The organism is Oceanobacillus sojae, from assembly GCF_900162665.1.
In the GTDB taxonomy this organism is placed as follows: Bacteria; Bacillota; Bacilli; order Bacillales; family Amphibacillaceae; genus Oceanobacillus; species Oceanobacillus sojae_A.
Genome location: NZ_LT727810.1, coordinates 554921 through 670263, shown reverse-complemented (window position 1 = coordinate 670263; position 115343 = coordinate 554921). Strand labels below are relative to the sequence as shown.

110 protein-coding genes and 1 other RNA gene (2 of these 111 running past the window's edge) are annotated in these 115343 nt (G+C 38.7%); 21 read left to right on the top strand and 90 right to left on the bottom strand.

The window, feature by feature from the left end; all coding sequences use genetic code 11:
* From BN1068_RS06830 to BN1068_RS06760, 15 genes are all read right to left on the bottom strand, one after another.
* Positions 1-292, bottom strand: the 5' end (the start) of a protein-coding gene (locus BN1068_RS06830) for a CpsD/CapB family tyrosine-protein kinase (protein WP_077602071.1). Its footprint begins 356 nt before the window's first position; only the first 292 of its 648 coding nucleotides appear in the window; its start codon is at positions 290-292; its stop codon lies off the left edge, out of view.
* A complete protein-coding gene (locus tag BN1068_RS06825; RefSeq protein WP_077602070.1) occupies positions 273-1016 on the bottom strand; it encodes a YveK family protein in 744 nt (247 codons plus the stop codon). The genes BN1068_RS06830 and BN1068_RS06825 overlap by 20 nt, the downstream gene beginning before the upstream one ends.
* 485 nt (positions 1017-1501) lie before the next feature.
* On the bottom strand, positions 1502-2497 hold the full coding sequence (locus BN1068_RS06820; RefSeq protein WP_077602069.1) for an ABC transporter ATP-binding protein: 996 nt from the start codon (positions 2495-2497) through the stop codon (positions 1502-1504).
* The gene (locus BN1068_RS06815; RefSeq protein WP_077602068.1) at positions 2494-3486 is read right to left on the bottom strand and encodes an ABC transporter ATP-binding protein; all 993 of its coding nucleotides are present in this window, start codon (positions 3484-3486) and stop codon (positions 2494-2496) included. Before BN1068_RS06815 ends, BN1068_RS06820 begins: the two co-directional genes overlap by 4 nt.
* A 1-nt stretch (position 3487) precedes the next feature.
* Positions 3488-4693: an anhydro-N-acetylmuramic acid kinase gene (locus tag BN1068_RS06810; protein WP_254846718.1), complete on the bottom strand. Its 1206-nt coding sequence runs from the start codon at positions 4691-4693 to the stop codon at positions 3488-3490.
* Between the two features lie 19 nt (positions 4694-4712).
* Entirely contained in the window at positions 4713-5543 is an 831-nt protein-coding gene (locus tag BN1068_RS06805; RefSeq protein WP_077602066.1) for an ABC transporter permease, read from the bottom strand.
* 37 nt (positions 5544-5580) lie between these two features.
* Positions 5581-6525, bottom strand: coding sequence for an ABC transporter permease (locus BN1068_RS06800; protein WP_077602212.1), 945 nt, complete (start codon positions 6523-6525; stop codon positions 5581-5583).
* A 136-nt stretch (positions 6526-6661) separates the two neighbouring features.
* Positions 6662-8221 (bottom strand): ABC transporter substrate-binding protein, encoded by a 1560-nt coding sequence (locus BN1068_RS06795; protein WP_175637098.1) that lies wholly within the window; start codon positions 8219-8221, stop codon positions 6662-6664.
* A complete protein-coding gene (locus tag BN1068_RS06790) occupies positions 8214-9299 on the bottom strand; it encodes a serine hydrolase domain-containing protein (protein ID WP_077602064.1) in 1086 nt (361 codons plus the stop codon). The genes BN1068_RS06795 and BN1068_RS06790 overlap by 8 nt, the downstream gene beginning before the upstream one ends.
* Positions 9300-9619: 320 nt before the next feature.
* Positions 9620-10531, bottom strand: a complete 912-nt coding sequence (locus BN1068_RS06785) for an alpha/beta fold hydrolase (RefSeq protein WP_077602063.1) — start codon at positions 10529-10531, stop codon at positions 9620-9622.
* Positions 10532-10586: 55 nt separating this feature from the next.
* Entirely contained in the window at positions 10587-11657 is a 1071-nt protein-coding gene (locus BN1068_RS06780; RefSeq protein ID WP_077602062.1) for a tartrate dehydrogenase, read from the bottom strand.
* A gap of 142 nt (positions 11658-11799) precedes the next feature.
* Positions 11800-13476 carry an SLC13 family permease gene (locus tag BN1068_RS06775; RefSeq protein ID WP_077602061.1) on the bottom strand — a complete coding sequence of 559 codons (1677 nt, stop codon included), beginning with the start codon at positions 13474-13476 and terminating at the stop codon, positions 11800-11802.
* Between the two features lie 100 nt (positions 13477-13576).
* The gene (locus BN1068_RS06770; RefSeq protein ID WP_077602060.1) at positions 13577-14275 is read right to left on the bottom strand and encodes a response regulator; all 699 of its coding nucleotides are present in this window, start codon (positions 14273-14275) and stop codon (positions 13577-13579) included.
* Positions 14272-15885 carry an ATP-binding protein gene (locus BN1068_RS06765; protein ID WP_077602059.1) on the bottom strand — a complete coding sequence of 538 codons (1614 nt, stop codon included), beginning with the start codon at positions 15883-15885 and terminating at the stop codon, positions 14272-14274. Before BN1068_RS06765 ends, BN1068_RS06770 begins: the two co-directional genes overlap by 4 nt.
* Positions 15886-16174: 289 nt before the next feature.
* On the bottom strand, positions 16175-16402 hold the full coding sequence (locus BN1068_RS06760; RefSeq protein WP_077602058.1) for a hypothetical protein: 228 nt from the start codon (positions 16400-16402) through the stop codon (positions 16175-16177).
* Between the two features lie 136 nt (positions 16403-16538).
* On the opposite strand from BN1068_RS06760, the gene BN1068_RS06755 reads away from it, so the two are divergent.
* Entirely contained in the window at positions 16539-16823 is a 285-nt protein-coding gene (locus BN1068_RS06755) for a hypothetical protein (protein WP_077602057.1), read from the top strand.
* A 129-nt stretch (positions 16824-16952) separates the two neighbouring features.
* On the opposite strand, the gene BN1068_RS06750 is transcribed toward BN1068_RS06755, so the two are convergent.
* The 20 genes from BN1068_RS06750 to BN1068_RS06660 form a co-directional block, all read right to left on the bottom strand.
* Positions 16953-19265 carry a polyprenyl synthetase family protein gene (locus BN1068_RS06750; RefSeq protein ID WP_254846717.1) on the bottom strand — a complete coding sequence of 771 codons (2313 nt, stop codon included), beginning with the start codon at positions 19263-19265 and terminating at the stop codon, positions 16953-16955.
* A 156-nt stretch (positions 19266-19421) separates the two neighbouring features.
* Positions 19422-19691 carry an ethanolamine utilization protein EutH gene (gene eutH / locus BN1068_RS06745; protein WP_311200291.1) on the bottom strand — a complete coding sequence of 90 codons (270 nt, stop codon included), beginning with the start codon at positions 19689-19691 and terminating at the stop codon, positions 19422-19424.
* 58 nt (positions 19692-19749) lie between these two features.
* On the bottom strand, positions 19750-22398 hold the full coding sequence (locus BN1068_RS06740) for a cation-translocating P-type ATPase (protein ID WP_077602056.1): 2649 nt from the start codon (positions 22396-22398) through the stop codon (positions 19750-19752).
* A 420-nt stretch (positions 22399-22818) separates the two neighbouring features.
* Complete coding sequence (gene nrdG / locus BN1068_RS06735) at positions 22819-23286, bottom strand: anaerobic ribonucleoside-triphosphate reductase activating protein (RefSeq protein ID WP_077602055.1); 468 nt, start codon at positions 23284-23286, stop codon at positions 22819-22821.
* Positions 23286-25163 (bottom strand): anaerobic ribonucleoside triphosphate reductase, encoded by a 1878-nt coding sequence (locus tag BN1068_RS06730; protein WP_077602054.1) that lies wholly within the window; start codon positions 25161-25163, stop codon positions 23286-23288. Before BN1068_RS06730 ends, nrdG begins: the two co-directional genes overlap by 1 nt.
* 320 nt (positions 25164-25483) lie before the next feature.
* Positions 25484-26380, bottom strand: coding sequence for an Rpn family recombination-promoting nuclease/putative transposase (locus BN1068_RS06725; protein ID WP_254846716.1), 897 nt, complete (start codon positions 26378-26380; stop codon positions 25484-25486).
* A gap of 163 nt (positions 26381-26543) precedes the next feature.
* Positions 26544-27521: a TraB/GumN family protein gene (locus BN1068_RS06720; protein WP_175637097.1), complete on the bottom strand. Its 978-nt coding sequence runs from the start codon at positions 27519-27521 to the stop codon at positions 26544-26546.
* A 164-nt stretch (positions 27522-27685) separates the two neighbouring features.
* Positions 27686-28516: a DUF2325 domain-containing protein gene (locus BN1068_RS06715; protein WP_077602052.1), complete on the bottom strand. Its 831-nt coding sequence runs from the start codon at positions 28514-28516 to the stop codon at positions 27686-27688.
* Positions 28517-29089 carry a hypothetical protein gene (locus BN1068_RS06710; protein WP_077602051.1) on the bottom strand — a complete coding sequence of 191 codons (573 nt, stop codon included), beginning with the start codon at positions 29087-29089 and terminating at the stop codon, positions 28517-28519.
* Positions 29090-29344: 255 nt separating this feature from the next.
* Entirely contained in the window at positions 29345-30742 is a 1398-nt protein-coding gene (gene sufB, locus BN1068_RS06705) for a Fe-S cluster assembly protein SufB (protein WP_077602050.1), read from the bottom strand.
* 38 nt (positions 30743-30780) lie between these two features.
* Positions 30781-31209 (bottom strand): Fe-S cluster assembly sulfur transfer protein SufU, encoded by a 429-nt coding sequence (sufU, locus tag BN1068_RS06700; RefSeq protein WP_077602049.1) that lies wholly within the window; start codon positions 31207-31209, stop codon positions 30781-30783.
* A complete protein-coding gene (locus BN1068_RS06695) occupies positions 31196-32419 on the bottom strand; it encodes a cysteine desulfurase (RefSeq protein ID WP_077602048.1) in 1224 nt (407 codons plus the stop codon). Before BN1068_RS06695 ends, sufU begins: the two co-directional genes overlap by 14 nt.
* Positions 32419-33729 carry a Fe-S cluster assembly protein SufD gene (gene sufD, locus BN1068_RS06690; protein ID WP_077602047.1) on the bottom strand — a complete coding sequence of 437 codons (1311 nt, stop codon included), beginning with the start codon at positions 33727-33729 and terminating at the stop codon, positions 32419-32421. The genes BN1068_RS06695 and sufD overlap by 1 nt, the downstream gene beginning before the upstream one ends.
* 17 nt (positions 33730-33746) lie before the next feature.
* Positions 33747-34535 (bottom strand): Fe-S cluster assembly ATPase SufC, encoded by a 789-nt coding sequence (sufC, locus tag BN1068_RS06685; RefSeq protein ID WP_077602046.1) that lies wholly within the window; start codon positions 34533-34535, stop codon positions 33747-33749.
* A 350-nt stretch (positions 34536-34885) separates the two neighbouring features.
* Positions 34886-35038 (bottom strand): YuzK family famiily protein, encoded by a 153-nt coding sequence (locus tag BN1068_RS23590; RefSeq protein ID WP_175637096.1) that lies wholly within the window; start codon positions 35036-35038, stop codon positions 34886-34888.
* 256 nt (positions 35039-35294) lie between these two features.
* Positions 35295-35615, bottom strand: coding sequence for a thioredoxin family protein (locus tag BN1068_RS06680; protein WP_077602045.1), 321 nt, complete (start codon positions 35613-35615; stop codon positions 35295-35297).
* A 110-nt stretch (positions 35616-35725) separates the two neighbouring features.
* Positions 35726-36085 carry a toprim domain-containing protein gene (locus BN1068_RS06675; RefSeq protein ID WP_397334313.1) on the bottom strand — a complete coding sequence of 120 codons (360 nt, stop codon included), beginning with the start codon at positions 36083-36085 and terminating at the stop codon, positions 35726-35728.
* 170 nt (positions 36086-36255) lie between these two features.
* Positions 36256-36636 carry a glycine cleavage system protein GcvH gene (gcvH, locus tag BN1068_RS06670; RefSeq protein ID WP_077602043.1) on the bottom strand — a complete coding sequence of 127 codons (381 nt, stop codon included), beginning with the start codon at positions 36634-36636 and terminating at the stop codon, positions 36256-36258.
* A 142-nt stretch (positions 36637-36778) separates the two neighbouring features.
* Complete coding sequence (locus BN1068_RS06665; protein WP_077602042.1) at positions 36779-37135, bottom strand: arsenate reductase family protein; 357 nt, start codon at positions 37133-37135, stop codon at positions 36779-36781.
* 17 nt (positions 37136-37152) lie between these two features.
* Positions 37153-37629 (bottom strand): DinB family protein, encoded by a 477-nt coding sequence (locus tag BN1068_RS06660; RefSeq protein ID WP_077602041.1) that lies wholly within the window; start codon positions 37627-37629, stop codon positions 37153-37155.
* A 473-nt stretch (positions 37630-38102) separates the two neighbouring features.
* On the opposite strand from BN1068_RS06660, the gene BN1068_RS06655 reads away from it, so the two are divergent.
* Positions 38103-38897 (top strand): ion transporter, encoded by a 795-nt coding sequence (locus tag BN1068_RS06655; RefSeq protein WP_077602040.1) that lies wholly within the window; start codon positions 38103-38105, stop codon positions 38895-38897.
* A gap of 136 nt (positions 38898-39033) precedes the next feature.
* Here the strand turns inward: BN1068_RS06655 and BN1068_RS06650 are convergent, their stop codons facing one another.
* The 3 genes from BN1068_RS06650 to BN1068_RS06640 all read right to left on the bottom strand — a co-directional run bounded on the left by BN1068_RS06650 (position 39034) and on the right by BN1068_RS06640 (position 44501).
* Positions 39034-40818, bottom strand: coding sequence for an acyl-CoA dehydrogenase family protein (locus tag BN1068_RS06650; protein ID WP_077602039.1), 1785 nt, complete (start codon positions 40816-40818; stop codon positions 39034-39036).
* A 24-nt stretch (positions 40819-40842) separates the two neighbouring features.
* Positions 40843-42018, bottom strand: coding sequence for an acetyl-CoA C-acetyltransferase (locus tag BN1068_RS06645; RefSeq protein WP_077602038.1), 1176 nt, complete (start codon positions 42016-42018; stop codon positions 40843-40845).
* A gap of 89 nt (positions 42019-42107) precedes the next feature.
* Positions 42108-44501, bottom strand: coding sequence for a 3-hydroxyacyl-CoA dehydrogenase/enoyl-CoA hydratase family protein (locus tag BN1068_RS06640; RefSeq protein WP_077602037.1), 2394 nt, complete (start codon positions 44499-44501; stop codon positions 42108-42110).
* A gap of 457 nt (positions 44502-44958) precedes the next feature.
* On the opposite strand from BN1068_RS06640, the gene BN1068_RS06635 reads away from it, so the two are divergent.
* The 4 genes from BN1068_RS06635 to BN1068_RS06620 all read left to right on the top strand — a co-directional run bounded on the left by BN1068_RS06635 (position 44959) and on the right by BN1068_RS06620 (position 47657).
* Positions 44959-45708, top strand: coding sequence for a metal ABC transporter ATP-binding protein (locus BN1068_RS06635; protein ID WP_077602036.1), 750 nt, complete (start codon positions 44959-44961; stop codon positions 45706-45708).
* A gap of 21 nt (positions 45709-45729) precedes the next feature.
* Positions 45730-46554, top strand: coding sequence for a metal ABC transporter permease (locus BN1068_RS06630; protein WP_077602035.1), 825 nt, complete (start codon positions 45730-45732; stop codon positions 46552-46554).
* A 14-nt stretch (positions 46555-46568) separates the two neighbouring features.
* Positions 46569-46982, top strand: coding sequence for a Fur family transcriptional regulator (locus tag BN1068_RS06625; RefSeq protein ID WP_077602034.1), 414 nt, complete (start codon positions 46569-46571; stop codon positions 46980-46982).
* Positions 46983-47201: 219 nt separating this feature from the next.
* A complete protein-coding gene (locus tag BN1068_RS06620; RefSeq protein ID WP_077602033.1) occupies positions 47202-47657 on the top strand; it encodes an SH3 domain-containing protein in 456 nt (151 codons plus the stop codon).
* Positions 47658-47777: 120 nt separating this feature from the next.
* Here BN1068_RS06620 and BN1068_RS06615 read toward each other — a convergent pair whose 3' ends face one another.
* From BN1068_RS06615 to BN1068_RS06605, 3 genes are all read right to left on the bottom strand, one after another.
* Positions 47778-48584, bottom strand: coding sequence for a VLRF1 family aeRF1-type release factor (locus BN1068_RS06615; protein ID WP_077602032.1), 807 nt, complete (start codon positions 48582-48584; stop codon positions 47778-47780).
* 206 nt (positions 48585-48790) lie between these two features.
* On the bottom strand, positions 48791-50110 hold the full coding sequence (locus tag BN1068_RS06610) for a hemolysin family protein (protein ID WP_077602031.1): 1320 nt from the start codon (positions 50108-50110) through the stop codon (positions 48791-48793).
* A 679-nt stretch (positions 50111-50789) separates the two neighbouring features.
* Positions 50790-52244: a C40 family peptidase gene (locus BN1068_RS06605; RefSeq protein WP_077602030.1), complete on the bottom strand. Its 1455-nt coding sequence runs from the start codon at positions 52242-52244 to the stop codon at positions 50790-50792.
* Between the two features lie 420 nt (positions 52245-52664).
* On the opposite strand from BN1068_RS06605, the gene BN1068_RS06600 reads away from it, so the two are divergent.
* Positions 52665-53672, top strand: coding sequence for an aromatic acid exporter family protein (locus tag BN1068_RS06600; RefSeq protein WP_077602029.1), 1008 nt, complete (start codon positions 52665-52667; stop codon positions 53670-53672).
* 197 nt (positions 53673-53869) lie between these two features.
* On the opposite strand, the gene BN1068_RS06595 is transcribed toward BN1068_RS06600, so the two are convergent.
* From BN1068_RS06595 to BN1068_RS06570, 6 genes are all read right to left on the bottom strand, one after another.
* Positions 53870-55018, bottom strand: coding sequence for an Rpn family recombination-promoting nuclease/putative transposase (locus BN1068_RS06595; protein WP_077602028.1), 1149 nt, complete (start codon positions 55016-55018; stop codon positions 53870-53872).
* Between the two features lie 444 nt (positions 55019-55462).
* The gene (locus BN1068_RS06590; RefSeq protein ID WP_077602027.1) at positions 55463-56329 is read right to left on the bottom strand and encodes an IS3 family transposase; all 867 of its coding nucleotides are present in this window, start codon (positions 56327-56329) and stop codon (positions 55463-55465) included.
* Entirely contained in the window at positions 56293-56856 is a 564-nt protein-coding gene (locus BN1068_RS06585) for a helix-turn-helix domain-containing protein (protein ID WP_077600810.1), read from the bottom strand. Before BN1068_RS06585 ends, BN1068_RS06590 begins: the two co-directional genes overlap by 37 nt.
* Before the next feature lie 62 nt (positions 56857-56918).
* Positions 56919-57533: a DedA family protein gene (locus tag BN1068_RS06580; protein WP_077602026.1), complete on the bottom strand. Its 615-nt coding sequence runs from the start codon at positions 57531-57533 to the stop codon at positions 56919-56921.
* Positions 57534-57669: 136 nt separating this feature from the next.
* Positions 57670-58596: an MsnO8 family LLM class oxidoreductase gene (locus BN1068_RS06575; protein WP_077602025.1), complete on the bottom strand. Its 927-nt coding sequence runs from the start codon at positions 58594-58596 to the stop codon at positions 57670-57672.
* Entirely contained in the window at positions 58593-59171 is a 579-nt protein-coding gene (locus tag BN1068_RS06570; protein ID WP_077602024.1) for a DUF1836 domain-containing protein, read from the bottom strand. Before BN1068_RS06570 ends, BN1068_RS06575 begins: the two co-directional genes overlap by 4 nt.
* A gap of 193 nt (positions 59172-59364) precedes the next feature.
* Here BN1068_RS06570 and trhA point away from each other — a divergent pair, with 193 nt between their 5' ends.
* The gene (gene trhA / locus BN1068_RS06565) at positions 59365-60009 is read left to right on the top strand and encodes a PAQR family membrane homeostasis protein TrhA (protein WP_077602023.1); all 645 of its coding nucleotides are present in this window, start codon (positions 59365-59367) and stop codon (positions 60007-60009) included.
* 440 nt (positions 60010-60449) lie between these two features.
* On the opposite strand, the gene BN1068_RS06560 is transcribed toward trhA, so the two are convergent.
* The 3 genes from BN1068_RS06560 to BN1068_RS06550 form a co-directional block, all read right to left on the bottom strand.
* On the bottom strand, positions 60450-61046 hold the full coding sequence (locus BN1068_RS06560) for a TetR/AcrR family transcriptional regulator (protein WP_077602022.1): 597 nt from the start codon (positions 61044-61046) through the stop codon (positions 60450-60452).
* 6 nt (positions 61047-61052) lie between these two features.
* Complete coding sequence (locus BN1068_RS06555; RefSeq protein WP_077602021.1) at positions 61053-61730, bottom strand: YqeB family protein; 678 nt, start codon at positions 61728-61730, stop codon at positions 61053-61055.
* Between the two features lie 272 nt (positions 61731-62002).
* Positions 62003-63487 (bottom strand): hypothetical protein, encoded by a 1485-nt coding sequence (locus BN1068_RS06550; RefSeq protein WP_077602020.1) that lies wholly within the window; start codon positions 63485-63487, stop codon positions 62003-62005.
* Between the two features lie 549 nt (positions 63488-64036).
* Here BN1068_RS06550 and BN1068_RS23325 point away from each other — a divergent pair.
* Entirely contained in the window at positions 64037-64195 is a 159-nt protein-coding gene (locus BN1068_RS23325; RefSeq protein ID WP_139344754.1) for a YfhE family protein, read from the top strand.
* Between the two features lie 175 nt (positions 64196-64370).
* Here the strand turns inward: BN1068_RS23325 and BN1068_RS06545 are convergent, their stop codons facing one another.
* The 4 genes from BN1068_RS06545 to BN1068_RS06530 all read right to left on the bottom strand — a co-directional run bounded on the left by BN1068_RS06545 (position 64371) and on the right by BN1068_RS06530 (position 67618).
* Positions 64371-65075, bottom strand: coding sequence for a hypothetical protein (locus BN1068_RS06545; protein WP_077602019.1), 705 nt, complete (start codon positions 65073-65075; stop codon positions 64371-64373).
* Between the two features lie 3 nt (positions 65076-65078).
* Positions 65079-65936, bottom strand: coding sequence for an ABC transporter ATP-binding protein (locus BN1068_RS06540; protein WP_077602018.1), 858 nt, complete (start codon positions 65934-65936; stop codon positions 65079-65081).
* Positions 65926-66303: a GntR family transcriptional regulator gene (locus BN1068_RS06535; protein ID WP_077602017.1), complete on the bottom strand. Its 378-nt coding sequence runs from the start codon at positions 66301-66303 to the stop codon at positions 65926-65928. The genes BN1068_RS06540 and BN1068_RS06535 overlap by 11 nt, the downstream gene beginning before the upstream one ends.
* A gap of 259 nt (positions 66304-66562) precedes the next feature.
* Entirely contained in the window at positions 66563-67618 is a 1056-nt protein-coding gene (locus tag BN1068_RS06530) for a M42 family metallopeptidase (protein WP_077602016.1), read from the bottom strand.
* Between the two features lie 195 nt (positions 67619-67813).
* On the opposite strand from BN1068_RS06530, the gene BN1068_RS06525 reads away from it, so the two are divergent.
* Both BN1068_RS06525 and BN1068_RS06520 read left to right on the top strand, forming a co-directional pair.
* On the top strand, positions 67814-68383 hold the full coding sequence (locus BN1068_RS06525; RefSeq protein WP_077602015.1) for a copper resistance CopC family protein: 570 nt from the start codon (positions 67814-67816) through the stop codon (positions 68381-68383).
* 3 nt (positions 68384-68386) lie between these two features.
* Complete coding sequence (locus BN1068_RS06520; RefSeq protein WP_077602014.1) at positions 68387-69487, top strand: copper resistance D family protein; 1101 nt, start codon at positions 68387-68389, stop codon at positions 69485-69487.
* A gap of 57 nt (positions 69488-69544) precedes the next feature.
* Here the strand turns inward: BN1068_RS06520 and BN1068_RS06515 are convergent, their stop codons facing one another.
* The 8 genes from BN1068_RS06515 to rfbA form a co-directional block, all read right to left on the bottom strand.
* The gene (locus BN1068_RS06515; protein WP_077602013.1) at positions 69545-70855 is read right to left on the bottom strand and encodes a PcsB-like coiled-coil domain-containing protein; all 1311 of its coding nucleotides are present in this window, start codon (positions 70853-70855) and stop codon (positions 69545-69547) included.
* Between the two features lie 249 nt (positions 70856-71104).
* Complete coding sequence (locus BN1068_RS06510; protein ID WP_077602012.1) at positions 71105-72796, bottom strand: DUF6044 family protein; 1692 nt, start codon at positions 72794-72796, stop codon at positions 71105-71107.
* Positions 72759-73889, bottom strand: coding sequence for a dTDP-4-amino-4,6-dideoxygalactose transaminase (gene rffA / locus BN1068_RS06505; RefSeq protein ID WP_077602011.1), 1131 nt, complete (start codon positions 73887-73889; stop codon positions 72759-72761). Before rffA ends, BN1068_RS06510 begins: the two co-directional genes overlap by 38 nt.
* Before the next feature lie 4 nt (positions 73890-73893).
* On the bottom strand, positions 73894-74250 hold the full coding sequence (locus BN1068_RS06500) for an EamA family transporter (protein WP_077602010.1): 357 nt from the start codon (positions 74248-74250) through the stop codon (positions 73894-73896).
* A 37-nt stretch (positions 74251-74287) separates the two neighbouring features.
* The gene (locus tag BN1068_RS06495) at positions 74288-74968 is read right to left on the bottom strand and encodes a GNAT family N-acetyltransferase (RefSeq protein WP_077602009.1); all 681 of its coding nucleotides are present in this window, start codon (positions 74966-74968) and stop codon (positions 74288-74290) included.
* Positions 74969-75007: 39 nt separating this feature from the next.
* On the bottom strand, positions 75008-75982 hold the full coding sequence (locus BN1068_RS06490; RefSeq protein WP_217697306.1) for a glycosyltransferase family 2 protein: 975 nt from the start codon (positions 75980-75982) through the stop codon (positions 75008-75010).
* A complete protein-coding gene (gene rfbB, locus BN1068_RS06485; RefSeq protein WP_077602008.1) occupies positions 75943-76971 on the bottom strand; it encodes a dTDP-glucose 4,6-dehydratase in 1029 nt (342 codons plus the stop codon). Before rfbB ends, BN1068_RS06490 begins: the two co-directional genes overlap by 40 nt.
* A complete protein-coding gene (rfbA, locus tag BN1068_RS06480) occupies positions 76964-77896 on the bottom strand; it encodes a glucose-1-phosphate thymidylyltransferase RfbA (protein ID WP_077602007.1) in 933 nt (310 codons plus the stop codon). The genes rfbB and rfbA overlap by 8 nt, the downstream gene beginning before the upstream one ends.
* Positions 77897-78225: 329 nt before the next feature.
* On the opposite strand from rfbA, the gene BN1068_RS06475 reads away from it, so the two are divergent.
* Positions 78226-78639 carry a hypothetical protein gene (locus BN1068_RS06475; RefSeq protein WP_175637095.1) on the top strand — a complete coding sequence of 138 codons (414 nt, stop codon included), beginning with the start codon at positions 78226-78228 and terminating at the stop codon, positions 78637-78639.
* 97 nt (positions 78640-78736) lie between these two features.
* On the opposite strand, the gene BN1068_RS06470 is transcribed toward BN1068_RS06475, so the two are convergent.
* From BN1068_RS06470 to BN1068_RS06435, 8 genes are all read right to left on the bottom strand, one after another.
* Complete coding sequence (locus BN1068_RS06470; protein WP_077602006.1) at positions 78737-79198, bottom strand: DinB family protein; 462 nt, start codon at positions 79196-79198, stop codon at positions 78737-78739.
* Positions 79199-79376: 178 nt separating this feature from the next.
* Positions 79377-80195, bottom strand: a complete 819-nt coding sequence (locus BN1068_RS06465; RefSeq protein WP_077602005.1) for a formate/nitrite transporter family protein — start codon at positions 80193-80195, stop codon at positions 79377-79379.
* Complete coding sequence (locus BN1068_RS06460) at positions 80192-80680, bottom strand: precorrin-2 dehydrogenase/sirohydrochlorin ferrochelatase family protein (RefSeq protein WP_077602004.1); 489 nt, start codon at positions 80678-80680, stop codon at positions 80192-80194. The genes BN1068_RS06465 and BN1068_RS06460 overlap by 4 nt, the downstream gene beginning before the upstream one ends.
* Complete coding sequence (locus BN1068_RS06455) at positions 80598-81389, bottom strand: sirohydrochlorin chelatase (RefSeq protein WP_077602003.1); 792 nt, start codon at positions 81387-81389, stop codon at positions 80598-80600. Before BN1068_RS06455 ends, BN1068_RS06460 begins: the two co-directional genes overlap by 83 nt.
* 1 nt (position 81390) lies before the next feature.
* Positions 81391-82800 (bottom strand): uroporphyrinogen-III C-methyltransferase, encoded by a 1410-nt coding sequence (gene cobA, locus BN1068_RS06450; RefSeq protein ID WP_077602002.1) that lies wholly within the window; start codon positions 82798-82800, stop codon positions 81391-81393.
* A 2-nt stretch (positions 82801-82802) separates the two neighbouring features.
* Positions 82803-83120: a nitrite reductase small subunit NirD gene (gene nirD / locus BN1068_RS06445; RefSeq protein ID WP_077602001.1), complete on the bottom strand. Its 318-nt coding sequence runs from the start codon at positions 83118-83120 to the stop codon at positions 82803-82805.
* A 50-nt stretch (positions 83121-83170) separates the two neighbouring features.
* Positions 83171-85576 carry a nitrite reductase large subunit NirB gene (nirB, locus tag BN1068_RS06440; RefSeq protein ID WP_077602000.1) on the bottom strand — a complete coding sequence of 802 codons (2406 nt, stop codon included), beginning with the start codon at positions 85574-85576 and terminating at the stop codon, positions 83171-83173.
* A 366-nt stretch (positions 85577-85942) separates the two neighbouring features.
* Positions 85943-87295: a serine hydrolase domain-containing protein gene (locus BN1068_RS06435; RefSeq protein ID WP_077601999.1), complete on the bottom strand. Its 1353-nt coding sequence runs from the start codon at positions 87293-87295 to the stop codon at positions 85943-85945.
* 427 nt (positions 87296-87722) lie between these two features.
* Here BN1068_RS06435 and BN1068_RS06430 point away from each other — a divergent pair, with 427 nt between their 5' ends.
* Entirely contained in the window at positions 87723-87968 is a 246-nt protein-coding gene (locus BN1068_RS06430) for a hypothetical protein (protein WP_077601998.1), read from the top strand.
* A gap of 227 nt (positions 87969-88195) precedes the next feature.
* Positions 88196-89008 (top strand): Ltp family lipoprotein, encoded by an 813-nt coding sequence (locus BN1068_RS06425; RefSeq protein ID WP_077601997.1) that lies wholly within the window; start codon positions 88196-88198, stop codon positions 89006-89008.
* A gap of 572 nt (positions 89009-89580) precedes the next feature.
* On the opposite strand, the gene BN1068_RS06420 is transcribed toward BN1068_RS06425, so the two are convergent.
* From BN1068_RS06420 to secG, 6 genes are all read right to left on the bottom strand, one after another.
* Complete coding sequence (locus BN1068_RS06420; protein WP_368483276.1) at positions 89581-90090, bottom strand: GrpB family protein; 510 nt, start codon at positions 90088-90090, stop codon at positions 89581-89583.
* 294 nt (positions 90091-90384) lie between these two features.
* Positions 90385-90748: a transfer-messenger RNA gene (gene ssrA / locus BN1068_RS06415) on the bottom strand.
* A 150-nt stretch (positions 90749-90898) separates the two neighbouring features.
* Positions 90899-91366 carry an SsrA-binding protein SmpB gene (gene smpB / locus BN1068_RS06410; protein WP_077601995.1) on the bottom strand — a complete coding sequence of 156 codons (468 nt, stop codon included), beginning with the start codon at positions 91364-91366 and terminating at the stop codon, positions 90899-90901.
* A gap of 183 nt (positions 91367-91549) precedes the next feature.
* Entirely contained in the window at positions 91550-93835 is a 2286-nt protein-coding gene (gene rnr / locus BN1068_RS06405) for a ribonuclease R (protein WP_077601994.1), read from the bottom strand.
* Positions 93836-93875: 40 nt separating this feature from the next.
* The gene (locus BN1068_RS06400; protein ID WP_077602208.1) at positions 93876-94622 is read right to left on the bottom strand and encodes an alpha/beta hydrolase; all 747 of its coding nucleotides are present in this window, start codon (positions 94620-94622) and stop codon (positions 93876-93878) included.
* A 335-nt stretch (positions 94623-94957) separates the two neighbouring features.
* On the bottom strand, positions 94958-95194 hold the full coding sequence (gene secG, locus BN1068_RS06395; protein WP_077601993.1) for a preprotein translocase subunit SecG: 237 nt from the start codon (positions 95192-95194) through the stop codon (positions 94958-94960).
* 254 nt (positions 95195-95448) lie between these two features.
* Here secG and BN1068_RS06390 point away from each other — a divergent pair, with 254 nt between their 5' ends.
* Both BN1068_RS06390 and ptsP read left to right on the top strand, forming a co-directional pair.
* A complete protein-coding gene (locus tag BN1068_RS06390; RefSeq protein ID WP_254846715.1) occupies positions 95449-96363 on the top strand; it encodes an alpha/beta fold hydrolase in 915 nt (304 codons plus the stop codon).
* Between the two features lie 127 nt (positions 96364-96490).
* The gene (gene ptsP, locus BN1068_RS06385) at positions 96491-98206 is read left to right on the top strand and encodes a phosphoenolpyruvate--protein phosphotransferase (protein ID WP_077601992.1); all 1716 of its coding nucleotides are present in this window, start codon (positions 96491-96493) and stop codon (positions 98204-98206) included.
* 59 nt (positions 98207-98265) lie between these two features.
* On the opposite strand, the gene BN1068_RS06380 is transcribed toward ptsP, so the two are convergent.
* Entirely contained in the window at positions 98266-98676 is a 411-nt protein-coding gene (locus tag BN1068_RS06380) for a GNAT family N-acetyltransferase (protein WP_077601991.1), read from the bottom strand.
* A 114-nt stretch (positions 98677-98790) separates the two neighbouring features.
* On the opposite strand from BN1068_RS06380, the gene BN1068_RS06375 reads away from it, so the two are divergent.
* Positions 98791-99618, top strand: coding sequence for a class I SAM-dependent methyltransferase (locus BN1068_RS06375; protein WP_077601990.1), 828 nt, complete (start codon positions 98791-98793; stop codon positions 99616-99618).
* Positions 99619-100001: 383 nt separating this feature from the next.
* Here the strand turns inward: BN1068_RS06375 and BN1068_RS06370 are convergent, their stop codons facing one another.
* From BN1068_RS06370 to BN1068_RS06330, 9 genes are all read right to left on the bottom strand, one after another.
* Positions 100002-100424: a hypothetical protein gene (locus BN1068_RS06370; protein ID WP_077601989.1), complete on the bottom strand. Its 423-nt coding sequence runs from the start codon at positions 100422-100424 to the stop codon at positions 100002-100004.
* Complete coding sequence (locus BN1068_RS06365) at positions 100421-100633, bottom strand: helix-turn-helix transcriptional regulator (protein ID WP_077602206.1); 213 nt, start codon at positions 100631-100633, stop codon at positions 100421-100423. Before BN1068_RS06365 ends, BN1068_RS06370 begins: the two co-directional genes overlap by 4 nt.
* Positions 100634-100750: 117 nt before the next feature.
* A complete protein-coding gene (locus BN1068_RS06360; RefSeq protein ID WP_077601988.1) occupies positions 100751-101248 on the bottom strand; it encodes a hypothetical protein in 498 nt (165 codons plus the stop codon).
* Between the two features lie 148 nt (positions 101249-101396).
* Positions 101397-102686: a phosphopyruvate hydratase gene (gene eno, locus BN1068_RS06355; protein WP_077601987.1), complete on the bottom strand. Its 1290-nt coding sequence runs from the start codon at positions 102684-102686 to the stop codon at positions 101397-101399.
* A gap of 28 nt (positions 102687-102714) precedes the next feature.
* The gene (gpmI, locus tag BN1068_RS06350) at positions 102715-104253 is read right to left on the bottom strand and encodes a 2,3-bisphosphoglycerate-independent phosphoglycerate mutase (protein ID WP_077601986.1); all 1539 of its coding nucleotides are present in this window, start codon (positions 104251-104253) and stop codon (positions 102715-102717) included.
* Positions 104250-105005 carry a triose-phosphate isomerase gene (gene tpiA / locus BN1068_RS06345; RefSeq protein WP_077601985.1) on the bottom strand — a complete coding sequence of 252 codons (756 nt, stop codon included), beginning with the start codon at positions 105003-105005 and terminating at the stop codon, positions 104250-104252. The genes gpmI and tpiA overlap by 4 nt, the downstream gene beginning before the upstream one ends.
* Before the next feature lie 23 nt (positions 105006-105028).
* On the bottom strand, positions 105029-106210 hold the full coding sequence (locus BN1068_RS06340; RefSeq protein ID WP_077601984.1) for a phosphoglycerate kinase: 1182 nt from the start codon (positions 106208-106210) through the stop codon (positions 105029-105031).
* Between the two features lie 288 nt (positions 106211-106498).
* On the bottom strand, positions 106499-107506 hold the full coding sequence (gap, locus tag BN1068_RS06335) for a type I glyceraldehyde-3-phosphate dehydrogenase (protein ID WP_077601983.1): 1008 nt from the start codon (positions 107504-107506) through the stop codon (positions 106499-106501).
* 49 nt (positions 107507-107555) lie between these two features.
* The gene (locus tag BN1068_RS06330; protein ID WP_077601982.1) at positions 107556-108575 is read right to left on the bottom strand and encodes a sugar-binding transcriptional regulator; all 1020 of its coding nucleotides are present in this window, start codon (positions 108573-108575) and stop codon (positions 107556-107558) included.
* A gap of 649 nt (positions 108576-109224) precedes the next feature.
* On the opposite strand from BN1068_RS06330, the gene BN1068_RS06325 reads away from it, so the two are divergent.
* Positions 109225-110511, top strand: a complete 1287-nt coding sequence (locus BN1068_RS06325) for an RNA-guided endonuclease TnpB family protein (protein ID WP_077601981.1) — start codon at positions 109225-109227, stop codon at positions 110509-110511.
* Positions 110512-110663: 152 nt separating this feature from the next.
* Here the strand turns inward: BN1068_RS06325 and BN1068_RS06320 are convergent, their stop codons facing one another.
* From BN1068_RS06320 to BN1068_RS06310, 3 genes are read right to left on the bottom strand one after another with little or no spacing between them, the layout of a single operon-like run.
* Entirely contained in the window at positions 110664-110891 is a 228-nt protein-coding gene (locus tag BN1068_RS06320; RefSeq protein ID WP_077601980.1) for a glutaredoxin family protein, read from the bottom strand.
* Positions 110892-110895: 4 nt separating this feature from the next.
* Positions 110896-112179 carry an RNA polymerase factor sigma-54 gene (rpoN, locus tag BN1068_RS06315; protein ID WP_077601979.1) on the bottom strand — a complete coding sequence of 428 codons (1284 nt, stop codon included), beginning with the start codon at positions 112177-112179 and terminating at the stop codon, positions 110896-110898.
* Between the two features lie 53 nt (positions 112180-112232).
* The gene (locus BN1068_RS06310) at positions 112233-113117 is read right to left on the bottom strand and encodes a fumarylacetoacetate hydrolase family protein (protein ID WP_077601978.1); all 885 of its coding nucleotides are present in this window, start codon (positions 113115-113117) and stop codon (positions 112233-112235) included.
* 143 nt (positions 113118-113260) lie between these two features.
* Here BN1068_RS06310 and BN1068_RS06305 point away from each other — a divergent pair, with 143 nt between their 5' ends.
* The 3 genes from BN1068_RS06305 (at position 113261) to BN1068_RS06295 (ending at position 114832) form a co-directional block, all read left to right on the top strand.
* Positions 113261-113773 carry a FixH family protein gene (locus tag BN1068_RS06305; protein WP_077601977.1) on the top strand — a complete coding sequence of 171 codons (513 nt, stop codon included), beginning with the start codon at positions 113261-113263 and terminating at the stop codon, positions 113771-113773.
* A gap of 103 nt (positions 113774-113876) precedes the next feature.
* On the top strand, positions 113877-114257 hold the full coding sequence (locus BN1068_RS06300; protein WP_368483275.1) for a ribonuclease HI family protein: 381 nt from the start codon (positions 113877-113879) through the stop codon (positions 114255-114257).
* A 32-nt stretch (positions 114258-114289) separates the two neighbouring features.
* The gene (locus BN1068_RS06295; protein WP_077601975.1) at positions 114290-114832 is read left to right on the top strand and encodes a shikimate kinase; all 543 of its coding nucleotides are present in this window, start codon (positions 114290-114292) and stop codon (positions 114830-114832) included.
* A gap of 80 nt (positions 114833-114912) precedes the next feature.
* Here BN1068_RS06295 and BN1068_RS06290 read toward each other — a convergent pair whose 3' ends face one another.
* Positions 114913-115343: the 3' portion of an HAD-IIA family hydrolase gene (locus tag BN1068_RS06290; protein ID WP_077601974.1), read on the bottom strand. The gene runs 364 nt beyond the window's last position; only the last 431 of its 795 coding nucleotides appear in the window; its start codon lies beyond the right edge, outside the window; it ends in the stop codon at positions 114913-114915.

The window sequence follows — 115343 nt, the reverse complement described above, 5'->3', positions numbered from 1 at the left end:
AATTTGGCATTCTAAAAGTTGTGTGCAAAATGGGATTTCTTAAATTTGCATCAATGAGCAGAACTTTTTCATTCTGCCTGGCCATTGAAACTGCTAAATTAGCAGTAGCTGTTGATTTCCCTTCTCCGTCCTCAGGTGAGGTAATTAATAAAATAGAATTTTTCTTTTTCTCCCGTAAAAATTGTATGTTTGATCGAATTGCCCGGAATTGGTCAGAAATGGCGGAATCTGGATTAGAATAAGTCAGTAAATGCAGTTTATTTGTGTTAGGGTTATGTATTTTGTTTAACATCAACTTTTCTCCCCCTCATCAGCTTTATTTTTCGGCTTTTTTTCTTAACTGCAAATTTTCTTCTATTCATATTGGATACTGTTCCTAATACCGGGACTCCTAATAAAGCTTCGACATCGCTTTCCTTTCTTATTTTTACATCCAGCGAATCTAAGAGAAAAACAAATCCGGTTCCAACGATAAGTCCGAAGACAAAGGTGATGATTGTTAAATTACTGGATGCCTGATTGATTGGAGAGGCGCCGGGTTTTGCCTCTGATAACAGCTGTACTTCATTAAATCCCAATATATTCCCCATTTCTTTTTTATACGTTGTGGCTGTTGCATTTGCAATTTGTGCAGCTATCTCAGGATCTGCATCTGTTACAGTTATTTGAACAACCTGGGATTCATCTACTTGGGAAACAGTAATTTGGTCTGCCATTGTATTGACGGACCTTTTTAATTGTAATTGTTCACCGACTCCATCCATGACAATCGGGTCTTTTATCATAACCATGAGTGTATTCATATCCTCACTGCCGGATCCCAGAATCATTCTGGTGGATGTCTCATAAACGGGGGCTTTATCATGACTGCTGAAATAGTAGCCGGCCAGCGTACTGATAACCGTAATAACGATAATAATCCAAAATCTTTTTTTGATTAAAATAAAATACTGCTTCAGATCAATTTCTTTTATATTTTTTTGTTCATCATAGCTATGAAAATTATTATTGTTCATTGGAATCACCCCTACCTTTTTTCATACTGTAATCAAATGTTCTTTATAAAGAACACCCTACCAAAAAAATATATCTGCTAATATATTTTATATATTAGTTCTTTATAAAGAACATGCCAATAGGAAATACAAATAAATTATTATTTTTAGCTCATACTAATCAAAAAGGAGGTATTTTAATGAGTGTAGACAAAGGTAAAAAGAAAAAGAAGAAAAGTAAAGAAGAATTAAATGCCATGAAGGGCGGCAAAGAAAGACATCGCAGAAATCGTTCTTAGTGTTTAAATCGCACTACAGCTAATAACGCCCGGTGATTAGAACTACCGGAGACCCCGGGCGTTTCAAATATCAGGATTGACAAACCTTAATCTATAGCAACCTCATTCCATTTTAAGTCCTTAGTACGGTTTGGTTTAGCATTAATCTAAATTTATTTTTCTTTTTCAGTTTCTAAAATTTCATTCTATATATCCTTTATACATTTTTTATATTATTGTTTCATCCTGCTCATCATACAAATGGCAGGCAACCCAATGCCCTTCCTTTGCTTCTTGAAAAATAGGATTTTCTTTCACACAACGCTCATGAGCATGTGGACATCTTAAGCGGAAAGGGCATCCAGATGGCGGGTTGGATGGGTCCGGGACATCTCCTTTTAAAATGATACGTTCCTTTTTCTCTGTCGTAGATAAACTTGGAATCGCTGAAAGAAGTGCACGTGTATACGGGTGCAGCGGGTAATCATACAGCTCATCTGTCTCAGCAAGCTCCATCATTTGTCCAAGATACATCACACCCACCCGATCACTTAAGTGCTTCACAACATTTAAATCATGTGAAATAAAAATGTATGTGAGATTAAATTCTTCCTGTAAATCAATCAATAAATTTAAAATTTGCGACTGAACCGATACATCAAGTGCTGACACAGCTTCATCCAATATGACAAGTTTCGGGTGAACAATTAAAGCTCTGGCAATACTGATCCGCTGCCGTTGACCTCCGCTGAACTCATGAGGGTATTTTTCCAATTGCTTTTTGGACAGACCGACTTTTTCAATCATTTCTCCAGCCCTTTGAACCGCTTCTTTTTTCGGGCACATCTGATGCGTTAAGAGCGGTTCAATCAATAACTCCTTCACGTTCATTCTCGGATTTAAAGAGCTGTAGGGATCCTGGAAAATCAATTGAAAATCTTTTCTTCTTTTACGGAATTCTTTTTTATTAATATCATACAGGTTTTCTCCGTTAAACCAGACCTCTCCCTCTGTCGGCTCCAGCAGACGTAAAATCGTTCTGCCTGCTGTTGATTTTCCGCAGCCGCTCTCTCCGACAATTGAAAAGGTTTCATTTTCCTTAATAGAAAAAGAAATGCCATTAACCGCTTTAACATGCCCCTGTGTTGTCTTGAACACCCCGCCTTTAATTGGAAAGTGTTTTTTTAAATTTTTCACTTCTAATACAACAGCTCTATGACTCACCCGGTTTCGCCCTCCTCTTCATGCAGCCAGCACTTGCTGGTATGATCGTGATTGACCTGAAATGCCGGCGGTTCCTGTTCAAAGCATTTTTCTGTGGCAAATGGACACCTTGTTGCAAAGCGGCAGCCCAATTCTTGATATTTATCTGGTGTCGGAACATTACCTGGAATCGAATATAATTTTTGCGACCGGTCTCCCAATGTTTTGATTGATTTCAAAAGCCCTTTTGTATAAGGATGCTTGGGATAATCAAAAACCTCTTTCACTTTTGCCTCTTCAACAACCTGGCCGGCATACATAACCGCTACACGGTCACAGGTTTCCAAAATAACACCCAGGTCATGTGTAATCATCAGGATTGCTGTATCATGTTTATCAGTAAGATTATTCATTAAATCCAATATTTGTGCCTGAATCGTCACATCAAGTGCGGTTGTCGGTTCATCAGCAATAAGCAGTTTCGGTTCACAAATAAGCGCCATTGCAATCATAACTCTTTGTCTCATTCCGCCAGACAGCTGATGCGGATATTCCTTTAAGATCTTTTGAGGGGGTGAAATACCTACACTTTCTAACATATTTACGGCTTTTGCACGCATTTCCTTCTTACTCATCGATCGATGCGCTTCCAGTACTTCTAAAATCTGATCTTCAATGGAATAAAGAGGATCAAGAGCTGTCATCGGCTCCTGGAAAATCATCGAAATATCATTGCCGCGAACATTGCGCATTTTTCTTTTCGACAAATGATTCAATACTTGTTCTTGATTCGTCTGTAAAACAATTTCACCGGATGCTATCGATAAATTATTTGCCAATAAATTAATGATAGCTAATGATGTTAAGCTCTTTCCGCTTCCCGATTCACCGACAATACCATACTTCATTTTTTTATCGATTGACAAATTAATTCCTTTGACAATATTATAGTGATTTCGTTTAGACGCATAGTCGATAGATATATCTTTTAATTCCAATAAACTTGCCAAATTATCGCCCCCTTATAGAAAGGACCTTTTCAAAGGCAGCCTGCTGTGTATAGCTTAATTTGCCCATAATAACCGGGTGAACAGCATTTGTCGCTGATACAATCGTGTTTGTTTTGCCTTTCAAAAAATGATAGCCAAGAACGACAAAAGCAGCCGCTTCTTTTACATCGCTGGAAATACCAAATTCATCAATTGTTGTCACCCGCTGCTCTGGCAGGAATTTCTGTAAAAATGCGAGCAGTGTCTTGTTATGACTGCCGCCGCCCGAAACAATTACTTCATTGAGCGGATAGCCGGCGCTTGTAATGAAATCCTGATAGCTGTCGGAAATCGTTTTAGCCGTCCAAGCTGTTATTCCTGTTACTACATCATCACTGTTTAAATTGAATCGTCCAGCTAAACTCATTACCTCATCAGCATATGCTTTGCCGAACACTTCCCGGCCGGTAGTCTTTGGCGGCTTTCTTGAGAAATATGGGTGCTTCATAAGCTCGGCTACAAAGGCAGCATTGACCGTGCCTTTCTTTGCCCATTCGCCCCCGGCATCATATTTTATTTTTCCTGACGATAGTCTGTAGGCAATTTCATCGATTACCATATTGCCAGGTCCTGTATCAAATGAAAATGGCTGTTTACCACTATCCGGACTCAAATAAGTGACATTGCCTATTCCGCCAATATTCTGAAGCGCACGTGCTTTTTGTTTATCTGTAAAAAGGACCGCATCAAAGAAAGAAACAAGCGGTGCACCCTGACCGCCGGCAGCCATATCAGCTGTACGGAAATCACCAACAACTGGGAGTCCTGTTTTTTCAGAAATGACGGAAATATCACAGATTTGAAGTGTGCTTTTGAGGTCAAACGGTCCGCTTCCTTCATCCGGCAAGTGATAAATTGTTTGACCATGACTGCTGATAAAATCAATATCAGACATATCATAAGCCGACTGGGCTACTAATTCCTGTACTGCTTCACTGAATTTTTCAGCTAAGTAAAAATTCATTTTTGTAATATCATCTACTCGTGATGTATTGTCATCACAGAGTGCCATGATTTTTTCTTTTTCTTCCTTTGTATATGATATGCTGCAGAAATGGAGAACTTCTATCCTCGTGTTGATCCCGATTCCGCTAATCCGGCATAGAACCGCATCAATGCCGTCAAGTGAAGTCCCAGACATCAGGCCTATTCCTAAATGTGCTGACATACTGCTCATCTCCTTGTCTTTACTGTCGTAATTTCGGATCCAATAAATCTCTCAAACTATCACCTAGCAGGTTAAAACAAAAAATCGTGATAATAATAGCTGCTACCGGAAAAATCGTCATCCATGGTGCAAATTCCATATAAGCACGGCTTTCGTTCAGCATAACTCCCCATGATGGATTTGGCGGCTGTACACCTAATCCAAGAAAGCTCAATGCAGCCTCCGTCAAAATTGCGCCAGATAAAGCTAATGTAATCTGTACGATAAATGGAGCCATAACATTCGGGGTGATATGCTTCAGGATAATTTTGATATTGCTCACTCCTACTGCTTTTGCGTTTAAAATATATTCATTTTCCTTCACAGTCAAAACTGCAGACCGGATCAGCCTTGTAAATACCGGTGTAAATACAATTCCTATGGCAACCATCGTATTAGTTAAACTGGGGCCCAATACAGCAATAATTGTTAATGCTAGTAAAATATCAGGAAAAGCAAAGAAAATATCCATAATTCTCATGATAATGGAATCTAATTTCCCTTGATAAAATCCAGCTAACAGACCAAAAATCAAGCCGAATGTTGCCCCAATTCCAACCGCAATCAACCCTACCTGCAACGAAACCTGAGCACCATAGACAATTCTTGAAAAAATGTCCCTGCCAAACTCATCTGTTCCGAAAAGGAACTCTGAGCTTGGTGAATGCATTACCTGCTCGGTGTGCATTTCATCGGGTGCATAAGGGGCAATCAATGGTGCAAGAAGAGCCAGAACAATAACAATCAGGACACCGATTAAACCAATAAGACCTACTTTATCTTCTCTCAGCTTTTGTATAAATTCTGTCATGTCAATATCCCACTTTCTATGAAACATTCACTTTCAATTATTTGTACTTAATTCTTGGATCTAAATAGGAATAAAGCAAATCAACAAGCAGGTTGATTAGCATAAACACAAATGCTATAAACAGAATCGCACCCTGCACGACAGTAAAGTCACGCTGGTTGATACCTGTCAATACCATTTGTCCCAGTCCGGGAAGTGAAAAGATTTGTTCGATAATGACGGTTCCTCCCAGAAGTACACCTACCTGCATCCCAATTATCGTTAAAATAGGGATCAATGCATTTTTGAATGCGTGATTAAATATGACAATCCTTTCTTTCACTCCTTTTGCCCGTACCGTCCGGATGAAATCCTGTCTTAAAATCTCCAGAATAGACGAACGCGTCATTCTCATTACCGCTCCAGCCATCGCTGTACCGAGAACAAAAGCTGGCAGGAAGAGAATTTTCAAATTGGTTACAGGATCTGCAAAAAAGCCGACATACCCCACAGGCGGACTATAGTTAAAAGCTAACGATAATATTAAAATCAGAATTGTTGCAAGCGCAAAATTAGGAATGGATACACCAAATAATGAGATAATACGCACTGAAAAATCTGTTTTGGTATTCCGTCTTATACCAGCAATAATCCCCAGTGGAATGGCAACAATCCAGGAAATAATTGCAGCCAGCATGGTCAATTCAAAAGTAATTGCGAATCGGCTGATAATCTCCGGCAAAATTTCTGCTCCAGTCCGCATCGAAACGCCAAAATCACCAATCACAATACCGGAAATCCACATGAAATATTGTTCATATACCGGTAAATCCAAACCGAACCTGCCTCTCAATGCTGCCAAAGACTCCTCTGTAGCACTCGTACCAAGAATTGTTTGTGCAACGTCTCCCGGAATAACCCGGAGTGTAAAGAATATAACAATGGAGACTCCCAGCAGCACAGGAATCACCATCAGCAATCTTCTAATTATATATGCATACATATTCTCACCCTTAAGAAAAATTCTGTGCAGATCTAATGATTTCTTAATGTCTAAAATAAGAAATGCTCTTCCCCGCTGTGTTACTCCAATCGGGTTACCGGGCATTCTTATTGTATTTTCAGAAAGTCTCTGCCTTTTAATTGATAGTCGTTTCCATTATATCCTCTGAATTATGAGGATACGGCTCATAATTTTCTACTGTATCCCGGGCAACTACATAGTTCATTGGTGATACCAGAAACAAGTTAGGAGATTTATCTAACAGATAGTTCTGTGCTTCCGTATAAATATCATGTCTCTCAGCTTCATCAATTGTTGTTTTTCCATTTTGGACAATCTCATCATATTCTTCATCTGCAAAGCCCCATACATTTGCCGAACCATTGGAGTTAAAGAAATAATTCATTGCCCGGTCCGGATCACTGCCGGAACCATTGCGCCCAATTAAAATATCTGCAGAAGTATTCGTCCAAATATCAAGGTACTCTCCCCATTCAACCTGCTTGATTGTCACGTCAACCCCTATTTCCGCCCATTGCTGTTGCAGGAGCTGTGCAGTATCAATCATGTCATCATAGGTTGAAGCAGTTGTAATTTCAATCGCAAAACCATCCGGATAACCGGCATCATCAAGCAGTTCACGTGCTTTATCCAGATCATTTGAATATAACTCATGTTCTGTTACATCGATGGACCAGTCACCCATAGATGGTGCAATCGGCCCCGTTACAGTTGCCTGGCCATCCCAGACAATCGTCGCGATACTCTCGCGGTTTGTTGCTAAGCTCAATGCCTGTCTTACTTTCTCATCACTAAGAATTTCATGGTTCATATCAAAGCCAGCATAGCTATACTCCAGTGATTGATACTCCATCACATTAATGCCTTCACTGCCATCAACCAATTGTGCAGACTGCCCGGTCAATGTTGTCATATCTACCTCTCCAGTACGGATAGCAGAAAGACGAGCTGCTTCATCAACCATCGTATAATACTCAACTGCATCAAGCACCGGCTGTCCTTCCATATAGTAATCTTCATTTTTTGAAAGTGTCACACGGTTATCTGGAACCCATTCCTCCAGCTTAAATGGCCCTGTACCTACAGCAACCTGCTGCAAATCACCATTCTCCTCTACTACTGACTCATTCACGATCGCTGCACTGGCGTTCGTAAAGTTTGTCAAAATAGTTGCATCCGGGCCAGTAAGATGAAATGTCACTTCAAAAGTATCTGTCGCCTCAATACTGTCTATAGAGCTGAAATAAGAAGCAATATGGGAACCTGTATTCTCATCTAAAATACGCTCAAAACTGTAAACAACATCATCCGCTGTTACTTCATCGCCATTATGGAATATAACGCCTTCTCTAAGCTGGAATACTAGTGTTGTATCATCTGACCAGTCCCATTCTTCTGCTAAATCCGGTGTTAATTCCATGTTTTCATCAAATTCTACAAGCGTACTGTAGATTTTGGAATAAACCCTCACCGAAGACATTGCCGGTGTAATATGCGGATCAAGTCCGGCAGGCTCCTGATCATTAGCGATTTTTAGAACCTGTTCTGCAGCTCCTCCGGCTGATTCATCATTACCAGCCGACTCACTGTCATTTCCCCCGCTGCTACAAGCTGCTAAAAATAACATAAATGCAATCACAAATAGTATAAGAAGAAATTTCCTGTGTTTATACATCTTTATCCCCCTCATTAATAGCATTTTTTAGAATTTCCTGATGAATATCCATCCTGTAATCATTGATATTCTTTGGACTGTCCACATTTAAGCGGTTTGTTAAAATAACCCCTGTAAGCCCATAATTCCTGTCCAGCCAAATTGAAGTTCCAGTAAAGCCGGTATGCCCAAAGCCTGTCGGAAACGGCTCACCAGAATGCCATCCTAATCCCCGGTTCCCTGCTAAATGACTTAGCGAAAGTCTTACCAGATTATAATCAATAAATCTTTCACCCTTTAGATGCCCTCCCTTCAAATAGAGATTTAGAATACGCTCCATATCGTGCACATTTCCGAATAAGCCGGCATGTCCGGCTATTCCATTGAAAAAATAATAGGCATTCCCATCATTTACTTCACCTTGAATGGGTTGTCCAAAAGGTCTCCACCCCTCAAATGATAGATGTCTTTCCTGTACCATTCCTTTTTCTGTCAGGTTGCCTAATTCTGTCGGGACAGCTCTTTTCTTTGGATTAATCGGCCCATATGACAGACTCTCACAATGTAAAGGTTTTGCTATTTTTTCTTTTACAAAATCGGATAGGTTCATATTACTGGCTGACTGGATAATTTCTCCGAGAAGCATAAAATTAAGATCGCTGTAAACATAATTCTTATCTGAGTGATGAAATAAATCGATTCCAGCAGATAAAGCCTCGATAAAATCTCTTGTTTCCAGGCTGTAGAATGGAAACCAGGCTCTCAGCCCCGATGAATGAGTCAGAAGTTCTTTTACCGTTATATTTTCAATTTTTTTCAAATTCTCTTGTAGTGGCAATATATCTCTCAGTGGTGTATTTAAATGGAGTTTCTTTTCAGTAATCAAGCGCAGAGTTCCTGTTGTTGTGATTATTTTTGTAAGACTTGCTATGTCAAATAAAGGATTCTGGTTTGCTTTGAAGGTAGCCCATAAGCCATTCTCGTAAGTTGTTGAAACGAAGACTTTATCGTTCTTTTTAAATAAAAGATCTACTGTATTAAAATAGTTTTTATCTACATAGGACTCCGTTATGGACTGAATATTTTTTTCAATCAGCATAGAAAAACTCCTTATTGTCTTTATCCTTCCCAATAAATAATGAAAACGATTTCAACTTTTATTTTATGCTATTATATAAAATTAATAATCAAAATTCAATGATTTTTTAAAATTATTTTTCATTTGTTTCAAGGATTTTATTTGTTTTCATATGCAAGAGAAAAGAACAAGTCATGGAATAAAAGATCATTTTTTGGCTTAACAGCATAGTAATATTATTTTTGAAAGATAAAAAAAATAGCCATGATAGCATCATGACTACGGATAATAAATTATTAAAAATAAATTGTTTCTTTGCCTATCAGTTTCACTTGTTCACCCTACCTCTTCTGATTCTCTCTAATAAAATTCAAGATATACTCAGAAACAATTTCCGGCTGTTCTTCCGGAACATAGTGCCCGCAACTTTCAAGCTGTTCTCCTTGAATATAAAGAGCAGCATCTCTCCATATATCGAGCACTGGCTGACCGGCAAGATTCCCATTGTCTCCCCACAATAAAAAAGTAGGCGTTTTTACTTTCTTACCGGCAGCGTTGTCCTCTCTATAGTGCGGTAAGTCAATCTCGTGTGCAGCACGATAATCACTCAGCGCAGCCCGGTATGTTTTAGGCTGTTTCCATACACGAAGATACTCTTCCCATGAACCATCTGATTTAAGAAGCGACAGAAGCCCTGGCGCACGTCTGAACAAAAATTCAAGATACGTTTCCTCTTTTCCCTGTATAAGTGCTTCCGGCAGATCGGAAACTAGATGAAATGTCCAATGCCAATATTTCTTGGCAGCTTCTGAAGCTGTTAGCTCATCATAAAGATATTCCATTGGAAGAATATCAATGAGCCCTATACCAGCAACCTTATCTGGATAATCTAACGCAAATCTCCGGGCTACTCTTGCACCACGATCATGCCCCACTAAAGTTACATTTTCCAGGTCAAGCTGTTTAATTAATTCATAAATATCAGAAGCCATTGTAGACTTATCATAACCTTTTATTCCAGCAGGTTTATCAGAATCACCATAACCGCGTAAATCCACAGCCAGAACCAGATGATTCTTCATAAGATGCGGAATCACATAACGCCAGGTTAACCAGCTTTGGGGAAATCCATGCAAAAGAATAATAGGCTCTTCCGAATTTGTCCCCGCCTCAACATAATGCAGATTAATATTGTTAACCCTTGCCCATCCATGCCTGTATTCTGATGAAATAAGTTCTGAATTATTACCCATTATTTAGCCTCCTATTTTTATTTAGTTACATATTTGATAAAAGTTGCAGTATGCTTTATCCTTTTTTATCAGCCTCTTTCAGCCGGTTAATAATTTCATTTGTAACTTCTTTTGTGCTATGTTTTCCGCCAAGATCAGGCGTTAGGAGACCATCACCTGTTACACTTTCAATGACATCCAATAATGTATTTCCAAGCTCTTCTTCTCCAAAATGATCTAGCATCATTTTAGCAGTCCATATCTGGCCAATCGGATTAGCAATTCCTTTTCCAACAATATCCGGTGCTGATCCATGTACCGGTTCAAACATCGATGGGTATTTCCCATTCACATTAATATTTGCGGATGGCGCAATACCAATACTGCCCATAATTCCAGCGCCTAAATCTGATAAAATATCCCCAAATAAATTGCTTGCTACAATAACATCAAACCTCTCAGGACGTGTCACAAAGAATGCGGATAACGCATCAATATGCTGTGAGTCTGTACTGATTTCAGGATATCCCTTTGAAACATCTTGAAATACACTATCCCAGAATGGCATAGAATAAGTAATTCCATTTGATTTTGTGGCACTTGTTACATGTTTTTTCCGCTTAGCAGCTAATTGAAAGGCATGCTGCATTGCTCTTTCCGTTCCTTTTCTTGAAAAAACAGCATTTTGAATTGCCAGTTCATCTTCTCCTCTGTATATTTTTCCTCCGATCTCACTATATTCGCCCTCACTATTCTCCCGAACGATAATCAAATCAAAGTCTTTCGGATTCGCAAGCGGTGATTTTACCCCCTTCATCACCTTTGCAGGACGGATATTAATCGACTGTTCAAATTCACGACGGATTTTAATAAGAAGTCCCCATAAAGACACATGGTCAGGCACAAGTCTTATATTTCCAACAGCACCGAGGAAAATGCCGTCAAAATCCTGCAGTCTTTCCATACCGTCATCAGGCATCATTTGATTATGTTCCAGATAATATTCGCAGCTCCAGGGGAAATCGGTAAATTCAAATTTTAATCCGCCATGAATAGCGGCTATGGTATTCAAGACCTCCACTGCTGCCGGGACAACTTCTCTTCCAATACCGTCTCCCGGTATATTGGCAATTTTTAATGTTTTCATTGTTAATCTCCTCACAATCATATAAAATTTATTTAAATGAAGTGTTATTCTATTCTCTCATCCATTGTGACACGCATATTTTGGAAAAATCCGCACCCGCTCGTATTTTGAGTGAATGCGAATTTTTTAATTGCTAATTGCTTTATAAAAACTCACTCGGAAGAATAGATAAATCAATCCCCCAAACTAATGGAACAAGATAATAAACAGCGAGTATAATTATTGCTGTTGCTACAACATTGACCCAGAATCCTGATTTAACCATTTCAATAATCTTCAGCTTTCCTGTACCAAATATAATAGCATTCGGCGGTGTTCCGACCGGTAGCATAAATGCACAGTTTGCTGCCATTGCACATGGTATCATCAATGCAAATGGATGGATATTTAATGCGACCGCCAATGCGCCGACTACAGGTAAGATCATTGTTGCTGTTGCTGTATTGGATGTAATTTCTGTCAGAGCCATGATCATCAAGGTAGCTGCAGAAATAATCACCAGTAAATGGAACCCATCTAAAATGGTTAATTGCTGCCCCAGCCAATCAGATAGCCCTGTCTGTGTAAATCCTGCTGCAATTGCCAGACCGCCTCCAAATAGAAGGAGCACACCCCAGGGGATGTCACGGGAATCCTTCCAGGACAAAATACGCGCTTCTCTTTTGGCAGGGAGGGCAAATAATAATATGGCTGCAGCAACAGCAATCATCCCGTCAGAAATTCCCGGAATATTGACAAGTGTTCCTGTCCATAAAAGATCCTTTGTAATCCACATTAATGCGGCAAAAAGAAAGACATATGCTACAATTTTCTCTTCATATGCCAGCCTTCCCAGTTTATGTCTTTCATTTTGGATAAGCTCTTTTCCACCGGGCAGTTCTTTGATAGATGTTTTAAAAGCAAATCTCCCCAGGTATATCCAAGTAAAGAAAAGCATAAGCACAACAACAGGAGCAGCAAACAGCATCCATGTTGCAAAAGAAATACTTACACCGAATAGTTCATCCAGCTGACCTGCCAGAATAATATTTGGAGGTGTTCCAATTAATGTTCCGAGACCGCCAATCGTCCCGGCGTATCCGATTCCAAAAATAAGTGATTTCTCAAATTTCGGTAATTCTTTTTCTTCCGGCTTCCCTTTTAAAACACTTGCTACCTGAACGGTAATCGCCAGCCCCATTGGAACCATCATCATAACCGCAGCTGTATTGGAAACCCACATGGACAGGAACCCGGTTGCCACCATAAAACCAAGTAGAATTCTTTGTATACCGGTTCCAATTACCGCAATAATAAAAAGCGCAATACGTTTGTGCAGATTCCACTTTTCCATTGCTGTTGCAATAAAAAAACCGCCTAAAAACAGAAAAATTATATCATTTCCATAAGCAGAAGCTACATCTTTCCCCTCCATCGCTCCCGTTACCGGTATCAATATCAATGGCAGGAGGGAAGTAGCCGGTATAGGCAGTGCTTCTGTAATCCACCATGTCGCGATCCATAATGTGGAAGCAAGAACAGACTTTCCAGCAAAGGATAATCCTTCCGGCTGAAAAAACACCATCGTTAATACAAATAATAACGGTCCTAAAATTAAACCAACGATTTGCGCTCTCGAATAGGGCTTCTTCGGAGGCCCATCTCCCGAGTTTTCAGGCTGTCCCTGATTGACACTATTCTTTATTGAAGTTTCCTTACGCTTATCTGTATCTTTCGTTTTCTCAGCAACATTTTTACGAATGGCAAAAATATTTAATACATCCTTCGTACGCTTATGCTGCTTCCAAAGCTCCTGCCACACTGAAGTTACATAGTTCATGAATTAAACTCCCTCCCGTATTCTGAAAACGCTTACTAAAAACTAACTCTTATTTTCGACTATTTTATTTTGTTTGTATATATTTTTTAACTAATCGAAACTAAAATTGTTGGAGGTTGTCTTTTCCAATCCGGGAGAGTTTATATTGCTGTAACGGGCGTCCGAAATGATGATACATCACATTTTTTTCAAGCAGCTTTTTCTCCTCAAAAAAACGTAAATATTTACGTAAAGAAACATGTGAAATTTTGGCATAGGAGCTCAAATCTGCCGCCGACAGCCAACCCTCATGCTCCACCATTACCGCTAAAATATTTCGGCAGGTTTCTTTTGTAATTCCTTTTGGCAAGTCCTCTGGCTTTAAAACAGGCTGTTCACGCGGATGAAATAAACGATCCACCTCCGCCTGGTGCACCTTTCCTTCTGCCAATCTCACTGTTTGCTTATAACGTAAGAGGGATTCTTGGAAACGCTCAAAGGTAAAGGGCTTCAAAAGATAGTCCACCACACCATAGCGATAGCCTGTTTTTAATGATTGCTGGTCATTGGCGGAGGTGATTAAAATAACATCTACATTTATTTCTTCCAAACGGATTTGCTTTAATAAATCCAGACCATTTTTTTGCTGTAAATAGACATCAAGTAAAATTAAATCAACATTGGGCTGCCTTGCCAGCCCGATGCCTTCTTCAACCGTTTCCACGATTCCAACACAGCAAAAACCATCTATTTTCTCAATATACTTCTGATGAAATTTAGAAATAAGCGGCTCATCTTCAATAATAGCTATACGTATCATTTTGAATTATTCCCCTCTTCATCATTACGTTTATATGGCATCTTAATTTGTAAACACATACCTGCACCGATTTCAGATTGGATATGATAGGTTCCGTTTCCGGCTTTGATCGCATTAATCATAATCGTCATTCCGTATCCACGGTTCAACCCTTTTGTTGAATAACCCTTTTCCAGTATAGAAGGTAACTCTCCGATATCAAAGCCTGCACCATTATCACGAATTTCATAGAACAGCTCTTCATCGAAAACATCAAAAACCAGCGTAATCTTTTTTTCCTTCTGCCCAACCATAGCATCGACTGCGTTTTCCAGACTGTTTCCAATGATCGTAATCCAGCGGTCAACAGCAGTCGGATCAGAAAGACTCGGCCATTTGTTCTCCCCCTGGATTTCTATATCAATTTGCAGCTGCTCCAGCCGTTCCAATTTCGTTAAAAGGTATCCAGCAATAGCGACATCATCAATATGCGCAGAAATTATTCCCGTTTCCCGCTGATAAATCTGCGAAAGGCTGTCCACATACTCTGCAAGCTCCTCATAGGACTCTGTATAAACCATTGCTCCGATAATATGAAGCTTATTCATAAACTCATGCGTCTGCATCCGCAGCGTATGTGCATAGGATTCCACTCCGGACAGCTTCTTCATAATGGCATCCAGTTCATTTCGATCTCTAAAAGTAACAAGCGCGCCGACATCATTTTTATCCACTTTAAAGGAAACACTGTTTGTAATCATTTCTACATTACCAAAGCGGACGGGTTTATCATAGACTGCTTTTTCACCGTTTAGTAATACCTCCAGCGATAGCTCCGGCCAAACATCTATTATCTTTTCACCAATAATATCCCCATGATAGCCTGCCCGTTCCAGCATAAATTCTGAGGATGGATTAGCAATAATAATTTGATGGTCCGCATTAATGGCAATAACTCCTTCACTTACGCTGTCAAGCATTGCTTCCCGTTCCTCCATCATATACGCAATTTCCTGAGGCTCCAGGTCAAACAACGTTTTCTTCAGCCTTCTTGCTAAAAAATAGGAGCCTGTTAAACCGAGGCCAAGGCTTAAAACAGTTCCCAAAATAGTGATTTTCAAGCTATCCCACACAGCCTGATTAATGACCTTGGTTGAAATTCCTACAGAAATCGCACCAATCTGCGTTCCCTCTTGATTATAAACCGGTTCAAAAGCCCGCATTGACGGTCCCAGTGTACCAACAGCCTCGGAGGTATAGCGTTTTCCTTCAAGCACTGCATCTACATCTCCTCCAACAAAATGTTCTCCAATCCGTTCAGCAACAGGATGCATCAGACGAATTCCTTCCATATCCATCAGCACAATATATTGCAGGTCATTCTCCTCACGAATCTCCGCTGCGATAGAACGGAGTCTTTCATCAGCCTCTCCTTTTTTAAGTGCCTCAACAACAATAGGCATACGGGCAAAATGACTAGCACTTAAACTCGCTTTATCCGCAAGCGCTTTCTTTGTTTCTGTCGCCTGATTATATCCAATAAGTAATCCTGTAACAAGCAGCGTGAAGCAGATTAATCCACTGGTGAACAGCATCATTTGGAGCATTAGTGGCAGGTCTTTTTTTCGCATGTCTGTTCCCCCTCCTCCCAGTCAGACAAAAGCTGCTTCCTTGCAGAAATTCTATCCATATTAAAGAGCCAAACCTTCAAATCACTCTTAAATAACTGTTTGTAATATTTAGTATGTATGGAAAAATAATAACATAGAATCGGAGGGTAAAGCATAAACTGCTGAAGTTTGCTGTTCTTTTTGATAAAAATTCATACTCTATCAAAGTAAGATTGAGTAAGGTATGATTCTTTTTTATGTTAATATAGCAGCGAAACTGTCAATATTATATTTTCATCGTTTGCATCTGCTAGTAGTTTATCTCATATACATACCATGAGATTTCTGCTTCATTCGTACCTTTTGATCCCGTTGAAAGTTTTCTGGTTTCTTCTTCCCTTACAATAATTCGCAGGTCATATTCCAGAAAAAGATCTCCATAGCTCTCTTTATCAGGACCTTCTATTTCTTGCGTCTCGCTAACCTCGGTACTTACCATTTCAGCAAAATTTTTTCCCAGATCCTCAACTTCATCCATAGAACCTGCCTGTTCATAGCAAATAGGCAAATTTATTAAAATAATCCTATTTTACCAGTCGTTATATATTTTTTATAAATTTAATTTTAATTAAAAGAAATAATTTACTACACTTTCTGATACAGGCCCAAATGTAATGCTTCACCTTTCCGAAGAAAAAATCTTAACAATTGCTGATGAAAGCGGCAATGAAGAAACATTTGAAATCAATCAAAATGTAGCTGGAGCTATGAATTCTACCAGATACTATCGAGTGGAAGTTGATGGAGCCAACCATTATGTTATTTTTGAGGATAAAGATGATGAAATCAACGCTAATTTTGTTAAACAAACTAACTATGCAGACGATTTTGAAGATATGGCAGGAGAAATCATATATACAATGAATCGTGATGACTATCCGAGGGAATTTGGATTGTAATGAAATTTAGACTGGTAAGGAGAGATTGAACATCTTTACCAGTCTATAAAAATACCAATTATTAAATGTACTAGTGATAAGTATAAAACAGAATGTGATATTTAACCGGATTTACTTAAACTATCAAAATCAATGATCACGTAATATCAAATAGTCTAACAGCTGATAAAAGAAGGGAATGTCTGGAAGCTTTGCTAATTCTTTTCTCGCTTCCAGGTAGTGTTTCCACATTTCCTTCTGCGCTTCTTCTTTTCCCAGAATAGAAACAAAGGTCGAGCTATTGTTCCGTTGATCCTGGCCTGGATGTTTACCTAACAGCTTCGCATCACCTGTTAGATCCAATAAATCATCCTTAATCTGAAAGGCAATACCGGCGTGATAAGCTAACTCCTTAACTGCCTGCTTACGCTCATCGGACTCCCCGGCAATAATAAGCGGCATCATCAGCGCCGCTTCAAATCCAAGGCCGGTTTTATAAACCGATAATTGCCTTAACTCACCAAGTGTTAAAGAGCTTCCTTTTGCATGCAGGTCAAAGAATTGGCCCTGACACATTTTTTGCGTTGTCCGGGTGGAGTAAGCAATAAGCTCCAAAAGCCGATTGGAATCTTGATGCCTGATAGCAGCCTGTTCCTCTACTGCACGCTGTGTTAACCAGAGCCCGGTCAGTTCAGCTGTTGCATGGTTATATTTCTCATGTAATGTCTGCTTGCCTCTTCTTACAGAAGCATTATCCTGGGATGGCAAATCATCAAAAATCAGGGAGGCTGTATGCATAAATTCTACCGATTTTGCTAATGGCAATATTACATTATCTGGAAGCTGGAGCCCTTCCTTTGCCATGATCCATGTCATAATCGGACGTAGACGCTTGGCATGGCCTGACAGGCTGTAGTTTGCTGCTTCTTTTAATGCATTTCCCTTCGATTCAAAGGTAAGATGCTCTTCCAATGGTTCTTTTATAGCTTTCATTTTAGCTATGAACTGTACCTTTAATTGCTTATTTTGTTTTAATGTATCTAAAAATTGATCGCGAATCCATTTATCAAAGAATGCCACATTGTGACTGCGGTTTACTATTTTTTCTAAAGCTTTGTCAAAATCAGCATCAAAGGAAAATTGCTCTTTGAAGGCCTGATAACGTTCTTTTCCTAATCTTGCCTTCAGACGCTTCAGACCATTAACCGCCCGGTCCAAAATAATATCTCTTATCTCTGTCTTTCCCGGATAAAGCTTATGGATAAAGTAATAAATAACAGACCAATACATGGCAAAGGGATTTATTAAGCCTGTATTCTGTTTACTATACGTAACAAAATACGTGTATGGCGTAACATTATTATTTGCAAGATCTTCCTCCAAATCTGTTAAATCATCAGCAAGCTGGTTATATATCCCATAATAAAACATATTTGTTTCTATATTCTCGACCTCTGAAAAAGGTTTAAAAGAACGGATTATCAGCCTTGAGGAAGCTGATTTTAAAATAACGGATGTATACAGTTCTTTATTTGTAAAATTGTTATTATCTAACCGCTTTTGCCGGTCCAATTCCTGTGCTTCGAAAAATAAATAAGCATTTTCCAGGAAAATCTGTCTATTTTCTTCCGGCTGACATGACTTTAAATAATAAAACGCTTCTGACAGTTCCTCGTGCACTGCAGAAATGAAATCCCAATGCTTATTCTGCCAGTCATCCGCTTTTACTGGAAGCACTTCCCCTGTTAATAATGTTTGCTGGATAAAATAAGCAAAGGACTTCTTCTCAGCTGCTGTTAACATATCCGCATCGAGAACATCATCAATCAGTGGATATGTCAAACCATAATAATAGCCTGTACGAACCGCCTGATCTAACAGCTTCCTTCTTGTTTCTTTGGACAGCCCGTCATCTAATTCTTCAAATTCATGCATGACGATCCCGGCTATAATTTTCATTATTTTTCTTTTCGCTTCATTTTTATCTAATCCGTCAGGAAGTATTGCTGAAACATGCTTCAGTTTATCGGATACCCAAAAGAAAACCTCTTCCAATGATTCTTTTTCTGCCATTTGATACAGCTCTGTAACATGGAAAGGTACTTGCTGTTCTTTATTATTCAAATAATTTTTGACACCTTCTGTAACAACAGCTATTCTTTTTTGCATTGCTTCCGAAGTAATATCTCTGCCAAGGTCGCGAAAATAGATATATGAAATACTACGCTCTAAATAGGAATCAAGCTGGCCCGTTTTCGCAAGCTGGAAAATAAATGTTTTGCCCGGCTGATGCTTCCAATTATCTACATTCAGCCAAGTTTTTCTTTTGGATTGTTGATAATGATGAAGCGTTTCTACCAATGTTAACGCAAAGTTTTCTTGTTGTATTTGAGCCTGCAAAATTTGAAAGTACGCTGTTGCCTGCTCCTGTTTCATCTGAAAATAATCTTTATTCATCAGCATATTCCGCCCTCATTTTTTCTTTAAGTAATTAAGTATAGCATGGAGCTGAACTTTTAATTACTAATTAAGCAAAAATTAACAAGAACTTTACATTAGAACAAGAAAATAGCCAGTCTTTAAATTATTCCTTTTGCGCTTGCAGTTTGTCCTCTTTTTCTAACTGCACAGCCTTTCGAACAGACAATTTAAACGCCAGATAAATAGAAAGGGAAGCTGCCACAATCTTCTCCCCAGCATAATCGGCAAAATTAAATTGGGCTGGAAGTTGGCTGTAAAAGATAAATGGTCCCCAAATACCGTAGCGATACAGACGGAGAATGCAATATTTATCACCTTGTCCTTTGCCGGCATATCCTTTACCATACGAAACATTGCCAGTACATCCGCTTTTTTCATTCTGTAAAACGGATCCATACCAGCCTTCATAATGATAAAGCCCCTCTACCCTGCATTAAAATGGTAAGATGTAGAAGGTCTTTATGATCTATTCGGCTTTTGAAGTTTTTTTAAAAAACACTTTCGCAATCTCCATGCAAATTACTCCGGCTACTGCTAAACCAGTGGCGATGCCCCACTCTGTTAAACCAAATTCAGGAGGGATATTAAATACCTCTCTGGCAAATGGCAGCAGGGTAATGCCATATAAAGCAAAGCCTAATACCACTGCTCCAATTACGTATTTATTCGAGAAGAAGCCCAGCTTAACGGAAGTCTGTGTATTCGAGCGTGCTGCAAAGGTCTGCAGCGTACGTGACATAATTAAGGTGGTAAATGCCATCGCTACACCCATTTCATTGGAATGGGACAGGCCGATGTAGAAGGAAATAATAACCGCAGCTGCAATTAATATTCCCCTTGTCAAAACGGTCTGCAAGGTACCGCCGGCAAATATCCCTTCATTAACTGGACGCGGCTTCCGCTTCATCACGCCAGCTTCCGATTTCTCAACTCCAAGTGCAATCGCAGGCAGCGAATCATTGACTAAGTTAATAAACAAAAGCTGCAAGGCAGTAAATGGATTTGGCAGATTAAAGATAACAGCATACAGAATAGCGATGATTGCGCCTAAGTTTCCTGCAAATAAATAGCCGATCGCTTTTTTAATATTATCAAATACGGTTCTTCCAACCTGAACAGCATTAACAATAGAAACAAAATTATCATCGGTCAGAATCATTGCAGAGGAATCCTTGGATACATCTGTACCGCTTCCCATGGCAATGCCGATATCCGCCTGTTTTAAAGCAGGAGCATCATTCACTCCATCCCCTGTCATTGCCGTTATCGCACCTCTTTGCTGCCAGGCACGTACAATTCTTATTTTATTTTCAGGTGATACCCGGGCATAAACAGAAATTTGCTCCAGCTTGTCCTCTAATTCTTGATCTGACATCTTATCGAGCTCTCTTCCCGTAATGGCAATATCATTATCTCCCATCAGACCGATATCTCTGCCAATTGCCTGAGCTGTTGTTTTATGGTCACCTGTAATCATGATGGTCCGGATTCCTGCTGATTTGGCTTCTTCAATAGAGCCATACACAGCCTCTCTCGGCGGGTCCATCATTGCCGTCAAACCGACCAATACAAAATCCTTTTCATCTTCGTAAGTAATCTCTGTCTGGTCTTCCGGCAGATGTTTATAACCATAAGCAAGAACACGCAGAGCCTGATTGGAAAAGTCTTCATTCGCACCTTCAAAGCGCTCAAGCAAATCATCCGTCAGCGGCTGTTCTTCTCCATCCAACAGCGCATAACCGGCTCTTTGGAACATGACATCCGGCCCGCCTTTAACAAATAACAGACGTTCCCCATCTATATGATGTACGGTAGACATCAGCTTACGGTCTGAATCAAACGGGAGCTCTGCTTCTCTCGGATATTTTTTTCGTAATTCCTGATAGCTGTGAGCATGTTTATCTGCAAATTGAATTAACGCAACTTCCGTCGGATCCCCAATCTCCTGTTCATCCTGATTAATATAGGAATCATTACAAAGCGCTGCAATATAAACAAGTAATTTCTCGGATTTCCCCCAATCATCGGGATTTTCAGGTAAGCGCTCATTTTTATGAAACGGTAAAAAATCATCCGTGACTGTCATCTTATTTTGTGTTAATGTGCCTGTTTTGTCCGTACAGATAATACGTGTCGAACCAAGTGTCTCCACAGCCGGGAGCTTGCGGATAATTGCATGCTGCTTTGCCATTTTATTCGTACCAACGGATAAGACAATGGTGACAATAGATTGCAAAGCCTCGGGAATAGCTGCAACAGCAATTGCCACAGAGAACATCAGCGCATTTAATAATGCAGTCGTTGTATTTGCCTCACTGTCTCCAAACCAGATGCGTGCTGCCTGAACTGCAAAAATAGCAATACATAAAATAAGGATACCCACGCCAAGCTTTTTACTGAAGCTGTTTAACTTCTGCTGCAATGGTGTTTCCTTTTGCTCTGCAGTGGAAAGCATATCGGCAATTTTACCAACCTCTGTTTTACTTCCTGTTCCGGTAACAACAAAAGTACCCCGTCCATAAACAACTAAAGAGCTGCTGTACACCATGTTCAGGCGGTCTCCTAAAGCAACTTCTTCTCCAATAACCACCGTATGCTTTTCTACAGCCTCCGATTCGCCGGTAAGCATTCCCTCATTTACCCGCAAAGAACCGCTCTCTATCACACGTCCGTCAGCAGGAACATAATCTCCCGCCTCCAGATAGACAATATCTCCGGGAACAAGCTCTTTTGCCGCAATCGTTTTTTCTGTACCATCCCGCATAATTTTTGCTTCCGGTGCGGACATATCCCGCAATGCTTCCAGTGAGCTTTCTGCTTTTCTTGTCTGCACCACGCTAATCACAGAATTGATTAACAGTACAAGGAAGATAATAATGGACTCAACCCATTCTCCAATTAGTATTTGCACAGCAGCCGCTGCTAACAGCACAATAACCATTGGATCCTTGAAGGTCTCCAGGAAAAGCTTCCACGTCGGAATTTTTTCTTTATCCTCTATTTCATTATAGCCATGTTTTTCAAGTCTTGATTTTGCTTCTTTGTTTGATAAACCCTGCTGCGAAGAATTGACTGCTTCGAGAACGTCTGCTGTCTTTTTCTGATATGCTTCCATCTCCATAGCTCCCTGCCTGTTCTTTTTTTAGTTATATGATATTGTTATTATTGCTAATTCTACACGCATCAACAAATCTCATCCCTATTTTTAACGTATTTTAGCAAATTAAACTATTTTTCTCTATTTTGAGCTATTACCTTTTTTCATTAGATTGAAACCTGTGCACTGCAGGTAAGATGTATTCTTTACAATATCTTCACATTCTTTTCGACTCTCACAATAAATGAACTTCCTCTGCTGCTATGAAAGTAATTATATACTTATTTTTTCTTAAAAGCTTATAAAATTACGCTAAAGGAAACCTTGCAACTTGAGAAAGCCTATACAGGTTTTCATTGTATCCAGTTTGACTTATCATTTTCAGCCATTAAAAACTGATCTGGATTATTTCTCTCAGATCAGTTTTTAATGGCTATGTCACTCCAATATACTCTTCATTTCAATAATTCGCTGATTCCGGCTCCCGCGAAACGATAAGGTTAAATCCCGTTCAGCTAAAATAAATGGACCTTCCACCAGGACATCTACATATTTAAGAAGCTCCAGCTGATCTGGATCTTTATTTTTAAGCAGCTGTTCTATTGTCCAGCCAGTATAAGCCCATATATTTTTACCATGTGCTTTCAATTGTTTGGCAACCTTAGCCGCTGCTTCTGCCTGGTAAAAGGGATCTCCGCCGCTTAATGTAATATCTGTTAAAGGGTTCAAAGCTTCCTCAACAATCTGCTGTACCTCCATTTCCTTGCCATTTCGCAAATTCCATGACTTCGGATTATGACATCCTTTGCAGTAATGGGGGCAGCCGGCAAAGAATATAACCGTACGCAGACCTTCTCCATCGACAACAGAATCATGGTAGATAGACAATACCCTCGCCGTTTCCATTAGACATGCCTCACTCTGTCATGCTCTTCAGATGCCTTAGCAGTATTCCATTTATCCATTGTTCCTACCAGATAGCCGGTAATACGCCGAATCCGGTCAAATTGCCTTTCATCGGTTATCCCGCATCCTGGACAATCATTATCAATCATTCCAGTATAGCCGCAGCTTTTGCAGCGATCGACCGGATGATTGATACTGCCATATCCAATTCCGCTTTCAGCCATCGTTTTTACGAGTGTATCGATTGCTTTTACATTTTTGCTGATATCTCCATCTACTTCAATATAGGTGATATGACCAGCATTTGTATATGGATGATATACTGCTTCCCGTTTTATTTTCTCCACAGCACGGATTGGATAGTACACTGGGATATGAAAAGAGTTCGTATAATAATCTCTGTCTGTAACTCCTTCTATCACTCCGAAATCCTTTTGATCCTGTTTTGTAAAACGGCCGCTTAAGCCTTCTGCAGGTGTCGCAATCAACGAATAATTCAAATCATAGCTTTCGGAGGCTTCGTCACATTTCTTCCTTAAGAAGGAAACAATCTCTTCTCCCAGCTCCTGTGCCTGCTCTGATTCTCCATGATGCTTGCCTGTCAATGCTTTTAAACACTCTGCCAGACCAATAAAACCAACACTCAGGCTTCCCTGCTTCAGCACTTTTTCTAATCGTTCTCCAGAGTTAAGCTCATCACTGCCTGTCCAGACACCTTCTCCATGCAGGAAAGTGAAATTATTCACAAGTTTATTCGTCTGAAATAAATACCGTTCATATAATTGACGAATGATGATTTCTGCATAATCCTCTAATTTCTGCATAAATGCTTCGATGGTTGAGGTTGTAAGAGCTATTTTTACTAGATTAATACTGGTGAACGAAATATTTCCACGTCCTACACTGTTTTCCTCTCCATGCCGATTTGCCATAATACGTGTACGGCAGCCCATATAAGCTACTTCTGAATCCGGATTTCCTTCTTCATAATAAGCTAAGTTAAACGGTGCATCAATAAAGCTGAAATTTGGGAAAAGCTGTTTTGCCGTTGTTTCGAGTGCTAACTGATACAAGTCATAATTTGGATCGCCTTTGTAAAAATTAACCTCTTTTTTCATTTTAAATATTTGAATTGGAAAAATAGGGGTCTCTCCTTTCCCCAATCCTGATTGTGTAGCTAAAAGCAGATTTTTTATAATCAGCCTCCCCTCTCTGCTTGTATCTGTCCCGTAATTAATAGAGGTAAATGGAACCTGACCGCCGCTTCTGGAATGGAGGCTGTTCAAATTATGTATGAATGCTTCACAGGCCTGATAGCATTCCTGATCTGTTTCATTCCAAGCTAATTTCTCTAATTCTTTTTGATTAAGGGGAAGCTGATATTGCTGTAATTTATGGAGCCATTTTTCATAGGATTTCTTCACATAGGGAGCCAAATCATAATCAAATGCTTGAAAGCTCTGACCGCCATGCTGCTGATTCTGGTTACTCTGAAAAACGATTGCCGCCAATGCCATCGCACTCATAATGCTTTGCGGAGAACGCATATGGCCGTGTCCTGTGTCAAATCCCTTTTTCAATAATTTTCCCAAAGGGATTTGACAGCAGGTCGATGTCCCCGTAGGCATATAATCTAAATCATGAATATGAATATAATTATCCTCCACTGCCTGCTTTGCTTCCGAACGCAGCATCTTTTGTTTTGCGTAAAATTTAGCGCTCTCACTAGCAAATTTGTTCATTTGCCCACATGGCGACTTCCCGTCAACATTTGCATTCTCCTGGATTAAATCCTGATTAGAGCTGAATACAATATCCTCAAAATCCTGCATTAAATCTATATTTGTGCTTGCAGGACCGTTCTTTACTTCCACCATCCTCTATTCCTCCCTGTTCATTTCCATCAATTCATTTCTTTTTGTTTTTGATGTACTTTCTATTTAACTTATTCAATAACTATATATAGTACAATCAATTAAAAACATCACTATATATAGTTAAATCATAAATGAAGATGCAGGGGAGTTCAAATGTACATTTTATGACTTTTTAAAATAACCCTATGATTTTTTTGACTTTACCATTTCCGCATCAGATAAAAATGTTCTATCATTTCGTTACAATCATAGAAAAGGGGCTGTTGCACTTTCAGTTACCTGATTGTGCAACAGCCCCTTTTTCATTCCATTATTTTTGGTTATTCTGAAGCAAGTTTTTTAATATCTTCTTTACTTAGTTCGGTGATTTCTGCTATTTGGTCAATTGGCATTCCTCTTGCTATCAATTCTAAAGCTATTTCTTGATTTCGTTTTTTTATACCCTCTTCTATCCCTTCCTCTTTCCCTCTCTCAAAATAAGAATTCGGCAGCTGCATCACCATGTCTTTTTCCTCCTCCGGCAGATTTTCCATTTGCTCCATCATTTGTGCCTCCTCTTCCTTGTTTAATTTTAAATAGGTTTCAAAATATCCATACAAGAACTCCATTTTGGCCGGATCAATTTTCATCCGGGTAATCATGCGCAGAAACTCCAGCTTCACCTGAACCCGCTCATGCTCTTCATAACCCATCTGACTGAGCAATGCCGCTGCAGCCGGGTTGTCTGATTCAATATATTCTCTCCAGTTTTTCTTTTTCAGGTGTAATTGTAAAAAGTTAAATTGAAGTACTTCCTGGGTGGGTGTATCGATTTTGAATTGAGTCGGTTCATCTTTTTTCCTATTATAACTCAAAACAGCGATAGGTTGAATCGGTTTGCGGTGTTTGGCGTAGAGGTAAGAAAAATAGAGAAACATTCTTTCGGGGAAATCCGCTTCACGGGTCGATTGGGCTTCAGTGTGGATATGCAGGATTTTATCCTGGTGGTTTAGCTTTACTTCTGCGAGAACGTCAATTTCTTTCTTGCGGCCATTGATGTAGTCCAGATACACTTCTTGTTCGAGGAAAGTAACCTTGGAGAAATCAATGTGAGGGTGAAGATTGGGGAAAAACGCTTCGATGAATTCCTCAAAAAATTCTTGTATCAGCTTTTTCGTCAGCCGATCATGCTTCATGTAGTCTGCTTCTTCTTCTAGAATTACTGGTGCTGTGAACAATAGAACACTTCCTTTCTTTGAATTATTTTTATTTTACCAATACTTCCACAAAAAATCCACTATAATAAATGAAGTCATATTATTAATTAGAAGGGGCTGTTGCACTTTCAGTTACCTGATTGTGCAACAGCTCCTTTTAAAGTTATTTTACATATGATTAGATTTAATATACATGTCCCACTTCATAGCCCTTGTCTTCCAGCTCCGTTATAATACTTGGATCAACGGTGAAATGAGCCGTCCCCACAAAGACAAAATAAACCTGGCCGCTGTCTTCCTGTAAAATTTCATCCAGGCTGTTTGCCATATCAATATTCCGTTTATCATTCAGCTCTTCCATATATTCATCATTAATGCCCGCTTCATCATAGCCATCCGACATGGTTTCCATCGCTTCGATATCTCCCTCAAGCCATGCATCAGCCAACTCTTCCATTTCGTCTGCAGCCTCATCATACCCATCAACAGCTAATTCTAATGTCTGTATTTGTGTTTCCATCGAATAACCGCTAAGTATCTCAAATTGTTCCTCCGCACTTTCTAAAGAAACAATTTCTTTCCCGTCCTCTGTTGCTTTTTCAAGAAAGTATAGATCAACAGCAGACTGTGAGTCGACGCCACTCGTCATGGTGACAAGTTCAAGCAGCAGCATCTCCACGAACCATGGCTGAAAATCGTTCATTGTTTCTAAATCCAATCCATTCTCTTCAAAAATAGATGCAAGCTCCTCATATGTTTCTTCCGGCAGCTCTTCTTCTAATGTGCTGTCATCTTCATATGTAGCATATTCTATTATTTCTTGCTGCGAAGGCGTTTCTTCCAGCAAATTAAATTCAGGCAACACGACATCTGCACTATCAAATGCTTCTTCAATAGCAGGATCTAATGGATAGAAGTCATCGTTTCCTAAATGAATCGTTCCCTGTAAATACATTTCTGTATCACCAGACTCTACTTTCCATAAGAAGCCTCCTTTTCCTTCGCCGCTTTCTTCTTCATTATCCGTTTCGTCAGCTGTTTCCTTTTCTGTTGCAGGTTCATCTGCTTTATTTTCCATTTCTGTTGCGTCTTCACCGCCACTGCATGCGGTCAATACACCTGCAAGCAAGAGCGTGAATAATGCTAATAAAAGTTTTCTCATTCTAGTTCCTCCTGTTCTCTTCCTGACTTTATCATAAGACCTTTTCATTAGCCTATCATTATTTACACTACAAATGGAAGAAAAATGAGGTTGAACACTGTATTATTTAATACTGGAGTCGATACACATGTAACAAGATCAATAAGCGCTATGAGAAATTGGTTTTAATAATTGTACTGATAATCTGCAATTGCAAATTTTAAACGAAGATAAACATTATCTTCATTTGAATTATAAACCAGCACATATTTGTTTCCCTGATCTTCTTCCAGTAATTCCAAAACATAATGAGGAGTACTGTCGGTGCAAATAATAACAAAATCAGGGCGTTTTAGGGCATGTTTTAAATGAACAGGAGATTTTTCAAACGGATCAATAAAATCAGCTTTTATACCGCAATTCATGAGCATATCACGATAAACAGGCCCGTTATTTCCTGTAACGATTAAAACATTGTAATCTCCTAAGTATGCTTTTTGAAAAGTGGCTGAGTCTTTTTTGGTGTTAGATCTTAAATTTTCTTTCTTTTCCGAATATTTTTGGTCTAGTAATCTATCTTCATTCATTAGTTTTTTGGACCTGTATTTCCAGTAAATGTCCACACTGCCGTCATCATTTAATATTGCGGAAACAGGGTCATCATGTCTTACTGTAATATTAGGAATGCCCCTTACAGTAAACACATTTTCATCAAGGTCGATAAAAATGAATTCCTTATCCTTTTCTTTCACGATACCAAACATGTATTGAATTTCCATTCCATCATCATTATCTATTAGATTTCCGAATAAATTATGTGCCTTCTTCCTTTCTAGAACATATTTACGAGATAAAGCATTGACAAAACCATATTCTCTGCAATTTTGATAGTTTAATGTATCATATAAGATATGTAAATAAAAATCAGGATCTAAATTTTCATATTGCTTAAATTGTTTTTTTAAATCTTCAATGGTATCTATATATGATTGTCTTTCAGAAGTTAAATTATTCACCTAATTTTTTAAATTTTGTAATGGAATAATATATTCTTGATGGTTATTAAATTGTAAATTTTTGATTCTTTTACGTTGTTTGTCAATGAGTCGAGCTTGTTTAACAGACTTTTTCTTCAGGTATCCAAAAGAAGAGGATATATGTTCTTTTTCTTTGCTTGTAAGCTCTAAAAGATTTTCATTCCGGATTACCTTAGATTTTTCTTTATCTAATTGTTGCTCCAACATCTTAATTTCTCTATATAATTGCGCATTTTCTTGGATAATACTGCTTTTTTCTTTTTTTATATTAGAAAGCTCTTGGAAAGCAGTTTTTTCTTTCGCCTTTTCTTGAGATAGCAGGAATTTTAAGTTATTATTTTCTTTTTCTAATTTTTGTAAATCTTTTCTTGTTTTACGATAGAGATCTTTATAATCAACATCATTCTCAGAAGTATTATCAGAAGAAGGAGAGTTATCCTGGATATCGGGAGAACCTAGTTTCATCCTTTTTAAAAGCTCCTTCTTTTTTTCATCATTTTGTTTTTTATTATTAACCTGAGAATGCATCGAGCGTAAAGTATGCTTGTACATCAAAAATCCCCCTCTCTAAAGCGCTTTATTATAGTATACAATATCAGAGAATAGGGTTAAAACTCAAATAATTATAAAAAGATCTTTTTCATCATGATACATTTCTTTTTTCTCATTACAATTTAATTAATAATTTGCAGGAGTTTATGCGATCACTTAGGAATACAATCCCCTTAACATCGCATTGTGATAATAAAAAAGTGACTACCTTATATAAATTTTGGTAGTCACTTTTTCATTATAGTTTCTTAATTTTTATCCTATTGAACCTTCCATTTCAAAGCTGATCAATCTATTCATCTCAACAGCATATTCCATTGGAAGTTCTTTTGTAAATGGTTCAATGAAGCCCATAACAATCATTTCTGTCGCTTCTTCTTCTGATAAACCGCGGCTCATCAGATAGAAGAGCTGTTCCTCAGATACTTTAGAAACTTTTGCTTCATGCTCTAAGGAAATATTGTCATTAAGAATTTCATTGTATGGAATGGTATCGGAAGTCGATTCATTATCCATAATAAGTGTATCACACTCAATATTAGCACGTGCTCCATCCGCTTTACGTCCAAAGTGTACTAAACCACGGTAAGATACTTTACCGCCCTGTTTAGAGATGGATTTAGAAACAATTGTTGAAGACGTATTTGGCGCCAGGTGATGCATTTTCGCACCGGCATCCTGTAATTGTCCTTTTCCTGCTAAAGCGATAGACAGCGTATTTCCGCGTGCGCCTTCTCCTTTTAGAAGGATAGCTGGATATTTCATTGTCAGCTTGGAACCGATGTTTCCATCAATCCATTCCATTGTTGCATTCGCATCACAAACTGCACGTTTTGTAACAAGGTTATACACATTGTTCGCCCAGTTTTGGATTGTCGTATAACGGCAGTAGCCGTCTTTCTTAACAATAATTTCTACAACAGCACTGTGAAGAGAGTTAGTTGTATAAACTGGTGCTGTACAGCCTTCTACATAGTGTACAGATGCTTCTTCATCAACAATGATCAGCGTACGCTCAAACTGTCCCATATTTTCAGAGTTAATACGGAAATAAGCTTGTAATGGTGTAGTAGCTTTTACGCCTTTTGGTACATAAATAAATGAACCGCCAGACCATACTGCAGAGTTTAATGCAGCGAATTTATTATCAGCATAAGGAATAACTGTTCCAAAGTATTCTTTAAACAGCTCTTCGTTTTCTTTCAGTGCAGTATCTGTATCTTTAAATACAATACCAAGCTCCTGAAGATCTTCCTTCAAACTGTGATAAACTACTTCTGATTCATACTGTGCAGATACACCGGCAAGATATTTTTGCTCTGCTTCAGGGATACCTAATTTATCAAAAGTCTGTTTGATTTCTTCAGGTACCTCATCCCATGTTCTGCCTTGCTTTTCAGAAGGTTTTACATAATAAACGATCTCATCGAAGTCTAAACCTGAAAGATCTCCGCCCCATTGCGGCATCGGACGCTTGTAGAAATGATCTAATGCCTTTAAGCGGTAGTCAAGCATCCACTGCGGTTCTTCCTTCATTTTCGAAATTTCTTTAACAATATTAGGCGTTAATCCTTTTTCTGTACGGAAAATAGATACGTCTTTATCATGAAATCCATATTTATACTCTTCAATTTCCGGCATATTTTTTGCCATTGTTAATAACCTCCTTCTGATTATTAAACACTTCTGTCTTATTCCTCGTGCACTCCCTTTTCCATCGCTTTCCATGCAAGTGTTGCACATTTAATCCGGGCGGGAAATTGGGAAACTCCCTGAAGTGCCTCAATGTCGCCCATATCCTCTGAATCGATGTCTTCTCCTAACATCATTTTGGAGAACATTTCTGACATTTTTAGTGCCGTTTCTACTTCCAGTCCCTTAATCGCCTGTGTCATCATGGATGCGGATGCCATACTGATGGAACATCCTTCTCCCTGAAACTTCGCATCCTTTACAATCCCATTCTGGATGTCTAACTGTAATTGAATACGGTCACCGCAGGTCGGATTATTCATATCCACTGTCACAGAATCCTTTTCCAGTGTTCCTTTGTTGCGCGGATTTTTATAATGATCCATAATAACTTGTCTATAAAGTGTATCGAGGTTATTCAAAGCCATTCCCAAAATACTCCTTTGTTTTTAACAGCCCTGCAACTAAAAGATCAATATCCTCTTTCGTATTATAGAGATAGAAACTGGCTCTGGCGGTTGCAACCACATCTAACCATTTCATTAAAGGCTGTGCACAATGGTGACCGGCCCGGACAGCGATTCCTTCCGCATCAAGAACTGTTGCAGTATCATGCGGATGTACGTCATCAAGATTAAAGGTCACCAGCCCTGCCCGTTTCCGAGGTCCATAAATCTGAATACCATCGATTGTTTGCATTTGTTCCAGCGCATAGGCTGCCAGCTCTGTCTCATGAGCCAGTATTTCATCCTGCCCGACTTCATTTAGAAAGTCGATTGCTGCTGCAAGCCCAATTGCTCCAGCAATAATAGGTGTACCGCCTTCAAATTTCCAAGGCAGCTCCTTCCAAGTAGAATCATATAGATTCACAAAATCAATCATTTCTCCGCCAAATTCAATCGGCTCCATACTTTCCAGAAGCTCTTCCTTGCCATAAAGAGCACCGATACCAGTCGGGCCACACATTTTATGACCGGAAAAAGCATAAAAATCACAATCTATATCCTGCACATCCACCTTAATGTGCGGTGCTCCCTGCGCTCCATCTACAACCATAACAGCTTGATGCTGATGAGCAATTTCTGTGATTTCTTTTATTGGATTAATCGTTCCAAGAACGTTGGAAACATGTGCCATTGCAACGATTTTTGTCTTTTCATTCACTGTATTCTTAACATCATCAAGTGAAACTGTGCCGTCTTCCTGTAATGGCAAATACACTAAACGGGCTCCAGTTACTTTTGCAACCTGTTGCCAAGGAATCAAATTACTGTGATGCTCCATTGGCGTGATTACTATTTCATCATCCGGCCCAACATTGGCCCTTGCGTAGCTTGATGCTACCAGATTCAGTCCGGCTGTTGTACCCCGGTTAAAGATAATTTCTTTTGTGCTCTTCGCATTAATAAATTCCCGAACCTTTTCACGTGCTCCTTCATACTGATCAGTTGCTCTTGATCCGAGTGTATGCACCCCGCGGTGAACGTTGGAATTATTATATCTATAATAATCACTCACCGCTTCGATAACCTGAACCGGTTTTTGTGAGGTTGCAGAAGAATCCAAATATACTAAGGGATGTCCGTTTACTTCCTGTTGAAGAATTGGAAATTGTTCTTTAATGGCTTTTATATCCATTAATAAACTTTCCTTTCAATCACTTGTGTTAATTGCTTACGTACAGACTCAATTGGAAGCTGAGCAACCACTGGAGCTAAGAAACCGTGAATTACTAAACGTTCTGCTTCTTCCTGCTCAAGCCCTCTGCTCATAAGGTAATACATCTGTAATGGATCAACACGTCCTACAGAAGCTGCGTGACCTGCTGTTACGTCATCTTCATCAATAAGAAGGATCGGATTGGCATCTCCACGAGATTTTTCACTTAGCATTAATACGCGAGATTCCTGCTCAGAGTTTGATTTCGTACCGCCATGCTCAATTTTACCGATGGCGTTAAAAATAGTCGTTGCTGCGCCTTTCATAACACCGCGTTGTAAAATATACGCATCCGTCTGTTTTCCAAACTGGCGGATACTTGATGTGAAGTTCTGTGTTTGTTTTCCGCGTCCGACAGAAACAGCTTTCGCTTCTGAATTTGAATTATCGCCTAACAGGTAAGTGATATTTTCAGAAACTGTATTTCCGTCATTCATTTGGCCAAGTGCCCAGTTGATTTGTGCATCACGCTGAGCTACTCCACGGCGGTTTACATATGTTGTCGTACCTGCCGCAAAGTTATCTACTGCACCATATGCAACCTGTGCGTTATCATGAGCAAATACTTCTGTTACCAGATTGGCAACAGTTTCTTCTGTATCATTATGAGAAATATAGTTTTCTACATAAGTGACAGAGCTTCCTTCTTCTGCTACAACAAGTACATGATTTAGCAGGGCACTGTCCGTATCTTCCTGCCAGAAGATTGCCTGGAGCGGATCTTCTATTTGTACATTCTTAGGAACATAAACAAATATCCCGCCGTTCATAAGTGCAGCATGCAGTGCTGTCAAACGGTTCTGATCAACGGCAACTGCATCATTCATATAATATTTTTCTACTAAATCGCTGTGCTCATTCATTGCTGTGAAAATATCTGTGAAAATAACACCTTTATCCTGAAGTTCCTGAGAAAGACTGTTATATGCCGCAGTTTGATTTCGCTGAATATATAAGTTCTCCATGCTGGCATCTTCAGCAAAGTATGCTTTCAGCTCTTCAGGCAGTTCATTAAGGGAAGCAATGGCAGCTGCTTCTTTATAAGAATGCTGGAAGTCTGTAAAATTCCAGTTTGATATTTTTGTTTTATCCGGTTTTGGCATGTCTAATGAATCAGCCATTTCCAAAGCTTTGGAACGAAGCGTAGTCATCCAGCCCGGTTCATTGCGGTCTTTGGAAAATGCTTGAATATATTCTTGATTGAATGGAAGCTTGGTTTCTACAGTCATGATTACCCCTCCTTACATTACGCGTTTTGTTCTGCAGTTTCTTCGTCTTCAATTCCTAATTCTTCTTTAATCCACTCATAGCCTTCTGCTTCAAGGCGTTTTGCAAGCTCAGGTCCGCCTGATTTCACAACACGGCCCTGCATCATTACGTGAACAAAGTCAGGTGTAATGTAGTTTAATAGACGTTGGTAGTGCGTAATAATTAAGCATCCAAAGTTATCGGAACGCATTTTGTTGATCCCTTTTGATACTACTTTCAATGCGTCGATATCAAGTCCAGAATCAATTTCATCAAGAATAGCGATATCTGGCTTTAATTGCATTAATTGCAGAATTTCGTTACGTTTTTTCTCTCCGCCGGAGAAGCCTTCATTCAAGTAACGTGTTGCCATATTCTGATCTATATCAAGATAGTCTAAATCTTTGTCAAGTTCTTTGATAAACTTCATCAATGGAATTTCATCGCCTTCTTCACGTTTTGCATTGATGGCAGAACGAAGGAAGTCAGAAGTTGTTACACCGCTAATTTCACTTGGGTATTGCATTGCTAAAAATAGACCGGCACGGGCACGTTCGTCTACTTCCATTTCTAATACATCTTCCCCGTCAAGTGTGATTGTTCCCTCTGTTACTTCATATTTAGGATGCCCCATGATTGCAGATGCCAATGTGGATTTACCTGTACCGTTTGGTCCCATGATTGCATGGAATTCTCCACCCTTAACTGTTAGGTCTACCCCTTTTAATATCTCTTTGTCTTCAATGGATACATGAAGATTCTTAATTTCTAATACTGAGCCTGACATAAATCATACCTCCAAAACTTTATTTTAAATGAAATGAATAATATATTCATTCTCAATTTATTCTCATTACAATCTTAAAGCATTTCAAATTAATTCGCAACTGTTATTGTCCGTCTATAAGATGCGTTAAAATATACCGTTAAAGGAGTATTAAAAAAACCTTTTTCAGCCTGTTTGCGAAAATTTCTGCTCCTTTTATTTTTCCTCTGAAAACTGAAAAATAGATAACTCTCTTCAGTAAAAACATACCAACAAATTTCTACTGTATTTCACGAGTTTTCCGGCTGTTTTCAATAGCTCTCTTCATATAAAAAAGCTGATGCCCTTTGACACCAACTTTTTTATTATCTTTATTTCAAACGTCTGAGCTCTACTCCTGATGAGATCATTTTCGCGTTTTGATATTCTTTTTCTCTTTGTTCTTCCACTTTTAATTTCTTTTCCAGACTTCTGTCATATTCTTGATAATTGACACCTCTTGATTGTCCAATAGCTTTTTCCATTTCCGAAGTGTAGCTTAAACCATTCTCAGTGGTAATAATAAATCATCCTTTCGGTTTGTTTAACACAATAAATATGCTAACACAGGTATGATTCCCGCACAAAACGGATTTAAACTTATATTTTCGGATAATTTATGATAATCGTTCCTCATGAATAGCTAAAGTCTTATATTCTTAATATTCTTCTAAAATGCTCGTTATTATGAGCTGATTAGCGTCAGAACAAGGATACTTTCATAGTTATCGGTCATAAACTTTAGTTATTTAATGCTGTGAACAGCTCTGGTTTATACTTTATTAAATACTGATAAATATTTGCTGTCGATTTAAATGTGTATACTTTCTCCACAGCTTCACCGTCTTCCATAAAAACCAGACATGGAACACTTTCTATTTTGTGCTGCTGCATAAACTCCGGATGTATGGAAGCATTCATTTCTGAAAAGATATCCTCCTCGTGCATTCTTTCCACATTCTCAAGCATTGCCCGTGCTACCGTACATGTCCCGCAAAATGGTGTATAAATATATAATATGAGCCGATGATGACTTACTTCTGCTTCATTAAACTGTTTCAAGTTGATTCCCCTCAATCTTTCTTCTCTTCATAAATATCAGAAGAAATATTAACCCTTGCAATCATTTCCTTGATGAATAAAATGCATTTTTATTTTAACGCGTAAACTTATTATTTTGCAAGATAATTAAGGTCTATTCCGATTCGCTTGCCGGCAAGAATACTTGCCAATGTCTTCATTGGAGTAGCAGCAACTTCTCTGAATTCGCTGCTTACATAAATATGCTCTGCATGCGGCAATTCCCTTCCCAGCTGCTTCCGAAGTTTCATTCCTGATTCATCCTCGTCCACAAGAATAAATACATCCGTTTCATCTAAATGATAATATTCCAACAGCTCTTCAAATCTTTCTACGCCTATGGTTCCATTTGTACAAACAATGGTGATGGTATTATCGTCAAGAATTTTTTCAATATGTTTTTTATCAGATAACCCTTCAACGATTATAACTTTACTGTAATCATCTTCCATCATCGTCTTGCACTCCTTATCGCAACTAATATGCTTTTTCTATATTATATGAAAAGAAAAGAGCTAACTATACACGATTGTGGAAAAGTCAGCTCTTTTCACCCTTTTTTAGAGCCCTTTTGAAAATTTCAGATGAAGATTCTCTGGAATAGGCGCGTAAGGTAATTATATTATTCTTCTATAAATTCCTGGTATGCTTCTGCATCTAATAATTCATTTACATCCGTATCATCCTCAACTTCAATAACGATCATCCATGCTTTTTCGTATGGTGATTCATTTACAAGCTCAGGGCTGTCTTCCAGCTCTTCATTTACTTCTACAACTTTTCCGCTCACAGGAGCATACAGCTCAGATACCGTTTTAACTGATTCTACACTGCCAAACGGTTCATCAAGCTCTAAAGAATCGCCGACTTCCGGTAACTCCACAAAGACAATATCTCCAAGCTCATCCTGTGCGAAGTCTGTAATTCCAATACGAACTTTTCCATCTTCTTTCTTTACCCATTCATGTTCTTTTGAATATAAATAATCCTCTGGCAAGCTCATTTCGTATCCCTCCAAAATCATCATTATTTCGCTTTAATCACGTGTTCAAAAAGGGCCCGAATCAGAAGCAAGAAGGTCAAGGGGTCTTTTTGAACATCTTCTTTTACTATACATTGAAGCGGGTTTAAATTCTAGCCCTACCTTACTTCCAAACAGATTCATAGGTTTCTTCATTAAAACCGGCAGTTACTTTCTTTCCATCTGTCAGGATTGGTCTTTTTATTAACATACCGTCGGAAGCTAAAATTTCCGCCATTTCCTGAGGCGATAAATCATTTATTTTTTCCTTTAAATGAAGCTCACGATACTTTTTACCACTTGTATTAAAAAATTTCTTTGCCGGTAAATCGCTTGATTCCATCAGGGCCAGTATCTGTTTTTCACTTGGAGGCTCCTCTACAATATGAATTGCTTTATAATCAATTTGATTTTCATCCAGCCATTTTTTCGCATTTCGGCAGGTACCACACTTGGGGTACCAGTAAAAAGATAATGTCATTTGTATTCCTCCGTTCTTTACTGCTGATCCTCTTTTGTCGGTCCCATAACTCCAGGCACCTTCAGACCAGCTTGTCTAAGTAAAACGGTCATTTGACCGCGGTGATGAATCTGGTGACTGACGAGCATTCGTAAAATACTTCCCTTTGGTGCAGGTCCGCCAAAATCACCGGTTTCATTTACTAAAGCTTCATCTGACAGTTGTTCTTTTGCTTTCTTTATAACACGTTTTGAAATGTCCTCATATGCTTCGAGAATTTCATTTGCTTTTACCGGAATTTCATCAGGATCATAAGGAGAATCCAGATTAACGCCTACTAAGCTCATGAAGAATACAGGACTGTTCACTAAATGCCACCCTAACCAGCCGAGACTATTGTGTCCTTCTTCAATAGATTGATCCAGTTTTTCATCTTCTAAGGCTTCTAATACCGCCTTGGTCCCGTCAGCAGACTGTGACCATTCTGTTAAAAAATCATTTAATTTTCGATACATGTTAATCCCTCCTGTAATATTGTTTCTTTTTTTATTAGCGTACCATGAAACTTCCGCTTTAATCCAATATATTGAATCAATTTGCAGCATATAGTAAACGCAGTTAGAAGTGACAAAACGAAGAAGTCTTCGTACAATAATAATTGTGAAGAAAAAGACCTTTTAAAGTGTATTCAAAAAGTGCCTAAATGACTGCTCTTTCATCTAAGTGTGCTCTTGATCCATTTACGCAGTATAGTGAGGTAACAAGGAAATAAATATATTTATTTCCTTGTTACCTCACTATACTGCTACCTTTCAGCTCGGCTGAAAGGCGTGTGAATGGTAATTCACACGAATGGATCAAATTCGTATTTCAGCACATCATATGAGCAAGGATGCACTTATAGCTACTTTTTGAACACACTCTTTTAAATTGCAATCGATTTATTTAATGAAACAGATGAGCTCTTAAGGGAAAGGAAATATCCATCATGATAAAGAATGCTTTTCAAGCCAAATGCGCTGCAATTGCGGAGAATAAAACATTTACGAATACGATTATCGGATTAATTATCTTTAATGCCATCATTGTAGGTTTTGAAACATACCCTGCTGTTACCAATCAATTCGCCTCTATCATCTACTGGATGGATACACTATTATTAATCATATTTACAATTGAAATTATTATTAGATTAATAGGGAGTCCTTCTCTTATTGCTTTTTTTAAGAATCCATGGAATGTATTTGATTTAATTATTATATCGGCCAGTATCATATTCCTTGGCTCAAGTTACATAATGGTATTACGTATCTTAAGAGTCCTTCGGGTATTAAGAGCGATATCGATTATCCCGTCCTTAAGAAAGATGGTTAATGCGTTACTGTTAACTATTCCTTCCATGGGAACAATCATGATTCTTTTAGGGCTGTTCTTCTATGTCTATGGAGTCATTGGTACAACGCTTTTCAGTTCCATTTCCCCTGAATACTTTGGCTCTTTACATCGCACCCTGCTCACCTTATTTCAGGTGATTACATTAGAATCATGGGCAAGTGGTGTAATGTATCCTGTTTTAGAACAAGATCCCTCCTCCTGGTGGTATTTTGTAACCTTTATTTTAATTGGTGCATTCGTTATTGTTAATTTATTTGTAGGTGTTGTAGTAAATAATGTAGAGGAAGCCAGCCGGGAAGAAACACCTCCACCAACAGACAAAAAACTTGAAGAAATGAATCTGGAATTAAAAGAAATTAAAGCATTATTAAAAGATAAATCAGAGTGATAAGACAAATCTCAACTTACTCTCAGCAGTTTTTTTGAATTTTCTCTATAAACGAGAGTGTACAGCATCTTAACCCTTTGAACGAAAGCAATCAAAAAAAGAGGCAAATCAGCCTCTTTTTTTGCACTATCTTTTATCAGACAATATATTTTTCTTCCTCAATAATTTTTGCGGCAATTTCTCGTTTCTTTTTAACTGTATTGATTGGTGTATGTCTGGTCAGCTTACGCAGAGAGGACAGCATAATACGCAATGTATCTCCTTCTTCTGCTGTAATCAGAATTTCCTTTGCCGCTGCTTCCATCCGGTTAAATGCTTCCTGGACATAGACTTCTGTATACAATAACTTTTGATGCACTTTTTCCGGACCAGCCTTAGCAATGGCTTTTTCTGTACGAAGAATTGCAGACTCCATATTAAATACTTCTGCTGTCATATCAGCTAATTTAATGAGAATTTCTTGCTCGCGGTCTAATTTTTTGCCATATTTCTGTGCTGCTAAACCAGCACCCAGCAGAATCATTTTTTTCGCATTTCTTAATAAATACTTTTCTTGTTCTAAGGCTTCTGTCCCGACTTCCTCCGGCATCATCATCATTAATTCTTCCTGCAGCCCCTGTGCCTTTTCCAACAGCGGCAGTTCACCTTTTAATGCTTTTTTCAGAAGCGTTCCCGGCACGATAAGTCTGTTAATTTCATTGGTTCCTTCGAAAATACGATTAATACGGGAATCGCGGTAAATACGCTCCACTTCATACTCCTGCATAAAACCATATCCGCCGTGCAGCTGAACAGCTTCATCTGCTGCATAATCCAGTAATTCTGTAGCCATATATTTTGTCATGGAGCACTCAATTTGATACTCTGCGATTGCCCGGGCGACTTCGCGGCCATCCTGCAGCTGTTCATCGGTTAATGCACCCATCCGCTGTTCAAATAACCCGACTGTTCGATAAACTGCGCTTTCATTGGCATAGATTTTTGAAGCGATCGTTGCTAATTTTTCCTGTGTCAGAGTGAAGCTTGAAATAGGCGTTTGGAACTGTTTACGTTCGTTCGCATACTTTGCTGCTAATTCCAATGCACGCTTCGACCCTCCGACTCCGCCGACAGCTAATTTATAGCGACCTACGTTCAGGATATTAAAAGCAATCACATGACCTCGGCCCTTTTCACCAAGCAGATTTTCTACAGGAACTTCTGCATCCTCTAATACAAGTGTTCTTGTGGAAGAGCTTTTAATTCCCATTTTCTTTTCTTCCGGTCCTGTAGATACGCCAGGGTAATCCCTTTCAACAATAAAAGCACTGAAATGCTCACCATCAATTTTAGCGTATACGACAAAGACATCCGCAAAAGCTGAGTTGGTAATCCATTGCTTCTCTCCATTTAATATATAATGTGTGCCTGCATCGTTCAATTTTGCTGTTGCTTTTGCTCCAAGTGCATCCGAACCGGAGCTCGGCTCTGTTAATGCGTAAGCAGCAATTAACTCACCAGTAGCTAATTTAGGTAAATATTTTTCCTTTTGGTCTTCATTACCAAAGAAGACAATCGGCAGTGATCCAATTCCAACATGTGCTCCATGGGTAATTGAGAATCCTCCTGCACGGGAAAACTTCTCTGTAATTAAGGAAGAACTGATTTTATCCAGAGCCAGACCGCCATATGCCTCTGGGACATCTGCGCCCAGCAGACCTAATTCTCCTGCTTTTTTGAGCAGTTTCACAGAATGTTCAAATTCGTGATTTTCCAGATTATCAATCTTAGGAACAACTTCTCCCAGTACAAAATCTTCTGTTGTTTTCGCAATCATCTTATGTTCATCTGTAAAATCCTCCGGTGTAATGATATCCTCTCCGGAAATATCCTCAACTAGAAAACCGCCGCCTTTAAATAATCTTTCTTTTGTTTCACTCATTATGATTACCCCTTTTCTGGTAGTTTATAGAAGTTCAAATACTCCGGCAGCTCCCATACCGCCGCCGATACACATCGTTACTATTCCAAATTGCTCGTTTCTCCGCTTCATCTCATGCATTAAGCTGACTGTCAGCTTTGTGCCAGTACAGCCCAGCGGGTGGCCTAACGCAATGGCACCGCCATTTACATTCACCTTATCTATATCTAAATCTAACGCTCTGATAACCCGCAGTGCCTGGGATGCAAAAGCTTCATTTAATTCAAACAATCCAATATCAGATAACTCTAATCCGGCCATTTTTACTGCCTTTGGAATTGCTTCTACCGGACCGACTCCCATAATTTCCGGTGCTACTCCAGCTACCGCAAAGGAACAGAATTTTAAAATTGGTGTTAATCCTTCTGCCTCTGCCTTTTCTTTATCCATTAACAGAACAGAAGCTGCCCCATCACTCATTTGTGAAGCATTCCCGGCAGTAACACTGCCTTTAATATGAAAGGCCGGGCGCAGTGAGCTTAAAACCTCTATATTTGTTCCTGCACGGACGCCCTCATCCATCTCAAAGGAGAAGGATTTTTCTTCAATCTTATTGTTCTTTCCTACAAAACGTTCTTTCACTTCTACAGGAACAATTTCCTCCTTAAACAGACCTTTCTCCATTGCTGCAGCAGCGCGTTCATGACTCTGTACTGCAAAAGCATCCTGATCTGCTCTTGAAATATCAAAACGATTTGCTACTTCCTCTGCCGTATGTCCCATGTTCATATAGTATTCCGGCGCATTTGCAACCAGGGCCGGGTTGGGTTTAATGACATGCCCGCCCATCGGAATCATAGACATCGATTCTGCACCGCCAGCAATAATTGTCTCAGCAGCACCGACCATAATCCGTTCGGCACCATAGGCAATCGTTTGTAATCCTGAAGCACAGTAGCGGTTTACGGTAATTCCCGGTACCTCATGACCTAGCCCGGCCAGACCGGCAATATTACGCGCCATATTCATTCCCTGTTCTGCTTCCGGCATTGCACAGCCAATAATTACATCATCTACCGAACCTTGATAATTACCGGCTCTTTTTAAGGTTTCTTTTACAGTTAAAGCTGCCAGATCATCTGGCCTTACATCCCGTAACGATCCTTTATTTGCTTTTCCCACTGGTGTTCTTGCACCAGCTACAATTACTGCTTCTTTCACGGATGTACCCTCCTTTGAATGCGTGCTCCCTTTAAGTACGTGTTCAAAAAGTTCGGTAAATTGGGCTTTTTGAACATCCTCTTTTGAGATTAATTTCGCAATGGCTTCCCTTTTACCAGCATGTGCTGCATTCTCTGCTGTGTCAGCGGTTCCGCAATAAGGCTTAAGAATGCTTCTCTTTCCAAATCAAGCATCACCTGCTCATCAATCTCTGTACCCTCTTTTATTCTTCCGCCAGATAAAACATAGGCTAATTTTTCAGCAATTTTCAAATCATGCTCCGAAGCATATCCGCCATAGTGCAGCGATTTTGCTCCCATAACCATTGCTGCATAGCCTGCTTCTCCGACAACCGGGATTTTCTCCCTTACAGGCTTCTCATATCCTTCGTTGAATAAAGATAATACACGTTTTTTCGCATCATAGAGAACGTGATCCGGATTTCTGCTGATGCGGTCATTTTTATTCAGATATCCATTTTCCATAGCTTCTTTAGCTGAGGTGGACACTTTGGCCATTGCTACTTTTTCAAAGACATCATTTGCAATCTTCGTTAAATCAATATTTACACCCTCCGGAAGATTTCTAAGCTCTTTTAAATAGAGCTCTTTTGTTCCTCCTCCACCAGGGATAAGCCCGACTCCAAATTCGACCAGACCCATATAGGTTTCTGGTGATGCCTGAATTGCTGCAGCCGGCAGGGATACCTCTGCACCACCGCCTAATGTCATATTAAATGGCGCAGCAACGACCGGTCTGTCGGAATACTTAATATTCATCGTCATATTTTGAAATTGACGGATAACAAGATCTAATTCGAAAATATTATCATCCTGTGCTTCCATCAGCATCATCGCTAAATTAGCACCGACACAGAAATTTTTGCCCTGGTTTCCAATTACAAGACCTTTGTAATTTTTATTTACTTCTTCAATCGATTCATTGACCATCTGAATAATATCCAGTCCGATTGCATTACTTCTTGAATGGAATTCCAGGAGCGCAACGCCATCTCCAATATCAATCAGGCTGGCACCGGTATTTTTTTTGATAACTCCCTTTTGCTCTTTTATTGCTGCTAAGGATATTTCTTTCTTGTTTACTTCCTTTTGTTTATAGCCATCTTCATGGTAAAAGTAACTATCTCCTTTTTCCTGCTTATAGAAGGTTTCATTCCCTTCTTCCAGCATATCAAGTACCCAGCTTGGCACGGCGGTATCTTCATCCTGAATGCGTTCCACAGCAGCACTTACACCAATCGCATCCCATATTTCAAATGGCCCTAATTCCCAGCCGAAGCCCCATTTCATTGCATCATCAATGGAAACAACATCATCTGCAATTTCTCCGACTAAATCAGCAGAATATAATAACACCGGTTTGATAATAGACCAAATAAAATCAGAAGCTTTGTCGCCTTTTTGATTTACAAGCGCTTTCATTTTTCTTTTAACGCCCTTTTCCTGCTTTGCTAATTCTACGGCTGCTGTTTTTAGTTTCTTCCTTTCCTGGTACTCTAAAGTTGACGGATTAATTTCTACAATCGTCCGGTCCTTTTTCTTTTCATAAAATCCTTTTCCGCTTTTCGCCCCAATCCAGCCTTTATCAATCATCTGCTTTAAAAAGTCGGGAACAGTGAAAATCCCTTTCTCTTTTGGATCGGATACATGATGGTATACATTGTTCGCCACATGATAAAATGTATCTATTCCGACTACATCCAACGTCCGGAATGTCGCACTTTTCGGTCTGCCGATCAATGGGCCGGTAATTGAATCTACTTCTCCGACACTTAGACCCTGTTTCTCCATTTCCTGGACAGTCACCAAAAGCCCGTAGGTCCCAATCCTGTTTGCAATAAAGTTTGGTGTGTCCTTTGCTTCTACAACACCCTTCCCTAACACATCTTCTCCAAAGGTTTTCATAAAAGAAAGTACTTCTGTTCTTGTCTTATCAGTCGGAATAACTTCTAATAATTTCAAATAACGCGGCGGATTAAAAAAGTGCGTACCTAAAAAATGCTCCTGCATATCTTCTGAGGAATCTGCAATCATTGCCTCAACAGAAATTCCTGATGTATTAGAGCTTATAATTGCCCCGGTCCTGCGGTGCGCATCCACCTTTTTGAACAGCTCTTTTTTCGCTTCCAGGTTCTCTACAATAACTTCAACAATCCAATCTGCCTCTGATAGAAGCGCTAAATCATCCTCCAAATTAGCAACCTGAATCAGCTCTAAGCTTTTTTTAGAAGTTATTGGCGACGGCTTTTGTTTTAACAGCTTTTTCTTGCTCTCTTCAACAATCCTGTACCTGACCTTTTTATCTTCTAATGTAAATCCCTGCTTCTTTTCTTTGTCTGTCAAGGAATCTGGTACTCTGTCAAACATTGTTACAGATAACCCCGCATTGGCTAAATGCGCGGCAATACCAGAGCCCATTACTCCTGAACCTATTACTGCTGCACGTTTAATGGAATATGTCATTTCACAATCCTCCAGACTTTCTTGAATGAATACTCATTCATTTTTGAGCCAAAAAATAAAGATATTGGCACATCGAATATCTCACATTACTTATACTATAACGGAATATTTATTTTTTTGCAATATTTTTGTAAGGGGTTTCAAAAATGATTTTATTTCATCGGATAAATTAGTAATCAGAACAGACTCACAGCAGCCTCTGAGATATTACATTCCCATCCTGTCACAGATCATTGGTTATTTATTGCAGGGTAGTTCCACTTTTTCTCTCAAACTTTATTGATTTTCAGACTGAATATATTCCTATAAAAACCGGGTTTCTTCTATATTAATATATGTTTTATTTGAGACACTCATAAAAGTCGTAATCATTCCTATTTACAAAAAGCGTCCCTTGCGATATCATAGATAAAGTACTTTTTATTATAATTTATTACCATAAGAATGGAGGAATAAGATGACAACACCTGTTGTGTCCATGTCAAATATTAACTTCCATTATGGATCTCGTAAAGTCTTAGATAATATAAACTTTGAAATTCCCAATGGAGCTTTCATGGGACTAGTTGGTCCAAACGGTGGCGGAAAAACCACTTTAATCCGGCTGATCCTTGGCTTAGAAAAACCGGAAACGGGAGAAATAATGGTTTTTGGACAGCCTATTCAAAAACTAAGGAATAAAGATAGAATCGGCTTTGTCTCACAAAAAGCAAATTCATTTAATAAAGGGTTTCCTGCAACAGTATATGAAGTAGTTGCTTCCGGGCTCACTGCACAGCTTGGTTATTTTAGATTCATATCTAAAAAAGATAAGCAAAAAATTCATGAAGCTATTGCGCAGGTTGGTATGACAGAATATACGAAACAAAATATTGGAAACCTGTCTGGTGGCCAGCAGCAGCGAATCTTTATCGCAAGAGCCTTAGTCAGTGATCCTGAGCTGATCATTTTAGATGAACCGACAGTAGGAATTGACTATGAAAATGTGAAAAGATTTTATGAGCTGCTTTACAAGCTGAACACAGAATACAAAAAAACATTATTGCTGGTAACGCACGATACAGGCACCATGACCCAGTATGCGACAGACATTGTTTGTTTAAATAAAACGATGCATTTTCATGGTAACCCTGATGAGTATGCGTCACTTACGGAAGCAGACTTCTCGCAAATTTACGGTCACCCGGTAAGTCTGGTTACGCATTAATTCATAGTTGGAGGATAGACAATGCTTTTGGATTTTTTAACTTACCCCTTTTTAAGATATACTTTTCTTACAGGTATCTTAATTGGTATAATTGCTCCTTTATTAGGGACTTTTATCGTAGTGAGACGACAGTCATTAATAGCTGATGCCCTCTCACACGTCACTTTAGCTGGAATTTCCTTCGGGTTGATGGCTGAAAAAAAATATGGCTGGGTTATTTCCCCAATATATAGCGGAATGGTGTTTTCTGTGATCGGCTCGATTTTCATTGAAAAGCTGCGTACGGTATATAAAGCCTACCAGGAAATATCAATTCCAATTATTTTATCTGCCGGTGTAGGTCTCAGCGTTATTTTCATCTCTATTGCTGACGGATTTAACACAGATTTATTCAATTATTTGTTTGGATCTGTATCGGCAGTAACTATAAATGATTTTTATGTCATTTCCGGAGTTGCCGCCTTTGTTCTTGTTATTATCTGGCTCTTCTTTAAAGAATTATTTACCATGTCCTTTGATGAAGAACAGGCAACTATCGCCGGACTGCATGTGAAATGGATCAATATGCTGTTTATTATATTAACGGCACTGGTTATAGCTGCTTCTATCCGTATTGTGGGTGTATTACTTGTTTCAGCTTTAATGACCTTGCCGGTAGCAGCAAGTATGCGTATTGCTAAAGGATTTAAACAAATGATTTTCCTGTCAATCCTTTTTGGTGAAATTGCGGTTATATTTGGGATTATCTCAGGTTATTATTTAGACATTCCACCAGGCGGAACAATTGTTATGACATCGTTATTTATATTGTTAGTCGCTATAGGAATTAAAAAAATAAGAAAATAAATGGAGGTTTTTTGATGAATCTTCAAGATGCAATCAATGTATTAAAAGAAAAAGGATATAAAACAACCGGAAAACGTAAGGATATCCTGGAATTCTTTGCTTCCGAGGATGGATACCGGCCTGCAAAGGATTTGATTGTTCATCTGGAAAACAAATATGGTACAATCAGCTTCGACACAATCTATCGTAATCTGCATTTATACCATGATTTAGGTATATTAGAAAAAACAGATTTAGAAGGTGAAAAGCATTTTCGGTTAAGCTGCAGCCATCACCACCATCATCATTTTATTTGTACGGACTGTGGAAAAACAAAAGAAATTGATATCTGCCCAATGGATACAGCCTCTGCAGAACTGACAAATTATGAAATTGATGACCATAAATTTGAGATTTATGGAAGATGCCCTGCTTGCCTGAACGCTTAAGAAATTTGTTTCCAACTGAATAATGATCTTTCAGCTGCAGGATTCGGTTCTATTGCTATCCCGTTTCCAATTCTTAAAGAATTGGAAACGGGATTTTTAATTTATGTCTCCAAATATATCAATTTTATATACTGCAAAAAAAATTGGGGAATTGTGTTTCTTTATATCGAAAAGTTATGTATACTACCTTTAGAACGTTTAAAATAGGAGCAGAGTAATATGCGTAAAAGTAGCAAATTTCAATTATTTTTATTATTTATTGCAGGAATTGTTTTTGTTGTATTTGTTTTCATTATGCAAAGACAATTCAACAATCCTGAGTTCGACTACCAAAATGAAGTCGCAGGAGTAAGTCAGTCCGGACAGGAAGAAGAAACAGAGGATACTGACACAGCTGATGAGGAAGCAGACACAGATGAAGAATCTGAGGAAGAGTCAGAAGAAGCTGGTGAAGGTACTGACAATTCCACTGGGGAGGATTTTCAGGTTACAGCAGATTTATTAAATATCCGCATTGGCCCTAATGCAGATAGTGAGGTTGTAGCAACTTTGGTTACAGGGGACGTTGTTCAAATTGTCGGCGAGCAGGATGAATACGGATGGGTTGAAATTACTTATCAGGATGTCACCGGCTATGCAAATGGCGAATACTTAGAACCTGTTGATGAGGAATAAAGTTATTTCCTAACACACAAAAAAATGGACTGTTTTACTTATTCCTGTAATAAATGAATAAGAAAAGCAGTCCGTTTTTTAGACAATCATCTTACAAGTGGTCTTGCTGCAGGGTTATATTTAATTAAGTACTTTCTCTAAAATTTTACTTTCTCCATGATCCAGCATATTTTTTAAGATGACATCCTCTACATCCTTGTTCATTTCTGTTTCCAGTGTTTTGGAAGCAGGTGCCTCGCCGACAATGAATACCCGTTTCCAGCCCCTGTCTTTTGCCTGCTTATCCAGTTTAGGAGCGATACTTTTATACCAGCGATATTGGTTCGCTTCATAACGATCGCTGAACAAGTCTTTCTGTAGGTTTCCTGAACCTAGTCCTGTTGTGGATCTTCCTTGACGTGGTCCTTGTTTTATTTTCCATGTGTCTTCTTCTACATCTAATTCATATTCAGTTGTATCCTCTACCTGATTTAAATTGGTATCTATTAACTTAACTTGATTTTGCTGAACAAGTATAATACCAGTTCTGGGATATTTCTCTGACAGTGTTTTTAATTGATCTAACACTGGACTTTCCTGCCATTCAAATTCATTGTCCAGTCGCATCTGGACACGCTCGGCAAACCATACCTCTTCATCTGCAGAAGCTACAATAATAACTCCCTTCATAACATTTCTCTCAATATCATCCATAAAATTCTTTACTTTTTTCTTTACTTTTCTGTAATTCGCAAGCTCTTCTTCATTATTTCCTTCTTTTAAATAATGCTCAAAGTTGTTCAATCCATTTTTCAGATGGATTTTCCACTCTCCACCCTGCTGATCCGGATCGCTTAAATCTGTATTCAGGTACATGGTAAATATCTTGTTTGCTCCTGTTCCTCTCACATTCTCTAAGTCTTTTACAATATCTTGAATGTCTTTCATTATATATAAGCCCTCCTCCAAAATCAGTATATATTTAGTGTTTATCCTAAATATTAAGAGTTTAAACTTCAATAACATACAAGATTGGTAATAAAGGATTTTATACAAAAAAACCGAACTTCTTTTGAATCCATTTTACTTTTTGGGATTCAGGTCTGTTCGGTTTTTTTATGTTTTCTATTTTTTATTTACTTTGGAATAAGTTTCTATTCTATCTCAGACTCTTCCTCGGAAATCTTTGTGATTCTCACTCTCTTGATCTGATATCCATCTTTTTCAACAAGAGCAAATTCATACCCTTCAAATTCCATTACAGTTCCAACCTCTGCTTCGAGATTATGGGTAAAGAACCAGCCTCCGATAGTATCTACTTCGTCATCTTCCAAATTAATACCCAGCTTCTGATTAATATCATCCAGGCTGACCCTGCCAGCGACTAAATAAGTAGTATCATTAATCATTTCAAAATCAGCTACTTCATCTTCATCAAATTCATCCCGGATATCTCCAACAATTTCTTCCAGAATATCTTCAACAGTAACTAATCCTGCTGTACCGCCATATTCATCATTTACAATAGCCATATGAATACGTTCCTTTTGCATTTTTAAAAGAAGGTGGCGAATTGGTGTTGCTTCAGACACGTGAATAATGGGGCGGATATAATCTTCAATTGTTGCGGGTTCATTATTGCTCAGCTTTCCAGTAAATACTTCCTTGAGGTTTACCAGACCAATGATATTATCCTTATCTTCATCCGCAACCGGGTAACGGGTAAATTGACCTTTATGAACAATTTCAATATTTTCTTCAAAACTGTCTTCTGTTGAGAAATAAACCATTTCTGTTCTCGGTGTCATAATTTCTCTGGCTACCCGTTCGTCAAATTCAAATATATTATTTACATACATCATCTCAGACTGATTAATTTCACCGCTCTTATAGCTATCAGCTAAAATCAAGCGTAATTCTTCTTCGGTATGCGTCTCTTCATGACCGCGCATCGGCTTTAAACCAACCGCTCTGGTTAACAACCGTGCTGACCCATTCAATAACCAGATAAATGGAAATAAAAGACGATAGAACCAGGTTAACGGCCATGCTACAGCTAACGTTACCTGCTCTGCTTTTTGAATCGCTAATGTCTTTGGAGCAAGCTCCCCGACAACTACGTGCAGGAATGTTGCAAACAGGAATGAAATAAAAATGGAAAATGTCGTAACCAGACCTGCTCCAATATTAAATTCCTCCAGAAGCGGATGCAGCATTCTCTCAAATGTCGGCTCTGCTAAACGCCCAATTCCGAGTGCTGTAATAGTAATTCCCAGCTGACAGGCTGATAAATACTCATCAAGATGGGTAACAATCTTCTTAGCCGCAGCAGCAGACCTTTTCCCTGCAGTAATATGCGGCTCCAGCTGTGTACTTCGGATTTTTACAATAGCAAACTCTGACATAACAAAAAAAGCAGTTAATGCGATTAAAATAGCAACCGCAAATAAATTTATGATGGTCGATATGTCCAATTAAGATCCTTGTGCAACGTTGCACAAGGATTTCACCTCCTGAAAATTTAAAAATTCTTTACTAGATTCACGTTCAAAAAGTATAATGTAACAGACTAATAAGCTCTGCTTCCGCACGCCCATTATTTTGCACTTTTGAACACTCTTTTAAGTTCATTATAAGGATTTCCCTTATAACACTTTTCCCTTCGCACGCCGATGATCCAAATGATCAGGATGCTTGGATATTGCCATATGATTATTATAATTACTGTTCCGCGTTACCTTCCCATCGAATCACCCTTTCTCTTATGCTTATTATAATAGATAAAGGCATAATATGTCTACTTGACTATTAAAGTATACCAGGCAAACCAGCAGCTTCTTTTGTTTAAGGCTCCGGACCCGGAAATGAAGTATCAAAAAAGTGGCTCATCGGTTCTGCCATACACAAAAATACGAATCCGGAACCTGCGAAAAGGAACATTCCTAATTAAAATACTTTTAAAATGATGCATCAAAATGTTTTATTCCTTTTAATTCGGGTATATATAATTATCTATTCCTTATCAAAAAAGATTACTACAGTAATACCAGTATTTTAAAGATGAAACGATAAGGCAATGAAACACCTGTAAAAAATATAAAAAGCCCTCACACGAAGCTTTTCTTCATGTAAGGACTCTTGGTAGCATGATTATTAATGTACACGACGAACTGTTCCGCTGAACTCGCCGCCCCAGTAGCTTCCTGGTGACATATCAGCAACGGCAACTCCTGTGCTGCTTTGGGATCCAATAAACTTATTGTTTCCTAAGTAGATACCAACATGACCATTAGTACCATTTGTATTAAAGAATACTAAATCTCCAGGCTGTTTATCACTTGAATCAACAGCTTTTCCAGTGCCAACTAACGCACCAGTGTAAGACGGGATAGAGTATCCAGCTTGAGCGAATGCCCAAGATACAAATCCAGAGCAGTCAAATCCTGTGCTAGGGCTTTTTCCTCCCCAAACATATTGATTTTGATATGTTTGTCCTTGTGCTGCACTAAGTACTGCACTGATTCCAGACCCTGTTGGCGCAGCTTCTTTTTTTGGTTCTTCTTTTTTCTCAGCTTTTTTTGGAGCTGAAGACTGACCAGATTCACTTGATCCGCTATTAGAACTGGAACCTGATTCAGCTGTAGTGGAAGAATTATCACTATTTCCAGAGTTATTATCTTCGTTATTTGAAGCTGTATCTTCTTCCTGACTTGCAGAAGCTTCTTCTTGTTCAGCAGGTTCATTATTTGATTCATTTTCAGAATTGCCTGCTTCTTCTTCGCTGCTATCTTCGTTTGAACCTACACTGACACTTGCTACTAAAGTTTCCGGTGCCGGAGCAGTGGCAACTTCTAAACGGTCAGCTACATCTTCCTCAATTGCAGCTAAGCGGGAATCTTCAATTTGTAAATCATCAATGAGTGCTGTCAACTCTGTCTCTTTATCTTTTAAAGAAGACTCCTTATCCTCAGCAACATCTTTTTGTTCTGTAATAGTATTATTAATACCTGTTAAATCCGTTTTTAACTGATTTAATTCATCAAGCTTTGACTCAACACTTTCCTGTTTATCAGCCACTTCCTGTTTATCCTCTTCCTGTTGTTCAAGTAAAGCTAAATCAGAATCAGTAATTTTATTCACTGCAGAAACACGTCCTACAAAATCACTGAAATCCTGTGCTCCAAACAATACTTCAAGATAGCTGATATCTCCACCGTTTTGTTGCAGAGATACTGCACGTTCTTTTAAAATCTCCGTACGTTTTTCAATTGCTTCTTCTAGTTCATCAATCTCAGCTTTTAATTCACTGATTTCGTCTTCAGTTGTAGTAATATCTCCTTCTGTTTCATCCAGCTTTTGCTGATTTTTTTCAAGAGCTGAATTCAAATCATCAATTTCCTGCTGTAAGTTTTGTAGATCAACTAGAACATCAGCTACTTCATTTTCCGCATCTGATAGATTAGCTTGTACAGAATCACGATCATCCTGTACTTGAGATTGCCGAGTTTCTAAATCTTCTACTGATTCTGCCTTTACCGGTCCTGAAAAAAATACACTGCTTAAACCTACCACGGAAGCCGCAGTCAATGTCATTACTGTCTTTTTCAACTCATATTCCCCGCTTTCAAATTTTACACCGCAAATCTATTATCTATGTATTTTGTATCGATTATCTGCGATTCTTTTTATTTTTATATTAATATTATTTTCTTCATTTATTTAATAACTTCGTAAATCTTATCATAAGAAAATGTCATACACATTATAGAAATATTACATTTATATTTCAATAACGACAAATCCGTTTAAAAATCGGCATAGATTATACGGCGTTCCCTATCTATCAGCATTTATACTCTAGTAAATTTGTATTGTTTTTTTTATATTTTCCCGAAAAATATACTAGATATATATTTTTTCGTCATTTAATTCACATAAAAATGATACAATACAAAGAAATGAATGAATGAAAAGGTTATAATAGTTTTCTTTCTACAGATTATTACCTGATAAAAAGTAGGGGTTTAAGTGAAGGTACAAACAATTATTGGAAATAGAGTCATTAAAACTGGTATCGCAGTATTTTTCACAGCACTAATTTGTAAATGGTTTGATTTCCCGCCGACATTTGCAGTTATTACTGCTATTGTTACCATTGAACCGACTGTTACAGATTCCATTAAGAAAGGGATTGTGCGTTTTCCGGCCTCGGCAATCGGTGCTGCTTATGCTGTCATATTTCTTGCTCTGTTCGGCAATTCATCTTTCACTTACATGTTGGCAGCAGTGCTGACTATATTTACTTGCTTCCGGCTGAATCTCCATGCCGGATTATTAGTTGCAACCTTAACAGCTATTGCTATGATTGAAGTAGTAGAAGACAGCTATTTTCTAAGCTTTCTTATCCGATTGGCAACTACAACAATTGGATTGTCCGTTTCTACGCTGGTAAATATGTTTGTTTTCCCGCCAAATTATCATCATTCTATCCATAAACAAACAGAATCTATCCGCAAAAAATTAAGTAATCATATGAAACGATGTTACTATGAATTGATTTTCACAAAAATACCCTTAGATCTGGGAATGAATGAAAAAGTAGGCACTGTATATAAAGAGCTTGAAAATGCAGCATTACTCTCTCTCTATCAAAAGAAGGATTTAAAGTACCATCATATTCTGGAGAAGCGCGAAAACGAATTGACCCGCTTAAGAAGGCAGATCCATTATCTGCGCACGATTCAGTATCATGTCACAAATATAGCAGAACAGCCTTCAAAAGAATTGGAATGGAGTTTAGAAAAACAAAAATATGTATTTGAAAATGTATGCTATTTTGCCAATGTGTTATCAGAAAAGCTTGTCTTTGAGGAAGATGAGTGGAAAAATAAACGGACACAGCTTCACCAGATATTTCAAGAAACTTTAAGATCAGCTCAATTGGATAGTCCGGAAAAATTACCAATAGAATTAGTCGCCATTTATGAATTGATTTCTATTGTAGAAATTATAGAAGACTATTTTACGATGGAATAACATATAACTTCTTAAGAAAGGAAGCAAAGCTGATTGAAGACTTTGCTTCTTTTTCTTTTAAATTGCTATATGTTCACGGGGAGCGAAGCAGTTCTTATAAAATAAGGAGACGTGGACGGTTGTTAACAGATGGTCATTACCTCCTTGTTTATCCTTTGAGTACGTTTTAAGCATCCTTTTTATGCTGTATTTAAGAATCAAAATAATTCTTTCATATTCTCTTCTTCAATTTGCAGCTTCAACTTAGCTACTTCTTTATCAGACAGCCCAGTTATGTTCTGGACAAAGGTACTGTCCATCCCTTGTGCAAATAAATTACGCGCAACGACATTACCATAGCGGATAACTATTTTTGCTGCCTCACGGTTGGCAAGCAAAGCCTCTTCCTCTGCTTCCATTTTTTTTATTTTTTCTTCTGCTATTTTTAATTTATGCTGCTCATACTGTCTTTTTAATTTATTGTACTTTTTCTCTGCAAGCTCAGCCCTTTCTTCAGCTGTTTTTCTTTTTTGCTCTAATATTTCTATCTCCTGCAGTAATTGCTGTTCTAATATTTGCGTATGCCGGTCTTTGGTTGCCAATTTTTCTTCCCCTGCACGGCTAATATTTCTCCAGGCTTTCATAGCCTCTTCTAAATCCTTATCAGTCTTTGCAATCTTCTCTAACTCTTTATAAATATCAAGGTGAAAATAATTTTTATGATCATCAACCGCTGCAAGCAGTAATAGCCATCTTGCCAAATAATTCTCTTCCAGATCTAGCTTTCCTTCCTTCCAGCTGCGGATCAGCTTAGGAATTTCCACAAATTGGGTTTCCTGTAAATTGGTTAAAGCAATTTTTTCTTCTTGATTCGACAGCCTGAATACGCTGTGAAATTCATCACTTTCATGGAATAATTCATAATTCATGATGCTGATGGTAATAACTGAATGCTGCCCGTTAAAATCTGAACCGTTTTCAAATTGCCTGCGATATACTTTTGACCAAAAATATAAAGATTGGTTCTCCGGTGCATCTTTATCCGGAAAAAGGATCTCTACATAAATTGATTCTTTATTTTTTGTTTCGACCAGCATTGTTAAATTTGAATTTTTATCTCCTTCTGCTTCCCAATTTTGAAATTTCAGATTCTGAATTTGCGTTCTTTTGAGCTTGATAAAAAAAGCATTTAAAAATGAAATCATAATATTTTTATTACGTTCGTCACCAAAAAGTCTTCTAAAAGCATCATCAGCTTTTAAGTCTATCAGCCGGCTGAACTCTTTTTTAGGAACAGCATTGTTATACACTTCTCCGTTTTCGCATATTTGAGGGAATAATGTTGCTGCTTTCCGGGGATAAATCATGGATACACATCCTTATGTTTTAGTAGAGGACTTACCAAGAAGAGGATCTAAATACAGTTAACCAAACGTACGTTCTTTTGTCAATAAATTTTTTAGAAAAAAAGCGGAGAGCGCCTGCTTAAAAACATTGAAATTGCGCCCCCAGGGTCTTTGGGGATGGTTCGACCCTGGTCGAGTTTCCTTTACTTAGGAGATAAAGGAAACATGCGCCTTTAGGGGAATGCAGACGTTAGGCTTCAACCTGCTTTCAGCCGGCCTTCCCGCACTTTAAACCGATGTTGGCTTATCACAGGACGCTCACGTGTTACCCCCTGGTTTTTGGCGCTCGGAGCTGGTCGCAGCAGTTTTTCTATAAATAGTTATCCACGAGGCAATAATTCTATAATTTTCTGGCAATCAAAAAACTGCAGGAACAGGTGGTTACCCCTAAAAGTTAGAGTTTTATTATGCAACTGATTGGCTAGATTGAGTTCGATATTCGACTGGACTCAATCCAGCCAATTTTTCTTTTGCTCTTTTATGATTATACCAATAGATATATTCTTCAATCTGTTTTTTTAATTCTTCATAACTTACCAATTCTTCTCCATGGTACATTTCTTGTTTTAAAATGCCGAAGAAATTCTCCATCGAAGCGTTATCTGCACAGGTTGCTTTGCGTGACATACTTTGAAATACTTTATTTTCTTTTAAAGTCTTCACCCATTGGTTGTGTTGATAATGCCAGCCTTGATCGGAATGAATCGTGGTACGATAGGTTGCACGATTTTTTATTATCTCCATCGTTTCTTTTAAAGGTTCCATGACAAGATCTAACGTTGGTCGCTTCTTGATTTCATACGCAATAATTTCTCCGTTGTAAAGGTCAAGAATTGGATTTAAATATAACTTCTCCTCACCAAGACATTTGAATTCTGTAATGTCCGTTACTAGTTTTTGAAGTGGGATAGATGTGCTAAATCGGCGGGATAATCGGTTTTTCGCTACTTTTCCAACCTTTCCCTTATAGGAATTATATTTGCGGGATTTCCGCATAAATTTTACACATTTTAATCCTAATTCTCTCATCAAACGGTACACTTTTTTATGATTGATTTCATGCCCTAATTTTTTTAATTCTTTCGTGATACGTTTATAACCATAGCGTTCATGAAATTTTTTAAACAGGGATATAATAAGTTCTTTTAATGCTGCATCCGTGTCTTCTCTGCTAAAATGCTTCACATGATAATGGTAGGTTGCTTCAGGAATACCTACCACACAGAGGACATCTTTTAATCGGAATCCTTCTTCTTTGAGTTCGAATGCCACCTTTGCTTGTGCTTTTCGTGGAAGGCATTCGGATCCTCCCGAAAAGCTCTCAACTTTTTTAGGTATGCATTTTCTAGTCGCAGTAATTCATTCTCGCGTTCTAATTCTTCTTCGCGTGTTAATTTCTTCGCCTCTTTTTCCTTTTGCTTATTGGTTTTATTAGACATAGAAGGTCTCCCCTTTGGTTTTGGTTCTAGGCCTTCTAAATCTTCTTCCTCAAATGCCTTCATCCAGCGTCTAATTAAGGAAGGGTTGTTCAAATGAAATTGAATAGCAGTTTCTAAGAAAGAAGCACCTGTCTGTAACATAAATTGTATCGTATTTAATTTAAATTGAACAGAATACTTCTCCTTTGTTTTTCTTCTTCTTAAGCCATCTATTCCTTGGGATTTATAGACTTTCACCCACTCAACTATAGATGTTTCACTGCCCATATTATATTTTTTGGCTAATGATTTATAGCCCATATTGCCATATAAATACTCGGTGACGAGTTTTATTTTAAATTCTTCATTATATTTCGCCATAAAAACACCCCGAAAGTTAGATTTTTCTACTCTAACTTTCGGGGGGCGGTACCACATTGAGCCTACAGTTTTCCTTTTTTCCGTCTCCTTATATACCAAATAACGCAAAGTATGATCCCTGCAATGATTAAAGTATATACAATATTAGAATAGACATCCATAAACGCAGAAACATGATGCCAATTTTCTCCCAGAACTGCTCCAATACCGATTAAAATACTATTCCATATAATAGAACCAATGGCTGTTAAAAGAATAAAAATCCCGAAATTCATTCTTCCCATACCGGCCGGAATAGATATCAAGCTCCTTAAAAGGGGGACCATCCGACAAAAAAATACTGTCCAATAGCCGTATTTATCAAACCAGTCATCCGCTTTATAAATATCTGATCTTTTTAAACGCAATATATGCCCATACCGGTCGACTATTTTCTCCAGCCGCCCGACATCTAATATCATACCTACACAATATAACAGCATTGCGCCAATAAGTGCTCCCAGTGTAGCTGCAGATAATACACCTGTATAGGTTAATGCGCTGGAGGTTGTCATAAATCCTCCAAAAGGAAGGATAATTTCAGATGGTATCGGCGGAAATAAATTCTCTAAAGTCATCATCAGGAAAATTCCTAAATAGCCAAATTGCTCCATAATGGATGTAACCCACTGTCCCATAATATCCTCCATATAAGCTTGTCTTCTTCACTAAAATATATTCTACCATGCGGCTGACTATGATTTTTATTTCATTTTAAAAACAAGTGTTAAGATTTTTAGGGATAGCTTGTCGACATCTTCGTTAAGAAATAGTTTAATCTATAATCGATGCCAGCTGCTGGTAAGAGTATTTCCTTGCTTCATAGGTCGGCGCCATTGTAATTACCATGATTTCATCGCATTGATAAGCTTTTTGCAGCCCGGCCAATTTTTCTTGAACGAGGGTTATATCACCGATAATCTGTTTATCAGCAAATTTTACCTGTTCATCCTGATCTATCTGCGGTGAAGAAGCCTGTTCCTCTTTTCTGCGCCTTGTTTCCTCAGCTAATTCCAGTGCTTCCTTTTCCGTTTCTGCACAAAGAACGGATACGGCAACGATAGCAGATGGATCCTCCGCTTGCCGCTGGTAACCGGCGACAATTTCCGGTCCATTATCTGCCCCCATAAAATGGCCAAATACATAAGGAAGCTTTTTACTGACAGCAAGCTGGGCGCTTCTCTGACTGGTTCCCAAGAGCCAGGGCTGCGGCTGAATATCTGGTACAGGTGTAGCTGTCACTCTTGAATAAAGATGCTCTGGAGAAAAATCCTCCTGAAGGAAATGAAGCAGTTCATCAATATAATCCGGCATTGCTTTAACCTTTTCCAGAAAGTTTCCGGCCAGAGCAATTGTTGCTTCTGCTGAACCGCCCGGCGCCCGTCCTAATCCTAAATCTACTCTGTCTGGATACATTGCAGCAAGCATCCGGTAGCGCTCCGCAATATTATATGGGCGATAATTCGGTAAGAGTACAGCCCCTGAACCGATTCGGATCCGCTCTGTCCTGCTTCCGATAATTCCTAATAAAATATCCGGCGCGGGGCTTGCTAATACTGGTGTATCGTGATGCTCTGCAATCCAATATCGTTCATACCCCAGACTGTCGGCCAGGACAGCCAATTCAATACTTTCTTCCAACGCCTGTTTTCCATCAGCATCCGCAAATAGTGGAGATTGATCTAAAATACTCAATTTCATTGTTCTTCCACACCTTCCTGCTCTAATTGATCTACCAGCTTCTCAGCTGCACGGCGGTAAAAATTACTCATTCCGGTCAAGCTTGTGATCAGTAAAAGCTGCTGTAAGTAATCATCGTTCACTATATCTTTGTCTAATTCTGTTTCAAATATTTCTTCCTGTTCTGTTATATGCTCTTTAAAATGAGCGACATTTCTATTCATTAAATGAACATAATTATTATAAAAACTTTCCAGATCAAAATCATCATTCTGCATTCTTTGATTTACCCCTTCAAATGTTTTCCCGATATCTTTAATAGATAAAACACTTTTCATTTGATAAATCATACTGATCAGCAGCAGATGCTCTTTCGAATACTTTTTATTTTTTATGGGAAAGAATAATTTAGCCTTTGCATAATTATTAATCATCGTTTTCGTTAATACTTTATCCTCCTCGTAACGCTTTGCAGAAGAAAATTTACTTTCAAAAAGCTGAATGACCTGATCCATATATAAATCTAAATCAGGTATTTCCTTTGAATTCAACTGGTTTTCCAAATGCAGTCCTTCTAATTCCTTTTTTATATTCATAAGCTGACCTTCCTTCTTCGGTTTTCCCTGTCATTATTTACTGTATATTAATCAATTCATGTATTTATTTTAGTGTTTCTACATTTTATTATAGGGAACTCCACCCAAAAATCAAATGTTGACTACTTGATGAAACAGGTATATATTTATTACATAGTATTAGAAACTACATACGTGATTGGAGATGTTTTATTTGCATAAATTTATTAGGGAACCGATGAATGCCTTTACCCATTTTATCGGAATTGTCTTATCAATCATTGGACTAATATTACTTGTTGTAAAAGCAGCACGCGTAGGCACACCTTTGGACGTCGGTGCTGTCGCTGCTTTTGGTATTAGTTTAATTTTGTTATATACAGCTTCTACGGTTTACCATTCAGTCATTGCCGGGCCAAAAACGATTGCTTTTTTTAGAAGGATGGACCATTCCATGATATATGTGCTCATCGCCGGTACTTATGTCCCGCTTTGTCTTATTGCCTTACAAGGAACAATCGGGTGGGTATTATTTTGGGTAATCAGCGGTTTAGCTCTGCTGGGCGTCTTATTTAAATTAATCTGGTTCCACTCGCCAAGATGGCTGTCCACCCTCCTGTACGTTTTAATGGGATGGGTTGCAATATTTTATAGCGGATCGCTCGCACCAATTATTGGAACTGGCGGATTAACCTGTTTAATTGTTGGAGGAGTATTCTATACAGTAGGGGCAATCATTTACTGGTTAAAACCTGAATTCCTGCGTTCCCGTTATTTTGGCTTCCATGAGATATTTCATATTTTCATTCTGCTGGGAAGTATTTTTCACTTCTTATGTGTTTATCTGTATGTTATTTAAATCTAAGAATATCTAAGAAAACCCCGAATTCACTAAAAAGGAACGAATTCGGGGTTTTTTTCTATTTCCAGGAAAAATTTAAAATAATTTACTCCATGGTACCATGTTTGACATAAAAAATAATGCCCTTTTTTCTGCTGTTTAAAAATCCAATATGAATACTATTTTGTATTTAGAAAAAGGAAAGGAGGAAGGAGGAAGGAAAAATCATGGGAATGGAAAAAGACAGCTGAATTAACGAGTCTCGAAATTAAGGAAGTAACTGAGCTCCGAAAATCACTTGAAAATTAATTAAAATAACTGGGAAAGAACCTGTATCTGTTAATTATTCCACTTCAGCAGAGACAGGTTCTTTTAATTTTGGGTGAGGGGTCCATTTTAAAATGATAAATAAAAAGAGTACACAATTATTCGAGGGATTTCCCATTATCATACGGCATTTATTTTACTATTTTCGTAACCATCCTAATTAACTCCTGCTGATAATTTTCGATATCAAAGCTTTCACTTTGCAGGAGCATACTCTCACTCGCAGCACCGTTGATAAGAATAGCTGTTGCTTTTGGCTGAAAATCAGATGAGAATACCTTTTTCCGCTGCCCCTCTGCCAAAATGTTTTCTAAACGCAGGTAAAGCGGATCCTCTTCTTCTTCATTTAATTTATAGTATGGGATATTATCCTCTGTCCGGGCATTAAAAATAATCTCAATTAGTGCAACATTATTCTCAACATGTTCATATTGATATGCAAGTGTTGCTTTTATATAAGTCAGCAGCTGCTGATAAATATCTGCCTCTTTCTTTACCCTTTCCTCAATAAATTCGAGCTGTGCACCGATTAAGTAGTTTAATGTGTGCTGAATCAGCTCTTCTTTATCTGCAAAATGATAAGAAATTAATCCCGTGCTAATTTTTGCATGCTTTGCTATTTTAGCAAGACTTAATTTTACATAGCCAATATCATTCAACACATCAATGGTTGCTTTTAAAATTTGTTCTCTCCTTGCTACCGAGATAAATGTTTTTTCTTTCGCCATTTTGTATCACCCTCTTATCATCCGGACATACTGCCGTTTGTCTTCATCGCGAATAACTGCTCCTTTATCTGCTAAATCCTTCCGCAATATAGCTGCTTCTTTTTCATCGTCTTCTTTCAGTGCCTTTTCTCTTGCTGCAAGCAAACTGTTTACACTGGCCGGGAAATCAGGATGCTCCGCAACCCAGCGCTGATAATCAGATTGATAAGGATCCTGCGGCTTCCAGGGAAACCGGTGTTCGAGAAAAGCAGCTTCTATTTTCGGCTGTTTTACATCCGTTTGTGCACGATACAGTTCTTTCCCTTTTTGGCCTAAAACGACAATATCTTTTCTATCCATATAAATTGCCGAAATTTCTCTTTTTTGCAATCGTACTTCTTTATCATACCTTTTCATTGTAACTTCTTGATCTGTAATCGTCATTTTTAATGATTCACTAAAGGCGTACAACGCAAAAAGAATTCCCGCGATCAAACCGGCAATTACCCCGATAATAGATACCCAGGAGCTATTCCAGGATACAATCCATTCAAAGAACGGACCAAACGGGACAAAAGGAACCTTAATCAGCCAGCTCGAAATAATTTGAATAAACCAGCCAATAATTGCTCCAAGAAGCGGACCGCCTATAATAATAATCGTTTTATCAAGCTTTGATAAACCAAGTACGGTTTCATTTTGCATATTTTATAATCTCCTCTGCACATTTTTATCCTAGGCTGACAACTCCCACAGCTAAAGCAATGGGGTTCTAAGGTACTAATACACTTCTTAACAGCGCCCTTATCTTTCTATAAAGAAAGAGTTTCCACTGAAATACTGGTATATATTCTCTTAAAACATTAACGGACGTATTGCGAGGTTGCAAGGCACTTCACCAAGCCAGCCTTAAAAGACTTCTTGTGTGCTTGTCGTTCCGCTTCTCTTGGCCGTTATCAGGACCAATCAGGTTTGTATTAAACGACAAACCAACGTATCGTTTTACTTGTTGACTGTTTTAATCGTTCGATTTCACAATGATGCCGTTCTATAAAATTGTTCCATCCTTCATTGCATAAATCTATATCAACAGAATCGAGGGTTTCCTTTGTATTAGCTATTAAAAAAGCGCTATATAAATCGCGTTGGATACGAAACGCTCCAAAATCATTCCAACGTTCTGAAAGTTGTTTCTTCTCGTATTTCCCTGTTACATGATTAAACTGACTAGCTTTTGTGGCATAGGTATCTATCTTCTTGATCTCTCTTCCTTGATAATTCAGTTTTCGCTCTATAATGGTGAGCAGCATTGCAGGAGCACGCTTGGCAATGGATTTTCCAAACCGTTTTTTTCGGTTAACCTTCCCATTCGTGTTATTTCGAGTTGTATTTTTCGCGCGTTTTTGCAATGATTGAAACCGCATCGTTTCTACTCGAATATCAGAACCTATGGCAAGAATATCGTTTGCCAGTTTCTCATGGGACATTTTTCGCCTGCCAGCAACTTTACGGTAGCATTCTTTACGTTTTTGACGCAGCCTTTCATATCTTTTAGAGTAACTCCATGTTAATCTGCCTTTTTTGATTGTTCCATTTTCATTAAAGTTGCCGGGATTGGTACTTCGTTTAGACCTGTCCATTTTGCGTTGGATTCTTCTTAATTCTTTTTCATCATAGTAACACGCCGGGGCCAGTTCACGAAGTTCGACTTGGCTGTCACTGCTAATCGCAATCGTAGATGTACCAATGTCTAACCCGATACGTTTTGTCTCGTCATTAGCAACTTTGCGATTTCTTTTTGTTGGCGGGTAACCTTCTTGAATAAGTTGAACGAAATAACGGGTTTTCCCTCTAACATCTCGTTTTAAAATGCGTACATACTTTGTCTTGTCTAATAAAGCCCAGTGTGCATATTCATCATCATCTTTAGGAGAAATCGGCATACACAGCCAATTCTTTGGTTTAGGATTTTTTCTGGTTGGTTTATCGCCCCAAAGAATCTCTCCTTCTATATATCTCAACCCGGTTTGGTTTGATTTGTTTTCTACGGAGATATCATCCTTTGCATTTTTGAAATGTACTTTTTTGGATTTTCCAAAATGAAGCTTCCCGACGGTTTGAAAAGCCCTTGTTGCCAATTTCTGAGACTCCAAACTGCCAATATGTTCTTTGAATTTATGTTGGACTTTCTTTACAAAATGATGGATTCCGTATTCTGAAAAACCATATTCTAAACGGATATCCGCTAATTTCTTATTCCGATCTTTTGATGTAGGTTCACGAAGCAATGTACGATAACGTTTATCCGTTTTTACAGCTTTATGTCGTTTGAGAGCTTCCCCCAGACAAGAATTATAGACCATTCTTGCCATGTTGCATTTCTTTTCCAGCCGATGCTGCTGCCAAATGGGGATGTGCAAAGGAAATTCAATGGTATAAGTTGGTGTACACTTTCTTGCCATAGGTTCAACTCCCTTCTTGTTTCGTTTTTCTGACTTCCAACATATTGTTTCATTTGATACGTTCCTCTACATTCGCACAATGGGATATTTTCCTTCTATTTTCGCTATTTCGATTCCGTTTTTGCGCAAACACCTGTTCTGTTTATTGTACCAAACAAACATTCTTTTCACAATCTATTTTCTATAAAAAAGGGATGCATTTTATTTAAAACTTTAAAATTACCTCTTTATCATCCCACCTCTAAAGAAGTGGGCTTTCTCGTTCGGAAAATCTGTAAAAAGTTTGTAACACCCTGGTAAGTCTCGCTGCTTGCAGTGGAGTTGAAAAAACTTCTCTGCAAGCAGCTCATCTTATAAAGGAATATTTTTTGATTGCATAATCAAATTTTAGCATGATCGATTAATTTATGCCAGCAATAATGATAAATACAGTTTGTAGGATATGCAATAGAAGTTACCAAATTTTAGAAAGACAACGGAGATGTTTTAATTCACTGCAACCGGGAAAACACATACTAGAACGAACTTTAGTAGAAAGGATGATTATTCATGAGAAATACACAATATCAGCCAGCAAAAAAGAGGGACATTGCTGATGCTCAAGAGGTCCATTACTCTAAAGAATTTAAACAGGCAGATATTGCCGGCGGCTTTCGGAGACCCCGGGTTAATGAAGCAAAATCCGAGAACCCTAATTTAAAAAAATAAATATTTATTCCGTTAACAATATAATATAAAACTTTTAAAAGGAGCTGTTGTCAAATGCATGTCATGCATTTGACAACAGCTCTCTTCTATACCTATTTATAAAATTCGACTCTTTAAAATTTCTAAAACGTTAAAAACTTCCTCTTGTATTGACCAAAAGACAATCCCAGCTTCCTTAACGCCTATTCACTATAGTAATTTTCCTTATAAACGGGAATGCTATCAGATAAAGCACAATACCAATTAAAAATAGCATTACAAAGGTCATAAGTGTAACATTGGAGAAAAGGTCAACAGCTGCTTGAATCATCCAGCCTTCAAAAACCCCATATAGTATAACCACCAGCAGGACCCCTAATAAACTTCCTGCTCCGGCCAGACCGGTACGATAAAAAATTAATCCAATTAAATATAATAGTGTCATAATAAAAAACATCACAAATGTATCTACGACGATTCTCATCACCCAGTTATCTGTTAAAAGCATCGCCGGATGAACATAAATATAGTTTGTAACTCCGACCGCGTTAAATATCCACTCTGTTACCTGCTGAAGAGTACTTCCTAAAAATGCCATAATAAAAGAGTAAGCTGCCATAAAATATAAATGCATAAGATACATATTCTTACGGGTAGCGCCCATCTTCAATCCGAATGGAACACTGCCTTTTACTAACAAAACTCCAACAACACCTACATTAAAATAAGTTCCGAACGGGATAGCGAAATACATTTTAAAATCCTCGACAGCTCCAAGTAATAAATAACAGATAATAGCTGATGCGATAATACACCCTATAAAAATAGCAAAAAAGATTTTGGCTGTCCGCATTACTTCCGTCGAATAAGCGTAAAACATACCTTTTATTTGATTGTTCATGGATTATGCCCCTTTCTTCTTCTCCGTTAAATGAATCATTAATTCCTGGACTGGTACGCCTTCTACTTCAAGACCAGCATCTAACGCCTCTTTCCTGCTGCCAAAAGCATAGGCCATGGAGCTGCCTGCTAAGTCATTGCGCTGAATAATTTCTTTATCTGCTAAAAAGGCATCTACCTGATCCTTTGGTCCAGAAATTGCGATTGTTTTCGCCCGCAGGTCTTCTGCGCTTTCCTGTAAAATAACGGAGCCTTCCCTTAAGATAATGACTTCCTCAAACATCAAGCTGACCTCATCAATTAAATGTGTCGAAAAGATAATCGTCCGCGGATTTTCCTGATAATCCTCCAATAATATTTCATAGAACTTTTTACGGGATGGAGCATCCATACCGATATAAGGTTCATCAAATACTGTAATTGGCGCTCTGCTCGCTAATCCTGCCGTGATGCCTAATGCAGACTCCATTCCTTTGGATAATGTCTTTATTTTGGCTGATTGCTTTAAATTAAAACTCTCTACTAATTCTTCTGCCATTTCCTGATCCCAGTTTGGATAAAAGTAAGCATAGATCTTCAATACTTGTTTTATTTTTAGCTCTGGATTGAAATTATTTGCTTCTTTAATCAAGCAAATAGATTCTGTTAATCGCTGGTTATCAAAAGGATCCTCTCCGTCAATGGAAATGCTGCCTGCGGATGCTAAAATCTGGCCGCTTAAAATATCCATAAATGTCGTCTTTCCCGCTCCATTTCTCCCTAATAATCCATAGATTTTGTTCCCCTTCAACGTAAAAGAAACCTGATCCAAAGCATAATTTTCTCCATAGTTTTTACTTAATTGATCTACTTTAATTTCCATTAGCCTCATCCTCCCGGTTAAGCATATTAATCAACTCTTGTCTGTCCATTTCCAGCTTCTGTGCTTCCCTTTTCATTGGAAGTAAATAGTTTTCATAAAATGTCTGTTTTCTTTTTTCAATAACAATCCCTTTTGCTTCCTCAGTCACAAACATCCCCACGCCCCGTTTCTTTAACAAAATACCTTCTGAGACGAGCTCATTGATTCCTTTTCCAGCAGTTGCCGGATTGATCTGATAAAATTTAGCAAACTCATTTGTAGAAGGTGCACGTTCTCCACTATTTAATGAACCGTCGATAATAGAATCTTCAATTTGCTCTTTTATCTGCAGAAAAATCGGTTTGTTTTCATCCAATTCTTTTTTCATTAGCCTCATCCCTTAATTGGTTAATTACTTATGCAACTAACCCTATAACACAATCTTTGAAAAGTCAACTTGCTATTTGTAAATAATAAGCGATTTATTCAGAAAAACCCTTATGTACCAATGATTCCATCTGTTTAATTTTTTATTTTTAAACAGCATTATTTTAGAGTGGCTAGTTAGTTAATAAACGTCAATTGATATTTTTATTCACAAAAAAATAAGACCAGGTAAAGTACCCCGATCTTATTTTTTCGTTCTTTTATTCCTCTGTCATTTCCGACTGTACATAATGGTAAACTAAATTCTCTGTGTGCTTGAGAGACGATTCATGTGTACGTTCAAATGCATGTGATGCATCGATTCCCGGTCCAATAAGTCCATGAATGATATCATGTCCGGCATGAATGGCTGCGGATGCATCGGATTGGTAATAAGGATAAATATCTAATTTAAACTCAATTTCGTTGGCCTTGGCAATTTCGGTGAGATGATTGCGGAGGCCATAATGATATGGTCCGGAGGCGTCCTTCACACAAATCGATACTGTGAATTCATCCGTTCTTTGGCCATCCCCGATAGCTCCCATATCAACTGCTAAGTATTCTACAACTTCCGGCGGGATATTGGAGTTTCCTCCATAGCCGATTTCTTCATTATTGGAAAAGAGAAAATGCGTTGTATATGGTAATTCTGTCTGGTCTGCTGCAAGCTTTTCGATCACCTTAATCAGGATAGCGGCACTAGCTTTATCGTCCAAATGACGGGATTTAATAAAGCCTGATTCTGTTTTTTCCACCCGCGGATCAAAAGAGATGAAATCACCAATTTCAATGCCTAATTTACGGGTTTCTTCCTCACTCTTCACCACTTCATCAATCCGCACTTCCATATTTTCCGTATCTCTTTTCAGTTCACCGGCTTTTCGATATACGTGAACAGCAGTTTGATGCATTAAAATGGTACCTGTATATTTTTTCCCGCTTACCGTGTGGATGGTGCAGTATTCCCCTTCAACGTAGTTAAGCGGAAAGCCGCCAATGACTTGAATTTTCAAGCGGCCATCAGTTTTTATTTCTTTAACAATTGCTCCTAATGTGTCTACATGAGCTGTCAGGAAGCGGTGCTTCGACGTATTCTTCCCCGGTAACGTCGCAATCAGGCCGCCTTTACGATTTCTTTTCGTCTCCACATTGCTTATTTCCAGCCGCTGTTCAATAAATTGGATTGCATCCTTTGTGTAGCCGGACGGACTTGGTATCGTAACCAACTCTTTAATTAATGTCATTGTTTCTTCAGTATTGGGAAAACTACTCATTATTATCCCCCTTGTAAAATTAAGTTATATTTATTAGTCTACTACAGTTTACCAGAAAAAGCATTGTCATCAATTGTTCATAGTTTATAAAAATGTGGCTGTTTTATTTTGATTAGACTTGTTACTTGTCTTATTCTTTTGTAAGCTTGAGTTTGAATAAATTATATTTAATTCAACAAAAAGGAGAAAAACATTATGAAAAAACTTACAGGAGCTTTAGCTCTAGTTACCTTATTATTTGTATTCAGTGCGAGTCCTGCCTTTGCACATACACATCTTGATACATCTGATCCAGAGGAAGGTTCAACAGTAACAGAGGCTTTAGACAGTGTCACCCTTTATTTTGAAACAGTGATTGAAGAAAGTGCTGTATTGGAGTTACAAAAAGAGGATGGAACTGAGATTACTCTTGATAATATTACTGTGAATGATGATGAATTATCTGCTGATGTTACAGAGCCTTTAGAAAACGGAGCATATACCCTCAGCTGGGACATTATTGGCGTCGATGGCCATCCTATGGAGGATTCCCTTTCATTTGAAGTGGACATAGAGGAAACAGCGGCTGAAGAAGCCACAGAGGAAGATACAAATGGACAGGAAGATGCATCTGAAGAACAGGCTGATGAAAACGAAGCCGCATCCGAAAGCGATGTTCAAGACACAGCAGCAGAGGATAGTAATTCAAATACCCTGTTAATTACTATTTTACTTGTTGCAATTATCGCTGTCGTAGCTATTGTATTATTAAAAAGGAAGAAATAATGTATGTTCTATCTAACCATATTAACAGAAACATTCTTATATCTTTGCCTTGCCTTTTTAGCAGGAAGCTTTCTGATCAGATTGCTTCCTGCCACTTCTTCTATTAAGATCAAAGTGCCCTCCAACCTGCAGCTGGCAGCGATTTGGGGTATTGCCTTATTTGCATTTATTCCCCTCATTCAGCTTATCAGCCATATTGCCAGACGCACTTCATTAGGCTCGGGCTTTGAAACTGTCTTATTATCCTTCCGCATTGGAAACGCCTGGTTATTCTTATTTATTATTTGCGTTCTTTTCAGTGTTTATATTGCATTTGTCAAAGATACAAACAGTAAACTAACAGCATGGACAGGAGTTATTTTCACAGCTCTGACGGCAATTGGAATTGGCTGGGCCAGTCATGCAGGGTCATTCGAAGGAGTTTTGGGAGCAATAACGCATTCGATTCATCTGTTTGCGGTAAGTGCCTGGGTTGGAACTTTGATCATGGTCAGCTGGTTTGCGCCAAAATCTGTTGACTGGCTGCGTTTTATAAATAATTATCATCCATTTGCATTGATCTGTTTTGCTATTGTCGTTCTCAGTGGTATTCTATTAGCACAATTCACTGTTGACTTGAGACAATATGGCGATGCCCTCCTTGTTTCTTATGGTCAGAGTTTATTTTTAAAACAATTATTTATTATTCCTTTATTGCTCTATGCCGTATTTAACGGGGTTTGGATGAAACGGCGTTTACAAGCTGATACAGCCTTTCAGGCACAGCCCTGGATACGAGTAGAGTTCTTTATTATTTTATTTATCTTATTGCTGACAGGTATTATGAATGAGCAATCACCGCCGCTTCATATTGAAAATCTTATCGCACACACCGGGTACGCTCCGATATTAAATATGTTTTATGATGGATCTATGGATGGGGCAGGTATAAATTTAGTATTAGACGGATCTGTTTTCTTCTTTATCGGCTTGGCAGCAATATGTCTTGCGGCCAGCATCTACATTTTTAAAACGAAGAGACATCCTGCGCTTTCTTATCTGGCGTCGCTTCTCTTTGTCATAATGGGATACTTTGCTTTTATTCAAAGTATTGTGGTCAGCTGATTTAAAAAATATATAACACAAAAAGCATGTATCCTTTGTTAGGACACATGCTTTTATTTATCTTTCCAATATCGTTACTTTAACGTCTTTTCTTCCCCAGCTATGCGCTTGAGATGTATCTGAGAAGAAAACATCAATTTTATTTCCTTTAATTGCTCCGCCGGTATCCCGTGCTACAGCTACTCCGTAACCTTCCACTTCGACAATGCTGCCAAGCGGAATAACACTTGGATCAACGGCAATTACTTTTGCGCCCGGATTTTGTTTTAAATCAAATCCTGTTGAAGTAATTCCGGTGCATCCGGAACAATCAGCCGTATATGCGGTTGATGACACTGTAAATGATTTTCCAGAGCTCTGCTCCTCTTTCCCTGCTACAGTTTCTTCTTTAACCTTTTTTTCTTCATTGCTTGAGCTCTTCTCTTCTTTTGGCTCAGAAGCTTTTTCTTTAGGTTCTTCCTTAGGAGCTTCTTCTTTCTTCGTCTCTTCTTCAGAATCCTTTGTAATTGTTTTTGCTGCTACACTCGTTTCTTTTTCCTGATGTACCTTTACTTCTTCTTCCGCTGCTTTTTCTTCAGCTTCTGCAAGCTTAGCCGCTTCCTCTTCTTTTGCTTTTTCTTCTTCAGCAGTAATATCCGCTTGTATACCGGCTTCCAAAGATGCCAATTGAGAATCAGTAATTTCCAGCTCTGCTACAAGTGATTCCAAATCGGACTGTTTTGTTTCTAACTCATCTTTTTGTGCATTACTATCAGCGAGTGCCAGTTCAACATTCTCTTTTGCAGAAGCCTGTTCATCTTTTAAATCATTCAAATCAGCCATCTTGTCTACTTCTTCTGAACGCTTATCTTCCAAGGAAGCTATATCTTCCTCCTGCTGTTCAATTAATGAAGCATCAGAATCTGCAATTTTGTTGACTGCATTTGCCCGTGAAATAAAATCTTCAAAGCTCTGTGCACCGAAGAGCACCTCTAAGTAATTAATGTCTCCGCCGGAATGCTGTACAGATTTCATACGGTCTTTTAATATTTCAAAACGTTCCTCAATCTTGTCTTCAAGCTCTGTCATTTCATCTTCTAATACAAAAATATCTTCTAATAAAGCATCAATCTGTTGATCTGTTTCATCAATCTCCTGCTGCTTTTCTTCTAATTCAGCTTCTGTACTTGCAATTTCACTTTTTAACTGCTCCAATTCTTCTAGCACTGAAGCAATTTGTTGTTCAGAATCAGACAGCTCCGTCTTGACTTCCAAACGCTGATCACGAACTCCCTCGAGATCATCAGCAGTTTCTGCTTGAACTGGTACAATACTGGAACTCATGAAACCAACTACCATTACTATTGCTAGCAAAAATGATTTCTTCAATTCTTTTCCCCCTGTTCCTGCATCACTACTACATAGGTCTCTCTCTAGAAAAAAGCATGACAGCTCTTTTTTAATATGCAGTTTTGTGAATCATAGGATAAATTTAACACAATATAAATTCCTAGTGCAGTGTAACATCTGGAGATTGCAGAAAGATTATCGAAATATTACAGTTTTGTATCACAACGAGAGGAAAATGTAGTCCAAGCCTGTCATACGAATGCTTTCAAGGATAATATTACAATCCAGTTACATTACATGATATAAATAAATCTCCCATACAGAATCCTTTTCTTCAAAAGTTTCCTCCAAAGACAATCCGATATCTTCTGCATTCTCAATCGGAACAGCGGATAATATATATTCTCCTCCTAATTTCTTTAAAGCTTCTGTATCAATAGCTAAATCCTGAATAGGTTCATTTTGGTTCTTCGTAAACATATAATCCTTGCCCTGCTCTGCTACATACATGTATAGTCTTCCACCCCAGGTATCAAAATAGTTTTCCAAGGTCGGGCTTTTGTCCAGTTCGCCGGCAATCACCTTCCGGAAGGCATGCTTATATTCGAGTGGAAAGCTATTATTATACGTATCCAGGGTGTAAAATCCATTATACTGAGCTATTGTCGGGTGTAAGCCGATGCTGACAACACGATAATCACCTAGATCCTCTCCAATATAGTCCTTAATGGATGTAAACAAGTCCTCTGAGTAAAATTCCTTAAAGGTCGGGGTATTCGCTTCCCGGTATTTAAACTCTTCTGTCAGACCGAACAACATGAAACATTGCATCACGATAAGTGCAACCACGAGCAGCTTCCCGATTTTTTTAAACCTCCAAAGGATACCTAAAGCGAGTGCAAAGGCAATATACCAAATTGGAGGATCCATAAAGTGAAGCCGTGCAAAATTAAATGTATTTAAAACAGAAATATTTTCTTTCAGCGGCTGCCAGCCCTCCCAGTACCAGAATGCGTACCAGAATGACAACACTAAATTAACTAAAAACAGTGAGAAAAGCCACTTTGGATACCGGTTTTTAAACAAAGCGAGCAAAATTGCCAGTAAAATAACAGGAATAATAATATAGGCCTGAACGGCTTCGTCATGCGTATGACCGTATAAAAAATTCTCCCATGCCAATTCATAGCTCCGTTCAAAAGTATTGCCGCTCAAGCTAAGCTCTTCCCGATGAGAGGTAAAGCTGTTATCAAAAAACATTGACGTTATTAGTAAATAATCCTTCATCAGAAAAATACCTGCCATCACTGCCAGCGCAGTAAAAAAAGTCCAGTTCCATTCTTTATAACGGATCCGGTCAATCAGCCATAGTGCACCGATTACCGCCAGAAAGAAAACAAAGCTGAGAACGAAATTCGCAAAAAACGGAATCAGCACAAGTAATATCCAAGTATGCTTCGGGGCTTTTGTCCGGTATTTCCGGATCATTAAAAAGACATATAAAGCAAGCGGCATACCTGCTATCGAAAGAACACCTGACGGCCAGTAAGGAAGCATAGCAAAAGCAAGCGAAACTCCAACTGTTATCCAGGGTGTCGTTTCTTTTTTCACAACGAAGCGTGTTAATAATAAGTACATGCCGAAAAACGCTGCAAAGCGCATAATAGTCTGGCTGATGGTATAAGCTGTGATCGGTTCAAACAGTACATACAGCCAAAGTGCTGCATCAAATGCAGATGGCAAAGCACTTCGCGGAAGTCCGTCAATGGCATAAGGAAGCTGCACGTCTGTTAAAGTGAAAATATAGCCGCTCTCAGCCAATACTTTATACCAGACAAGATTAGAGTCCATATTATCATGGACTCTAATATGTACATCTTCCCCATAAATCACATAAGGAGATAAGTAAGCAAGCAAAATAAGACAGCCCAGCCATATCCACTTATTGTGCATAAAATTGCTGAATGCTTTGAATGACATACTCTACATCCCCTTTACTTATTCCATAGTAAAGTGGCAGCCGTAACAAACGTTCACTTTCTATTGTTGTATATTTGTCCTCTCCGGAGAAGATGCCGCATTCTTTCCCTGCGACAGAAGAATGAAGCGGAACATAATGCGTTGCAGTCAATATGTCACATTTCTTTAAATATTGAATCAGCTGTCCGCGAACGTCCGCATCTCTAGTTTTGATAAAGAAAAGATGTGCATTATGCTTCCTGTTTTCCGGGATGGAAGGCAGTTCTATTTCTCCCGTTTCAGCGAGAGATGTCAATCCATTTTGATATATTTCCCATGTCCTCAGACGATTTTCATTTATTTCTTCGGCGTGCTCCAGCTGTACAGAAAGGTAAGCTGCATTAAGCTCACTGAGCAGATAGGAGGAGCCAATATCTCTCCAGGTGTATTTATCCACCTCTCCACGGATAAATTGGGAGCGGTCCGTTCCCTTCTCTTGAATGATCTCAGCGCGCTCCATTAAGGAAGGATCATTAATATATAACGCCCCTCCTTCACCGCAAACATAATTTTTCGTTTCATGGAAGCTGATGGTTCCCAAATGCCCAATGGTTCCTAAAGCTTTTCCTTGATAAAAGCTCATTAAGCCTTGTGCTGCATCCTCGACAACCCACAGCTTATGCTTTTTGGCAAGCTCCATGACGCTGTCCATGTCACAGGAAACACCTGCATAATGCACAACTGCAATTACTTTTGTCTTTTCTGTAATTGCTGCTGCAATTTGCTCCGGGTCGACATTCATTGTACGCGGTTCGACATCGACAAAGACAATTTTCGCGCCTCTAAGAGCAAATGCATTTGCTGTCGAAACAAAGGTATAGGAAGGCATAATGACTTCATCTCCTTCTCCAACCTCTGTCAATAATGCTGTCATTTCCAGTGCTGCTGTACAGGATGGGGTAAGCATAGCTTTTTTGACGCCCATATTTTCCTCGAGCCACTGTATACACTTCTTCCCGTAAGCACCGTTTCCTGATAATTTCTGTTTTAATATTGCATCGCCAATTGCTGCATCTTCTTTTCCTATATAGCATGGTTTATTGAATGGTATCATGGTATCACCTCATTATCAGAATACCTATTACGACAAAAGCAAAGCCAATCATTTTCTGTGTACTGACCGGTTCTCCAAATAAAAGAACAGATAAAATAAATACAAGAACAAAAGAAAGGCTCATAAACGGATAAGCGTAACTGATATCAAATTTCGTCATAGCTGCCATCCAGCTTAATGCCGCTAAAAATGCCGCAATAAAACCGGATAGTATCCAGGGATTCCAGACGAGCTGAAATAAAAACATAAACTTATCGAATAAGCCGTCCGGCAGCTCTCCCTGCCGATCCATTGTCCACTTTATAATCAGCTGTCCATAGACAGTAAATAGAATCGTTCCGGCAATATAAAAATAACCCAAGTTCCTCTCCCCCTAACACTTCATTTCATTACACCTTTTAATAGAAGGAACCATTCACTTTATGATAAATATCCTTACCCGCCCGTAATCGAAAACCTAATCCGATAAAGACATTTAATGATGCCGGATTACTGGGAGAGATTGATGTAATCAGCTGTTCCTTACCTGTCCGTTCAAACTGCTCCTTAACGCAGGCAGCTGTAAAAGGACTGGCAAACCCCTGGCCACGGATATCTTTATGCATGGCCAAAAGCAGAATATTTTCTTCCTGATAAGCAAAGAAGCCTTTCACACGCCCCTCCTGCTTATAAGCAAGAATCAGCTTCTGCTCAATCAAATCCTTTACCCAATTTCGATAGCGGAGATCCGCCATCTCATTCGGTACTTGAAAATCACGGTGGTATCTGCCTCCCTGAAATGCTTCTTCGGCAATAGCTAATATATCATCTGCATTATAATTTTCATGAAAGGATACATCTCCAGCCCGTTCCTTTAAAAATCTATCACGGTAACAATAAGGCTCCATTAACGTATCCGCATAGTAAAAACCATACTTTTGCAGTAATTCCTTATCTGCAAGCGGGTCTACTTTAATGGTAAAATGTCCCTCCACATCTGCCGCTTCCCGTAATGCTGCTTCACTATATTCGGTTAATTGATAGGTTGCAAGCGGGAAATTACGGCTGTCCCAGGGCGTAGGTTCTAAATATTTACTCATTCTCCTCTTCCTCTCTACCTGACTTCCTCTTTCCATACGCTATTTTTGATGCGTTTTTTGAACTTCACCTTTTATATCTTTAATTAAATAGATTGGCCGGCTTTTTGCTTCATTGAAAATTTTTCCAAGATAGAGACCAATAATCCCAAGCTGGAAAAATATCAGACCGCCAATAAAGAAGATGGATACCATCACACTGGTCCAGCCTTGAACAGGCTCATCCAAATAGAAATAACGGAAAAACAGATATAACGCATAGATAAGAGAAGCAAAAGCCATCAAAAATCCCACACCTATTGAAAGCCTCAACGGTTTATTCGATTGAGAAACAATCGCATCCGTTGCCAGAGCAAATAATTTTTTCAATTGATAGGATGACTTTCCTTCTTTTCTGGCATCATGCTGTACTTCTATTTTTGTCTGCTGATATCCCATCCATTGAATAAAAAACGGGAAATAACGGTTCTGCTCACGCAGCTTCCGGAAGCTTTCTACTACTTTTTTATGGGAAATGCTGAAATTCGCTATCGAAGCGTCTGTCTTTTTCCCTGTAAAATAATCATAGACTTTATAAAAAGACTTGGACGTGAATTTTTTCAAGCTTTTATCCTGTCTGCGCACGCGCTGTGCAAAAACAACATCGTAGCCATCCATTGCCCGTTCATATAGTGATGCAATTTCTTCCGGGCGGTCCTGCAGATCACAATCCATGACAACCACCCAATCTCCGGATGTAAAATCAAGACCTGCTGTTATTGCATGATGCTGTCCAAAATTACGGGACAGGTTAATTCCTTTTATTTTTTTATCTTTTTGATGAAGTTTAAGAATTGTTTCCCAGGCGTGATCCGGGCTTGCATCATTTACCATAATAATTTCATAATCTGCTGGAATGGACTGGATTGTTTGAATAATTCGATTGGCGAGCTCGATCAGGCAGCGTTCACAGCCATAGACTGGAATTACTACAGAAATTAAGTCGGTACGTTCGTTTTCCATTTTTGTAAATACCATTCCACTGTTTTTCTCAGTCCATCCTCTAAATCTACTTCGGGCTGCCAGCCTAGTTCTCTTTGTATTTTGCCTGCATCAATCGCATATCTCTTATCATGACCTTTCCGATCCTCTACAAAGGTAATCAAATCAGAAAAATGCTCCAAACGGTAAGTTTGAAGTAAATCCGGTCTTTGTTCATCTAATAAATGACAAATCAAATTTGTAATTTTCATATTTTCCTGTTCGTTATTGCCGCCAACATTATATATCTCCATCGTTTTGCCCTGATGATAAATCATGTCAATGGCTCTGCAATGATCCTCGACAAATAACCAGTCGCGTATATTCTTCCCGTCACCGTAAATCGGTATCGGCTCATTTGCCAAAGCATGACGGATAATCGTCGGCAGCAGCTTTTCTTCATGCTGTCTCGGACCATAATTATTCGAACAGGAGGAAATAATAACATTCATTCCATACGTGTAACCGAAGCTTTTCGCTAAAAAGTTCGCACCGGCTTTTGATGCACTATATGGGTTTCTTGGATCGTAAGGAGTCTCTTCTGTGAACTTTCCAGATTCTCCTAATGATCCATAGACTTCATCCGTAGATATTTGATGAAACCGGCGCTCCTGAAGCTCTCCCTTTGCCTCCCAGTCTGCTCTGGCCGCCTGCAGAAGATTCAGCGTCCCTACTACATTCGTATTAATAAATGGGCTGGCATCATCTATAGAGCGGTCCACATGGGACTCAGCAGCAAAGTGAATCACACCTTCAATATCATATTCTTTGAAAATTGCTGTTACTGCATTTATATCCGCAATATCTCCTTGAATAAAATGATAGTTCTTTTTATTTTCTACTTCTGTTAAATTATTTAATGAACCGGCGTAGGTCAGCTTATCAATATTAATTAACTGCTGGTCAGGGTATTTCTTATGATAATATTGGATGAAATTAGAGCCGATAAATCCGGCTCCGCCTGTAATTAAGATAGCCTTACTCATTTCCGGCCAGCCCCAGCATTGGATGATGGTCGATAGCATCCCAGTATTGCTGGTTATGCTTCCGATTTGCAATTTCCATTAAATATTGGCCATAGTCTGTTTTCTCCATCGATTTCCCTTTTTCATAAAGCATATCCCGGGAAATATAATCCAAATAGAATGCAATTTCCTCCAGACAGGCAATCTTGAAACCCTGCCGCTGCTGTGTTGTTTTAATAAATTCAGCTGCGTCAAATAAGGATTCCTGCGTCCCTGCATCCATCCAGGCAAATCCTCTTCCTAACAGCTCCACATGCAGCTGATTCCATTTTAAATATTCCTTATTTAAATCTGTAATTTCTAATTCACCGCGCTCAGAGGGTTTGAGTTTTTTTGCAATTTGAACAGCTCTGGAATCATAGATATACAGACCTGTTACCGCAAAATCTGATTTAGGATCCTCTGGCTTTTCCTCAATGGAAATCGCATTTTGATGATGGTCAAATTCAACCACTCCAAAACGCTCCGGATCTTTCACACGATAACCAAACACGGTTGCATGTTTATGTTTTTTAATTGCATTCCGCAGTAATGTTGTAAAGCCCTGGCCAAAGAAAATATTATCTGCAAGAATCAAAGTAACATCATCTTTTCCAATAAAATCTTCTGCAATCAGAAAGGATTCAGGAATCCCTTTTGGCTCAGACTGTTCTTTATAGACAATTTGGATACCTAAAGAAGATCCGTCTCCTAATAACCTTTCAAAACGTTCCGTGTCTTCCGGTGTACTAATTATCATCACTTCTTTAATACCACCAAGCATCAGGACAGATAATGGGTAATAAATCATCGGCTTATCAAATACTGGCAGCAGGTGCTTATTAATACTATCCGTGCTTGGAGACAGACGTGTTCCGCTTCCTCCGGCGAGAATAATCCCTTTCATGGTACACACCCTCCATCAAAATAGATTTTAATATTTTATATATTTCTATCTGTTAAACATACTCTTAGGATAAGTATTCCTGCTTCTGACCATTTATAAACTTACATTCTTATTTCAAATTTATTTCGGGATGGTAATAATAACAGTGTTCATAGCCTATGAATTGCCACAATTAGGAGGAAGGTATTAGAAATAGAGGAGCTTAAAGGGTTAACCCTATATCAAAGGGCCTTATTTTTATGAAATAAAGCTCTTTTTCCCTTAAATTAATTTTTCTTTGGTAAAATGATATTCTTAATTTAAAATGGATAAATGGCGGGTGATTTCAAATGAACCGAAATCAATTAGAGGAAAAAATACATAAAAGTGCCTCTGCCGTACTTGCGGAAAATGGCTATATCAGCCCAATTGATGTCTTGATAAAAATGGATCGATTAACAGTTAAGCAGGTGGAGGATTGGCGCTTCAAAAGAACAGACTATTTAGAAAGAGCTATTAACCTTAATCTGGCTAAACTGAACCACTTTCTGCAAGCTCTAAAAAAATATGCTAAAGAACAGAATTTAAAACCATCTATAACTGTTTATAAATCTTGGGGAAAAGGGGCAAAAAAGACATTGCGATTCTCGAAGACCGGAAAACCTAATATGGAGAAATTATATTCGACGCATTATGTAAAACAATCCGGGAAAAAGGAAAAGCCAAACATAAAACAAGAAGAAAACCAAAAAAGTTCTCTGTAAAATATTTAGTTTCATATTTTACTAAAAATGAACAGCTTCGATGAAAATGAAGTCTGTTCATTTTGATTTTTCTAACTCAATACTTAAAAATACTTTTTCACCTGATACACTTCCTAATATCCATAATTGCCTGCAGATGCATCCCTTCATGAAAAATAGTACGAATTAATACCTGCTCAATCGTATACATCCCCATATCAACCGGTTCAAATTCTTCGGCAAGCCGGTCTTTATACTGTTTCTTAATTACATCGGGCTGCCCTCTTAATAAACTTACCAGCTGTTCAAACGCTGGTGTTTCTGAAGTGAAATTCTTTGGAGATGTTCCAAAACCGAACCACTTATTAAAATATTTTGTTGCTTCAGAGGTCTCTTTCGTTAACGACTCAATCCAGAGAAATTGATCCAAATAAATATGCCCAAGATTCCAGCGGATATTGTTGTTAAAATGCTCCGGTATTATCTCTGCCTGCTCTTTTGATATTCCTTCCACAGCCATCAAAACATCTGCCCGATATGCAGAAAGCTGATTAAACAATACTTCCTGTTCATTAGTCAATGTTGTCTCCTCCCTTCTACAGGTATTCCAACCTGTTTGTCCCCTCTTTAATCATTTCTACATGATTGCTGTAACTCCTGCCTGAACAATACACGTTTAAGTAATAATCCATTGTTTCCTGCAACAAAAAAGATATGATACTCATTTTACAATGGGCAACATACCTTTTTTTAAATACTTATGCTTCTTTCTTAAATTTCTGGTCAACAGCGGACTCAGACTGCACATGTGAATTTTTCTGTGTAATTCCATACCAATAAGCAGCTCCAATAAAAACAGCTCCGCCGACAATATTACCAAGTGATACCGGAATTAAGTTTGCAGCAAGTCCTGCTAAGGAAATCGTTTCCGGATGCGGGATCATTAAGGCCGTTGTCAGTACAGTCATATTTGCCACACTGTGCTCAAATCCAGATGTGATAAAAGCGAATAGACACCAGAAAATCATAATAAGCTTCGCTGTTTCGTCCTTCAGCTTCACAGAACACCATACTGCCAGACAGACAAGAATATTACACAGAATACCGCGGACAAACAGCTCCATAAATGCTCCATTCATTTTTGCTCCTGCCGAGGAAATTATAAAATCAGCCGTTCCTCCTGTTGCAAGCCCGGAATAAAAGAATAACCCGGCCACAATAACTGCTCCAACAAAGTTACCAAAATAACTGAATACCCAGATACGAAGCACATCTACAATCTTTGTTTTTTTCGTTAAAAAACCAATCGTCATGATCATATTATTCCCTGTAAATAAATCAGATCCTGCCATAATGACCAGGCTCAATGCTATCCCAAAGGATACTCCCATTACAATAGATGTTCCGGCAAAACCAGTCGGGGCAAGCATACCGCCGATAGTAAAAATCAAAATGATACCGAGTCCCACAAAAAATCCTGCCAGCATTGTCATCATCAGATACTTACTTTTACTATGATTCAATTGTTTTACCTTGGAAACAGCAGTGTTGCTGAAAGTGGTTATTGTCTCCATCATTTTTTATTCCTCCTATTTGCATACATGTCTACAGTATACCCCAGATTGCCGTTATAGCGGGTTTCCAGTTCAGCTTTCAATTCTTTGGCAAGCTCCGGACTGGCACCAGATGTAGAAATTGCCAGGATAAATTTATCCCGTCTGACTACTGCCGGAGTGATAAAATCAGACCGCTCGCTTTCACTCGTATCATTAACCCACTGATTTGCTGCAGCACACTGGCAAACATACTTATTTATTGCTTTGTTATCTGTCGCTGCAAAAATAAGATGTGCTCCCTTTATATCTGTTGCTTCAAATTCTTTCTGCTTCCACACCACATCATGCAGTTTAAATAACTCTTCCCGTATACCCGGGCTGACTACGACTATTTTAACACCTGTACCTGCCAGCCCCTTTGCTTTACGCAGAGCTATTTTTCCTCCGCCGATAATCACTGCCTTCTTTCCGTTCAGGTTCATCATTACCGGATACAGCTTCTCCATCTCGTGCTTCCTCCATCCGTTTGATTAATGTTTTTCTCATCAGCTCATCAAATTCTAAGTTTTGACAGATATCAAAGGTATCCTTTGAGTAGAAGACAGTCTGTTTTATTTTTTCAAGCAGCAGACCTGTAAATAACAGGTAAGGCATCACATAGACCTTTTTATATCTATAGGGAAGAAAGGCCATCGCCTCCTCCATACTCGGTTTGCCAAGCTTGAGAAATGCTGTATACACTGGAATGCCTGATTTCTGTTCGACCTTTCTTCCAATCTGCTGTAACCCTTGAATAGGTCCAAGATGACTGCTTCCTCTGCCCACAAGCAAAATTGCTGTATTCTGCTCATGTTTTTCAGCTTTAATACGTTTCACTACAAGGTCAATCATATAAGGATGTGTACCAAAAGGTTCTGTCATTTTAAACGAAACAAAAGGATATCTTCTTTGAATAAAGCCTAACTCTTCCGGAATATCCAATTTATGATGAAGAGCTGAAAAAAGAAGCACAGGAACAATCAAAAAACGTTTCGCTCCTCGAGCTATTAATTTTTCAAGTGTTTCCGAAATGGTTGGTTTTGTTAACTCCAAAAAAGCTATTTCCTGATTCGGATTATCGATATCTTCCATAACCGATTCAATAAACCGCTTAAATTGCGCATTCCCCTCTTCGCGACGGCTTCCATGGCCAATATAAACCACTGCATCAAACATGTTAATTCCTCCAATTCATTCGTTTTAATTCCGACTGAACCGCTTCATCTATCATACTGAACCCTTGCTCCATGGCGTATTCCTTTACTGACTCTCCTATATATGCGAATTTAATATTCAACAGATGGTGCATGCCAAGGTTCTTTACCTCTTTTGCAAAGCTTTTCACTGCTGCTTTATTTGGAAAAATAACTGTTTCCCAATCATCTTCAGTCAGCATTCGTACATTGATTTCATCAAAACGTTCATCAATCAGCCACTCATGGGTAGAATAAGCTTCCTTTTCATGCCATGTATCCGATTGTGCACCAATTACTATCGAAGAGGCATTGCTGCTATCTTCGGCTTTGTCCGCCATAATTCCTCTCGCTGCTAACGCTTTTCTTGTCTGCTCTGTCCGGTATTCTATATTACGCGGCAGATCACGAATATCATAATGAGCCTGGCTGTATTGCTGAAATAGAATATCTACACTGGTCGCATTTGTAAAAGTGAGCCGATATGCATGCATGATCGCTTTTAGCTCTTCCTTCGTAAATAAGTGAACCTTTTGCTTCCATACTGGAAAGGAATAAGCTTCTGCTCCGAGGTTTGTAAAATAATTCTCCAGAGCAAACGGAATTCCAGATGCTTTAGCAATAAGAATTCTTCTTCCGCTGAACTTTTTCTTATCAAACCAGATCAGCTTCTTTCTTAGCCCCACGACATCGCCGACAATCATCATCGCAGGACTTTCAATATGTCCTTTTTCAATGACAGCCTGAATGGTTTCCAATGTTCCTTCAACTACTTTTTGTTTCCCTAACGTTCCCCACTGGATAATAGCTACTTTGGTATCAGCCGGCTTTCCCTGCTTTATCAACTCTCTGCAATTAATCAGCATTTTTCTCATGCCCATATAATAGGCGATGGTATCTCCCAGCAGCTGTCTATCACTATGCAAAGCGGCATTACTTTCACAGGTATGCCCTGTTCTGAGGGTCAGGCTGGTGCTGTAATCGCGGTGAGTAACAGGGATTCCTGCATAGGCTGCCGCCGCAATGCTGGAGGTAATACCTGGAACTATTTCAAATGCAATATCATTAGCGGCAAGCTCTTCCGCCTCCTCGCCCACTCTTCCGAAAACGGAAGGATCGCCACCTTTTAACCGGACCACGCAGCAGCCTTCGCTCGCGTATTGAACGAGCAGTTTATTTATCTTTTCCTGCCGCATTGTATGTCTCTCCGGCAGCTTCCCGCAATATATAAATTGACAGGTATCCTTCGCATTGCGCAGCAGCCTTGGATTCGCCAGACGATCATACAAAATGATATCCGCCTCTTTTAAACATTGAATTCCTTTTTTAGTCACCAGCCCAGTATCTCCAGGGCCGGCACCGACAAATGAAACAAACCCCTTTGGCTTTTCCATGGCTACACCGTTATGTGCACATAACCATCTATAACTTCCGTTTCATAGGTAGTTACGCAGCCGTCATCCGGCGCTTGCACTTCTCCAGTGAGCAGTGAAATTTTCCGGTTATGGAGCGGACAAAAGACAAACTCTCCGGAAACAATTCCTTCGGCTAGAGGACCGCCGGCATGCGGACATTTGCTTCCAACCGCATGAACCTCTCCGCTGGTCAAATGAAATAGCGCAATAGACGCCCCGTTCACATGGACTTCCTTCCCGATCTGCTTTGGCAAATCCTCCAATTTAATGATTTTTATCTTCTCTTTACTTGCTTCCATGATTAGAACCTCCTTTTATAAAAGTATCATATCTTCATACAGCTCATTGTTCACTTTTTCACAATTTCATACATCTCTTTTTCTTTTCTATTTTTAAGTGTGCTGTTCCACGCTTCTTCATACGTATTTTTTGCATGATGGAATCGTTCTACTAATTCAGCATTCTGTTTTTCATTTAAAAGAACAAGTTTAATATTTTCCGCCCCGATCCGATCGACCCAAGGCGCAGTTCTCTCATTATAAATACCTGTTTCCCGGTAATACTGCATATAAGCTGTTGCCATGGTGATTACTTCTTCTTCCGTCTTCACAGTTGTAAAGGAGTCACACTCACGGACTTCAGTTCCTCCATTCCCTCCAAAGTAAAGCTGAAACCCGTTTTCCACACAGACAACGCCAAAATCCTTAGTTAATGCCTCTGCGCAATTACGGGGACATCCTGACACACCTATCTTCATTTTATGCGGCGTATCCACCATCTCCAGCTCTTTCTCCAGACGGATTCCGAGCCCCAGTGAATCTTGGGTGCCGAAGCGGCAAAATTGAGCGCCGACACAGGATTTTACATTTCGCAATGATTTGGAGTAAGCATATCCGGAACGCATGCCAAGGTCTTCCCATACTTGCGGTATATCTTCCTTTTTTACCCCATATAATCCAACCCTGCTTGCACCGGTGATTTTTACTAATGGCACATTATATTTGTTCGCAACCTCTCCCAGCCGGATCAAATCATCACCAGTTGTTGTACCGCCATACATTCGTGGAACAACAGAGAAGGTACCGTTGTTTTGAATATTACCGTTCATCCGTTCATTTACTAAACGGGAAGCTTTGTCATCTTCATATTCTCCCGGTCTGATCATTCTCATATAATAATTGAGCGCCGGACGGCAGACATGACAGCCTTCCTCATTTGCAAATCCGAGTACATTACGGACTTCCCTCGGCGATTGCAAACCTTTCTCTTTGATTTCCTCTACGACTTCGTCCCGTGTCAGCATGGTACATCCACACATGCCAGTCTTTACCGCAGTAGGGTCAAAGCTGTCTCCCAGCGTATGGGAAAGAATGCCTTCTACCACTCCCTTACATTTCCCACAGGAAGCACCAGCCTTCGTACAGATTTTTACTTCCTCAAATGATTTTAAATCCTGTTCCAGAATAGCCTGGACAATGGTTCCTTTTGTGACACCATTACAGCCGCAGACTGTTTCATCCGGGCTCATCTCAGCTATCATCTCTTCTGCCGCATCTTCTCCTGCTTTTTGCAGAACAGCTGCACTTGTAAACTCACTGATATCTGTTTCTTTCTTCAGCATACTGAACAGCCGGGTTCCGTCTGAAGCATCACCATAAAGCACGACACCGACTACTTTGTTATCTGAAACAAGGACCTTCTTATACACTCCGGAAAATTGATCCTGAACGATAATTGCATCTGTACTTTCATCCTCTTCAATTTTTCCTCCTGAGAATAAATCACAGCCCGCAACTTTTAGTTGTGTGGATAAAATACTGCCATGATATCCAGCTGTTTTCTCTTCTGTTAAATGCTTCGCCAGTTCCAGACCCTGCTCGTAAAGCGGGGCAACCAGTCCATAGGTGATACCGTTATGCTCTGCACATTCTCCTACTGCATAAACGGAAGGAACAGAAGTCTGCATCTGATCATTCACAACGATTCCCCGGTTGACGTTCAGCCCAGCCTGCTTAGCTAAAGCGACATTTGGCCGGATTCCAACCGCCATCACTACAAGATCACATTCGATAGAAGAGTCATCTGAAAAGGTAATTCCTTCCACCCGTTCTTCTCCATAAATTTCAGCTGTCTGCTTTTCCATTAGAAATTCCATTCCCTGTGCTTCTAAATCCTTCTTGAGCATTTTGGCTGCCGGGCTATCTAATTGCTGTTCCATCAGTCTTGGCATCAGGTGTATAACCTGAACCTGCATACCCCGATCCATTAATCCTCTGGCTGCTTCCAACCCCAGGAGTCCGCCGCCAATAACAGCTGCTTTTTTATAGCGCTTTGATGTGTCAATCATAAATTCTGTATCCTGAATGTTTCTAAAGCCTATTACACCTTCCAATTCACTTCCGGGTACAGGTAAAATAAATGCACTGGATCCTGTTGCTACAATTAATTCATCATAAGGGATAATTCTGTCTTTATCCGTCTTAATTATTTTCTCTACTGTTTTTATTTCCGTTACTTTTTCACTGGCAAACAGTGTAATTTCATTTTTCTGATACCATTCCCAATCATTCATATTAATTTCAGATACCTCTGTTTTTCCCTGCAAAACATGTGAAAGCATAATCCGATTGTAATTTGGATAAGGTTCGTCACCTATAATCGTTATTTCAAAGGTTTCTTTATCTCTTTTTAAAATTTCTTCTATACATCTGACTCCAGCCATTCCATTTCCAATCATTACGAGCTTTCTTTTCATGGTATAACCCTCCAATTTTGTGAAATAATTCACAATCAGTACCAAAAATAAAATGTGAATAGATTCACAATAGTAATTAAAAAAATATTCAGCTATGTTATTTTTTTTAAAAAGCAACTTTCTCTACTGTTAGTGTAGCATATTCTTTTTTTGAATTGTATTGATTTTTTGAACAGTTTGTGTCTGGTTTTGTATATCTTGATAAAGAGGTGTTTCATTTAAAGTAAATACTTTATTACAAAATAAATCAGTCAGATATGTTCCGCCATTCCCTATTACAAAGCAGGGTCGCCTCTATTTTCAGACAACCCTGCCAAATCAATTTTCATTCTATATCTATTAGCTTTATATATTTTGTAAAACTATTCACTTTTTTAGAAGCTGTCTAAACCCAAAGTGAAGGCGTCCATCCTTAAACTGCAGCAGAAAATCGGTTCCCTGCATAGTAATTGTCACTGCTCTGCTGGCGACGGCTTGTGTTGGTATTTGAGCTCCCTGGGTCTCCACAAAAATAGCTTTATCTTTTTCAAAGACCTTAATCGTTTGTCCCTCATTAGATTGGTAGACTCCAGTAATAGCTTGGCGATCTGCTTCGCTGAGTGTGTATTCATCATATTGGACGGCTTTCTTATCAGGTGCAATATTCATTTCGCTCTGCAGGGCTCCTCTTAAAAGAGATTCCGCAGGGGCACCTGCAATATTCGTCAGACAGATGGCAGCAATATTTTTCTCAGGCAGCACGGCGAAATGCGCCGTTACTCCTTTAATTCCGCCGCCATGTTCAATAAGCTTTGTACCAAAATAGTCTGGTGTAATCATAACCCCATAGCCATAATACCGGCCAGGCTCTATTTCAATATATTGAGTGGTCATTGCAGTAAGACTTTCTTCTGTTAAAATACCATTGCCTTTATTTAAAAAGACATCACTATAACGAAGCATATCATTGGCAGTTGATTTAACATAACCGGCCGCCCACATTACCGGGGCGTCCCACCATTCCGGAGAATATTTAATGACCGGCGTTTCAGCGGTCGGGTCCATATCATACTGACGTGCTGCCTGCTCATCCAATTGATCCGGATTAAAAAAGCTGCTTTTCATTCCGAGAGGAGTAAAGATATTTTTCTCTATATAACGTTCATACGGCTGCCCGCTAGCACGTTCAATAATGATACCAAGCAGAGCATAGCCGTCGTTAGAATAGCTGAATGACTTCCCTGGCTCGTCAAGCAGGTCAAATGACAGGCTATTTAAATAAGCTATAAGTTCGTCATATGTATCAATGCTGTCATGCTCCCGTTCAAGAGGTATGCCTAATTTAATCTGCAAATCGAATGAGCCGTCCTTTTCCATGGATTGCTTATTTGCATAAAAAAGCGTGTTTAATGGCGGAATACCAGATGTATGCGTCATCAGGTGATGAAGCGTTATTTCATCACTTCCTTTAAATGTAATCTCAGGCAAATATGTTTTAATAGAATCATGGACGGATAGTTTTCCTTCTTCTTGCAGCTGGAGAGTTGCGATACTAGTCATTGACTTTGTAATACTTCCAATTCCAAAAATCGTATCGGCCGTTACAGGTAATTCATTTTCCTTATCCTGGTAGCCAAATCCTTTTTTGTATATATCATTGTTCAATGCAACTATCGCACCCGGGGTTTTATGCGCACTTACGAGCGATTCAGCAAATTCTTCATAGACTTTCTTGTTCATAAAAATACCTCCCTTTTCACCTAATAAATATATTTTCTGTTGTTCAGATGATCTCTGAGATTGTCTTTAGATACTATGCTTGTTCAATTATTTTACCACACATGCTGGTCAGTCACTAGATAAGTATTGTTTTTTGAAAGCCTGCAATCGTAAAAAGCACCTCCAACATTCAGAATTTCACTGCAATATTCTATCATTTTTTTCCGCTAACTTGAATTCATTTTCTATGAGTACGAGATTATAACTGATAAATGCGTCAGCCGGATATATTACCAATTTTTTATGGAACGATTTATTTCATATTTCAAGGGAGAACCTCATACGAAGTGAATATAACAAATAAAATTTTCGAGGTATAGCTCATGAAAAAATCTGCCTGTTTTTATTTATTTGTCTTTGTTTAATTCTCAGTAGTTCCAATAGCCAAGTGAGCTCTTCAAAAGAATTAGGTCATTCCTTAACGATAAAAAAAGCAAAAGAAATAAGACATTTATATCCTGATGACTTTTTTGCAAAAGGTTACAACTTTGGAATTACAACTGATGCTAGAAATAAAATAACGTTAATTAAAGTGATTGGGTGGGACAAAGCATTAAAAAATATGAAATATATCCTGTTTATTGCTGAAACAGGAGAATTTTATGATGAATTTGAAATAGAACAGTATAGATAACGTGGGGAACTATTTGCTAATTAGTCCTACGGAACTTTAGAAGAGTTGAACATTTTTAGCTGCTTATAAAATGTAAACTTCCTTATCAATCTCCGTAACGCTTCATTGTACAATGAACCAATCATAAAATTTCTAGGTTTTTCTAAATTTTATCTAGACTTCCTAAATAAATATGATTATGCTAAGTATATAACTGGTAATATTTAATCAGAAAAGGGGAGTTAATTATGAAAGAGAAAGGAAAAAAGTCTATGTTTAAGAAATGGTGGTTTTGGGTAATCGTTGTTTTCGTTATTGGAGCAATCGGCACTACTCTTGAGGATGATACTGCTGCAGACAATGAGATAAAATCTGTTCAAGCAGAAAATGAGAAGGATGAAACAAACGACCCGGACGACGAAGAACCAGCAGAGGATAATACAGATTCAGAGGAAACAGATACCTCTAGTGAAGCGGAAGAGAGTATGGATGACGATGAAAATGCTGATGCTGAAAAAGACGATGAAACAAACACTTCAAAAGATACAGAGGAAAGTACAGATGAAGAGATAGAAGAAGTAGAAGAAACTGAAGCAGACGATGATGTTCCGACTGAATACATTTCTGCATTAAATTCCGCAGAAAGCTATTCCGATTTAATGAGTATGTCTAAAGCAGGTATTTTTGATCAGTTGACTTCCGAGTATGGCGATCAATTTCCAGAAGAAGCAGCACAGTATGCAATTGACAATATGGAAGCGGACTGGAATCAAAATGCCTTGAAATCAGCAGAAAGTTACAGCGATATTATGCATATGTCAAAAGCAGGTATATACGATCAATTAATCTCTGAATACGGCGATCAATTTACTGCTGAAGAAGCACAGTACGCTGTCGATAATATAAAAGCGGATTGGAATGAAAACGCATTGGAATCGGCCAAAAGTTATCAAGAAACAATGGATATGTCACATGAAGCAATCAGAGACCAGCTAACCTCAGATTATGGTGAAAAATTCACGCAAGAGGAAGCGGATTATGCAGTTGAGAATTTAGATTAATTTTAAAAATATATATTCCTTATCAGTGCGTGTTCAAAAAGGCCGATAAATAGGACCAAGAAGTTCAAGGCGACGAGCTTTTTACGAACGGAGCGTATGCATTATAATACGTGAGTAACGGAAAAAGCTAGTCAACGCACTTCCGCAGGATGCGGTGGCTTCTATGTTGCCCACACGACGTAGGCGTTCTTAGTAGAAGATCCACTTATCGCAGTGTCATCTTTATTGGACTTTTTGAACATCTTCTTATCAGGGCTGAAAAGGTATCAAGTTGTCAAATGACGTCTAAAATGCAAATCTCCCTCCTGCTAACAACATTGCTAGCAGGGGGTTCTTGTCTACAATCTCTGTACATTACAGATTGTCAAATACGGCATCTCACAAACCATTCAGGCGGATTATTATTAAAATCATGTGTTTCAACAATATACCGCGTTCTCTCCTGCACTTCTTTTAAATGCCCCCTCAAGTAACCGCTGATTTGACTTGCATGCTGGTTTAAAGCAACAAATAAATTATACTTTCTCCATCGTTCCTTTACTTCATTTAACTTTTATCACTGGTACCCGTACTTACCCTTGCTCTTTTTTATGCCATTCCAAGGCTCTCTGCTCCAGTTCACTCACATAGCTTCTTTTTGCTTGACTGTATCCTTTTGTATCTTGATACTTCATTGCTAACTGTTCTTTTAATGCACCATATTTCATGGCTTCCTCTGTATGTATCCTTAAATAATTTCTGAGTATCAAATGTCTGTCTATCTCCCTATTACCTTCTTGATAGATATGTATATGATGTGTTCTATCCTCTCCTCCTTTTCTCAATAATCTTCTTCCTTCAATGCCCCACTCACCAGCTGGATCATAGCCTAGTTCCTTTAAGCGCGGGTTAAATTGATCAACTTTATCAATATCTTTCACAATAACCATCATATCAATTACCGGTTTAGCCTTCATATTAACAATAGAGGTACTGCCAAAGTGTTCAAATTGGATGACAAGATCACCGAACAGTTCGTTTAACCGTTTACATTCTTTATTATATTCACTTACCCATTCGGAATTATATAGACTTAATCTCACTTTCAATATATCTCCCCCTTAGTTGAAGATAAAAGAACACTTTCCATAAACAGCTTTTTTCATAGAGGTCTCACCTCATTGTTATTGGGAAAATAATTCCTCTGCTTCTTTATTTTTTATTATTATAACATGATGGAAATATTATTTACCGTAATGTAACTAACCGACTCCCACTTAAAAAGATAGGGAAAATGTCTTTTTTGAGTGAGAAACCCTCATTTTAACATTTAAAATAATTAAAAAGAGCTGAAAACATTGATATATCAACATTTACAACCCTTTTTCGTATTCTCCAAATGGAGACGGAGGGAGTCGAACCCTCGTCCAAGAGTATCGGCACTCAAGTATCTACACGCTTAGTTGGTATATTATCATTCGCTCACATGTCAGCCTACCAACAGGCTTTCATGGAACTAGTCTGATTAAGTTCTTCTGCCCATCCTCAGACGGTGGATAGCAGTATAGCCCGCTTCATTTGAGACCCTTCAATCTGCCACACGGGCGATGGCAGGAAGGATCGTTTTAGGCTACTTACGCAGCTGCTAAAACAGGTTGATTGTTTTCTTTGCCAATTATATTTAGGCGTAACGTTTTACGAGCCGTAACCTCGACGTGCAACTTGAGCTCAATCTACCCCTGTCGAATCCGTAACGTCCCCGTATAAAAAATCACAGGGAATAATTAAGCACTTTTTAATTATTCAGTTGACCCTTGTTTCTATAGTAATAACTGTTCCATAAACAGCATACCATGAACAGGGTACCTTTCATTATAACAAATCATGCCAGATTGTCAAATATGCTTCCGTTTAACGCATGTGGTCTTTAATAGCACGATCCACATCGCGCTTCATTTGCTTACGTTTTAAGTCTTCACGCTTATCGTATTTCTTCTTCCCTTTTCCAAGTCCAATTAATACTTTTGCATAACCATTTTTAATATAAATTTTTAATGGAACTAATGCATAGCCCTGCTGCTGAGTCAGACCAATTAATTTATCAATTTCTTTACGGTGAAGCAGCAGCTTTCTTGAACGGGTCGGGTCGTGATTATAACGGTTCCCCTGCTCGTATTCAGCGATATGCAGGTTAATTAATTGCACTTCCCCTTTTCTGTCAATCCGCGCATGGGCATCCTTAATGTTTACTCTGCCATTACGAATAGACTTAATTTCCGTGCCTTGCAGAACAATCCCCGCCTCATACGTTTCTTCAATAAAATAATCATGGGAAGCTTTCTTATTTTGTGCAATGGTTTTTCCATTTCCTTTTGGCATCTAAAATCATCCTCTTCCATCGAACTTTTAAAAGTTCTTGTTCACATGGAAAGAAATCTCGTTCTCTCCCCATATGAATCCTCTGTATATTTTACCAAAAAACTTGCCTTATCTCAAAAGTTTCACCCATTTGATGAACTTTGCTCTGTGTGAAAAAACGATAAAATCTCCTAAGCAGAGATTTTATCGTTTTGGTTTATTCTTTTTCTTATTTTTAGGATTTGCTTTGCCTTTTGGGTTTGCTTTACCCTTCCCTTTTGGCTTTGCTTTTGATTTTTCTTTCGTTTTTGGTGAAGATTGAATAACCCGTCTGGAAGACTTATCCTTTCTTTCCTTTCTGCGCGGGGAACCTAAGGATGTCAATTCAAAATCAACTGTGTATTCTTCCAGGTTTACATCAGCCACCTTAATATCCACTTCGTCTCCAACACGGAATACTTTGGCCGTCCGTTCGCCAATCATCGCCTGACTGCGTTCATCAAAATGATAATAGTCATCTGTCAAATAGCTGACATGGACAAGCCCTTCTACCGTATTTTCCAACTCGACAAACATACCGAAATTCGTTACGGAGCTGATAATGCCGGTAAATTCTTCACCGATCTTATCCTTCATAAATTCCGCTTTCTTCATATTATCCGTATCACGCTCGGCATCAACTGCCCGGCGTTCCATTTCTGAAGTATGACGGGCAATTTCCGGCATCCGGTCCTTCCAATGCTTCATCGTTTTCTTATCCATCTTATTTTCAATTAAATAAGTGCGGATTAAACGGTGTACGATTAAATCCGGATAACGGCGGATCGGCGATGTGAAATGTGTATAAAAATCTGTTGCCAGACCAAAGTGGCCTACACTTTGCGGCGAATATTTCGCCTGCTGCATGGAACGGAGCATTAATTTAGATACAATCATTTCCTCCGGTTCGTCTTTAATCGATTCTAACACCTTTTGGAGCTGTTGCGGATGAATTTCGTTAGCTGTTCCTTTTACTGAAATACCAAGTCCTGCTAAAAATTCATAGAATTTCTCAAGCTTTCCTTCATCAGGATCTTCGTGAATACGGTGGATAAACGGTACATCCATCCAATGGAAATGCTCAGCAATCGTTTCATTCGCCGCCAGCATAAACTCTTCAATTAATTTCTCCCCAACGGAGCGTTCGCGAATAACCACATCAGTCGGATGGCCTTTTTCGTCGACAAGTACTTTTGCTTCTTTAAAATCAAAGTCAATAGCACCTCGTCCAAAGCGTTTGCCGCGTAAAATAGCTGCAAGCTTTTCCATGTTCTCAAACATTGGAACAAGCGGCTCGTATTTCTTACGCAGTTCTTCATCCTTATCCACTAAAATTTTATTCACATCGGTATAAGTCATTCGTTCATTCGAATTGATAACACTTTGGAAAATTTCATGATGAACGACCTGTCCACTCGTATTAATCTCCATTTTACATCCCAGTGTTAAACGGTCAACCTGGGGATTAAGGGAACAGATACCATTTGATAAGCGGTGAGGAATCATCGGAATCACACGGTCGACTAAATAAACGCTCGTTCCCCGCTCAAATGCTTCTTTATCCAGCGGTGTGCCTTCTTCAACATAGTGGCTGACGTCCGCAATATAAACTCCAAGCTCATAATTTCCATTATCAAGACGTTTGACACTGACAGCATCATCAAGATCCTTGGCATCAGCGCCATCAATCGTAACGACAACCTCATCCCGCAGATCCTTTCTTCCATGTATATCTGCCGGATCAATTTCTTCCGGAACCTCATTTGCCTGCTCTATTACCTCTTCTGGAAAATCTATCGGGATTCCGTGCTTATAAATAATAGAAAGAATATCAATTCCCGGATCATTTTTATGACCTAGAATCTGAATAATTTCTCCTTCTGCACTTTTTCTTCCTTCCGGATATTTGGTAATGCGTGCAAGTACTTTATGGCCGTCGATAGCTCCATGTGTATGTCCTTTAGAAATAAAAATATCATTTGGGATCCGTTTGTCATCAGCAATAACAAAACCAAAGGAGCGGTTATCCTCAAATGTACCGACAACGGTAACGACTGCACGCTCTAAAATACGGATAACTTTTCCTTCCGGGCGCGATCCTTCTGCATCTTTCTTTTCCAAACGGACAAGCACTTTATCCTTGTTCATTGCGGATCCCATATCATTTGCATGAATATAAACATCTGTTTCATTTTCATCTTCCGGAATAAGAAAGGCAAAACCTTTTGCATGCATTTGAATAGTTCCCTTAACGAGATTCATTTTGTCTGGAAGTCCAAACCTGTTTTTTCTTGTCCGGACAAGTTCTCCCTCTAACTCCAGTTCATTCAGAGCAATGACCAGCTCTTTAAATTCTACTGCCTCTTCTAAGCCCAGAGCCTCTTCTAATTCCTGTACAGACAAGGGCTTGGTACTATTTTCTTTAATATAATCTATAATTCGTTCTTTCATTGTCTCACCTTCTTTCTCTTTATCTTTCCTGCTCTATATTTTATACTTCCCAATCCAGGCTCTCTAAAAACATATAGATATCTTCGTGAAGCTGTTCTTTTTCTTTATCCATTGTAATAACATGGCCCGAATTAGCGTACCACTTAATCTCTTTTTGTGTAGATTCTACATTGTCATAAATATAATTAGCACTGTCCGTGTTAATCATTTCATCTTTTTCTGCCTGGACCACAAAGGTTGGTGTATAAATCATATCAATATTTGCTTTTACTTCTTTAATTGTAGCTCCTACACCCTTAAAAAGCTCCCTGGAATTATCCATTAATGTGTCTACTTCTTCTTCAATAACGGCTTCATCCTTTTGCTCCAGCTGTTTAAATTCTCTGGAAAACTCTCGAAACCCCTTCGTAAGCTGTTCCTCATTATCAAAAAACATCGGCGCACACATGGATACCATACCTTTAATTTGCTCAGAATAAGCAAGTTTTAAACCTAAAACCCCGCCAAGGGATAGACCGGCTACCGCAATTTCCTTATAACCTAAATCCTTCAAATAATTATATGCAGCTTTTACGTCTGCCCACCATTGTTCCGGATTACTTTTAATTAATTCCTCCGGAGGCAGTCCATGTCCGCGATAAATCGGTGCATGGCTTGTATAGCCTTTCTTTTCTAAAAAACGTCCAAGCATACGGACATCTGCAGAATGTCCTGTAAATCCATGTAATAATAAGACAGCACGCTCTCCAGCTTCAAATGTAAATGGCTGCGGCAGCTTTATTTTCACAATCATCCATTCCCTTCATCTTCTCTAAATCATTTTTGCCAAATTCATTTCTAGTATACCCTGTATCGTTATAGAAGTGTGCTCAAAAAAGCTGATAAAACGGACTTTTTTTGAACTTCCTTTAAAAGTGCGTGTTCAAAAAGTACGATGAAAAGGACCAAGAATTTCAAGGCGACTAACTTTTCCGAACGGAGCGTATGCCTTATAATACGTGAGTATCGGAAAAGTTCGTCAACGCAGAAATTCGCCGTGTCATTTTTATTGGACTTTTTTGAACTTCCCCTATAAGCGGAAATAAAAAAACCTTACCACAAAACTGTGATAAGGAATAACATTTATTGTAATACGTACGCTGCCAGGAAAGCTAATAAAAAGAACAGCACACCTGTAACAATTGTTAAACGATGAAGCACTAAATCAATTCCGCGTGCTTTCTGTTTTCCAAATAACTGCTCTGCACCACCGGAAATAGCTCCAGAAAGACCAGCGCTTTTTCCAGACTGCAGTAACACAAGCGCAATCATAACGATAACGTCAATTACTAATAAAACATTAACCACAGTTAATAACATGTTTCCATACTCCTCCTATGTTCCGACAATCCCTATTCTCTACTTTATCATACTTTGAATTTATTGTGCAAGGCAGATTTGTGAATTACCGGGGGAAAATCAATATTTTATCAAATTGTAAAAGTATATGAATCAATCAGCATTTCAAACAGATAGCATTTGTTCTAAAACCTGTCTTCAAAGTATAATAAAAATAGCAGCATTATATACAAAATTAGATGAAGAATGACAGAGATAATAAAGGGGGAGACGAAATGCAGATGAACGAAGATTGGCTGGAAGCCTCTGATGGCACCAGCATCTATATAAAACAGTGGCTTCCTGATAAGCAGGCGGTCGGCATCCTTCAGCTTGCACATGGAATGGTTGAGCATATTGAACGTTATCACGATTTTGCTTCTTATTGCACTTCCTTAGGATTTATTGTTATCGGCAGTGATCATCGCGGTCACGGAAAAACCGGGGATAAAGGAATACAGGGTTATTTCACAGAAGAAAATGGATTCCAGCGTGTTGTTACAGATCTTTATGAAATCATGCAATTTGGAAAAAAAGCCTTTCCATATCTCCCATACTACTTTCTTGGACACAGTATGGGCTCTTTCTTAATGCGGAATTTTATTCAGCATTATAGCGCTGAGATAGATGGATTAATTTTAACAGGAACAGGACACTATTCCAGGATTGTCACAGCAATAGGCAAAAGCACGGCTTCCTTTTTACCGCCCCGGAGCCCCTCTCCTTTGATGAATAAGCTTGTTTTAGGGAGCAGCAAAAAACGGAATAAACACTATAAGCATGAATGGCTAACCAGGGATAAAACATTTGCAGCTTCCTATGAAGAAGATTCCTATACCGGATTTATTCCAACAGCCCGTTTTTTCTATGATTTATTAGAAGGCATCTATCAAACAAGAGACCAAAGCCTCAATCAAAACATACGTAAAGGCCTTCCTCTCCTCCTAATCAGCGGAGATGAGGATCCGATTGGCCAATATGGAAAAGGTATATGGAAAACTGCCGCTCTTTTTCAAAAAAGCGGTATGACAAATATTACCGTGCTCGTTTATGAAGGTGGCAGGCATGAGCTGTTAAATGATACTTGCCGGGAAGAGGTATTTTCGTTTATAGGAAACTGGCTGAATTCGATGGATAATACCAATAATTAACACTTCTTTCAAATACAGAAAAACGTTTGCTGCTGGCATTTATTACTTGCACAATGACCTGCACTAATTTAGTATAGATGTGTTATAATTATGTTTAAAGCTTTACTAAAGAAAGGATGCTCTCATGATGAAAAAAATGAATGGAATTGCTGCATCTAGTGGAATTGCCATTGCTAAAGTATATGAACTTAAGGAACCAGAATTAAATTTCGAAAAGTCTTCGGTTGAGAATCCGGGAAAAGAGATTGAGCGTCTTGAAAGCGCACTGGAAGTTTCCAGAAAAGAACTAGAAAAAATCAAAGAACATACATTAAAAGAACTTGGGGAAGAGCATGCAGAAATCTTTTCTGCGCATCTGCTTGTCTTAGGAGATCCAGAGCTTATTAACCCGATAAAAGATAAAATCAATGATGATAAGGTAAATGCAGAAGCAGCATTGGATGAAGTTGCTACAATGTTTGTCGGAATGTTTAAAGGAATGGATAATGAGTATATGCGTGAACGTGCAGCTGATATCCAGGATGTAACAAAACGTGTGATGTCTCATTTACTGCAGGTTACCTTCCCTAATCCGGCTTTAATTGATGAGCAGGTAATTGTCATCGCCAAAGATTTAACCCCTTCTGACACCGCGCAATTAAATCGTGAATTTGTAAAAGGGTTTGCAACAGATATCGGCGGCAGAACTTCTCATTCTGCAATCATGGCCCGCTCTTTAGAAATTCCGGCTGTTGTCGGCACGAAAGAAATAACCGGCGCAGTGAAGAAAGATGATCAAATTATTGTTGACGGAATTGAAGGCAAGGTTATTATTAACCCGACAGAAGAAGAAATTAAAGTGTATGAAGAGAAGCAGGCTGCTTTTGCTAAACAGCAGGCAGAATGGGCAAAATTAAAAGACGAGCCTACTTTCTCCGGTGACGGCGAACAGGTAGAGCTTGGAGGGAATATTGGTACACCGGAAGATGTGGATGGCGTCCTTAATAATGGCGGCGAAGCTGTTGGTCTTTACCGGACAGAATTCCTATACATGGGTAATTCAGAATTGCCTTCTGAGGATATTCAATTTGAAGCATATAAAACAGTATTGGAAAAAATGGGAGACAAGCCTGTCGTTGTAAGAACACTTGATGTCGGCGGTGATAAGGAAATCAGTTACTTAGATATGCCGCATGAAATGAATCCGTTCTTAGGATTCCGTGCAATCCGTTTCTGTCTGGAAAATGAACACGTATTCCGTCCGCAGCTCCGCGCTTTATTACGTGCAAGTGCATACGGTAATCTAAAAATCATGTTCCCGATGATTGCTACTTTAGAAGAATTCCGTCAGGCAAAAGCATTGCTGCTGGAGGAAAAAGATAACCTTCAAAAAGATGGCGTGGAGGTTTCTGAAAACATCGAGGTTGGAATCATGGTAGAAATTCCAGCTACTGCGGTTCTTGCAAAACAATTTGCAAAAGAAGTTGACTTTTTCAGTATTGGAACAAATGACCTGATTCAATACACGATGGCTGCCGACCGTATGAATGAGCAGGTATCTTACCTGTATCAGCCATACCATCCAGCAATTCTGAACTTAGTAAATAATGTCATTGAAGCAGCTCACGCAGAAGGTAAATGGGCAGGTATGTGTGGAGAAATGGCGGGAGATTCTACTGCTATTCCTTTACTTCTTGCACTAGGTCTGGATGAATTCAGCATGAGCGCAACTTCCATCTTACCAGCAAGAACGCAAATTCTTGGCCTTAATAAAAAAGAACTTGCAGCACTTAAAGATGAATTTCTTTCTCTAAGCACTGCAGAGGAAGTTGTTGCATTAGCAGCAAAGACAATTAATAAATAAAATAAGATAAAGAAAGCCCCGGATTATTGCTTTGCGCAAACAATAATCCGGGGCTTTCTTTAATACATACGATACATTCCCACAGAATTCGGCTCTGTGTATTGAAATCCAAATTGTTCATATAACTTATCAGCCGGAATATCTGCGATCAGACTGACATATGAACCTTTGTATGTATGGCTATCTAAATAATTCATAATTTCCTGCATCACGCGCTTTCCAAGCCCCTGTCCCTGATAGGCCGGTTTAACGACAATATCTACTACATGGAAAACAACCCCTCCGTCACCAACAACTCTTCCCATACCAATTAGCGTGTGTCCATCATAAATAGATACAGCAAACAGGGTATTAGGAAGCCCAATTTCAATTGCTTTTCTTTCCTTGCTGCTGAGCCCGGCTTCTGTTCTCAGCCCGTTAAATACATCCACATCAGGTGTCTGATACTTAATTTGATAACGTTCATTCATTTCCATTTCATCCTTTTCGACAGTTTTTCCTATTTTAACATTTAAATATATCCAAATAAGCTTTCGTATAATATTTTCTTATCTGATCCTATTAAAAACCAATATTATACTTAAATGACATGTAAAGCTATAATTAATTATAACAATAAAAATTACGGAGGAGGAGATGCTTTGGATTTTCATAGTAAAGATAATATGTACAGCTATACGAACCGCGAAGCCGATGCTGCCTGGAAAGAGAAAATGAAAGCGCTGATAGATATTCATTCTATTCACCAGGCCGCAGATATTGGATGCGGGGGCGGTATTTACTCCAAAGCTTTAGCTGATATTGGGATCCCATCCGTATCAGGAGTTGACTATTCCAAGCCAATTTTAGCAGGAGCCATGAAACACTGCAGCAATTACTCCAATATTTCTTTCCAGCCCGGTTATGCAGATAATACCGGTTTAGAGTCGGATAGTGCAGATTTAATTTTATCCAGAGCTTTAATCCATCACATAAAAGACTTAGGTTCTGTATTTGCTGAAGCATACAGGATATTGAAAAGCGGCGGTTGTTACATTATCCAGGACCGCACATTGGACGATTGTTTAATGCAAGGAAGCAACGAACATATTCGCGGCTACTTTTTTGAAGCTTTCCCGAAATTAAAGGAATTTGAAAAGGAGCGGAGACACTCCAGCGATAATATAAAATTAAGTCTTCAGCAAGCAGGCTTTAAAAAGATGGAAGAGCATCGCCTGTGGGAAATAAGGAAAACGTATAAAAACAAACAAGCACTCCTGGATGATATTCAATCCAGAGCCGGACGCAGTATTCTTCATGAGCTATCTGACGCTGAATTAGCAGCTTTAATGAACTATATTGATCAATCTATTGGTGATATGGAAGGGATTGTGGAAAAGGACAGATGGACATTGTTTAAAGCAATAAAATAGTGCGTTGGTAAAAATTATCCATGAAGAGCTTTATTCAGCAAAAAAACAGACAATCCCCTTAGATGGTCTGTTTTTTGCTTATTTATTTTTTATCTTCAAACTCTATTTTAGTACCGTCCTGTAGTGTAAGCTCTAATTCAAATTTGGTATAATCTGAATCCAGATTAAAAGCATCTAAAGTTTGATTTATTGCATCATTTTAATCATCTCCAGATACTATTATTTTCCCGTTATCTGAACCAACAAAACTTAAGGCGATTTTTCATTGACCATACGAATTCAAATTGTCTTATAATGTACCTGTCTGAACATGTTCTTAGACCTTTCAGCTGTGCAAATAAACACATTGGGTTGGATTTTTCAAGGCATGCACATAGCAGCGGCTATCGTCTTCTCGCTATGACAGTGCCAATTCCTGTAACCCAGATATAAGCAACAAAGAAAATCCACAAATACGTAATAGATACGGATTCAACTCCGATAAGACTGAATATGAATATTCCTAAAAATAATACAGCCAAGGAAATATGAGATGCGTATGCGGAAAAACGGAATATGTTGTGTTTTACTCTTTCATCTGCTTCCGGAGTATTATCTTTTTTACGGCTTTTTATTATCCATGCAAATACAGCAATGATAGCTGCCCCCGTTATTCCACCCAAAAGTGCTTCATATGGGTATTCTCCTTGAAAAACAAAAACAAGAACTGTTCCTATCAGAATTCCTATGAGAGAACAAATTAATCTAAAAAATAATGTCGGTTTTCTTGCTTTTCTTTTCTTTTTGTCAGTACTATTCACACTCATTTGTCATCCTCCTCTTCTAAAATAAATACCTGCTCAATCGGCATTTCAAAATAGGCAATTATTTTTAAAGCCAGCTCCAGACTTGGATTATATTTATTCTTTTCAATGGCATTCATTGTCTGACGTGTGACCTGCAGATCCTCTGCCATTTTTATTTGTGTAATTCCTTTTTTCCGTCGAATTTCACGGATATGGTTAATGACTGCTATAGCAAACACCTCCTAAAAAGCAGAATAGCAAGTCCGATAAATCGTAAAGATATCTTTACATATAGTGTAATAAAAGAACAGAAGAAAGTAAAGATATCTTTACTTTCTTCTGTTCTTTTATTCATCGAATAGTGCTTTTACTTTTCTATATAATGCATTCTCATCGTCTAAAACTTTATAAGGAGCTCCTTCACCGTTGATTATATAGCCGGCACCAACCGTATAAAATAACATGTCGTTATTTTTAAATCTTACTATCAACTCATACTCATTTGTCTTATCTCTTATTCTGTCTACATTATTAATCCGATATAATCTGTATTCATTATTTATATATTGCTTTACTTCATCCCCTTCAACAATAAACCTTCGATCATCTTCCGCTGGAATATAATCTGAAAGGTCATTAAAATCCTCCGGAAAATAACCAGTCATTTCAATCTCTATTTTTTCGATCTCACTCACCGAGGCTTCCGCATTATCTTCTACAACCTCAGTAAAGGCAGCTGGTAAAGAAAAAGTTAAGTTAAATATCCACATGATCAACGCTACAACACTAATCAATAATAATATAAAGTTAAACAACTTACTGAATCTTGATCTAGGCTCATGCAAATAATACCTCCTCTTCTTTCAAAGATTTAAGAAATTCATCAAAATATATGCTTTATTATATGTATACCCAGATTTTTAAGATAATAAAAGACCCGCAATTTACGATGAATTCATCGTAAATTGCGGGCCATACATTTAAACTGAGGTATTACTTATCAGCCAAGTTATAGAAAGAAGTTAATCCGCCATACTCGCCCATGCCAGCCAGTTCATCTTCAATGCGAAGTAACTGGTTATATTTTGCAACACGGTCTGTACGGGATGGAGCACCTGTTTTGATTTGACCAGCGTTTGTAGCAACTGCGATATCAGCAATCGTTGTATCTTCTGTTTCACCAGAGCGGTGAGAGATAACAGCAGTATAGCCAGCGCGTTTAGCCATTTCAATTGCTTCAAAAGTTTCTGTCAGTGTACCGATTTGGTTCACTTTAACAAGGATGGAGTTACCGATTCCCTGCTCGATACCTCTGGAAAGTTTTGCAGTGTTTGTAACAAATAGGTCATCACCTACAAGCTGCACTTTATCGCCAAGACGTTCTGTTAATAATTTGAATCCGTCCCAGTCGTTTTCATCTAAACCATCTTCAATAGAGATGATTGGATATTTAGAAATCATTTCTTCGTACCAGTCAACCATTTCTTCAGAAGTACGTACCACGCCTTCTCCTTTAAGGTTGTATTTTCCATCGCTGTAAATTTCAGAAGCTGCTACGTCCATAGCAAGTTTTACTTCTTCGCCAGGCTTGTAACCAGCAGCTTCGATTGCTTCAACAATTGTTTGAAGAGCTTCTTCATTGGAACCAAGGTTTGGAGCAAATCCGCCCTCATCCCCAACAGCAGTATTGTAGCCTTTTGAGCCTAATACTTTTTTCAGGGAGTGGAAGATTTCAGCACCTGTGCGCAATGCTTCTTTGAAAGAATCTGCGCCTACAGGCATAATCATGAATTCTTGAATATCCACGTTGTTATCTGCATGCTCTCCACCGTTTAAAATGTTCATCATTGGTGTTGGAAGCGTTTTGGCATTGAATCCGCCAAGATAGTTGTATAAAGGAACCTCTAAATGGTTAGCTGCTGCACGAGCTGCTGCCATAGATACGCCAAGAATAGCGTTAGCACCTAATTTTCCTTTGTTTTCTGTACCATCTAAATCGATCATTAATGCGTCAATGATATTTTGACGTGTTGCATCTAAACCGATTAGTTCAGGAGCAATAATTTCATTTACGTTTTCTACCGCTTTTTCAACACCTTTTCCAAGGTAACGGCTTTTATCTCCATCACGTAATTCTACAGCTTCATATTCACCTGTAGAAGCACCGCTTGGTACGATTGCAGAGCCAAAAGCTCCGGATTCAGTGAAAATTTCTACCTCAACAGTCGGGTTACCTCTTGAGTCTAATACTTCTCTTGCGTATACGTCAGTAATATATGGCATTATTTTCTCTCCTTTAATAACGTTTATTTTATTTTTTAATCAAGGATGAACCAGTCATTTCTTCTGGTTTCGCTACATCAAGTAAATCTAATAATGTTGGTGCTAAGTCAGCAAGAATACCGCCGTCCCGCAGTGTAATATCATCTTTTGTAACGATAACAGGAACAGGGTTTGTTGTATGGGCAGTCATTGGTTTATCTTCCAATGTAATAACCTCATCTGAGTTCCCGTGGTCAGCTGTAATAATAGCATGTCCACCTAACTCTGTAATTTTATCAACAATTTTACCCAGGCATTCATCGACTGCTTCAATCGCGTCAATCGTCGGCTGCAGCATTCCTGAATGACCCACCATATCCGGGTTGGCAAAGTTTAAAATAATTGCATTTTGCTCTCCGCCATCAAGTTCTTTTAATAACGCGTCCGTTACTTCATAAGCACTCATTTCCGGTTGCAGATCATAGGTTGCTACTTTGGGTGAATCAATAAGAATACGTTTTTCACCATCAAATTCTTTTTCACGGCCACCGCTCATAAAGAAGGTGACATGTGGATATTTTTCTGTTTCTGCAATACGTAATTGGTTCAGGTTATTCTGTGCTAAAACTTCGCCAATCGTATTATCCAGGTTGATTGGTTTATATGCAACATATCCATCCACAGTTTCACTGAAGTTTGTCATCATAACAAATTCAAGATTCTTTGGAGCTTTCTCTCCGCGGTCAAAGTCTCTGAAATCATCGTTTGCAAATGTTCTTGAGACCTGAATAGCGCGGTCAGGACGGAAGTTATAGAAGATAATAGCATCTTCGTCTTCGATCGTTGCAACAGGTTTATCATTCTCATCTGTAATAACAGAAGGAATTACAAATTCATCATAAATTTCGTTTTTATAGCTGTCTTCTACCACTTCAGCAGCACTGTGGTAAGAAGGACCTTCTCCATAAACCATAGCATCATATGCTTTTTTTACACGATCCCAGCGTTTATCGCGGTCCATGGAATAGTAGCGCCCAGAAACGGTCGCAATTTGACCTACGCCTAATTCCTTCATTTTTTCTTCCGTCTGCTGCAGGTATTCACCAGCTGTTTGTGGACCTACATCACGGCCATCAAGAAAAGCATGTACGTATACTTTCTCTAAGCCATGCTTTTTAGCCAGTTCCAATAAGGCGAATAGATGATTGATATGACTATGCACACCGCCATCAGATAATAGCCCGAAAAGATGTAATGCTTTATCTTTTTCTTTTGCATGTTTTACAGCATCAACAAGTGCATCTACCTCGAAAAAGTCGCCTTCCTCAATAGATAGATTCACACGGGTCAAACTTTGATAAACAATACGGCCTGCCCCAATGTTTAAGTGACCAACCTCAGAGTTACCCATTTGGCCATCTGGCAATCCAACTGACTTTCCGGAAGCTGTCAGCTGATTATGTGCATAAGCATTCCAATAACGGTCAAAGTTTGGTGTGTTTGCCTGTTTGACTGCATTTCCTTTTACTTCATCACGGATAGCAAAGCCATCCAGAATAATTAATGCAGCTAATTTATCCTGACTCATTTTGTACCTGCCTCCACTAATTGAACAAAGGATTCCGGTTCTAAGCTGGCACCGCCGACAAGTGCTCCATCAATATCAGATTGAGCAAGAAGTTCATCAATATTAGCAGGCTTTACACTGCCGCCATATTGAATAACTACCTGGTCAGCTATATCCTGTGAAGTAATTTCTGCAATTACTTTACGAGTTTTGGCACAAACTTCATTTGCATCTTCGCTGGAAGCAGTTTTTCCTGTTCCAATTGCCCAAATTGGTTCATATGCGATAATTGTTTGTGTTACCTGTTCATCAGATAATCCTGCTAATGCTTTTTTCACCTGATTGCCGACAACATCCATTGTTTCGTTTGCTTCGCGCTGTTCTAAGGTTTCGCCTACGCAAACAATTGGAGTTAAGTCATGTGCAAAGGCTGCTTTTGTTTTTTGATTAACAGTTTCGTCTGTTTCCGCAAAATACTCACGGCGTTCAGAATGTCCGATAACCACATGTGTCACACCGATGTCTGTTAACATAACCGGGCTGACTTCCCCAGTGTAAGCTCCAGATTCTTCAAAGTGCATGTTTTGAGCAGCAACTTTCACATTGGAGCCCTTTGCTTTTTCAACAAGAGCAGGTAAATACACAAAAGGTGCACAAACAATTGCTTCTGTATTTCCGCCTGGAGCTTTTGGAATAACAGCATCCATGAAATCAGATGCTTCTTGCAATGTTTTATTCATTTTCCAGTTTCCCGCAATAACTACTTTTCGCATGCGCTCACCTCATCCATTCTTAATTATTTATCGTTTAACGCATCTACTCCCGGGAGAACTTTGCCTTCCATAAATTCTAAGGAAGCTCCTCCGCCTGTAGATACATGGTTCATTTCATTTGCCAGACCAAATTTTTCTACTGCTGCTGCAGAGTCTCCTCCGCCGATAACAGAGAATCCTTCTGTTTCTGCTACAGCATCCGCAACTGCTTTTGTTCCGCCGGCAAAGGCATTTAATTCGAATACACCCATTGGTCCATTCCAAATCACTAATTTAGAATCTTTTATGATAGAAGCAAATGCTTCACGAGTTTTTGTTCCGATATCTAATGCTTCCCAATCAGCAGGGATTTGATCAATATCAACAATTTTCGTATTCGCATCTTCTGAAAAATCATCAGCTACAACTGCATCAACTGGTAATACAAAATTAACGCCTTTGTCTTTTGCTTTTTGCATAAACTCTTTCGCTAAATCAATTTTGTCTTCCTCTAATAGAGATTTACCAATTTCATACCCCTGTGCTTTAATAAATGTATAAGCTAATCCGCCGCCAATAATCAGATTATCAACTTTGTCGAGCAGATTATCAATCACATTGATTTTATCTTTTACTTTTGCTCCGCCGATAATTGCTGTAAATGGACGTGCAGGATCTTCCAACGCTTGTCCGAGAACTTCAATTTCTTTTTCCATTAATAGTCCTGCTGCAGCTGGTAGCTTTGTAGCAATACCTGTTGTAGAAGCATGTGCACGGTGTGCTGCTCCAAAGGCATCATTTACATATACATCAGCCATTTTAGCAAAAGCATCAACTAATGCAGGATCATTCTTCTCTTCACCAGCTTCAAAACGAACATTTTCAATTAATAAAACATCGCCATTGTTTAACTGGTCAATAGCTTTATCCACTTCTTCACCGTAGACTTCATCCGTCTTGGTAACTTCTTTGTTTAATAAATCACTCAAACGTTTTGCTACCGGATCTAAGCGAAGTTCCTCTACAACAGTCCCTTTAGGACGTCCAAGGTGACTCGCCAAGATAAGCTTTGCTCCTTTGTCCGTCAGTTCACGGATAGTTGGCAATGCAGCACGAATACGTGTATCATCGGTAATTTCACCGTCTTTTAAAGGCACGTTAAAATCTACCCGGCAAAATACACGTTTACCTTCTACTTGTAAATCAGCAATGGTTTTTTTGTTCAACGGAATCCCTCCTAATTTGGTATATGTAACTCTCGTTATTATACCATTTTATCTTGCTTTACTACTAATTCTAGTAAAAATAAGTGTTCAAAAAGTCCGTTAAAAGGACCGAGAAGTTCAAGGCAGCGCAGCTTCGAGTAGCGGAATGTATGTTTTTAAATACATGAGCAACTCTTTTAATGGGCTTTTTGAACATCTTCTAAAAAGAAAATAGAGGAGGAAAACTGCTCCCTCCTCTATTTATACCGTTCGGAGAGGCTTACCTTACAACGAACGTCGTTTATTATCTTATAGTCCTTTTTTAGCCATGAATACAGCTAAGTCTACACAACGGGTAGAGTAACCCATTTCGTTATCGTACCAGGAAACAACTTTTACAAGGTTGCCTTCCATTACGATTGTAGATAAAGAATCGAAAATAGAAGAGTGGCTGTTTCCAACGATATCAGAAGAAACGATTGGATCTTCCGTGTACTCAAGGATTCCTTTTAATGGTCCTTGTGCAGCTTCTTTCATTGCATTGTTAACATCTTCAACAGTTACTTCTTTATCAAGCTCAGCAACTAAGTCAGTTAATGAACCGTCTGGAGTTGGAACGCGTACTGCGTTACCGTTTAATTTACCGTTAAGTTCTGGTAATACCAAACCAACTGCTTTAGCAGCCCCAGTTGAAGTAGGGATGATGTTTTGAGCAGCTGCACGTGCACGACGATAGTCTTTGTGCGGTAAATCAAGGATTTGCTGATCGTTTGTATAAGAGTGGATAGTAGTCATTAATCCACGTTTAATACCAAAGTTATCATTTAATACTTTAGCAAATGGTGCTAAGCAGTTTGTTGTACAAGAAGCGTTAGATACAACATTATGCTGAGCTGGATCGTATTTATCATCATTAACACCCATAACGATTGTTAAATCTTCGCCATTAGCCGGTGCAGAAATGATTACTTTTTTAGCTCCTGCCTGAATGTGTTTTTCAGCATCTGCTTTTTTAGTGAAGATACCAGTAGATTCGATAACGATTTCTACACCAAGATTTCCCCATCCAAGGTTAGCAGGATCACGTTCAGAAAGTACTGTGATTTCTTTCCCGTCAACGACAAGGTTAGAACCATTTACACTGATTTCTTCTTCCAGTTTTCCATGAACTGAGTCATATTTCAATAAGTGTGCAAGCATGTTAGCATCTGTTAAATCGTTGATTGCTACAATTTCCACTTCATCATTTTTTAAAGATTGACGAAATACGTTACGTCCAATTCTTCCAAAGCCATTAATACCAACTTTTACAGCCATATTAAATTCCTCCTAAGAATATCTTGAAATTTTTATTTATATAAAGAGGTTATCCTCTTAATATCTTTTCTGCAGCACCTTGATCGGTGATTAACATATTGCTCTTCCCTTGTTTAAAGTAAGAATTAATTGCATTTCCCTTCGACGCCCCGCCAGCAACTGTAATAATATGCTTTGATTCATCCATATCCTCCAGCTGCAGTCCTACTGTTTTTACTTTGTAAACAATGTCGCCATTGACATTAAAGTAATAACCAAAGGCTTCTGAAACTGCATTTTCCGACTTTAATAAGTCCAATACTTTTTGGGAAGACTTCCTTCGTTCCGCCATACGCAGTGCATCTCCAATTCCATGCAAAACAATGTTAGAAGCTTTAATAACTGCTAAGGCATCAATTACATGGGGTTCCTGAATAATCAGTTCGTAGGTGGAATCACTAATCGGATCTGGTACATAAAGCATTCTGTATTGACTATTTGACCTTCTGGCCATTTCTGAAACAATACGAGATGCCTGGTTCTCAACCTTTTCTCCAATACCGCCTCTTGCAGGGACAAATAATACATCTGTTCCTTCGGGTAATGGCTTCATTGCATCGGCTACAGCAGCAATAGTGCTTCCGCCTGTTACAGCAACCGTATTATTTTTTTGTAAGACCGATCGCAGATAGGCAACACTTGCTTTTCCCATCTCCGCTTTTATTTGAGGATTATGATCACTGTCACCGGGAACTACAATCACATTATCAATGGATAAAGTACGTTTTAACTGGTCCTCCAGATTATCTAACCGGGACAAATCTCCAATTAAAGCAGCTAATTGATCCAGGACTACTTTTCCCTCGTTGGTAATAAACATACCCTTGGAAGTAATCTCGACCAGCCCTTGTCCATGAAGAAAATCGATCTCTCCGCGAACATGCCGCTCTGTTAAATTTGTACTTTCCGCTAATGCTCGTCTGCCAATTGGCTGATGCAAATGTACATGTTGTAATAACGTATATCTTTCCTGCATCAGGCTAACCAACTCAGGTACGATTTTTCTCTGTAGGGCCATGACGGATTCCATTTTAACCATTCTCCTCTATTCGGGATTAAAAGCGTCCCAGGTGGTGGTACTACGTCCCGAATCAATTGTATTATAACATACATACTACCAAAAGCAAAGGAAAAGTCTTAAAGCAGCTGCTATTTTATCTAAAAGAAAGAAGTCTGTTATGCTCCGAATTTTTACATAAAAATGCATACACTTTATCTATTCCCATTGCATGTGAAGTTAAACACAGAAACTTGTTTTAAAGCAGGTTTTTTATACAATTGAAAGGGATTCTTTAAAAGAGTGTGTTCAAAAGTGATTATATGTTTATCTTTGTTCGTATTATTTGCTGAAAAATTAAATTTGATCCATTCGTGTGAATCAGAAGATTCACACGAATGGATCAAGAGCACATATTAGATGAAAGAGAAAACATTTGGGGACTTTTTGAACACACTCTAAAATCAATTTTAAGCTTTAGCCGAGAACCTTTTTGACTTCAGTCATAAGATGAATCGGCTTCGGACAAGGGTTAACTTCTGCTAACTTCATTGTCCGACATTCTCTTTCTTGGCTAAAATCATAGTTGATATTTGAAAAAAGAATAAAATCATTGATAACTCCAGGTTCCTCTTTATATATATGATGTGATTCGTAGTATAATAGACAGGAGGTGAAACCAATGCTTGAAATAGTAAACCGTGGTTATGTGTATCGTGCTGCCCCTATTTCTCACGAAGTGGAAATGTATTTACGTCAATGCTTCGGTGCAGACAGAAAAATATATAATCTGCATGTTGCTCACTTATACGATTATTTGGAGAAGAATAATTATCAAATTGGAGACAAGCTGCCTTCTTTAAAGAAGATGGGTATGCCTCCTGTTTCTATGTTCAAAAAACAATGTGTCAATGAGGACAATGTAGCTTATTTATATCTTGTAGATGCCTATGCTTCCAATGAAGCAAAACAACATTTTAATAAGGCAATCACTGCTTTTAACAAGATGGCGTATAAGAAACAATATAAGAAATCTGCTTTAAAACGACAAAAGACCCTAGGGATAGAACCGACATTTCGAGATTTGAAAGGGATGCCAAAGTTCCATTCCCGTAAAGGCAGCAAATTAAGTTATACGACCTTCAATCAAAACGGAAATATCTATATGAAAGAGGACATATTATATCTTCCATCTGCACAAAAGTCTTCTGTAAAAGTAGTTGGGTTAAAGCTAAACAGACATAGACCTTTACCACAAGACAATAAAATAAAAAATGTAACAGTTACGATGAACACGAAAGGACAATTTGACGTGTCTATTTGTGTTGAATTTCCAATGGAAATAGAAAGCATTGGTACACCTGCCCGTATTCTGGGACTAGACTATTCACAATCTCATTTTTTTGTAGACAATGAGGGTAAGAAAGCCAATTATCCTCACTATTATCGAGAAATGGAAGAACGTCTAGCGAAGGAACAACGCGTATTATCACGCAGAAAGAAGGGATCGAAACGTTGGGAGAAGCAGCGTCTTGTTGTTTCCAGGTTACAAGCGAAAGCAGCCAACCAGCGAAAAGATTGGCTTCACAAGAAAGCCTATGCGCTTGCGGAACGTTATGACATGATTGTGGTAGAGAATCTGGACCTTCGTGCTATTGGACAAAACAAGTATTATGCCAAAAATCAGCAGGATAATGGTTTTGGTCATTTCCGTCTGTATCTGACATACAAATTAGAACAACGAGGAAAATATTTTGTCAAAGCACCAAAAAATTATGCATCAACACAATTATGTTCTACCTGCGGATATAAGAATACGGTACTAAAGGGAAATAAAAATATAAGAGAATGGGATTGCCCTTCATGTGACAGTCATCATGACCGGGATAGTAATGCTGCGTTCAACCTGAAACAATACGGAGAACGTTATACGAAAGAAAAAATTCTGCCACAAACTGTTGTGGTTTAAAGCCTACAAACGGGTTGCTTGGAGCCCAGACAGTATCTCTCGCGTGATTTAAAGGGCAAGACACTGGTCTTGTTGTCCGCTGTAAATTCTAAAGGTTGCAGGACCTTACAAGCCCGTGACTTTAGTCATGGGTTGTTGACAGAATGCCTTTCTTATTCAGACAGCAGTGTGCTGATATTTTCTATATTTATTTCATTCCCATATACTACTTTTTCTTTGTATGCTATCACCGGGATAATTAATTGATATTTTTCTAATAAAGTATCCGATTGATAAATATCTATTTCTTCTATTAAAATGTTGTTTGTATTCAATGCATCTAACAACGCTTTTGCCTCTTCACACAGAGGGCAATTACTTTTTGTATAGAATCGAATCATTTTTTCAGTCTGTTCTCCTTTTCCGCATCGAGGAAGATTGGATACCCAATTCTTCTCTGTATTTCATCACCGTTCTTCTTGCCACATATACTTGATACAGCTCTTCCAGCTTTCTGCGGATTTTTTCATCAGAGAGCGGACGGGTCTTGTCTTCCTCAGCTATAATCTTCTGTACATACTGCTTCACGACCACACGGGCGATTCCCTCTCCTTTTCGGGTTTCACGCTGTAATAAATACTTTACCCGAAGAATGCCGAAATCCGTCTGTAAATATTTATGACTGATAGTCCGGCTGATGGTCGAGACATGAAGATTCAAAACATCTGCAATTTCCTGGAGAGTCAAAGGTTTTAAAGCTGTTATACCTTCTTCAAAAAAAGATAATTGTTTATTTACAATAATACGCAAAACCTGTTCTAAGGTTTTTCCCCGATATTGAATCGCCTGATCCAGCATCTCCAGCTCTTTTTTCTTTTCCTTTAGAAAATCAGCCCCGTCTTTCGGCATATCAGCCAGTACTATATCCTCGCGAATTTGAATCTGCGGGCTTGACCAGTGAAAAAAAGACAAACGCCATTCATCCTCTTCCTTAAAAACAACCGCTTCCGGAATGATATACTCAGTTTCTTCATCTTCTAATAGTTTTCCCGGATTGGGATGACAAAGCTTCATGTTCGTAATTAATCTGCCTGCCTCATCTTCTGTGATAGCATATGTTTCAGCTAGGTCTTGAATATCTTCCTCCGCAATCAGAACAAGATTATTTTCAAAAAGATCCTCCAAAAAAGCATAATCACAATCCATTTCTTTCAGCTGCAATTGGATACATTCTTGTAAATTTCTTGATCCGATGCCCGGCGGGTCAAGCGATTGCAGATAAGAAAGCGCCTGTTGTATTTCTTCCATAGATAATTGGCACTGCGCTGCCCAATCCTCCAGTGTTATATCTAAGTAGCCATTCTCATTTAAAGAATCAATGCCAAAAAAAACAGCTTCTTTTATTGTTTCCTCTGAAATAGATAGCATATACACATTCTCTTTTAATTGCTCGTACATATTTTTTTTCGAGGCATTCATATTTTCAAAGGCATTCGAATCGCCATGAAACTGTGTGAGCACCTGTTGATCAATGGGACGGATATCCTCAATCAAAGGATTTTCTTCAGCGATTTTCTGTACATAATCATATAATTCAATACCGGAAAGCTGCAGAATCTCAATGGATTGATGAAGGGATTGATTCATTTTCCAGGATAATGCCTGCTTTAACACTAAACGCTGCTGCATGCTTTGACCTCCGTGCGATTCTTAGGAAATAATTTAGTTTAACTTATATAATATTAAGCTTTTTTCACCTGATTTTCCATTACACCTATTCCTTCAATCTCTAATTTCACATGATCTCCTTCCTGTAACAGCCCGGACGGTTCCATAGCCAAACCGACACCATGCGGCGTTCCTGTTAAAATAATATCTCCCGGTTCCAGTGTCATGATCTCTGAAATAAAGTTTATTAAAAAGGGGATATCAAATATAAGATGCTCTGTATTCGAAGATTGACGTTCTTCCCCATTAACAAAGGAACGGACATTTAATGTGTGTGGATTACTCACCTCGTCCTTCGTCACAACCCATGGGCCTACAGGTGTTGTATGGTCAAGTGATTTTCCCTGCAGCCATTGCGGTGTCCTTTTTTGTAAATCACGTGCAGATGTATCATTTGCAATGGTGTATCCGGCAATATAATCAAAAGCATCTTCTTTTTTAACCTTTGAAGCTGTTTTTCCGATCACCAGCGTTAATTCAACTTCATAATCTAATTTTTCAGTAATCGATGGATAATGAATATCATCCTCGGGACCAATAATAGCATTATCAAATTTAGCAAACAGAACCGGAAAATCAGGAATATCCGATTTCATTTCATGAACATGCTCCTGATAATTTTTACCGACACAAATTACTTTTTTCGCTTTTCCAAGCGGCATACCCAGATGGACATCCTGCAGTGGAATCGTTTCATACACTGTTTCTTCCTTTAAAATTTTCTGCAGCTCTTCCACATGCTCTGCCGCACGCGCATAAAAATCAACCGGATCAGCCGGAAGCTTTTTTTCTCCAAATTGTTTGGACAACGCTTCCACATCTGCGATTGATTCAGAATCTGTTAAAACACCTACGCAATATTTTTCACCTTGCTCTTTCCGATAAGCTACTAATTTCATATGTATTCCTCCCTTTCCTTCATTATAGTAGAGTTACAATTGGAAGGAAAATAAAATATGTCATAATTTATTCAACCAACCAACTTATTAGTCATGCTATACTAGTTGTTGATTATACTAAAACGATGAAGGGAGATATATTAATGAAGAAAAAAATATTCTTTATCCTGATTGCTCTTATAACTGTATTAGCAGCCTGTTCCAATAGTGAAGCGGATACAACGGAGGAAGAGGATTTACCGGAATTATCCGTTCTGGAAGTAGATTTTGATGTTCCAGAGCATGTCGAAGTCGGGGAAACAATTGATTTAACAGCGCACGTCAGCTTTGAAGGTGAGCCTGTTGAAGATGCACATGAGGTTTTATTTGAGGTTTGGACACAAGGCAATTCTGATGACAGTGTTGAATTAGAAGGAGTCCATCAGGAGAATGGTACATATACTGCAAGCTTTACCTTTGAGGAGGAAGCTGTCTATGAAATGTATGCACATACAACAGCAAAAGAGCAGCATGTCATGCCTTTAGAAACGGTTATTGCCGGCGATGCAGAACCATCTGAAGAGGATGCCCATGACGAAATGGATCACGAGCATCACGAGCATGATGAAGATGAGCATGGTGAGCACCATGAGCATGACAATGATGAAAATGAATAACACAGTTTTTAAACAGATATAGGCTGACATACATTCCTTTTTGGTTTAAAATTCGTTATACTATGAAATGGAAGCTTAAATGAGGTGATATGCTTTGATTCAAGTGTATACCGATGGAGCCACAAACGTGAACACTGAAAAAAGCGGCGCCGGTATTTATATAAAGTCAGGAGAAAGGAAACTGGAATATACAGTTCCTTTACCTTATATGACAAATCATGAAGCTGAATTTCATGCAATTATAGAGGCATTAAAAATCTGTAAAGCGAATTTCCCAGGAGAAATCCTTTCTTTCCGGACAGATTCTAAAGTAGCAGCAGAAGTAATTGATAACGGCCGGACAAAGAACAAACAATTTCTTCCTTTGCTTGAAATTATCCAGTCTGAAGCAGCAGCGTTTCCTTTTCTATTTATTAAATGGATACCTGAAAAAGAAAACAGCAAAGCAGATCAATTGGCAAGAACAGCAATCTATCAGCAATAACGCTTATAGATACAGGGGTAAGGAGGGGAAAAATGAATAAAATACCGTTAAAAGAACAAAGCATTGTATTAATCGGTTTTATGGGTGTTGGAAAAACAACGATTGGTCAAGTGGTTGCCCAGAAATTATATCGTGACTTTATCGATATTGATGAAGAAATTGAACGCAGATTTCAGATGCCTCCCAGAGATATTTTTGCTAAATATGGGGAAACCGTTTTTCGTCAGCACGAAAAAGAAATCATTTCTGAAATGTGTCATAAAAGATTAAAGGTCATTTCCTTAGGCGGAGGTGCTTTTCTGCAAAAGGAAATCCAGGATATTTGCCTGGCAACCACTACTATTTTCTTCCTCGACTTAACCTGGGACAAATGGAAGGACAGGATCGGATTACTGATAGATAGCCGGCCTGTTTTACAGGGAAAAAATATGGATGAAATTAAACAGCTCTTTGATGACCGGCAGCCAATTTATGAACAGCATCATTCACGCGTAATAACAGATGATCAGGAAGTGGAAGAGGTAGCCGATTATATCGTAGATTCTTTAAAATTAGCCTGGGAGCTTTATGCTTGACTGATTGAAAAATTAAGAAAAAGCATATCTATTTTGAGGTAAGTAATTAACCTGGATAGATATGCTTTTTTCCGCTTTAATCAGACAACTGCATCTGTTTTCATATTTAAAATATCCTTCACACTGTTTAAAGTGTAATGAGGCTTATATGGTGTCGTTTCCACCATACTTTTATCTGTTATTCCTGTCAGAACCAAGATAGAATTCATGCCATAATCATTTCCCATCTTCACATCTGTTTCCAATCTGTCCCCTACCATAAAGCATCTTTTTGATGGCAATTTCAAAATATCTTCTACAATAAATTTAGCAGCTAATAAGGAAGGCTTGCCAAGTATAATTTCTATTTTTTCTCCGGTTGCTCCTTCCATCGCTCCAATCATTGCCCCGCAATCCGGTATCTGCCCCCCGCGCATCGGGCAGGTGCGGTCAGGATTGGTTGCTACTACAACCGCGCCGTTCCTCCATGCCTGAAAAGCACGGTTTAATTTATCATAGCTGAATTTTCTAT

Excerpts from the sequence above, each read along its gene's own strand:
- BN1068_RS06825 (WP_077602070.1), bottom strand. The coding sequence starts at position 1,016 with ATGAACAATAATAATTTTCATAGCTATGATGAACAAAAAAATATAAAA.
- BN1068_RS06810 (WP_254846718.1), bottom strand. The coding sequence starts at position 4,693 with ATGTCAGCACATTTAGGAATAGGCCTGATGTCTGGGACTTCACTTGAC.
- BN1068_RS06805 (WP_077602066.1), bottom strand. The coding sequence starts at position 5,543 with ATGACAGAATTTATACAAAAGCTGAGAGAAGATAAAGTAGGTCTTATT.
- BN1068_RS06800 (WP_077602212.1), bottom strand. The coding sequence starts at position 6,525 with ATGTATGCATATATAATTAGAAGATTGCTGATGGTGATTCCTGTGCTG.
- BN1068_RS06795 (WP_175637098.1), bottom strand. The coding sequence starts at position 8,221 with ATGTATAAACACAGGAAATTTCTTCTTATACTATTTGTGATTGCATTT.
- BN1068_RS06790 (WP_077602064.1), bottom strand. The coding sequence starts at position 9,299 with ATGCTGATTGAAAAAAATATTCAGTCCATAACGGAGTCCTATGTAGAT.
- BN1068_RS06785 (WP_077602063.1), bottom strand. The coding sequence starts at position 10,531 with ATGGGTAATAATTCAGAACTTATTTCATCAGAATACAGGCATGGATGG.
- BN1068_RS06780 (WP_077602062.1), bottom strand. The coding sequence starts at position 11,657 with ATGAAAACATTAAAAATTGCCAATATACCGGGAGACGGTATTGGAAGA.
- BN1068_RS06775 (WP_077602061.1), bottom strand. The coding sequence starts at position 13,476 with ATGAACTATGTAACTTCAGTGTGGCAGGAGCTTTGGAAGCAGCATAAG.
- BN1068_RS06770 (WP_077602060.1), bottom strand. The coding sequence starts at position 14,275 with ATGATACGTATAGCTATTATTGAAGATGAGCCGCTTATTTCTAAATTT.
- BN1068_RS06765 (WP_077602059.1), bottom strand. The coding sequence starts at position 15,885 with ATGCGAAAAAAAGACCTGCCACTAATGCTCCAAATGATGCTGTTCACC.
- BN1068_RS06760 (WP_077602058.1), bottom strand. The coding sequence starts at position 16,402 with ATGGATGAAGTTGAGGATCTGGGAAAAAATTTTGCTGAAATGGTAAGT.
- BN1068_RS06755 (WP_077602057.1), top strand. The coding sequence starts at position 16,539 with ATGCTTCACCTTTCCGAAGAAAAAATCTTAACAATTGCTGATGAAAGC.
- BN1068_RS06750 (WP_254846717.1), bottom strand. The coding sequence starts at position 19,265 with ATGCTGATGAATAAAGATTATTTTCAGATGAAACAGGAGCAGGCAACA.
- eutH (WP_311200291.1), bottom strand. The coding sequence starts at position 19,691 with ATGAAGGCTGGTATGGATCCGTTTTACAGAATGAAAAAAGCGGATGTA.
- BN1068_RS06740 (WP_077602056.1), bottom strand. The coding sequence starts at position 22,398 with ATGGAAGCATATCAGAAAAAGACAGCAGACGTTCTCGAAGCAGTCAAT.
- nrdG (WP_077602055.1), bottom strand. The coding sequence starts at position 23,286 with ATGGAAACGGCGAGGGTATTGTCTATCTACCATGATTCTGTTGTCGAT.
- BN1068_RS06730 (WP_077602054.1), bottom strand. The coding sequence starts at position 25,163 with ATGGTGGAAGTAAAGAACGGTCCTGCAAGCACAAATATAGATTTAATG.
- BN1068_RS06720 (WP_175637097.1), bottom strand. The coding sequence starts at position 27,521 with ATGAGAAAACTTTTATTAGCATTATTCACGCTCTTGCTTGCAGGTGTA.
- BN1068_RS06710 (WP_077602051.1), bottom strand. The coding sequence starts at position 29,089 with ATGTACAAGCATACTTTACGCTCGATGCATTCTCAGGTTAATAATAAA.
- sufB (WP_077602050.1), bottom strand. The coding sequence starts at position 30,742 with ATGGCAAAAAATATGCCGGAAATTGAAGAGTATAAATATGGATTTCAT.
- sufU (WP_077602049.1), bottom strand. The coding sequence starts at position 31,209 with ATGGCTTTGAATAACCTCGATACACTTTATAGACAAGTTATTATGGAT.
- BN1068_RS06695 (WP_077602048.1), bottom strand. The coding sequence starts at position 32,419 with ATGGATATAAAAGCCATTAAAGAACAATTTCCAATTCTTCAACAGGAA.
- sufD (WP_077602047.1), bottom strand. The coding sequence starts at position 33,729 with ATGACTGTAGAAACCAAGCTTCCATTCAATCAAGAATATATTCAAGCA.
- sufC (WP_077602046.1), bottom strand. The coding sequence starts at position 34,535 with ATGTCAGGCTCAGTATTAGAAATTAAGAATCTTCATGTATCCATTGAA.
- BN1068_RS23590 (WP_175637096.1), bottom strand. The coding sequence starts at position 35,038 with ATGGAAAAAGCTATTGGACAATCAAGAGGTGTCAATTATCAAGAATAT.
- BN1068_RS06675 (WP_397334313.1), bottom strand. The coding sequence starts at position 36,085 with ATGGAAGATGATTACAGTAAAGTTATAATCGTTGAAGGGTTATCTGAT.
- gcvH (WP_077602043.1), bottom strand. The coding sequence starts at position 36,636 with ATGAGCTTGCCAGAGGATTATTTATATTCAAAAGAACATGAATGGGTA.
- BN1068_RS06665 (WP_077602042.1), bottom strand. The coding sequence starts at position 37,135 with ATGACATTATCTTTTTACTGGTACCCCAAGTGTGGTACCTGCCGAAAT.
- BN1068_RS06660 (WP_077602041.1), bottom strand. The coding sequence starts at position 37,629 with ATGTATCGAAAATTAAATGATTTTTTAACAGAATGGTCACAGTCTGCT.
- BN1068_RS06655 (WP_077602040.1), top strand. The coding sequence starts at position 38,103 with ATGATAAAGAATGCTTTTCAAGCCAAATGCGCTGCAATTGCGGAGAAT.
- BN1068_RS06650 (WP_077602039.1), bottom strand. The coding sequence starts at position 40,818 with ATGAGTGAAACAAAAGAAAGATTATTTAAAGGCGGCGGTTTTCTAGTT.
- BN1068_RS06640 (WP_077602037.1), bottom strand. The coding sequence starts at position 44,501 with ATGACATATTCCATTAAACGTGCAGCAGTAATAGGTTCAGGAGTAATG.
- BN1068_RS06635 (WP_077602036.1), top strand. The coding sequence starts at position 44,959 with ATGACAACACCTGTTGTGTCCATGTCAAATATTAACTTCCATTATGGA.
- BN1068_RS06630 (WP_077602035.1), top strand. The coding sequence starts at position 45,730 with ATGCTTTTGGATTTTTTAACTTACCCCTTTTTAAGATATACTTTTCTT.
- BN1068_RS06625 (WP_077602034.1), top strand. The coding sequence starts at position 46,569 with ATGAATCTTCAAGATGCAATCAATGTATTAAAAGAAAAAGGATATAAA.
- BN1068_RS06620 (WP_077602033.1), top strand. The coding sequence starts at position 47,202 with ATGCGTAAAAGTAGCAAATTTCAATTATTTTTATTATTTATTGCAGGA.
- BN1068_RS06615 (WP_077602032.1), bottom strand. The coding sequence starts at position 48,584 with ATGAAAGACATTCAAGATATTGTAAAAGACTTAGAGAATGTGAGAGGA.
- BN1068_RS06595 (WP_077602028.1), bottom strand. The coding sequence starts at position 55,018 with ATGATTTATCCCCGGAAAGCAGCAACATTATTCCCTCAAATATGCGAA.
- BN1068_RS06585 (WP_077600810.1), bottom strand. The coding sequence starts at position 56,856 with ATGGCGAAATATAATGAAGAATTTAAAATAAAACTCGTCACCGAGTAT.
- BN1068_RS06580 (WP_077602026.1), bottom strand. The coding sequence starts at position 57,533 with ATGGGACAGTGGGTTACATCCATTATGGAGCAATTTGGCTATTTAGGA.
- BN1068_RS06575 (WP_077602025.1), bottom strand. The coding sequence starts at position 58,596 with ATGAAATTGAGTATTTTAGATCAATCTCCACTATTTGCGGATGCTGAT.
- BN1068_RS06570 (WP_077602024.1), bottom strand. The coding sequence starts at position 59,171 with ATGAATATAAAAAAGGAATTAGAAGGACTGCATTTGGAAAACCAGTTG.
- BN1068_RS06560 (WP_077602022.1), bottom strand. The coding sequence starts at position 61,046 with ATGGCGAAAGAAAAAACATTTATCTCGGTAGCAAGGAGAGAACAAATT.
- BN1068_RS06555 (WP_077602021.1), bottom strand. The coding sequence starts at position 61,730 with ATGCAAAATGAAACCGTACTTGGTTTATCAAAGCTTGATAAAACGATT.
- BN1068_RS06550 (WP_077602020.1), bottom strand. The coding sequence starts at position 63,487 with ATGGCAAGAAAGTGTACACCAACTTATACCATTGAATTTCCTTTGCAC.
- BN1068_RS23325 (WP_139344754.1), top strand. The coding sequence starts at position 64,037 with ATGAGAAATACACAATATCAGCCAGCAAAAAAGAGGGACATTGCTGAT.
- BN1068_RS06545 (WP_077602019.1), bottom strand. The coding sequence starts at position 65,075 with ATGAACAATCAAATAAAAGGTATGTTTTACGCTTATTCGACGGAAGTA.
- BN1068_RS06540 (WP_077602018.1), bottom strand. The coding sequence starts at position 65,936 with ATGGAAATTAAAGTAGATCAATTAAGTAAAAACTATGGAGAAAATTAT.
- BN1068_RS06535 (WP_077602017.1), bottom strand. The coding sequence starts at position 66,303 with ATGAAAAAAGAATTGGATGAAAACAAACCGATTTTTCTGCAGATAAAA.
- BN1068_RS06530 (WP_077602016.1), bottom strand. The coding sequence starts at position 67,618 with ATGAGTAGTTTTCCCAATACTGAAGAAACAATGACATTAATTAAAGAG.
- BN1068_RS06525 (WP_077602015.1), top strand. The coding sequence starts at position 67,814 with ATGAAAAAACTTACAGGAGCTTTAGCTCTAGTTACCTTATTATTTGTA.
- BN1068_RS06520 (WP_077602014.1), top strand. The coding sequence starts at position 68,387 with ATGTTCTATCTAACCATATTAACAGAAACATTCTTATATCTTTGCCTT.
- BN1068_RS06510 (WP_077602012.1), bottom strand. The coding sequence starts at position 72,796 with ATGTCATTCAAAGCATTCAGCAATTTTATGCACAATAAGTGGATATGG.
- rffA (WP_077602011.1), bottom strand. The coding sequence starts at position 73,889 with ATGATACCATTCAATAAACCATGCTATATAGGAAAAGAAGATGCAGCA.
- BN1068_RS06495 (WP_077602009.1), bottom strand. The coding sequence starts at position 74,968 with ATGAGTAAATATTTAGAACCTACGCCCTGGGACAGCCGTAATTTCCCG.
- BN1068_RS06490 (WP_217697306.1), bottom strand. The coding sequence starts at position 75,982 with ATGGTATTTACAAAAATGGAAAACGAACGTACCGACTTAATTTCTGTA.
- rfbB (WP_077602008.1), bottom strand. The coding sequence starts at position 76,971 with ATGAGTAAGGCTATCTTAATTACAGGCGGAGCCGGATTTATCGGCTCT.
- rfbA (WP_077602007.1), bottom strand. The coding sequence starts at position 77,896 with ATGAAAGGGATTATTCTCGCCGGAGGAAGCGGAACACGTCTGTCTCCA.
- BN1068_RS06475 (WP_175637095.1), top strand. The coding sequence starts at position 78,226 with ATGAACCGAAATCAATTAGAGGAAAAAATACATAAAAGTGCCTCTGCC.
- BN1068_RS06465 (WP_077602005.1), bottom strand. The coding sequence starts at position 80,195 with ATGATGGAGACAATAACCACTTTCAGCAACACTGCTGTTTCCAAGGTA.
- BN1068_RS06460 (WP_077602004.1), bottom strand. The coding sequence starts at position 80,680 with ATGGAGAAGCTGTATCCGGTAATGATGAACCTGAACGGAAAGAAGGCA.
- BN1068_RS06455 (WP_077602003.1), bottom strand. The coding sequence starts at position 81,389 with ATGTTTGATGCAGTGGTTTATATTGGCCATGGAAGCCGTCGCGAAGAG.
- cobA (WP_077602002.1), bottom strand. The coding sequence starts at position 82,800 with ATGGAAAAGCCAAAGGGGTTTGTTTCATTTGTCGGTGCCGGCCCTGGA.
- nirD (WP_077602001.1), bottom strand. The coding sequence starts at position 83,120 with ATGGAAGCAAGTAAAGAGAAGATAAAAATCATTAAATTGGAGGATTTG.
- nirB (WP_077602000.1), bottom strand. The coding sequence starts at position 85,576 with ATGAAAAGAAAGCTCGTAATGATTGGAAATGGAATGGCTGGAGTCAGA.
- BN1068_RS06435 (WP_077601999.1), bottom strand. The coding sequence starts at position 87,295 with ATGAACAAGAAAGTCTATGAAGAATTTGCTGAATCGCTCGTAAGTGCG.
- BN1068_RS06425 (WP_077601997.1), top strand. The coding sequence starts at position 88,196 with ATGAAAGAGAAAGGAAAAAAGTCTATGTTTAAGAAATGGTGGTTTTGG.
- smpB (WP_077601995.1), bottom strand. The coding sequence starts at position 91,366 with ATGCCAAAAGGAAATGGAAAAACCATTGCACAAAATAAGAAAGCTTCC.
- rnr (WP_077601994.1), bottom strand. The coding sequence starts at position 93,835 with ATGAAAGAACGAATTATAGATTATATTAAAGAAAATAGTACCAAGCCC.
- secG (WP_077601993.1), bottom strand. The coding sequence starts at position 95,194 with ATGTTATTAACTGTGGTTAATGTTTTATTAGTAATTGACGTTATCGTT.
- BN1068_RS06390 (WP_254846715.1), top strand. The coding sequence starts at position 95,449 with ATGCAGATGAACGAAGATTGGCTGGAAGCCTCTGATGGCACCAGCATC.
- ptsP (WP_077601992.1), top strand. The coding sequence starts at position 96,491 with ATGAAAAAAATGAATGGAATTGCTGCATCTAGTGGAATTGCCATTGCT.
- BN1068_RS06380 (WP_077601991.1), bottom strand. The coding sequence starts at position 98,676 with ATGAATGAACGTTATCAAATTAAGTATCAGACACCTGATGTGGATGTA.
- BN1068_RS06375 (WP_077601990.1), top strand. The coding sequence starts at position 98,791 with ATGACATGTAAAGCTATAATTAATTATAACAATAAAAATTACGGAGGA.
- BN1068_RS06370 (WP_077601989.1), bottom strand. The coding sequence starts at position 100,424 with ATGAGTGTGAATAGTACTGACAAAAAGAAAAGAAAAGCAAGAAAACCG.
- eno (WP_077601987.1), bottom strand. The coding sequence starts at position 102,686 with ATGCCATATATTACTGACGTATACGCAAGAGAAGTATTAGACTCAAGA.
- gpmI (WP_077601986.1), bottom strand. The coding sequence starts at position 104,253 with ATGAGTCAGGATAAATTAGCTGCATTAATTATTCTGGATGGCTTTGCT.
- tpiA (WP_077601985.1), bottom strand. The coding sequence starts at position 105,005 with ATGCGAAAAGTAGTTATTGCGGGAAACTGGAAAATGAATAAAACATTG.
- gap (WP_077601983.1), bottom strand. The coding sequence starts at position 107,506 with ATGGCTGTAAAAGTTGGTATTAATGGCTTTGGAAGAATTGGACGTAAC.
- BN1068_RS06330 (WP_077601982.1), bottom strand. The coding sequence starts at position 108,575 with ATGGAATCCGTCATGGCCCTACAGAGAAAAATCGTACCTGAGTTGGTT.
- BN1068_RS06325 (WP_077601981.1), top strand. The coding sequence starts at position 109,225 with ATGCTTGAAATAGTAAACCGTGGTTATGTGTATCGTGCTGCCCCTATT.
- BN1068_RS06320 (WP_077601980.1), bottom strand. The coding sequence starts at position 110,891 with ATGATTCGATTCTATACAAAAAGTAATTGCCCTCTGTGTGAAGAGGCA.
- rpoN (WP_077601979.1), bottom strand. The coding sequence starts at position 112,179 with ATGCAGCAGCGTTTAGTGTTAAAGCAGGCATTATCCTGGAAAATGAAT.
- BN1068_RS06310 (WP_077601978.1), bottom strand. The coding sequence starts at position 113,117 with ATGAAATTAGTAGCTTATCGGAAAGAGCAAGGTGAAAAATATTGCGTA.
- BN1068_RS06305 (WP_077601977.1), top strand. The coding sequence starts at position 113,261 with ATGAAGAAAAAAATATTCTTTATCCTGATTGCTCTTATAACTGTATTA.
- BN1068_RS06295 (WP_077601975.1), top strand. The coding sequence starts at position 114,290 with ATGAATAAAATACCGTTAAAAGAACAAAGCATTGTATTAATCGGTTTT.